The organism is Bradyrhizobium sp. 134, from assembly GCF_023074155.1.
Classification (GTDB): Bacteria; Pseudomonadota; Alphaproteobacteria; order Rhizobiales; family Xanthobacteraceae; genus Bradyrhizobium.
Genome location: NZ_JADPKX010000069.1, coordinates 110,785 through 226,127 on the forward strand (window position 1 = coordinate 110,785; position 115,343 = coordinate 226,127).

At 64.4% G+C, this 115,343-nt stretch carries 102 protein-coding genes, 2 tRNA genes and 1 pseudogene (1 of these 105 running past the window's edge); 71 read left to right on the top strand and 34 right to left on the bottom strand.

Going from position 1 to position 115,343, the window contains the following annotated elements; genetic code table 11:
- The first annotated feature begins 178 nt into the window (after nt 1-178).
- Nucleotides 179-2,602 (top strand): endopeptidase La, encoded by a 2,424-nt coding sequence (gene lon, locus IVA75_RS25690; RefSeq protein WP_007603504.1) that lies wholly within the window; start codon nt 179-181, stop codon nt 2,600-2,602.
- Nucleotides 2,603-2,690: 88 nt separating this feature from the next.
- Entirely contained in the window at nt 2,691-3,095 is a 405-nt protein-coding gene (locus IVA75_RS25695) for a GFA family protein (protein ID WP_027567217.1), read from the top strand.
- Nucleotides 3,096-3,129: 34 nt separating this feature from the next.
- Here IVA75_RS25695 and IVA75_RS25700 read toward each other — a convergent pair.
- A tRNA-Val gene (locus IVA75_RS25700) sits at nt 3,130-3,206 on the bottom strand.
- A 128-nt stretch (nt 3,207-3,334) separates the two neighbouring features.
- Between IVA75_RS25700 and IVA75_RS25705 the strand changes: the two genes are divergently transcribed.
- Nucleotides 3,335-4,195: a methyltransferase domain-containing protein gene (locus tag IVA75_RS25705; protein ID WP_027567216.1), complete on the top strand. Its 861-nt coding sequence runs from the start codon at nt 3,335-3,337 to the stop codon at nt 4,193-4,195.
- Nucleotides 4,196-4,273: 78 nt separating this feature from the next.
- Here IVA75_RS25705 and IVA75_RS25710 read toward each other — a convergent pair whose 3' ends face one another.
- The 6 genes from IVA75_RS25710 to IVA75_RS25735 all read right to left on the bottom strand — a co-directional run bounded on the left by IVA75_RS25710 (nt 4,274) and on the right by IVA75_RS25735 (nt 11,453).
- Nucleotides 4,274-5,236 carry a cation diffusion facilitator family transporter gene (locus IVA75_RS25710; RefSeq protein ID WP_247289448.1) on the bottom strand — a complete coding sequence of 321 codons (963 nt, stop codon included), beginning with the start codon at nt 5,234-5,236 and terminating at the stop codon, nt 4,274-4,276.
- Between the two features lie 2 nt (nt 5,237-5,238).
- Nucleotides 5,239-8,448 (bottom strand): divalent metal ion exporter subunit IhpC, encoded by a 3,210-nt coding sequence (gene ihpC / locus IVA75_RS25715; protein ID WP_247289449.1) that lies wholly within the window; start codon nt 8,446-8,448, stop codon nt 5,239-5,241.
- Nucleotides 8,441-9,418: a divalent metal ion exporter adaptor subunit IhpB gene (ihpB, locus tag IVA75_RS25720; protein WP_247289451.1), complete on the bottom strand. Its 978-nt coding sequence runs from the start codon at nt 9,416-9,418 to the stop codon at nt 8,441-8,443. The genes ihpC and ihpB overlap by 8 nt, the downstream gene beginning before the upstream one ends.
- Entirely contained in the window at nt 9,415-10,689 is a 1,275-nt protein-coding gene (ihpA, locus tag IVA75_RS25725) for a divalent metal ion exporter subunit IhpA (RefSeq protein WP_247289453.1), read from the bottom strand. The genes ihpB and ihpA overlap by 4 nt, the downstream gene beginning before the upstream one ends.
- A gap of 55 nt (nt 10,690-10,744) precedes the next feature.
- The gene (locus IVA75_RS25730; protein WP_247289455.1) at nt 10,745-11,107 is read right to left on the bottom strand and encodes a hypothetical protein; all 363 of its coding nucleotides are present in this window, start codon (nt 11,105-11,107) and stop codon (nt 10,745-10,747) included.
- A 121-nt stretch (nt 11,108-11,228) separates the two neighbouring features.
- Nucleotides 11,229-11,453 carry a hypothetical protein gene (locus tag IVA75_RS25735; protein ID WP_247289457.1) on the bottom strand — a complete coding sequence of 75 codons (225 nt, stop codon included), beginning with the start codon at nt 11,451-11,453 and terminating at the stop codon, nt 11,229-11,231.
- 350 nt (nt 11,454-11,803) lie between these two features.
- On the opposite strand from IVA75_RS25735, the gene IVA75_RS25740 reads away from it, so the two are divergent.
- On the top strand, nt 11,804-12,697 hold the full coding sequence (locus tag IVA75_RS25740) for a hypothetical protein (RefSeq protein ID WP_247289459.1): 894 nt from the start codon (nt 11,804-11,806) through the stop codon (nt 12,695-12,697).
- A 54-nt stretch (nt 12,698-12,751) separates the two neighbouring features.
- Here the strand turns inward: IVA75_RS25740 and pepT are convergent, their stop codons facing one another.
- Complete coding sequence (gene pepT, locus IVA75_RS25745; RefSeq protein WP_247289461.1) at nt 12,752-14,002, bottom strand: peptidase T; 1,251 nt, start codon at nt 14,000-14,002, stop codon at nt 12,752-12,754.
- 102 nt (nt 14,003-14,104) lie between these two features.
- Complete coding sequence (locus IVA75_RS40210; RefSeq protein WP_256465240.1) at nt 14,105-14,575, bottom strand: HU family DNA-binding protein; 471 nt, start codon at nt 14,573-14,575, stop codon at nt 14,105-14,107.
- Between the two features lie 62 nt (nt 14,576-14,637).
- Here IVA75_RS40210 and IVA75_RS25755 point away from each other — a divergent pair.
- Both IVA75_RS25755 and IVA75_RS25760 read left to right on the top strand, forming a co-directional pair.
- Nucleotides 14,638-14,714: transfer RNA gene (locus tag IVA75_RS25755), tRNA-Asp, on the top strand.
- A gap of 204 nt (nt 14,715-14,918) precedes the next feature.
- A complete protein-coding gene (locus IVA75_RS25760; RefSeq protein ID WP_247289463.1) occupies nt 14,919-15,752 on the top strand; it encodes an FkbM family methyltransferase in 834 nt (277 codons plus the stop codon).
- A 91-nt stretch (nt 15,753-15,843) separates the two neighbouring features.
- Here IVA75_RS25760 and IVA75_RS25765 read toward each other — a convergent pair whose 3' ends face one another.
- The 3 genes from IVA75_RS25765 to IVA75_RS25775 form a co-directional block, all read right to left on the bottom strand.
- On the bottom strand, nt 15,844-16,047 hold the full coding sequence (locus IVA75_RS25765; protein WP_026232877.1) for a hypothetical protein: 204 nt from the start codon (nt 16,045-16,047) through the stop codon (nt 15,844-15,846).
- Between the two features lie 140 nt (nt 16,048-16,187).
- Entirely contained in the window at nt 16,188-17,483 is a 1,296-nt protein-coding gene (locus tag IVA75_RS25770) for an MFS transporter (RefSeq protein WP_346658439.1), read from the bottom strand.
- A 61-nt stretch (nt 17,484-17,544) separates the two neighbouring features.
- A complete protein-coding gene (locus IVA75_RS25775; RefSeq protein ID WP_247289467.1) occupies nt 17,545-18,735 on the bottom strand; it encodes an aromatic ring-hydroxylating dioxygenase subunit alpha in 1,191 nt (396 codons plus the stop codon).
- A gap of 180 nt (nt 18,736-18,915) precedes the next feature.
- Between IVA75_RS25775 and IVA75_RS25780 the strand changes: the two genes are divergently transcribed.
- The 29 genes from IVA75_RS25780 to IVA75_RS25920 all read left to right on the top strand — a co-directional run bounded on the left by IVA75_RS25780 (nt 18,916) and on the right by IVA75_RS25920 (nt 48,521).
- Nucleotides 18,916-19,431, top strand: a complete 516-nt coding sequence (locus IVA75_RS25780) for a MarR family winged helix-turn-helix transcriptional regulator (RefSeq protein WP_247289468.1) — start codon at nt 18,916-18,918, stop codon at nt 19,429-19,431.
- 212 nt (nt 19,432-19,643) lie between these two features.
- Nucleotides 19,644-21,896, top strand: a complete 2,253-nt coding sequence (locus IVA75_RS25785; protein ID WP_247289995.1) for a TonB-dependent siderophore receptor — start codon at nt 19,644-19,646, stop codon at nt 21,894-21,896.
- Nucleotides 21,897-22,470: 574 nt separating this feature from the next.
- A complete protein-coding gene (locus IVA75_RS25790; RefSeq protein WP_007603535.1) occupies nt 22,471-22,836 on the top strand; it encodes an NADH-quinone oxidoreductase subunit A in 366 nt (121 codons plus the stop codon).
- Nucleotides 22,827-23,414, top strand: coding sequence for an NADH-quinone oxidoreductase subunit B (locus IVA75_RS25795; RefSeq protein ID WP_027567200.1), 588 nt, complete (start codon nt 22,827-22,829; stop codon nt 23,412-23,414). Before IVA75_RS25790 ends, IVA75_RS25795 begins: the two co-directional genes overlap by 10 nt.
- Nucleotides 23,415-23,425: 11 nt before the next feature.
- Nucleotides 23,426-24,040 carry an NADH-quinone oxidoreductase subunit C gene (locus IVA75_RS25800; RefSeq protein ID WP_018455092.1) on the top strand — a complete coding sequence of 205 codons (615 nt, stop codon included), beginning with the start codon at nt 23,426-23,428 and terminating at the stop codon, nt 24,038-24,040.
- Nucleotides 24,041-24,042: 2 nt separating this feature from the next.
- Complete coding sequence (locus IVA75_RS25805) at nt 24,043-25,239, top strand: NADH-quinone oxidoreductase subunit D (protein WP_247289469.1); 1,197 nt, start codon at nt 24,043-24,045, stop codon at nt 25,237-25,239.
- Nucleotides 25,239-26,201: an FkbM family methyltransferase gene (locus IVA75_RS25810; protein WP_247289470.1), complete on the top strand. Its 963-nt coding sequence runs from the start codon at nt 25,239-25,241 to the stop codon at nt 26,199-26,201. The genes IVA75_RS25805 and IVA75_RS25810 overlap by 1 nt, the downstream gene beginning before the upstream one ends.
- Before the next feature lie 12 nt (nt 26,202-26,213).
- Nucleotides 26,214-26,825, top strand: a complete 612-nt coding sequence (gene nuoE / locus IVA75_RS25815; RefSeq protein ID WP_007610983.1) for an NADH-quinone oxidoreductase subunit NuoE — start codon at nt 26,214-26,216, stop codon at nt 26,823-26,825.
- Nucleotides 26,825-27,028 (top strand): hypothetical protein, encoded by a 204-nt coding sequence (locus IVA75_RS25820; protein ID WP_247289471.1) that lies wholly within the window; start codon nt 26,825-26,827, stop codon nt 27,026-27,028. Before nuoE ends, IVA75_RS25820 begins: the two co-directional genes overlap by 1 nt.
- 15 nt (nt 27,029-27,043) lie before the next feature.
- Entirely contained in the window at nt 27,044-28,369 is a 1,326-nt protein-coding gene (gene nuoF / locus IVA75_RS25825) for an NADH-quinone oxidoreductase subunit NuoF (RefSeq protein WP_027518249.1), read from the top strand.
- 5 nt (nt 28,370-28,374) lie between these two features.
- On the top strand, nt 28,375-30,450 hold the full coding sequence (nuoG, locus tag IVA75_RS25830; protein WP_247289472.1) for an NADH-quinone oxidoreductase subunit NuoG: 2,076 nt from the start codon (nt 28,375-28,377) through the stop codon (nt 30,448-30,450).
- A 4-nt stretch (nt 30,451-30,454) separates the two neighbouring features.
- Entirely contained in the window at nt 30,455-31,522 is a 1,068-nt protein-coding gene (nuoH, locus tag IVA75_RS25835) for an NADH-quinone oxidoreductase subunit NuoH (RefSeq protein WP_007603555.1), read from the top strand.
- Between the two features lie 14 nt (nt 31,523-31,536).
- A complete protein-coding gene (gene nuoI / locus IVA75_RS25840; RefSeq protein ID WP_026232873.1) occupies nt 31,537-32,025 on the top strand; it encodes an NADH-quinone oxidoreductase subunit NuoI in 489 nt (162 codons plus the stop codon).
- A 9-nt stretch (nt 32,026-32,034) separates the two neighbouring features.
- On the top strand, nt 32,035-32,673 hold the full coding sequence (locus tag IVA75_RS25845) for an NADH-quinone oxidoreductase subunit J (RefSeq protein WP_027518246.1): 639 nt from the start codon (nt 32,035-32,037) through the stop codon (nt 32,671-32,673).
- The gene (gene nuoK, locus IVA75_RS25850; RefSeq protein WP_007603558.1) at nt 32,670-32,978 is read left to right on the top strand and encodes an NADH-quinone oxidoreductase subunit NuoK; all 309 of its coding nucleotides are present in this window, start codon (nt 32,670-32,672) and stop codon (nt 32,976-32,978) included. Before IVA75_RS25845 ends, nuoK begins: the two co-directional genes overlap by 4 nt.
- A gap of 61 nt (nt 32,979-33,039) precedes the next feature.
- On the top strand, nt 33,040-35,139 hold the full coding sequence (nuoL, locus tag IVA75_RS25855; protein ID WP_247289473.1) for an NADH-quinone oxidoreductase subunit L: 2,100 nt from the start codon (nt 33,040-33,042) through the stop codon (nt 35,137-35,139).
- A 1-nt stretch (nt 35,140) separates the two neighbouring features.
- A complete protein-coding gene (locus IVA75_RS25860) occupies nt 35,141-36,649 on the top strand; it encodes an NADH-quinone oxidoreductase subunit M (RefSeq protein WP_247289476.1) in 1,509 nt (502 codons plus the stop codon).
- A gap of 22 nt (nt 36,650-36,671) precedes the next feature.
- Nucleotides 36,672-38,108 (top strand): NADH-quinone oxidoreductase subunit NuoN, encoded by a 1,437-nt coding sequence (nuoN, locus tag IVA75_RS25865; RefSeq protein ID WP_007610975.1) that lies wholly within the window; start codon nt 36,672-36,674, stop codon nt 38,106-38,108.
- Nucleotide 38,109: 1 nt separating this feature from the next.
- Nucleotides 38,110-38,913 carry a biotin--[acetyl-CoA-carboxylase] ligase gene (locus IVA75_RS25870; protein ID WP_247289478.1) on the top strand — a complete coding sequence of 268 codons (804 nt, stop codon included), beginning with the start codon at nt 38,110-38,112 and terminating at the stop codon, nt 38,911-38,913.
- Nucleotides 38,913-40,583 (top strand): ribonuclease J, encoded by a 1,671-nt coding sequence (locus IVA75_RS25875; protein WP_247289480.1) that lies wholly within the window; start codon nt 38,913-38,915, stop codon nt 40,581-40,583. The genes IVA75_RS25870 and IVA75_RS25875 overlap by 1 nt, the downstream gene beginning before the upstream one ends.
- A gap of 13 nt (nt 40,584-40,596) precedes the next feature.
- Nucleotides 40,597-41,001 (top strand): methylmalonyl-CoA epimerase, encoded by a 405-nt coding sequence (gene mce, locus IVA75_RS25880; RefSeq protein WP_106944962.1) that lies wholly within the window; start codon nt 40,597-40,599, stop codon nt 40,999-41,001.
- 9 nt (nt 41,002-41,010) lie between these two features.
- A complete protein-coding gene (locus IVA75_RS25885; RefSeq protein WP_027518239.1) occupies nt 41,011-41,286 on the top strand; it encodes a DUF1467 family protein in 276 nt (91 codons plus the stop codon).
- A gap of 30 nt (nt 41,287-41,316) precedes the next feature.
- Nucleotides 41,317-41,664 carry a hypothetical protein gene (locus IVA75_RS25890; RefSeq protein WP_027518238.1) on the top strand — a complete coding sequence of 116 codons (348 nt, stop codon included), beginning with the start codon at nt 41,317-41,319 and terminating at the stop codon, nt 41,662-41,664.
- A gap of 31 nt (nt 41,665-41,695) precedes the next feature.
- Nucleotides 41,696-42,976: an S-methyl-5-thioribose kinase gene (mtnK, locus tag IVA75_RS25895; RefSeq protein WP_247289482.1), complete on the top strand. Its 1,281-nt coding sequence runs from the start codon at nt 41,696-41,698 to the stop codon at nt 42,974-42,976.
- Nucleotides 42,977-43,107: 131 nt separating this feature from the next.
- Nucleotides 43,108-44,697, top strand: coding sequence for an ABC transporter substrate-binding protein (locus IVA75_RS25900; RefSeq protein ID WP_247289484.1), 1,590 nt, complete (start codon nt 43,108-43,110; stop codon nt 44,695-44,697).
- A 60-nt stretch (nt 44,698-44,757) separates the two neighbouring features.
- Entirely contained in the window at nt 44,758-45,681 is a 924-nt protein-coding gene (locus IVA75_RS25905) for an ABC transporter permease (protein ID WP_247289997.1), read from the top strand.
- Entirely contained in the window at nt 45,678-46,499 is an 822-nt protein-coding gene (locus IVA75_RS25910) for an ABC transporter permease (RefSeq protein WP_007603580.1), read from the top strand. The genes IVA75_RS25905 and IVA75_RS25910 overlap by 4 nt, the downstream gene beginning before the upstream one ends.
- Nucleotides 46,496-47,476, top strand: a complete 981-nt coding sequence (locus tag IVA75_RS25915; protein WP_247289485.1) for an ABC transporter ATP-binding protein — start codon at nt 46,496-46,498, stop codon at nt 47,474-47,476. The genes IVA75_RS25910 and IVA75_RS25915 overlap by 4 nt, the downstream gene beginning before the upstream one ends.
- Nucleotides 47,469-48,521, top strand: a complete 1,053-nt coding sequence (locus IVA75_RS25920; protein ID WP_247289487.1) for an oligopeptide/dipeptide ABC transporter ATP-binding protein — start codon at nt 47,469-47,471, stop codon at nt 48,519-48,521. Before IVA75_RS25915 ends, IVA75_RS25920 begins: the two co-directional genes overlap by 8 nt.
- A 15-nt stretch (nt 48,522-48,536) precedes the next feature.
- Here IVA75_RS25920 and IVA75_RS25925 read toward each other — a convergent pair whose 3' ends face one another.
- A complete protein-coding gene (locus tag IVA75_RS25925; protein WP_247289489.1) occupies nt 48,537-49,664 on the bottom strand; it encodes a serine hydrolase in 1,128 nt (375 codons plus the stop codon).
- Nucleotides 49,665-49,714: 50 nt separating this feature from the next.
- Nucleotides 49,715-50,350, bottom strand: coding sequence for a LysR family transcriptional regulator (locus tag IVA75_RS25930; RefSeq protein WP_247289491.1), 636 nt, complete (start codon nt 50,348-50,350; stop codon nt 49,715-49,717).
- 128 nt (nt 50,351-50,478) lie between these two features.
- On the opposite strand from IVA75_RS25930, the gene IVA75_RS25935 reads away from it, so the two are divergent.
- Together IVA75_RS25935 and IVA75_RS25940 are read left to right on the top strand one after the other, a co-directional pair.
- Nucleotides 50,479-50,871 (top strand): RidA family protein, encoded by a 393-nt coding sequence (locus IVA75_RS25935; RefSeq protein WP_247289492.1) that lies wholly within the window; start codon nt 50,479-50,481, stop codon nt 50,869-50,871.
- Between the two features lie 42 nt (nt 50,872-50,913).
- A complete protein-coding gene (locus IVA75_RS25940) occupies nt 50,914-51,618 on the top strand; it encodes an L-2-amino-thiazoline-4-carboxylic acid hydrolase (protein ID WP_247289494.1) in 705 nt (234 codons plus the stop codon).
- A 308-nt stretch (nt 51,619-51,926) separates the two neighbouring features.
- Here IVA75_RS25940 and IVA75_RS25945 read toward each other — a convergent pair whose 3' ends face one another.
- The 4 genes from IVA75_RS25945 to IVA75_RS25960 form a co-directional block, all read right to left on the bottom strand.
- Nucleotides 51,927-52,955: an ABC transporter permease gene (locus tag IVA75_RS25945; RefSeq protein ID WP_247289496.1), complete on the bottom strand. Its 1,029-nt coding sequence runs from the start codon at nt 52,953-52,955 to the stop codon at nt 51,927-51,929.
- A 12-nt stretch (nt 52,956-52,967) separates the two neighbouring features.
- Nucleotides 52,968-54,470 carry a sugar ABC transporter ATP-binding protein gene (locus tag IVA75_RS25950; RefSeq protein WP_247289498.1) on the bottom strand — a complete coding sequence of 501 codons (1,503 nt, stop codon included), beginning with the start codon at nt 54,468-54,470 and terminating at the stop codon, nt 52,968-52,970.
- 6 nt (nt 54,471-54,476) lie between these two features.
- On the bottom strand, nt 54,477-55,499 hold the full coding sequence (locus tag IVA75_RS25955; protein WP_247289500.1) for a sugar ABC transporter substrate-binding protein: 1,023 nt from the start codon (nt 55,497-55,499) through the stop codon (nt 54,477-54,479).
- A 140-nt stretch (nt 55,500-55,639) separates the two neighbouring features.
- Nucleotides 55,640-56,044, bottom strand: a complete 405-nt coding sequence (locus tag IVA75_RS25960; protein WP_247289502.1) for a globin — start codon at nt 56,042-56,044, stop codon at nt 55,640-55,642.
- Nucleotides 56,045-56,518: 474 nt separating this feature from the next.
- On the opposite strand from IVA75_RS25960, the gene IVA75_RS25965 reads away from it, so the two are divergent.
- The 8 genes from IVA75_RS25965 to IVA75_RS26000 all read left to right on the top strand — a co-directional run bounded on the left by IVA75_RS25965 (nt 56,519) and on the right by IVA75_RS26000 (nt 65,510).
- The gene (locus IVA75_RS25965; RefSeq protein WP_247289504.1) at nt 56,519-56,893 is read left to right on the top strand and encodes a DUF2946 family protein; all 375 of its coding nucleotides are present in this window, start codon (nt 56,519-56,521) and stop codon (nt 56,891-56,893) included.
- An 84-nt stretch (nt 56,894-56,977) separates the two neighbouring features.
- Complete coding sequence (locus tag IVA75_RS25970; protein ID WP_247289506.1) at nt 56,978-59,185, top strand: TonB-dependent receptor; 2,208 nt, start codon at nt 56,978-56,980, stop codon at nt 59,183-59,185.
- 140 nt (nt 59,186-59,325) lie between these two features.
- Nucleotides 59,326-59,844, top strand: a complete 519-nt coding sequence (locus IVA75_RS25975) for a copper chaperone PCu(A)C (RefSeq protein WP_247289508.1) — start codon at nt 59,326-59,328, stop codon at nt 59,842-59,844.
- A gap of 32 nt (nt 59,845-59,876) precedes the next feature.
- Complete coding sequence (locus tag IVA75_RS25980; protein ID WP_247289510.1) at nt 59,877-60,395, top strand: YcnI family protein; 519 nt, start codon at nt 59,877-59,879, stop codon at nt 60,393-60,395.
- Nucleotides 60,395-61,957, top strand: a complete 1,563-nt coding sequence (locus IVA75_RS25985; protein WP_247289511.1) for a CopD family protein — start codon at nt 60,395-60,397, stop codon at nt 61,955-61,957. The genes IVA75_RS25980 and IVA75_RS25985 overlap by 1 nt, the downstream gene beginning before the upstream one ends.
- Nucleotides 61,958-62,110: 153 nt before the next feature.
- A complete protein-coding gene (gene proS, locus IVA75_RS25990; protein ID WP_247289514.1) occupies nt 62,111-63,430 on the top strand; it encodes a proline--tRNA ligase in 1,320 nt (439 codons plus the stop codon).
- A gap of 90 nt (nt 63,431-63,520) precedes the next feature.
- Nucleotides 63,521-64,801 carry a lipoprotein-releasing ABC transporter permease subunit gene (locus tag IVA75_RS25995; protein WP_007603606.1) on the top strand — a complete coding sequence of 427 codons (1,281 nt, stop codon included), beginning with the start codon at nt 63,521-63,523 and terminating at the stop codon, nt 64,799-64,801.
- A gap of 7 nt (nt 64,802-64,808) precedes the next feature.
- On the top strand, nt 64,809-65,510 hold the full coding sequence (locus IVA75_RS26000) for an ABC transporter ATP-binding protein (RefSeq protein ID WP_247289516.1): 702 nt from the start codon (nt 64,809-64,811) through the stop codon (nt 65,508-65,510).
- 84 nt (nt 65,511-65,594) lie between these two features.
- On the opposite strand, the gene IVA75_RS26005 is transcribed toward IVA75_RS26000, so the two are convergent.
- The gene (locus IVA75_RS26005; protein ID WP_247289518.1) at nt 65,595-66,674 is read right to left on the bottom strand and encodes a zinc-binding alcohol dehydrogenase family protein; all 1,080 of its coding nucleotides are present in this window, start codon (nt 66,672-66,674) and stop codon (nt 65,595-65,597) included.
- A 106-nt stretch (nt 66,675-66,780) separates the two neighbouring features.
- On the opposite strand from IVA75_RS26005, the gene IVA75_RS26010 reads away from it, so the two are divergent.
- The 3 genes and pseudogenes from IVA75_RS26010 to map all read left to right on the top strand — a co-directional run bounded on the left by IVA75_RS26010 (nt 66,781) and on the right by map (nt 71,780).
- Nucleotides 66,781-67,554, top strand: a complete 774-nt coding sequence (locus IVA75_RS26010) for a helix-turn-helix transcriptional regulator (RefSeq protein ID WP_027567168.1) — start codon at nt 66,781-66,783, stop codon at nt 67,552-67,554.
- A 250-nt stretch (nt 67,555-67,804) separates the two neighbouring features.
- A pseudogene (locus IVA75_RS26015) lies at nt 67,805-70,952 on the top strand (GAF domain-containing protein).
- A 78-nt stretch (nt 70,953-71,030) separates the two neighbouring features.
- Entirely contained in the window at nt 71,031-71,780 is a 750-nt protein-coding gene (map, locus tag IVA75_RS26020; protein WP_247289999.1) for a type I methionyl aminopeptidase, read from the top strand.
- A 10-nt stretch (nt 71,781-71,790) separates the two neighbouring features.
- Here the strand turns inward: map and IVA75_RS26025 are convergent, their stop codons facing one another.
- From IVA75_RS26025 to IVA75_RS26035, 3 genes are all read right to left on the bottom strand, one after another.
- A complete protein-coding gene (locus tag IVA75_RS26025; protein ID WP_247289520.1) occupies nt 71,791-73,155 on the bottom strand; it encodes an MFS transporter in 1,365 nt (454 codons plus the stop codon).
- 145 nt (nt 73,156-73,300) lie between these two features.
- A complete protein-coding gene (locus tag IVA75_RS26030) occupies nt 73,301-73,549 on the bottom strand; it encodes a DUF3551 domain-containing protein (RefSeq protein ID WP_027567164.1) in 249 nt (82 codons plus the stop codon).
- A 1-nt stretch (nt 73,550) separates the two neighbouring features.
- Nucleotides 73,551-73,871 carry a DUF3551 domain-containing protein gene (locus IVA75_RS26035; protein ID WP_247289522.1) on the bottom strand — a complete coding sequence of 107 codons (321 nt, stop codon included), beginning with the start codon at nt 73,869-73,871 and terminating at the stop codon, nt 73,551-73,553.
- Between the two features lie 252 nt (nt 73,872-74,123).
- On the opposite strand from IVA75_RS26035, the gene IVA75_RS26040 reads away from it, so the two are divergent.
- The 16 genes from IVA75_RS26040 to fabZ all read left to right on the top strand — a co-directional run bounded on the left by IVA75_RS26040 (nt 74,124) and on the right by fabZ (nt 95,168).
- On the top strand, nt 74,124-74,843 hold the full coding sequence (locus IVA75_RS26040; RefSeq protein ID WP_027567162.1) for an outer membrane beta-barrel protein: 720 nt from the start codon (nt 74,124-74,126) through the stop codon (nt 74,841-74,843).
- A gap of 455 nt (nt 74,844-75,298) precedes the next feature.
- Nucleotides 75,299-78,802, top strand: a complete 3,504-nt coding sequence (gene dnaE, locus IVA75_RS26045) for a DNA polymerase III subunit alpha (RefSeq protein WP_247289525.1) — start codon at nt 75,299-75,301, stop codon at nt 78,800-78,802.
- Nucleotides 78,803-78,917: 115 nt separating this feature from the next.
- The gene (locus tag IVA75_RS26050; RefSeq protein WP_027518200.1) at nt 78,918-79,436 is read left to right on the top strand and encodes a hypothetical protein; all 519 of its coding nucleotides are present in this window, start codon (nt 78,918-78,920) and stop codon (nt 79,434-79,436) included.
- Nucleotides 79,437-79,545: 109 nt separating this feature from the next.
- Entirely contained in the window at nt 79,546-80,286 is a 741-nt protein-coding gene (locus IVA75_RS26055; RefSeq protein ID WP_247289528.1) for a carbonic anhydrase, read from the top strand.
- Nucleotides 80,287-80,495: 209 nt separating this feature from the next.
- On the top strand, nt 80,496-83,000 hold the full coding sequence (locus tag IVA75_RS26060) for a caspase domain-containing protein (RefSeq protein WP_247289553.1): 2,505 nt from the start codon (nt 80,496-80,498) through the stop codon (nt 82,998-83,000).
- A 221-nt stretch (nt 83,001-83,221) separates the two neighbouring features.
- Nucleotides 83,222-84,214, top strand: a complete 993-nt coding sequence (locus tag IVA75_RS26065; RefSeq protein ID WP_027567157.1) for a 30S ribosomal protein S2 — start codon at nt 83,222-83,224, stop codon at nt 84,212-84,214.
- 132 nt (nt 84,215-84,346) lie between these two features.
- Nucleotides 84,347-85,270, top strand: coding sequence for a translation elongation factor Ts (gene tsf, locus IVA75_RS26070; protein ID WP_027567156.1), 924 nt, complete (start codon nt 84,347-84,349; stop codon nt 85,268-85,270).
- 60 nt (nt 85,271-85,330) lie between these two features.
- The gene (gene pyrH / locus IVA75_RS26075; RefSeq protein ID WP_247289564.1) at nt 85,331-86,047 is read left to right on the top strand and encodes a UMP kinase; all 717 of its coding nucleotides are present in this window, start codon (nt 85,331-85,333) and stop codon (nt 86,045-86,047) included.
- Between the two features lie 67 nt (nt 86,048-86,114).
- Nucleotides 86,115-86,678 carry a ribosome recycling factor gene (gene frr, locus IVA75_RS26080; protein ID WP_027518196.1) on the top strand — a complete coding sequence of 188 codons (564 nt, stop codon included), beginning with the start codon at nt 86,115-86,117 and terminating at the stop codon, nt 86,676-86,678.
- A gap of 93 nt (nt 86,679-86,771) precedes the next feature.
- Nucleotides 86,772-87,530 (top strand): isoprenyl transferase, encoded by a 759-nt coding sequence (locus tag IVA75_RS26085; RefSeq protein WP_247289575.1) that lies wholly within the window; start codon nt 86,772-86,774, stop codon nt 87,528-87,530.
- A complete protein-coding gene (locus IVA75_RS26090; protein WP_247289577.1) occupies nt 87,527-88,369 on the top strand; it encodes a phosphatidate cytidylyltransferase in 843 nt (280 codons plus the stop codon). The genes IVA75_RS26085 and IVA75_RS26090 overlap by 4 nt, the downstream gene beginning before the upstream one ends.
- 4 nt (nt 88,370-88,373) lie before the next feature.
- Nucleotides 88,374-89,597: a 1-deoxy-D-xylulose-5-phosphate reductoisomerase gene (dxr, locus tag IVA75_RS26095; RefSeq protein WP_247289578.1), complete on the top strand. Its 1,224-nt coding sequence runs from the start codon at nt 88,374-88,376 to the stop codon at nt 89,595-89,597.
- A 44-nt stretch (nt 89,598-89,641) separates the two neighbouring features.
- The gene (gene rseP / locus IVA75_RS26100; protein WP_247289588.1) at nt 89,642-90,793 is read left to right on the top strand and encodes an RIP metalloprotease RseP; all 1,152 of its coding nucleotides are present in this window, start codon (nt 89,642-89,644) and stop codon (nt 90,791-90,793) included.
- Nucleotides 90,794-90,980: 187 nt separating this feature from the next.
- Entirely contained in the window at nt 90,981-93,518 is a 2,538-nt protein-coding gene (bamA, locus tag IVA75_RS26105; protein WP_027567150.1) for an outer membrane protein assembly factor BamA, read from the top strand.
- Nucleotides 93,519-93,642: 124 nt separating this feature from the next.
- The gene (gene lpxD / locus IVA75_RS26110; RefSeq protein WP_247289591.1) at nt 93,643-94,710 is read left to right on the top strand and encodes a UDP-3-O-(3-hydroxymyristoyl)glucosamine N-acyltransferase; all 1,068 of its coding nucleotides are present in this window, start codon (nt 93,643-93,645) and stop codon (nt 94,708-94,710) included.
- Entirely contained in the window at nt 94,707-95,168 is a 462-nt protein-coding gene (gene fabZ / locus IVA75_RS26115) for a 3-hydroxyacyl-ACP dehydratase FabZ (RefSeq protein WP_007603637.1), read from the top strand. Before lpxD ends, fabZ begins: the two co-directional genes overlap by 4 nt.
- A 5-nt stretch (nt 95,169-95,173) precedes the next feature.
- On the opposite strand, the gene IVA75_RS26120 is transcribed toward fabZ, so the two are convergent.
- Nucleotides 95,174-95,518 carry a KTSC domain-containing protein gene (locus IVA75_RS26120; RefSeq protein ID WP_027567148.1) on the bottom strand — a complete coding sequence of 115 codons (345 nt, stop codon included), beginning with the start codon at nt 95,516-95,518 and terminating at the stop codon, nt 95,174-95,176.
- Nucleotides 95,519-95,693: 175 nt separating this feature from the next.
- Between IVA75_RS26120 and lpxA the strand changes: the two genes are divergently transcribed.
- From lpxA to lpxB, 3 genes are read left to right on the top strand one after another with little or no spacing between them, the layout of a single operon-like run.
- Nucleotides 95,694-96,485: an acyl-ACP--UDP-N-acetylglucosamine O-acyltransferase gene (gene lpxA, locus IVA75_RS26125; protein WP_247289593.1), complete on the top strand. Its 792-nt coding sequence runs from the start codon at nt 95,694-95,696 to the stop codon at nt 96,483-96,485.
- A gap of 19 nt (nt 96,486-96,504) precedes the next feature.
- Entirely contained in the window at nt 96,505-97,362 is an 858-nt protein-coding gene (gene lpxI, locus IVA75_RS26130) for a UDP-2,3-diacylglucosamine diphosphatase LpxI (RefSeq protein WP_247290001.1), read from the top strand.
- Nucleotides 97,359-98,543, top strand: coding sequence for a lipid-A-disaccharide synthase (lpxB, locus tag IVA75_RS26135; RefSeq protein ID WP_247289595.1), 1,185 nt, complete (start codon nt 97,359-97,361; stop codon nt 98,541-98,543). The genes lpxI and lpxB overlap by 4 nt, the downstream gene beginning before the upstream one ends.
- A gap of 185 nt (nt 98,544-98,728) precedes the next feature.
- On the opposite strand, the gene IVA75_RS26140 is transcribed toward lpxB, so the two are convergent.
- From IVA75_RS26140 to gltX, 9 genes are all read right to left on the bottom strand, one after another.
- Nucleotides 98,729-99,259: a DUF1003 domain-containing protein gene (locus tag IVA75_RS26140; protein ID WP_027567144.1), complete on the bottom strand. Its 531-nt coding sequence runs from the start codon at nt 99,257-99,259 to the stop codon at nt 98,729-98,731.
- A gap of 183 nt (nt 99,260-99,442) precedes the next feature.
- Complete coding sequence (locus tag IVA75_RS26145; RefSeq protein ID WP_247289597.1) at nt 99,443-100,210, bottom strand: SDR family oxidoreductase; 768 nt, start codon at nt 100,208-100,210, stop codon at nt 99,443-99,445.
- Nucleotides 100,207-101,316, bottom strand: coding sequence for an ATP-binding cassette domain-containing protein (locus IVA75_RS26150; protein WP_247289600.1), 1,110 nt, complete (start codon nt 101,314-101,316; stop codon nt 100,207-100,209). The genes IVA75_RS26145 and IVA75_RS26150 overlap by 4 nt, the downstream gene beginning before the upstream one ends.
- A gap of 10 nt (nt 101,317-101,326) precedes the next feature.
- The gene (locus IVA75_RS26155; protein WP_027567141.1) at nt 101,327-102,184 is read right to left on the bottom strand and encodes a carbohydrate ABC transporter permease; all 858 of its coding nucleotides are present in this window, start codon (nt 102,182-102,184) and stop codon (nt 101,327-101,329) included.
- Entirely contained in the window at nt 102,177-103,100 is a 924-nt protein-coding gene (locus IVA75_RS26160) for a sugar ABC transporter permease (protein ID WP_027567140.1), read from the bottom strand. The genes IVA75_RS26155 and IVA75_RS26160 overlap by 8 nt, the downstream gene beginning before the upstream one ends.
- Nucleotides 103,097-104,383 (bottom strand): ABC transporter substrate-binding protein, encoded by a 1,287-nt coding sequence (locus IVA75_RS26165; protein ID WP_247289602.1) that lies wholly within the window; start codon nt 104,381-104,383, stop codon nt 103,097-103,099. Before IVA75_RS26165 ends, IVA75_RS26160 begins: the two co-directional genes overlap by 4 nt.
- 57 nt (nt 104,384-104,440) lie before the next feature.
- Entirely contained in the window at nt 104,441-105,619 is a 1,179-nt protein-coding gene (locus IVA75_RS26170) for an ROK family transcriptional regulator (RefSeq protein ID WP_247290003.1), read from the bottom strand.
- Nucleotides 105,620-105,786: 167 nt separating this feature from the next.
- On the bottom strand, nt 105,787-107,091 hold the full coding sequence (gene gltA, locus IVA75_RS26175; protein ID WP_247289604.1) for a citrate synthase: 1,305 nt from the start codon (nt 107,089-107,091) through the stop codon (nt 105,787-105,789).
- Nucleotides 107,092-107,287: 196 nt separating this feature from the next.
- A complete protein-coding gene (gene gltX / locus IVA75_RS26180; RefSeq protein ID WP_247289606.1) occupies nt 107,288-108,715 on the bottom strand; it encodes a glutamate--tRNA ligase in 1,428 nt (475 codons plus the stop codon).
- 166 nt (nt 108,716-108,881) lie between these two features.
- On the opposite strand from gltX, the gene IVA75_RS26185 reads away from it, so the two are divergent.
- From IVA75_RS26185 to IVA75_RS26200, 4 genes are all read left to right on the top strand, one after another.
- Nucleotides 108,882-110,558: a glutamine--tRNA ligase/YqeY domain fusion protein gene (locus IVA75_RS26185; RefSeq protein ID WP_247289608.1), complete on the top strand. Its 1,677-nt coding sequence runs from the start codon at nt 108,882-108,884 to the stop codon at nt 110,556-110,558.
- 19 nt (nt 110,559-110,577) lie between these two features.
- A complete protein-coding gene (locus IVA75_RS26190) occupies nt 110,578-110,964 on the top strand; it encodes a nuclear transport factor 2 family protein (RefSeq protein ID WP_247289611.1) in 387 nt (128 codons plus the stop codon).
- An 86-nt stretch (nt 110,965-111,050) separates the two neighbouring features.
- Nucleotides 111,051-111,284 carry a DUF2171 domain-containing protein gene (locus IVA75_RS26195; protein WP_007610829.1) on the top strand — a complete coding sequence of 78 codons (234 nt, stop codon included), beginning with the start codon at nt 111,051-111,053 and terminating at the stop codon, nt 111,282-111,284.
- Nucleotides 111,285-111,379: 95 nt separating this feature from the next.
- Nucleotides 111,380-113,659 (top strand): ComEC/Rec2 family competence protein, encoded by a 2,280-nt coding sequence (locus IVA75_RS26200; RefSeq protein WP_247290005.1) that lies wholly within the window; start codon nt 111,380-111,382, stop codon nt 113,657-113,659.
- Between the two features lie 131 nt (nt 113,660-113,790).
- On the opposite strand, the gene IVA75_RS26205 is transcribed toward IVA75_RS26200, so the two are convergent.
- Nucleotides 113,791-114,225: a hypothetical protein gene (locus tag IVA75_RS26205; protein ID WP_247289612.1), complete on the bottom strand. Its 435-nt coding sequence runs from the start codon at nt 114,223-114,225 to the stop codon at nt 113,791-113,793.
- 464 nt (nt 114,226-114,689) lie between these two features.
- A protein-coding gene (lexA, locus tag IVA75_RS26210) for a transcriptional repressor LexA (RefSeq protein ID WP_106945054.1) crosses the window boundary here: on the bottom strand, nt 114,690-115,343 show its 3' portion. It continues 48 nt past the right edge of the window; 654 of the gene's 702 nt are visible here — the last part of the coding sequence; its start codon lies off the right edge, out of view; the stop codon is at nt 114,690-114,692.

Below are 115,343 nucleotides of genomic sequence, written 5' to 3' on the forward strand. Positions count from 1 at the left end.
CACCTAATGTCGGCGGCGAGCAAAAATTCTCTCCAAGATTCGCCTCAGTTCCGATCCGGCGAGCCGGTCCAACCTCAAAAGGACCGACCGGTTTTGCCGATCACCTCGGCACCTTGTGGCGGTTGCGCATGAGCATGGCGGGCTGCGTGCAAGGGGGCAAAGCAAAAGGAAAAAGGCCATGACCAATCCAAAACCCAGGCCAACCATCGTTCATGGCGAAACGCACGCCTACCCCGTGCTGCCCCTGCGCGACATCGTCGTCTTCCCGCACATGATCGTTCCGCTCTTCGTCGGCCGCGAGAAGTCGATCCGCGCGCTCGAAGAGGTGATGAAGAACGACGCGCTGATCATGCTCGCGACCCAGAAGAACGCGTCCGACGATGATCCGGCACCCGATTCCATCTACGAGACCGGTACGCTTGCCAGCGTGCTCCAGCTCTTGAAGCTTCCCGACGGCACCGTGAAGGTGCTGGTCGAAGGGCTCGAGCGTGCGCGCGTGCAGAAGTACACCGATCGCGCCGACTATTACGAAGCGACTGCGATTGCGCTCGCCGACACCGATGCGAAGTCGGTCGAGGCCGAGGCCATGGCGCGCTCGGTCGTGTCCGACTTCGAGAGCTATGTGAAGCTCAACAAGAAGATCTCGGCCGAGGTCGTCGGCGTCGTGCAGGCGATCACCGATTTCGCCAAGCTCGCCGACACCGTCGCCTCGCATCTCGCCGTCAAGATCGCGGATCGCCAGGGCATCCTGGAGACGCTGTCGGTCACGCAGCGCCTGGAGAAGGTGCTGGGCCTGATGGAGAGCGAGATCTCGGTGCTTCAGGTCGAGAAGCGCATCCGCTCGCGCGTCAAGCGCCAGATGGAGAAGACCCAGCGCGAGTACTATCTCAACGAGCAGATGAAGGCGATCCAGAAGGAGCTCGGCGACGACGACGGTCGCGACGAACTCGCCGATCTCGAAGAGAAGATCTCCAAGACCAAGCTCTCCAAGGAAGCGCGCGAGAAGGCGCAGCATGAATTGAAGAAGCTGCGCCAGATGTCGCCGATGTCCGCGGAAGCGACCGTCGTGCGCAACTATCTGGATTGGCTGCTGTCGATCCCGTGGAACAAGAAGTCCAAGGTGAAGAAGGATCTGGAAGCCGCGCAGGCGGTTCTGGATGCCGATCACTACGGGCTGGAGAAGGTCAAGGACCGCATCGTCGAGTATCTCGCCGTGCAGTCGCGCGCCAACAAGCTGACCGGCCCGATCCTGTGCCTCGTCGGCCCTCCCGGTGTCGGCAAGACCTCGCTCGGCAAGTCGATCGCCAAGGCGACGGGGCGTGAGTTCGTGCGCGTGTCGCTCGGTGGCGTGCGTGACGAGGCCGAGATCCGAGGTCACCGCCGCACCTATATCGGTTCGATGCCCGGCAAGATCATCCAGTCGATGCGGAAGGCGAAGTCGTCCAATCCGCTGTTCCTGCTGGACGAGATCGACAAGATGGGTGCCGATTTCCGCGGCGATCCGTCCTCGGCTTTGCTCGAGGTCCTCGACCCCGAGCAGAACGCGACCTTCAACGACCACTATCTCGAGGTCGACTACGATCTCTCCAACGTGATGTTCATCACGACCGCGAATACGCTCAATATTCCGGGACCGCTGATGGACCGCATGGAGATCATCCGGATCGCGGGCTATACCGAGAACGAGAAGGTCGAGATCGCGCGCAAGCACTTGATCCCGAACGCGGTGTCCAAGCACGGCTTGGACTCCAAGGAGTTCTCGATTGACGACGATGCGCTGCTGCTTCTGATCCGCCGCTACACCCGCGAAGCGGGCGTGCGCAATTTGGAGCGTGAGCTCTCCACACTTGCCCGCAAGGCGGTGAAGGAGCTGATGATCTCCAAGAAGAAGTCGGTCAAGGTCACCGAGAAGACTCTGGAAGAGCTGCTCGGCGTGCCGAAGTACCGCTACGGCGAGATCGAGAGCGAGCCGCAGGTCGGCATCGTCACCGGCCTTGCCTGGACCGATGTCGGCGGCGAGTTGCTGACGATCGAAGGCGTCATGATGCCCGGCAAGGGCAAGATGACGGTCACGGGCAATCTGCGTGACGTGATGAAGGAATCGATCTCGGCGGCGGCGTCCTACGTCCGCTCGCGCGCGATCGTCTACGGCATCGAGCCGCCGCTGTTCGACCGGCGCGACATCCACGTGCACGTGCCGGAAGGCGCGACGCCGAAGGACGGTCCGTCGGCGGGCGTGGCGATGGCCACCGCGATCATCTCGGTCATGACCGGCATCCCGGTCCGCCACGATGTCGCGATGACCGGCGAGATCACGCTGCGCGGCCGCGTACTGCCGATCGGCGGCCTGAAGGAGAAGCTGCTGGCTGCTGCCCGCGGCGGCATCAAGACGGTGCTGATCCCCGAGGACAACGCCAAGGATCTCACGGAGATTTCCGATGCGATCAAGGGCGGCATGGAGATCATCCCGGTCTCCCGCCTCGACGACGTCGTCGCCAAGGCGCTGGTCAAGAAGCCAGTGCCGATCGTCTGGGAAGAGGACACCAAGGTCACGGTCAAGCCGGACGGCGACGAAGCCGCCGGCGGCCTGACCGCTCACTGAGATCGCAGCTCGAAAAGATGATAAAACGGCGCCTTCGGGCGCCGTTTTTGTTGTGGGGGCATTTTGTTTTGGGCAGTGGATGACGACAATGCACATCGACGGGCAATGCCATTGCGGCGCGATCACCTTTGAAGCCGAGATCGATCCCGAGACGGTGTCGGTCTGCCATTGCCGGGACTGCCAGACCCTAACGGGATCGCCGTTCCGGGTGACGGCGATCTGCACCAAGACCGACGTCAAGCTGACCGCCGGCACGCCCAGGATCTACGGCAAGCGCGGCGACAACGGTCGGATGCGCTTCCAGCACTTCTGCGCCGAGTGCGGTTCCCCGCTGTTCACGAGCGGCGAGGGCGACCAGGAGGACGATTGGGGCATCCGCTGGGGCAGCATCCGCCAGCGCGACAAATTGCGGCCCGTCAGGCAGATCTGGTGCCAGTCGGCGGCGGTGTGGATCGACGCGGTGCCACTGTTGCCGGGCCGGCTGGGAGATTGAGGTTCGGCTTGCCCAGCCGCGCGCGAGCGAAGGCTGGTGGGCGGTCACGGATTCGAACCGCGGACCCTCTCGGTGTAAACGAGATGCTCTAACCAGCTGAGCTAACCGCCCCACGGCGCCTCTTTAGCGCCCCCTCGGGTGTTGGAGCAAGAGGCGGCCGCACCGCAAATCATGCTCATTTGAACCGCTTGATGGCCTTCCGGCGTGGTATCACGACCGGCAAAACGACAGAGGCCCCAATGGAACAACCAAGCGGACACGAGCAGAACGCCGATCAGATCGCCTACTGGAACGGTCCCAGCGGGCAGCGCTGGGCCGATCGCCATGCGGCGCAGGAGAGCCTGCTCGGACCCATTGCCGATGTGCTGATCGACCGCGCCAAGCCGAAGCCGGGGGAGCGCGTCCTCGACGTCGGCTGCGGCTCCGGCGCGACGACGTTCGCGTTCGCGAAGGTTGTCGCGCCTGATGGCTTCGCGCTCGGGCTCGACGTCTCCGAGCCGATGCTGTCGCAGGCGCGCGCGTTTGCGCCAAAGGGCCTGCCGCTCGATTTCGTGCTGGCGGATGCGACGGTGCATCGGTTCGAGCCGGCCAGTTTTGACCTGCTGGCCTCGCGGTTCGGCGTGATGTTCTTCGCTGACCCGATCGTGTCTTTCACCAACCTCCGCCGCGCATTGAAGCCGACGGGGCGGCTGGCGTTTGCCTGCTGGCGCGAGCCGAAGGAAAATCCCTGGATGATGGCGCCGCTGATGGCGGTCTACAAACACGTGCCCAAGATGCCGCCGGTCGGGCCGGACGAGCCGGGCCCGTTCGCCTTTGCCTCCGAAGAGCGCGTGACGCGCATCCTGAAAGGCGCGGGCTTCGTCGACGTCGCGATGGAACCGCACAATCTCGCGATGGATGTCGCGATCGGCGGCGGGCTCGATGCCGCGGTCGAGGGCTCGCTCCAGATCGGCCCCGCCAGCCGCGCGCTGCAAGGCCATCCGCCCGAGACGTATGCCGCGGCAAAAGCCTCGATCCGCGAGATGCTCGCCCCGTTCCTGAAGGGGTCGAGCGTGGCGCTCCAGGGTGCGATCTGGATCGTGACGGCGAAGGCGGCGTAGGCGCCGCTCTGTCCCCGTCATTGCGAGCGCAGCGCGCTGCGCTCGCAATGACGACGGGGACGCAGCCACGCAACTACCTCACACCACATCATCCGGCGCCAGCGCGCAGCCGTTGTCGGGATGCGTCTCGACCTGAAGGGTGGTGTGGCCGATGCGGTGGGAGCGCTTCAGCATCTGCGCCGTCTCCATCAGGAATGCATCGCCGGCGCCGGTGGGCATGACGAGATGGCAGGTCAGCGCCGTCTCAGTGGTCGAGATCGGCCAGACGTGGAGATCGTGGATCGCAGTGACGCCGGGCCGCTCCAGCAGTAGGATCTTGATTGCGGCAATGTCGGTGCCCCTGGGCGCGGCCGCCATCGACATGTCGATGGAGCCGCGGAGCAGGCTGGTGGTGCTCCAGAGAATGGTGGCGCAGATGACGAGGCTGGTGACGGGATCGAGCCAGAGCCAGCCGGTCCAGATGATCAGCGCCGCCGAGACCACGACGCCGAGCGAGACCGCGGCGTCGGCCGCCATGTGCAGATAGGCGCCTTCGATGTTGATGTCGTCCTTGCGCCCGCGCGCGAACAGCATGGCCGTAAAACCGTTGATGAGGATGCCGATGCCGGCGACCACCATTACGGTGATGCCGGCGACGGGCTCCGGTTCACGCAGGCGCAAAAACGCTTCCCAGCCTATCGCACCGGTCGCGACCAGCAGGAACACCGCGTTCGCCAGCGCCGCCAGGATGGTGGAGGCGCGCAGGCCATAGGTGAAGCGGCCGCTGGGCGCGCGCCGCGCCGCGATCGACGCGCACCAGGCCACGACCAGGCCGAGCACGTCGCTAAGGTTATGGCCGGCGTCCGCAAGCAGGGCGGTGGAGTTGCCGATATAGCCGTAGACGGCCTCGGCCAGGACCAGCGCGGTATTGAGCGTGATGCCGATCGCGAACGCCGTGCCGAAGCTGGCGGGCGCATGGGCATGGGCGTGGCCACCATGATCGTGATCATGGCCGTGGCTATGATCATCGTGATGATGGCCGTGATGGTCGTGGCTGCCCACCTCTAGCGCTCCCTGGACGCTGCCAAATCAGGCGCCATTGTAGGCGTTTCGGCAGCCCCGTCACGGCGGAACAGCACGTAGAGCGCCGGCAGCACCAGCAGCGTCAGCACGGTTGAGGAGATGATGCCGCCGATCACCACAGTCGCGAGCGGCCGCTGCACCTCGGCGCCGGCCCCGGTAGCAAGGGCCATCGGCACGAAGCCGAGGGACGCGACCAGCGCCGTCATCAGCACCGGACGCAGGCGTGTCAGCGCGCCCTCGCGCACCGCGTCGGCAACGGGCTGGCCCTCGCTGCGCAGCCGCTCGATGAAGGCGATGATGACGAGCCCGTTGAGCACGGCGACGCCCGACAGCGCGATGAAGCCGACGCCGGCGCTGATGGACAGCGGGATGCCGCGCAGCAGCAGCGCCATGACGCCGCCGGTCAGCGCCAGCGGCACGCCGGAGAACACGAGGGCCGCATCCGCCGCCGATCCCATGCCCATGAACAGCAGCAGGAACACCAGCAGCAGCGCCACCGGCACCACGAGCGTCAGCCGCTTGGTGGCGGAGACCAGCTGCTCGAACTGTCCGCCCCAGCCGATCCAGTAGCCCGGTGGCAGCTTGACCTTCTCCGCGACGGCGTTCTGGGCCTCGGCGACAAAGGAGCGCAGATCGCGCCCGCGAACGTTGGCCATAACCACCACGCGGCGCTTGCCGTTCTCGCGGCTGATCTGGTTGGGTCCCGGTGCGATCTCGATCGCCGCGACGGAGGACAGCGGGACGTAGCGCAACGCCGCGTTTCCGCCCGGCCATGCGGTTTTGGTGACGGCCGGTACATCCTCGCCCGGCGGCAGCGGGATCGGCAGCGACTTGATCGTGTCAGGGTCGGCACGCAGGCTTTCCGGCAGCCGCACCACGATGTCGAAGCGGCGATCGCCCTCGAACAGCTTTCCGACCGGCTTGCCGCCGATCGCGATCTCGACCACGTTCTGCACCTCGCTGAGGCTGAGGCCGTAGCGTGACAGCGCCTGGCGGTCGAGCCTGACGGTGAGGATCGGCAGGCCCGCAATCTGCTCGGTCTTGACGTCGGCCGCGCCCTCGATGGCGTGGACGACGCCGTTGACCTGCTGGGCGATGCCAGCAAGCACGTCGAGATCGTCGCCGAAGATCTTCACGCCGACGTCGCTGCGGATGCCGGCAATGAGCTCGTTGAAGCGCATCTGGATCGGCTGGGTCATGCCATAGGCCGTGCCGGGCAGGGTGTTGGCGGTGCGTTCGAGCTCGGCGATCACCTCGTCCTTGGGCTTGTCCGGGTCGGGCCATTCGTCGCGTGGCTTGAGCGTGACATAGGTGTCGGTCATATTCGGTGGCATCGGATCGTTGGCGATCTCGGCGGTACCAATCTTGGAGAAGATGGTCGCGACCTCCGGTACCTGCTTGATCGCCATTTCCAGCCGCAGCTGCATGCCGACGCTCTGGGTCAGGCTGGTGCCGGGAATCCGGATGGTTTCGATGGTAATGTCGCCTTCGTCGAGGCTCGGGATGAATTCGCCTCCCATGCGCGTCGCGGCGAAGACGCTGCCGGCAACGATCAGCATGGCGCCAAACGCGACCATGCCGCGGTAGCGGATGGCGCGGTCGAGCAGCGGCACATAGAACCGCTTGGCCGCTCTCATGAAGATGTTCTCCTTCTCCGAGACCTTGCCGGTGACGAAGATCGCAACCGCGGCCGGAACGAAGGTGATCGACAACAGCGCCGCGCCGGCAAGGGCCATCAGCACGGTCAGCGCCATTGGCGTGAACATCTTGCCCTCGGTCCCTGTCAGGGTCAGGACCGGCAGGTAGACCACGGCGATGATCAGCGTGCCGAACAGGCTCGGCTTGATAACCTCGCTGCTGCCGGCGCGGATTGTCTCCATCCTCTCCTCGAGCGACAGCAGCCGGCCGCGCCTGTGCTGCTCGGCAGCGAGCAACCGCAGACAGTTCTCCACGATGATGACCGCGCCGTCGACGATGATGCCGAAGTCGATCGCGCCGAGGCTCATCAGATTCGCGCTGACCTTGCTCTCGACCATGCCTGTGATCGTGAACAGCATGGAAAGGGGAATGACACAGGCGGTGATCAGCGCGGCGCGGATGTTGCCGAGGATCAGGAAAAGCACAGCGATCACCAGCGCCGCGCCCTCGACGAGATTCTTCTCGACGGTCTGGATGGTGGCTTCCACCAGATGCGTGCGGTCATAGACGGCGCGCGCGATCACGCCGTCAGGGAGCGATTTCGCGATCTCCGTGAGCCGGGCCTTCACGCGCTGCGCCACCGTGCGGCTGTTCTCGCCGATCAGCAGCATGGCGGTGCCGAGCACGGTTTCGCTGCCGTTTGCGGTTGCTGCGCCCGAACGCAGGTCCTGGCCTTCCTGGACGTCGGCGACGTCGCGGATACGCACCGGGACGCCGCCGCGCGAACCGATCACGATGTCGCGGATCTCGGCGATATTGGCGACCTGGCCCGGGGCGCGGACGAGATATTGCTCGCCGTTGCGCTCGATATAGCCGGCACCGACATTGGCGTTGTTGGCGGCCAGCGCCGTCATGATGTCGCGAAAGCCGAGTTTGTAGGCCATCAGCCGGCCGGGGATCGGCAGCACGTGGAACTGCCGCTCATAACCGCCGATCGAGTTGACCTCGATCACGCCGGGAATGGTGCGCAGTTGCGGCTTGATGATCCAGTCCTGGATGGTGCGCAGCTCCGTCGGCGTGAACTCGGCACCGGTCTGTGACCTCGCGCCGGCCTTGGCTTCGACGGAGTAGACATAGATCTCGCCAAGGCCGGTCGAGATCGGGCCCATCGCGACCTCGGTTCCGGCCGGAAGCTGGTCCTTCGCCTGCTGGATACGCTCGTTGACGAGCTGCCGCGCGAAGTAGATGTCGGTGCCGTCCTGGAATACGACGGTGACCTGGCTCAGGCCATAGCGTGAGATCGACCGGGTGTATTCGAGCTTGGGCAGCCCGCCCATCACGGTCTCGATCGGGAAGGTGATGCGCTGCTCGGATTCGAGCGGCGAGAGGCCCGGGGCACGGGTGTTGATCTGGACTTGCACGTTGGTGACGTCGGGGACCGCGTCGATCGGCAGGCGGGTGAAGTTCCAGGCGCCGAAGCCGCCGGCCGCGAGCGCGAACAGCAGGACCAGCCAGCGCTGCTGCAGCGAGACCGCGATGAGACGCTCAATCATGTTCGGCCTCGCCCTTGCCCATCTCCGCCTTCACGACGAAGCTGTTTTCCGCGACGTAATGTTCGCCGGCCGATAGACCGGCCCTGATCTCGACATGGCGGGGATCGGAATCGCCTAGCTCCACCGGACGCGCCTCGATCTTGTCGCCATCCTCGCGGACGAACACGATGGTCCGGTTCTCCAGCGTCTGGATCGCGCTACGGCGCACGGCGACCGCGACGTTGCGTGCGGCGAGGATCAGCCGTGCCGTGACGAACAGGCCGGGACGCAAGCGTCCGTCCGGATTTGGCAGCACCACGCGCGCCAGTGCGGTCTGGGTCTCGCTCGAGCCGATCGGGGCCATGTAGGAGATGGTGCCCTTGATCTCGCCGCGGCCGTCGTCTGGATCGATCAGCACCTCGTCGTTGAGGCGGACGCGCCGCAGGTCCTGGCGGTAGATCGACAGGTCGACCCAGATGGTGGAGAGGTCGGCGACCACGAAGGCCGGCTTCTGCTCGGAGGCGTATTCGCCGAGCGAGATCTGCCGCTCGATGATGGTGCCGGCAATCGGCGCCTTGAGCTCGTAGACGGTGAGGCTCTGGTTGCTCTCGATCGCGGCGAGCAGATCGTCCTTGCCGACCTTGTCGCCGATGCGCTTCTGGATCGATTTAGCGACGCCGGGAAAACGCGGCGTCACCTGCACCACGGCTTCCTGGTTGGCGCGCAGGATGCCGTTGAAGGCGAGCGTGTCGGTCAGCGTGACGCTCGCGGCTTCCGCCAGCGTCACGCCTGCGGCTGCAAGCTTGACGTCGGAGATGCGGATGCGGTCGGCGCCGTGCTCGTCCTGCTCGACATGGTCGTTCGGCTTCTCCGGCCTCTTGTCCGCGGCGTGTTCGGCATGCTCGACCCTGGCCGGGCCGAGCAGGGAATAGCCGTAAGCGCCAAGTGCAGCGGCAAACAATGCGACGAGGATGGTGGAGGACGTCTTCATCGTGCGCTCTCCCGCGCCAGCGTGAAGGGATTGCCGACGAGGCCTTCGATGGTCGCCACCCCCGCGTGGAAATTCTGCAGCGCCTCCTGCTCGCGCAGCCGCGCCTGGGTGACGCTGGCCTGGGCATCGAGCACTTCGAGCAGGCTGAAGCGGCCCTGGCCGTAGCCTTGCGCGATGGCGTCCGACGCTTCGGTAGCCTTGGGAATGGCGCTCTCGCGCAGCACCGCGAGCTCGCGCAGAGAGCCCTGCAGCGAGTCGTAGGCGCGGCCCGCGACCACGATCAACGTGTTGCGGTTGGCCTCGCGCTCGGCCTTGGTCTTGGCAAGGCTTTCCTGCGCCGAGAGGATATTGCCCTGGTTCTGGTCGAACACGGGGATCGGCACCGAGACGGTGAGGCGCGCCGCGTCGTCATTGGTCTCGTTGAAATGGCGCCAGCCGGCGGCGATCCGCACGTCGGGATAGGGCCGCAGCCGCGCCAGCAACAGCTCGGCGTTGCGCTGGGCATAGATCGCGGTCCAGCGCACCAGCTGCGGATTGGCATCGATCGCGGCGACGACCGACTGGAATGTCGGCGGCCGTCCCATGGTGTCGAGCCGTCCGGAGACCTCGCCGAATTTCGGTGCCGCGTCGCCCATCAGGACCGCAAGCTCGCGCCGGGCGCTGGCCAGCGTCGCCTTGAAGCGCTCGCGGTCGGCCTTCACCAGGGCGGATGCCACTTCCGCACGGCCGGTCTCGGCCGGCGAGGAGGCGCCGGCCTCGACGCGTCGGCGCAAAAGCGGCGTCAGCCGGTCAATGGCGGTGATCTGCTCGTCGAGGATCTGGATGCGCCGCTGTGCGCCGAGCACGCTGAGGAAGGCGATCGCGGTCTCCGACAGCACCTCCAGCCTGACGGCCTTGCGCTGAATCGCGGCGACCTCGATGCCGGCGACACCCGCGGCGATCCGCGCGTCGCGCTTGCCGAACAGCTCGAAGGCCTGGCTGATCTGGAGCGTGGTCTCGGCCGATCGCGTGCCGCGATAGATGCCGGACCCGAACGAATTGTCCTGTTCGTAGGTCAGCTCCGGATTGAGAAGCGCACCTGCCTGGATGCGCTGGCCCGTAGCGATGCCGACATCGCGCTCCGCCGCGGTCAGCCGCGGGCTCGTGGCCAGCGCGCGCGAGAGCGCGCTCCGCATCGTCAGAGTCTGGGCGTGAGATGGCGCAAGCGCCAATCCGACAATCAGACACGCTGCCGCGCACGCCAGGCGCGCGGCCATTCCCCTGCAAAACATGAAACCGACCTGTGAAGGATGAACCTCATGGGCGCGGAGCGCCCGACCAATCCGTTCAGGCGATCTGTTTGGGAGGCGGGGAGTCGGTATCGGGAATAATGCCGGAGAGCCGGGTTGCGCGTTGCGGGCGCGATGCAGACACGAGCCCGATCGATGCGGCCGGTGGCGCCGGCTGCGCCACCGTCACCGAGAAGCAGCCATGGCAATGATGACCGCCGATGGCCTTGTGGTCGTTGTGATCTCCCGAGCCGTCAAGGACGGCGCTGATCTCCGAGCCGCCACCGGGCGTGGTGACGTCGATGTCGTGCAGGCCATGCAGCGCTCCCGCGAGCAGGTAGACAACCGCGATCAGCACAGACAGCAGCCCGCGCCAGTGGCGCGGCGGGCATGATCCTGAGGGCTGGCGGTTTGCGAGCACGATTTCACTCTGGTTGCGGTCGGTATCCGGCCTAGCATGGGGGCGGGAACAGTGTCGACCCGCAACATTGTTACGTCCCCTGGAACAATTGCCGCAGCGATTGCGAAGACGACAGCGCTTCTCATTGGCGCGTGATCAAGCTCAGCTGGGCATCGGCTGACGCTCCGCTTGCTGCGTTCGGCACATCGCCGGCTTCGACCGTCACGACGGCGCGACAGCCGGCTTCCATGGCCCGTTCCAGCCATTTGATGGCTTCATCAATCCACTGGTCGTGGTGCTCGGGATCGGCGATCGCCTTTTCCCGGAATGCATCTGCCTGATGAAGGCACGCGGTTCTGCGATCCACGCCGCTCTCCCGATCCGGAGGTTCCCCCCTATCGCATCCTTGATGATCGGAGAGCCGGCGTCGTTAACATAGGACAGGAACCGCCGCCCAAAAAGAAAGCCCAGCCGGGACTGACCGGCTGGGGCTTTCGTGCTCACAAACTTCATCCTTGGGACTTGGACAGCTAATCCGCATCGCGCCGGTTCGTTCCCGCGGGCTCGGTCCAGTTTGGAACGTTCTTTCTTCGTTGTGATTAGCGACGAGGAGAAATCGAGGAGGACGGACTATGGATGGATTGATTTATCTCATCGGCTTGATCGTCGTCGTCATGGCGATCCTGTCGTTCTTCGGCCTGCGCTGAGAGAGCGGCGATGACGATGGAAACTCTCATACGGGAAGACATCATGGAAGGCGGCGGCGCCGCTGCCGATGACCGGAGCACCATTCAGTGGAGCTCGGTGATCGCAGGCGCGTTGGCCGCTGGCGCAATGTCGTTCATCCTGGTCGGCTTTGGTGTCGCCGTCGGACTGGGCGTCAGTTCAGCCTCGCCGACATGGCGCGATGCATCGGCGGCGCTGGCTTTGCTGTCGGGGCTGTATCTGATCATCCAGGCGATTATCAGCTTCGGCTTCGGCGGCTATGTCGCCGGCCGGACAACGCGACCAGCCCCGACGATCACAACGATCGAAGACGACGGCGAACGGCGGGACGGGCTGCATGGCCTGATGTCCTGGGCGCTTGCAGTGCTGCTTGGTGCCGCTCTGCTCGCGATACTCGGCGCAGCTGCGATTGATCGTTCGCCGATGCGCAGTTCGGCGAGCAATACCTCCGCCGCCGAGCCTCTGTTGAGCTACGAGCTGGACAAGCTGTTTCGCGCGCCGCGGCGGCCCCCTAACACCGACCTCAGGGAAGCCCGCGCCGAAGCAGGACGCATCTTGATGACGTCATCGAGCCACAGCGGCATCAGCACCGATGATCGGACCTATCTGGTGCAGCAGGTGGCCGCGCTGACGGGACTCGCCGCTCCCGACTCGGAACGACGGGTCGACGCGCTGATCGCGGATTCAAGGACGGCGATCAATCGGGCGCGGCGTAATTCCATCATCGTCGCCTTCTCCGTTGCCGCAGCAACCCTGATCGGCGCTGCCGTGGCCTGGGCTGCGGCGGTGGCCGGCGGGCGGCACCGCGATGGAGAGCCGTTGCCGAACTGGATGGCAAGCTCGAACCGCTTCCATCGCTCTCCGCGCGCGATGCCGGTGCCCTGACGTGCAGGACGATGGCCGGGAGCGATCCCGGCCATGGTCTTTTGACGAGAGGCGCTAGGCCTTCTCCTCCCAGATCATGGCGAGGTGGACGATCGTCTGCACCGCCTTCTCCATGTCCTGCCGGCTGACCCATTCGAGCCGGGAGTGAAATGCGTGCTCGCCGGCGAAGATGTTGGGGCAGGGCAGGCCCATGAAGGAGAGGCGCGAGCCATCGGTGCCGCCGCGGATCGCGGTGCGCATCGGGCGCAGGCCGGCGCGGCGGATCGCTTCGATGGCGTATTCGAGAATGTGCGGGTGACGATCGATCACCTGCTTCATGTTGCGGTACTGCTCCCGCACCTCGAATGTGTAGGTCGAGCGCGGAAAATCCTTCATCACGTCCTTGACGATGTTCTCGAGCAGGATCTCCTTCTCCTTCAGCCCTTCCTCGGTGAAGTCGCGCACGATGAAGGAGAGCGTCGCCTGCTCCAGCGCGCCCTCGATGCCGATCGGATGCAGAAAGCCCTGCTTGCCTGATGTCGTCTCGGGCGAGCAGCCTTCGCGGGGCAGGCGCTCGACGATGGCGGCGGCGATCTTGATCGCATGCTCCATCTTGCCCTTGGCATAGCCGGGATGGGCGCTGACGCCGTTGATGGTGATGGTGGCGCCGTCCGCCGAGAAGGTCTCGTCCTCCACGCTGCCCGCGCTCTCGCCGTCCATGGTGTAGCCGAACTCGGCGCCGAGCTTCTTGATGTCGACATTGTCGACGCCGCGGCCGATCTCCTCGTCGGGCGTGAACAGGATCTTGATGGTGCCGTGCTTCACGTCCGGGTTGTTGATGAAGAAATGCGCGGCATCCATGATCTCGGCCACGCCCGCCTTGTTGTCGGCGCCGAGCAGGGTGGTGCCGTCGGTGGTGATGATGTCGTTGCCGATCTGGTTCTTCAGCGCCGGATGCTCGGCGAAGCGGATCACCTGGCTGGTGTCGCCCGGCAGCGTGATGTCGCCGCCGCGATAGTTGTTCACGACCTGCGGCTTGACGTTCTTGCCGGTAACGTCGGGCGAAGTGTCCATGTGCGAGCAGAAGCAGATCACCGGCACCTTCTTCGTCGTGTTCGCCGGGATCGTTCCGTAGACGTAGCCGTAATCGTCGAGATGCGCGTCCTCGACGCCCATCTGCCTGAGCTCGGCGGCGAGCACACGGCCGAGATATTTCTGCTTCTCGGTCGAGGGCGAGCTCGGGGATTCCGGATCGGACTGGGTGTCGATGGTGACGTAGCGCAGGAAGCGCTCGGTCACGGTATGCGAAAAGGTGAGGGAGGACATTTCTGGTCAAACCGCCGGGTCAGGGGAGAGGGGCGGTATACCAGAAAAGCAGGGCGCGGTGAGGCCGGAGGACGCTGATCAGGCTTAACGAAACGTGAGGGGTCAGATCGCCTCTTTCAGTTCCTTGACCGGGCGGAAGGCGACCTTCTTGCTGGCCTTGATGTGGATGGGCTCGCCGGTGGCGGGATTGCGGCCGGTGCGGGCGGCGCGCTTGCGAACCTGGAGGATTCCAAGCCCGACGATCCGGACACGGTCGCCCTTCTTCAGGTGCTTGGTGATCAGGTCGACCATGTCGGTCAGAACGGCCTCAGCGCGCTTCTTCGACAGGTCTTGGCTCTCCGCAATGTCGGCAGCGAGGTGCTTGAGCGTGATGGTGGCGGGAGCGGCAGCCTTCTTCGCCATATCTGGCCTCCTCGATGCTTGCCGGTGGTCGGGTGACGATCCCTGAACCGCCAAGTTCCGGAGGCGTAGACGATTCGGGACCGGACTGACTACGCCGCCGGCATGAGCGCGGGCCACGTCCGTGCGTGCCCTCGACGGAAATCCGCCCCGTTCAGGCTGTGGACGCAACATCCTTGACTTCAACAGGTCCGGCCTTTAAGTCCCCCCTCGTTCCGCAGACATTTGCGTGTCACGCGGGAGTAGCTCAGTTGGTTAGAGCGCCGGCCTGTCACGCCGGAGGTCGCGGGTTCGAGCCCCGTCTCTCGCGCCATTTTTGGCAATCCTTTCATACCCTTACCTTCAAATCCTGATCTCGCTTCGATCCCGGGTCGCTCGCGCCCCCGACTTCCGCATGCTTTGTTGTCTTCGACCCGCGCAAAATTCCCTCGCCCGCGCGACGGTCGCCAGAGGCTCGAGTTGATCGCGCCGTTGATCACATGGTACCGCTCAATCCGGGATTGTTCGGATCGAGTTGATGCAGGCAGCCGATATCAGCGCGACGTTGCAGAATCTGTTCGCGAAGGGCGTGCGCTACGGGACCGTCATCGATCTGGGCTGCGCCGACGGGCACTTCGTGCTCAACCATCAGTCGTGCCTCAGCGGCGCGGTGCCACTGAACGTCGACGCTAACAGGATCTACGAGGACTCCCTCAAGGCGATCAAGGAGGTGCTTGGCGGGCACTATCGCATTTGCGCCATCACCGACCACGAGGGCGAGATCGAGATCACGGAATCCGTGCATCCTTACTGGTCATCGCTGCGTCCCGCGGGCGACGTCTACTGGTCGCGGGTCAACGACCTCACCACCAGCAAGGTGAAAGTACCGGCGACGACGCTTGATGCGCTGGTCGAAGAGCTGTCGCTCAAGCCGCCGTTCCTGCTCAAACTCGATGTGCAGGGCGCGGAACAGGCCGCGCTGAAGGGCGCGCGTGACGTGCTCGAGAATTGCAGCGTGGTCGTCTGCGAGACCGACGTTGACGACTTCCAGGACATCAACGCGATGCTGCTGGCCGCAGGTTTCTTCCTCTACGATTTGACGACGCTGCAGCGCCTGCGCGACGGAACGCTCGGCTGGTTCTACCCGGTCTTTGTCAGCGGCAAGCTCGCCCATCTGAAGCCGCAGGCGTTCTGGGACGCCGGCGACAATGCTGCCGTGATCGGCGTGCAGGAGACGCGTCGCAAGATGATCCTGGAGCAGAACAGGAAGGCCCTGAACCGGCTGCGTTATGGGCAGAGCGGTGTCGGCCGCAATGATCCTTGTCCCTGCGGTTCAGGCGAGAAATTCAAGCACTGCTGCGGCAGCTATTGACCCGCTTCATGTTGGCTCACTCGCTCGTCGCCTGAATCAGAAAGGCCGCCCGAAGGCGGCCATTTGGTATCAAACCGGACCTTTTTCGTCCTCAGCGGATCTCTGACGTCCCGGCGCTGGTGACGACGACCGGCTTGCCGGCCTTGATCACGTGGGCGGACTGGGCGGTCTGGCTGTAATCGGCATTGGTGCGAGCTGCGATCCCGAAGCCGGCCACCGTGATTCCGGCTACCAGCGCCACCACCACGATCTTGAGGTGGGTCGCACGATCAGCAGAGTGAATGGAGTGGTTCATCTGAGCCTCCCGACGGGCTTTGCCGCCGTCTATGGCTCTTCTTGTAAGGACCGTCTGTTTCCGGATGGTTTCGCGGGTTCCGCAAAATGGTTTCATCTCCCCGCCAGCGGGTTTCGCCCGGGAGGCGTCCGGGGCCGGCGTCAGGCTGCGGTCCGGCCGATATCGTTCCGGATCGTGCGGGCCGCCCAGACGAACAGGAGCGCCCCCAGCGTGGTCGTGACCGCCGCCGAGAGCAGGGAATAGCGCACGGCGTCGGCGCCGTAAGCGCCCTTCAGGGCGTCGTTGACCACGCCCACGGCGAGCGGGCCGACGCCCTGGCCGAAGCAGGTCGCGGTGAGTGCGATCAGGGCGGAGGCCAGCGCCCGCATGCTCGGCTTCGCCACCGTCTGCGCGATCGCGAAGATCGGCCCGAGATGGAAGCCGACCAGGAACGAGGTCAGCGCCAGCATGGCCACCATCATCGCAAAGTCCTGCGTCAGCATGCACAGCGCGAACACCGGGCCGGCAAGGCCCGAGGTGATGGCGGGCGCCCACAGCTTCCAACGGTCGTCGCGGCGGCTGATCTGCGCCACCACGAAGCCGCCGAGCAGGGTGCCGGCCATGCCGGCGAGCCCCTTGAAGGTGCCGGCGTAGGTGCCGATCTCGGCGCTCGACAGATGGTGCACGCGCGCGAGGAACGGCGGGATCCAGGCCGCGGTCGCGTAGTTCGTGTAAGTGGTGAGACAGAAGCCGATCAGCACGATGATGAAGCTCTGCTGCGAGGCCAGGAAACGCAGCGTCGGCCCGAGCGGCTCGGGCACGAAATTCTCCTGCATGGCGCCGCGCTTCGGCTCGGAGATCGTCAGCCACAGGACAATAGCGAGCAGGATGCCGGGGAGGCCCGCGACGTAGAACGCCATTCGCCAGCCATAGTGCTGGTTGATGTAGCCGCCGACGAAATAGCCGAGGAAGACGCCGAGATAGGTGCCGACGGCGTAGATGCCGAGCGCGCGCGGACGCTCGTTCTTGGCGAAAAGATCAGCGACGATGGATTGCGAGGCGGGCGAGCCTGCGGATTCGCCGATGCCGACGCCGATCCTCGCCAGCGCCAGCGACGTGACGCTCGAAGCAGCGCCGCACAACGCCGTCATCGCGCTCCAGAACGCAAAGGCGACGGCGACGATGTTGCGCCGGTTGAGCCGGTCGGCGACGCGCGCGATGGGAATGCCGAGCAGGGAATAGAACAGGGCGAAGCCGAAGCCCGCGAGCAGGCCCATCATGGTGTCGCTGAGCTGGAACTCCTTCTTGATAGGCTCGATCAGCACGTTGAAGATCGTGCGGTCGAGGAAGTTCAGCGCGTAGATGATCGTGAGCAGGCCCAGCACGTAATAGCGCCGCGCCGGGGGTTTTGCCGTCGCGGCCGTTTGCACCGACATTTGTGATGTCACATCGACCATCGCTTCCCCCAATTAGTCTTTGTTATCGTTGTCGGTCCAGCTTTGATTGGAGCTGGCTGCTTCACGCGTCGCGGATGTAATTCCCCGCTTCGAATTCGACCCGAGGCGCGCTCACATCGAACGAGATTCCGATCGGATCGCGGCCTGCTTCCATCGCCTCGAGCTGCTCGCTCAGCATGCGCCGGATCAAGAGGATGCCGCGGTCGCTCTGGCCGAAATGCTCCTCGGAATGGATGGTCTGCGGGCCCTGGCCGACCTGGGCTTCATAGTCGCCGGGAAATTGCTGGTGCTCTTCCTCGGTCATGTCCCACCAGAATTTGCCGTTGAATTTCGAGCGCATGCGCCCGATGTCGCCGGGGTTCTTGACGCGGCCGGCGACGTAGATGCGGAACGAGGTGTCGTCGATCGGCAGCGTCCAGCCGATCGACTCGACACGGGCGAACTGCGCCACGCGCGGGTTTGGCACGACGCGCAAGGTGGGGAGCGCCGCCTCGGTGACGCGGTAAAACACCTTGCCGTCATCCTGCTTGCGGATCGAGCGCACGGCGATCCCGCGCGGCGTCTTGTCGAACGTCACCTCCGGCATCGATGCCATCATGTTGGTGAATTGCGGACCCGAGAAGGAGCCGTGCAGCACCGGCACATGGTAGGGATCGACCACGTTCTCGAAATGCTGGAGCCAGTTGCAGGGGATGATCGCGGGACCACCGCCGCCGATCGAGGAATCGTCCGCCTCCACGAACTCGCCGTCGTCCATGGTCTCCAGGCATTCATAGGCCGGCAGCACCGGGCGTTTCTCGGCCGGGCCCATATAGGCGAAGATCAGCCCGTAGCGTTCCTCGACTGGATACCAGGGCTGGCGCACCTTGTCCTTGAACTGGCCGCCGTCGGGCTCGCAGGGTTGCTCCAGGCAACGACCTTCGGTGTCGAACTTCCAGCCGTGATAGCAGCAGCGGATGCCGTCCTCCTCGACCTTGCCGTAATAGAGCGTGGTGCCGCGGTGGCAGCAGCGGGCGTGGAGCAGTCCGGCGCGGCCGTGCTTGTCGCGGAACAGCACCAGATCCTCGCCGAGCGCGCGAACCTTTTTCGGGGTGTCGGTGGCATCGCTGATGAGCCCGACCGGATGCCAGTAGCGTCGCAGCAGTTCGCCCATCGGCGTGCCGCGCACGACCGAGGTGAGCTCGGTGCGCGTGTGCGCCGGCTTCATCTCATAGGCCGTGCCGAGATCGCGATCTCGCTGGGTGATGGTCATGCTGATCCTCCCGCTGTCGGCCTTGCTGGCTCGGCTTGTGACGCCTTGAACGCCAGTGAAGAGCCGATCGATGACAATGTCAACGAATTTCCAGATGCCTCTTAGTCGCATTCGGATCAGGCTGGGGAGGTTGCGCTACCAAGACTTGGCACGCCGCGGCTTTCTTGGCAGAGGTGGATCATGAGCCAGACATCAAGCAGGGCCGGGCGCGCATCGTCCGATGCGGACGAAAGTCAGTCGCCGGCGCCGATCACTGTGATGCTGTCGTCGCGGCTGATGGTGCTGGCCAATTTGCTCAAGCGCGGCGCCATCCTGCGCTACAAGCGTCTCGCCGGATTGTCCTCGGTCGAGTTTGGCCTGGTCGCCTCGCTCGGCCGGCGGCCGCCGATGAGCGTGGCGCGGCTTGCGGAAGCTGTCGGCCAGGACAAGGGGCAGATCAGCCGCGCGCTTGCGGAACTCGTCTCGCGCAAGCTGATCGCGAAATCAGCGAACCCGAAAGACAGCCGCGAGGTTCTGGTCTCGCTGACCGCAACCGGCCTTGCGGCGCATGATGCGATCGTCGCCGGTGCGCAGGAGCGCAATCGGCGCTTGCGCGAACATCTGAGCGAAGCCGAGTTCGAGGCGCTGCTGCAGCAGGTCGATCAATTGACGACGATCGCTGCCGAGATGCTCGAGAACGAGAAGACTTCGCGCTGACGTTTCGGCAATCCGGGACATGTTGGATCGCTTCCAAAAATCTTTCCAAGAACCCTTCCAAGACTCTTTCTAAGACTCTTTCTAAGAGGCTTTCAATTAGGGAATTCGCGCGCGCTCCCCTAAGCGTCACCGCAAGCGCATGCCGTCATGGGATTGACGGCATGGGCAAATCAAAACACGCAGTTTGGGGTTGCGCGTTGAACAGTCTTGGAATGCTGCGGTCGGCCGTATTGGCGACCGCATCCGCTTGGGTTTTGGTGCCGCAGGCATCGCTTGCACAATCTCCTGCGCAGAGTGGCGCGCAGAACATTCCGTCGGTCACCGTCACCGCGCCGGAAGCGCGCCGCCGGGCGGCGCCCTCCGTCCAGCGCCGCGCGCCGCGATCATCCCAGCAGACCGCCAACCGAAGCAAGCCGCAGCCGCAGCGCAATGTCGGTTCCGTGGAGACCCCGCTCGGCCCGGTGCACGGCTACGTCGCCGGCCGCAGCTCGTCCGGCACCAAGACCAACACGCCGATCATGGAGACGCCGCAGGCGGTGTCGGTGATTGGCGCGGAGCAGATCCGCGACCAGAAGGCAAACAAGCTCGACGAAGTCCTGCGCTATACCGCCGGCGTCCGCGCCGGGACCTTCGGCGCGGACACGCGCAACGACTGGTGGCTGATCCGCGGCTTCAAGTCCGACGACGTCGGACTGTTTCTCGACGGCATGCAGCTGTTCTACACGTCCTATGCGAGCTGGAAGCTTCAGACGCCCAACATGGAGCGCGTCGAGGTGCTGCGCGGTCCGTCGGCCGTGCTCTATGGCGGATCGAGCCCGAGCGGCATCGTCAACGTCATCAGCAAGATGCCGCCGGCGGAGCCCGTCCGTTTCATCGAGACCGGCGTCAACAATTTCGGCAACGCCTATGTCGGCTTCGATGTCGGCGGTCCGGTCGCGACGACCCCTGAGAACGGCAAGCTGTTCTACCGCGTCGTCGGTCAGGTCCAGAACGGCCCGACGCAGGTCAATTTCACCCCGGACAACAACTACTTCATCGCGCCGTCGGTGACCTGGAAACCGGACGCCGACACGACGTTCACGGTGCTGGCTTCAGCTTCCCGGCAGGAAACCCGTGGCATCAACTTCCTGCCCTATGAGGGCACGGTGACCAACGCTCGGTTCGGCAAGATCCCGACCAGCTTTTTCGCCGGCGATCCCAGCGTCGACAAGTTCACGCGCGAGCAGGAGATGCTCGGCTATCAGTTCGAGCGCAATCTCACCGACGATCTGACGTTCCGGCAGAATGCGCGCTTTGCCCATGTCGATGTGACCTATCGCGGCTACGTCGGCAATAATTGGGCTGACATCAACACGGCCAGTCTCGGTCGCTATAATTGGTATGCGAAGAACACCGCCAACCAGGCCAATCTCGACAATCAGCTGGAGTACCGCTTCAACACCGGCGCGGTGCGGCACACGATGCTGTTCGGAGTCGATTTGAAGGGCTATCAGATCGACGACTATCAGGCTTTCAACTTCGGCACCGTTCCTTCGATCAACGTCTTCAATCCCGCCTATGGATTTGACATTCCGTTGACGGGCACACCGTTCCGCAACTTCCAGATCACGCAGAAGCAGGCCGGCACCTATCTTCAGGACCAGATGAAGCTCGGCAACTTCACGCTGGTGCTGAGCGGCCGCAACGATTGGGTCGAGACGACGCAGGCTGGCCGTGATACCGGCGCCACGCTCGCCAGCCGCGACGACAGCAAGTTCAGCGGGCGCGCCGGGCTGATCTATAATTTCGACAACGGCATCGCGCCCTATGTGTCTTACGCCACGAGCTACAATCCGATCATCGGCCTCAACGCGCAAAACCAGCTGTTCCTGCCGGAGACCGGCCAGCAGGCGGAAATCGGCGTGAAGGTCGCGCCGCGGGGATTTGACGGCTATTTCACCGCCTCAGTGTTCGACCTGAAGCGCCAGAACGTGGCAACCACTGATCCTGTCGTCACGACCTTGCAGAACCAGACCGGCGAGGTGACATCGCGCGGCATCGAGCTCGAAGCGGTGGCGAACGCCACGCGCGAGCTGAAGCTGATCGGCTCGTTCACGGCCTACCATTTGTTCAACAGCAGGGATCTGGACCCGGCGCTGGTCGGGAAGACCCCGACCAACACGCCTGAGCTCCTGGTGTCGGGCTGGGCGGACTACACCTTCAAGGACGGGCCGCTCGCGGGGTTCGGCTTCGGCGGCGGCGTCCGCTATGTCGGTTCGTCGTGGGCGGATACCGCCAATACCCTCGAGGTTCCCGCGGTCGTGCTCGGCGATCTCGCGCTCCATTACGAATGGCAGAATTGGCGCACCGCGCTGAACGTGATCAATTTGACCGACAAGGTCTACGTCGCGAGCTGCGCAGCGGCGTCCTCCTGCTTCTACGGCGACCGCCGGCGCGTCACCGCCAGCGTCTCTTACAAATGGTGAGGCAAATGACGAGAACAGGCGAGGGAAGGCCATCGTGAGAGCCTGACCGGCTCGTCACTGGCTTCCACCCACGAGATCGATGAGCTCGCGGGCTATGCCCCCCGGCCCGAAGCTCATGCGAGCGCGGCGCGCGACGACCCAGCCACGTCGCCGCCGCGCTCGCCATTGATTTTCCGCGGCGGCGGAAGCGGGCGCCGCCCGCCCGACGCATTCGCCAGACGAGCCCGGGTCCGATCGTGATGCATGGCTCCCGGATCGCTCGCCCGATGGTGGGCGCGCCTGTCCTCGTTGTAATCTGGACATTGCTGCGTCGCGGCCTAGATAAAGTTAGCCTTCTCAACAACGGACGTCACGGCCCAGCGGGTGTGGACTGATCGGGGCGCTCTTGCTGGGGCTGTCGATCTGCTCCATACCAGCCGCGGGGTGATTCCGGGATTTCCACCGTTCTGAGGGCGACAAAGGGCCTAAAAAGAGCGTGTCTTGCGCCCATTGGTGCACTGCGCTAAGGCTCAGAACAATTCCAAACTGGACGAATCCGTGGCTGTCCCGAGGCTGCGGGAAAAAGGGCTCGTCAATGAGCGGCATTCTGCAGAACTATCTTCCACTCGTCGTCTTCATAGGGGTAGCGGGCCTCATTGGTCTGGTGCTGCTGATCGCGCCGTTCATCGTCGCGTTCCAGCAGCCGGACCCGGAAAAGCTGTCGGCGTATGAGTGCGGTTTCAACGCCTTCGACGACGCCCGCATGAAGTTCGACGTCCGCTTCTATCTGGTCGCCATCCTCTTCATCATCTTCGACCTCGAGGTGGCGTTCCTGTTTCCCTGGGCGGTGGCGTTCGGCAAGCTTGGCGCGACCGGCTTCTGGTCCATGGTGGTGTTCCTTGGCGTGCTGACGGTCGGGTTCGCCTATGAATGGAAGAAAGGCGCACTGGAATGGGATTGAACCCTGTGTCGTCCGCCGGTCCGGCTCTCGCGCCGGCCCCCAAGGGCATCCTGGACCCGTCGACCGGCAAGCCGGTCGGGGCCAATGATCCGTTCTTCCTCGAGGTCAATTCGGAACTGTCCGACAAAGGCTTCTTCGTGGCCGCGACCGACGACCTCATCACCTGGGCGCGCACCGGCTCGCTGATGTGGATGACCTTCGGTCTCGCCTGCTGCGCGGTCGAGATGATGCAGGTGTCGATGCCGCGCTACGACGTCGAGCGCTTCGGCTTCGCGCCGCGTGCTTCGCCGCGTCAGTCGGACGTGATGATCGTCGCCGGGACCCTGACCAACAAGATGGCGCCCGCGCTGCGCAAGGTCTACGACCAGATGCCCGAGCCGCGTTACGTCATCTCGATGGGCTCCTGCGCCAACGGCGGCGGCTATTATCACTATTCCTACTCGGTCGTGCGCGGTTGCGACCGCATCGTGCCGATCGACATCTACGTGCCGGGCTGCCCGCCCACGGCGGAAGCGCTGCTCTATGGCGTGCTGCTGCTGCAGAAGAAGATCCGCCGCACCGGCACCATCGAACGCTAAGGTTTTACGTCATGGACGACGCCAAGCTCGACGCCCTGGGGCAGACGATCGTTAGCGCGCTTCCGGGCGCCGCCATCGGTCATTCGGTGGCCTTCAACCAGCTCACGGTGGATGTCGAGGTCAGCAAGATCGTCGAGGTGGTCAAGTACCTCCGCGACGACCCGAACTGCCGCTTCATCAACTTCACCGACATCACGGCGGCGGACTATCCCTCGCGCGAGAAGCGCTTCGACGTGATCTATCACTTCCTGTCACCGACCCTGAACGCCCGGATCCGGCTCAAGGCCCAGGCCGACGAGACCACGCAGGTGCCGTCGCTGATCGAGGTGTTTCCCGGCGCCGACTGGTTCGAGCGCGAGGCCTACGACCTCTATGGCGTGATCTTCGTCGGTCATCCCGACATGCGCCGCCTCCTGACCGATTACGGCTTCGAGGGTCATCCGCTGCGCAAGGATTTCCCGACCACCGGCTTCCTCGAGGTCCGCTACGACGACCAGGAGAAGCGGGTGGTGTACGAGCCGGTCAGGCTCAACCAGGAATTCCGCAAGTTCGACTTTTTGTCCCCGTGGGAGGGCGCCGACTATCCGGTCCTTCCGGGTGATGAAAAAGCGGGGCCGAAGGTCTGAACATGAACGAGCAACCCGAACAGCTTCGCAACTTTACGATCAACTTCGGACCGCAGCATCCGGCTGCGCACGGTGTTCTTCGTCTTGTGCTTGAATTGGATGGTGAGGTCGTCGCTCGCGTCGACCCGCATATCGGCCTGCTTCACCGCGGCACCGAAAAGCTGATCGAGCAGAAGACCTATCTGCAGGCGATCCCTTATTTCGACCGTCTCGACTACGTCGCGCCGATGAACCAGGAGCACGCCTTCTGCATGGCTGCAGAAAAGCTGCTCGGCATCGAGGTGCCACGCCGCGCGCAGCTGATCCGCGTTTTCTATTGCGAGATCGGCCGCATCCTGTCGCATTTGCTCAACGTCACCACGCAGGCGATGGACGTCGGCGCGCTGACCCCGCCGCTGTGGGGTTTCGAAGAGCGCGAAAAGCTGATGGTGTTCTACGAGCGCGCCTCCGGCAGCCGCATGCACGCAGCCTACTTCCGCGTCGGCGGCGTGCATCAGGACCTGCCGCAGAAGCTGGTCGACGACATCGACGCCTGGTGCGATCCGTTCCTGAAAGTGGTCGAAGATCTCGACCGGCTGCTCACCGCGAACCGCATCTTCAAGCAGCGCAACGTCGACATCGGCGTGGTTTCGCTGAAGGAAGCCTGGGAGTGGGGCTTCTCCGGCGTGATGGTGCGCGGTTCGGGCGCGGCGTGGGATCTGCGCAAGTCGCAGCCCTATGAATGCTACGCCGAGCTGGATTTCGACATCCCGATCGGCAAGAACGGCGACTGCTACGACCGCTATCTGATCCGCATGGAAGAAATGCGCCAGTCCGTGCGCATCATGAAGCAGTGCATCCAGAAGCTGAACGCAGCCGACGGGAAGGGTCCCGTCGTCGTCGAAGACAACAAGGTCGCGCCGCCGCGCCGTGGCGAGATGAAGCGCTCGATGGAAGCGCTGATCCATCACTTCAAGCTCTATACCGAAGGGGTCCACGTGCCGGCCGGCGAGGTCTACGCCGCGGTCGAGGCGCCGAAGGGCGAGTTCGGCGTCTTTCTGATCTCGGACGGCACCAACAAGCCCTACAAGTGCAAGATCCGCGCGCCCGGCTTTGCGCATCTCCAGGCCATGGACCACATCTGCCGCGGTCATCTGCTCGCCGACGTGTCGGCGATCCTCGGCTCGCTCGACATCGTGTTCGGAGAGGTCGATCGGTGATGGCGCAGGCGCCGATCCAGTTTGACCGCGCCTCGGGGGCCCTTGAAGGGGCCAACCTGTGGGAGCGGACGGCTGCCTTGGCGCTGGTGACGGGATCGAAGATCTCCTCGCACTTCTCGCATATGGGCTACATCGCCTGCGCCAATCTGCTGCGCAAGACGCTGCCCGAGCGCAACATCGCGATCAAGCTCAACCCCGACGCCGTGTTCGAATTTCCCTACGGCGACGGCTATTGGAGCAAACTGCTCAACCGCTCCTATAATTACGAGGACGAGTTGGAGCTGTTGTTCGCCGACTCCATCGACGTCGACTACACGCTGCTCGATTGCGGCGCGAATTACGGCTATTGGTCGGTGCTGGTGTCGAGCAAGCCGTTCGGTTCGCACAAGGCGATCGCGATCGAGCCGTCGGGGCAGAACCATCCGAAGCTCGCCAACAACGCCCGCATCAACGGCAGCCGCTTCGAGACCATGAAATGCGCGATCGGTGCGGCCCGTGGCACCGCGCGTCTGTCAGGCACCAAGCACGAGGCCTTCAGCATCGCCGGCGATGCGTCGGCGGGCGGCGAGGACGTGCCGGTCATCGCGCTCGATAATCTGATCGAGGACGGCAAGGTCGCCGCGACCGGCAAGTACCTGATCAAGCTCGACGTCGAGGGCGTCGAGATCGAGGCGATCAAGGGCGGCGCCCGGCTGCTCCAGGCCGACAGCGTCATTATGTGCGAGGAGCACGGCAGCGACCGTTCGCACGCGGTCTCGCGCTACATCCTCGAACACACCCCGCTGAAGCTGATCGTCTACGATCCCAGCACAAGGCGTATGGAAACGGTGACCGAGCTGTCGATCCTCGACCGCATCAAGGTCTCGACCCACGTCGGCTACAATGTTTTCGGCACCGCAAGCGCATTCTGGCAGGACAGGATCAATGCCCTGAATGCGAAAACCGCGCGCCGCATGCAGTGAGAGATTGAAGAGATGTCCGTTCGCCGATTAGCACCGAAGGAAGTCCAGCCCGCGAGCTTTGCGTTCACGGAGGAGAACCTCGCGTTCGCCAAGCAGCAGATCGCGAAATATCCGGCCGGGCGCCAGGCTTCGGCCGTCATCGCCATTCTCTGGCGCGTACAGGAACAGCACGACGGCTGGGTCTCGGAGGCCGCGATCCGCGCTGTCGCCGACATGCTCGACATGCCCTATATCCGCGTGCTCGAGGTCGCGACCTTCTACACGATGTTCCAGCTGGCCCCGGTCGGCAAGAAAGCCCACGTCCAGGTCTGCGGCACCACGCCGTGCCGCCTGCGCGGCGCCGAGGATCTGATCCACGTCTGCGAGCACCGTATCCATCACGAGCCCTTCCATCTCTCCAAGGACGGCAATTTCAGCTGGGAGGAGGTGGAGTGCCTCGGTGCCTGCGTGAACGCGCCGATGGTGCTGATCGGCAAGGACACCTATGAGGATTTGACCAAGGAAAGCTTCGGCAAGGTGCTCGACGGCTTTGCTTCGGGCAATCCGCCCAAGCCCGGTCCGCAGAACGGCCGCCAGTTCTCGGCGCCGACCGGTGGGCCGACCACGCTGAAGGAGATCACCTGATGCGTGATCTCTCGCCGCCAGCTGAAGGGAGCAGTGTTGTGAAGAAGTGGGGCTTCGTCGCAATGCATTCCGCCGTGGCGGCCACGTTCATTTTCCTGCTTCAGCGCTTCGCCCTGAACGCGTCGCTGGAATCCAGTCTGCTCTGGGCGCTGACCTTCGCCGTCTGCGCCGCCGGGCTTGCCTACAAGCAAGCCAACCGTTGATCGGAAAGCACTGACATGCTCGAGGACAAGGACCGCATCTTCAAGAACCTCTACGGCCTCCACGATTGGGGGCTCGAGGGCGCGCGGCGCCGCGGCGCCTGGGATGGCACGAAGAACATCATCGACAAGGGCCGCGACTGGATCATCAACGAGATGAAGGCGTCGGGGCTGCGCGGCCGCGGTGGCGCCGGCTTCCCGACCGGCCTGAAATGGTCGTTCATGCCGAAGGAATCGACCGACGGCCGGCCGAGCTATCTCGTCGTCAACGCCGACGAATCCGAGCCCGGGACCTGCAAGGATCGCGAGATCATGCGGCACGATCCGCATCTCCTGATCGAGGGCTGCCTGATCGCGAGCTGCGCGATGAACGCGCATGCCTGCTACATCTATGTCCGCGGTGAGTTCATCCGCGAGCGCGAGCATCTCCAGGCGGCGATCGACCAGGCCTATGAGGCCAAGCTGGTCGGCAAGGACAATGTCAACGGCTGGCCGTTCGACATCTATGTCGCCCACGGCGCCGGCGCCTATATCTGCGGCGAGGAAACCGCGCTGCTCGAGAGCCTCGAAGGCAAGAAGGGACAGCCGCGCCTGAAGCCGCCATTCCCGGCGAATGTCGGTCTGTATGGCTGCCCGACCACCGTCAACAATGTCGAGTCGATCGCGGTTGCGCCGGACATTCTGCGCCGTGGCGCGGCGTGGTTCGCCGGCATCGGCCGTCCGAACAATGTCGGCACCAAACTGTTCTGCATCTCCGGCCATGTCGAGCGGCCCTGCAACGTCGAAGAGGCCATGGGCATTCCGTTCCGTGAGCTTATCGAGAAGCATTGCGGCGGCATCCGCGGCGGCTGGGACAACCTCAAGGCCGTGATCCCGGGCGGCTCCTCCGTGCGCATGGTGCCGGCCGAGCAGATCATCGACACGCCGATGGATTTCGACTCGTTGAGCAAGCTGCGCTCGGGCCTCGGCACCGCGGCCGTGATCGTGATGGACAAGTCGACCGATTTGATCCGCGCCATCGCCCGCATCTCCTATTTCTACAAGCACGAGAGCTGCGGCCAGTGCACGCCGTGCCGCGAGGGCACCGGCTGGATGTGGCGCGTCTTGACCCGCATGGCCGACGGTCGCGCCCACAAGCGCGAAATCGACATGCTGCTGGAAGTCACCAAGCAGGTCGAAGGCCACACCATCTGCGCGCTCGGCGACGCGGCGGCGTGGCCGATCCAGGGCCTGATTGCGCATTTCCGTCATGAGATCGAAGCGCGCATCGACCAATATTCGCACAAGGCCGACATCGACGATGCCGGCGTCCGCGATCCCGTGAACATGGTCGCGGCGGAGTAGAGACAATGACCAAGCTCATCATCGACGGTAAAGAGATCGATGTCCCCGCCGAATACACGCTGCTTCAGGCGTGCGAGGCGGCCGGCGCCGAGATTCCGCGCTTCTGCTATCACGAGCGGCTGTCGATCGCCGGCAATTGCCGGATGTGCCTCGTCGAGGTGAAGGGCGGCCCGAAGCCGGTCGCGAGCTGCGCCTGGGGCGTGCGCGATTGCCGTCCGGGTCCCAAGGGCGAGCCGCCGGAAATCTCCACCCGTTCGCCGATGGTGAAGAAGGCGCGCGAAGGCGTGATGGAATTCCTTCTCATCAACCATCCGCTGGATTGCCCGATCTGCGATCAGGGCGGCGAGTGCGACCTTCAGGACCAGGCGATGGGCTACGGTGTCGACACCAGCCGCTTCGCCGAGAACAAGCGCGCGGTCGAGGACAAATATCTCGGCGCGCTGGTCAAGACCTCGATGAACCGCTGCATCCAGTGCACCCGTTGCGTCCGCTTCTCGGCGGAAGTCGCCGGCGCCCCCGAAATGGGCGCGACCGGCCGCGGCGAGGACATGGAGATCACGACCTATCTCGAGCACGCGCTGACGTCGGAGCTTCAGGGCAATCTCGTCGACATCTGCCCGGTCGGCGCGCTGACCTCGAAGCCCTATGCTTTCGCCGCGCGCCCGTGGGAGCTCGGCAAGACCCAGTCGATCGACGTGATGGACGGCGTGGGATCTGCGATCCGCGTCGACACCCGCGGCCGCGAAGTGATGCGTATCCTGCCGCGCATCAACGAGGCCGTGAACGAGGAGTGGATCTCCGACAAGACCCGTCACGTCGTCGACGGCCTGCGCACCCAGCGCCTCGACCGGCCCTATATCCGCGAAGCCGGCAAGCTGCGCGCGGCGAGCTGGCCCGAGGCCTTTGCCGCGATCGCCTCCAAGGCGGCGCGCACCGACGGCAAGCGGATCGGCGCGATCGCGGGCGACCTCGCCGGCGTCGAAGAGATGTTCGCGCTGAAGGATCTGCTGGCCAAATACGGCTCGGCCAATCTGGCGGTGCAGGGCGGCGACGCCTTCGATCCCGCGCTTGGCCGCGGCTCCTACATCTTCAATCCGACGCTCGCCGGCGTCGAGCAGGCCGATGCGCTGCTCATCATCGGCGCCAATCCGCGCAAGGAAGCGGCGGTGTTCAACGCCCGCATCCGCAAGCGCTGGCGCGCCGGCGGCTTCAAGGTCGGCGTGATCGGCGCCAAGCCCGACCTCACGTACGACTATGATCACCTCGGCGCGGGCACCGACACGCTCGGTGAGCTCGCGGCCGGCAAGCACTCCTTCATGGACGTGCTGAAGAACGCCAAGAACCCCATCATCCTGGTCGGCGCGGGCGCGGCCTCGCGTCACGACGGCGCCGCCATTCTCGCAGCCGCGGCCAAGCTCGCGCTCGACGTCGGCGCGCTCAAGGACGGCTGGAACGGCTTCGGCGTCCTGCACGAGAGCGCCTCGCGCGTCGGCGCGCTCGATATCGGCTTTGTCGCCGGTCAGGGCGGACTGAACGCAGCGCAGATGACGACGTTCGGGACGCTCGATCTGCTGTTCCTGCTCGGCGCCGACGAGATCAAGCCGTCGGACGGCACTTTCGTCGTCTATATCGGCACCCACGGCGACCGCGGCGCCCATCGCGCCGACGTGATCCTGCCGGCAGCCGCCTATACCGAGAAGTCCGCGATCTACGTCAACACCGAAGGCCGCGTGCAAATGACCGGACGGGCCGCATTCCCGCCGGGTGAGGCCCGCGAGGACTGGGCGATTGTCCGCGCGCTGTCGGAGGCGCTCGGCAAGAAGCTCGGCTATGACTCGCTCTCGGCCCTGCGCCAGGCGATCTTCAAGGCTGTGCCGCATCTGATCCGTCTCGACCAGATCGAGGCCGGCGCGGCCGACCAGATCAAGAAACTCGCGGGGAAGGGCGGCCCGACGGAGAAGGCTCCGTTCAAGCCGCTCGTCGAGGACTTCTATTTGACCAACCCAATCGCGCGTGCGTCCGCCGTGATGGCGGAGTGTTCGCGGCTTGCCTCCGGGCAGATGCTGACCGCAGCGGAGTGAGCTGATGGAATTCTTCGAAAGCGCCTTCTGGACCGGGTTCCTCTGGCCGCTGATCATCATGATCGCGGAGAGCGTCCTGGTGCTGGTCGTCCTGCTGGTGGCGATCGCCTACATCCTGCTCGCCGACCGCAAGATCTGGGCGGCGGTGCAGATCCGCCGCGGCCCGAACGTGGTTGGTCCCTGGGGCCTGCTGCAATCCTTCGCCGACCTCCTGAAGTTCGTGCTGAAGGAGCCGATCATCCCGTCCGGCGCCAACAAGGGCGTGTTTCTCCTTGCTCCCTTGGTCTCATGCGTGCTCGCGCTCGCCGCCTGGGCGGTGATCCCGACCAATCTCGGCTGGGTGATCTCCGACATCAATGTCGGCGTTCTCTTCATCTTCGCGATTTCGTCGCTGTCGATCTACGGCATCATCATGGCCGGCTGGTCGTCAAACTCGAAATATCCGTTCCTGGCGGCGCTGCGCTCCGCGGCGCAGATGGTGTCCTACGAGGTCTCGATTGGCTTCGTCATCATCACGGTGCTGCTCTGCGCCGGCACGCTGAACCTCTCGGCCGTGGTCGAGGCGCAGCATGTCCGCGGCCTCGCCAGCCTGATCGGGTTGCCGCAGCTCACGATCCTGAACTGGTACGTCTGGCCGCTGTTCCCGATGTTCGTGATCTTCTACGTCTCGGCGCTGGCGGAAACCAATCGCCCGCCGTTCGACCTCGTCGAAGCGGAATCCGAGCTCGTCGCCGGCTTCATGGTCGAGTACGGCTCGACGCCGTATCTTCTGTTCATGCTCGGCGAGTATGTCGCGATTGCCACGATGTGCGCGATGGCGACGATCCTGTTCCTCGGAGGTTGGCTGCCGCCGGTGGACCTGCCGCCCTTCAACTGGGTGCCGGGCATCATCTGGTTCTCGCTAAAGCTGTTCTTCATGTTCTTCCTGTTCGCGATGGCCAAGGCGATCGTGCCGCGCTACCGCTACGATCAACTGATGCGTCTCGGCTGGAAGGTGTTCCTGCCGTTGTCGTTGGCGATGGTGATCGTGGTGGCCGGTGTGCTGCACTTTGCCGGCATCGCGCCGAAGTGAGGGCCGTCATGGGTATCAACATCAACGCCACTGCACGCTCGCTCCTGTTGTCGGAATTCGTCTCGGCGTTCTTCCTCGCCATGCGCTATTTCTTCCAGCCGAAGCCGACGCTGAACTATCCGTTCGAGAAGGGCCCGATCTCGCCGCGCTTCCGCGGCGAGCATGCGCTGCGCCGCTATCCGAACGGCGAGGAACGCTGTATCGCCTGCAAGCTGTGCGAAGCGGTTTGCCCGGCGCAGGCCATCACCATCGAGGCCGGCCCGCGCCGCAACGACGGCACCCGCCGCACCGTGCGCTACGACATCGACATGGTGAAGTGCATCTACTGCGGCCTCTGCCAGGAAGCCTGTCCGGTCGATGCCATCGTCGAAGGTCCGAACTTCGAGTTCGCGACCGAGACCCGCGAGGAACTGTTCTATGACAAGGCCAAGCTGCTCGCCAACGGCGACCGCTGGGAACGCGAAATCGCGAAAGCGATCGAACTCGACGCGCCGTACCGGTGAGATGAGAGCATGATCCTTCCCGCGCTGTTCTTCTATCTGTTCGCCGGCGTCTGTGTCGCCTCGGCGGTGATGGTGATTGTCTCGCGCAATCCCGTGCACTCCGTGCTGTACCTGATCCTGGCCTTCGTCAACGCCTCCGGCCTGTTCGTGCTGATGGGCGCCGAGTTCCTGGCGATGATCCTGATCGTCGTCTATGTCGGCGCGGTCGCGGTGCTGTTCCTGTTCGTGATCATGATGCTCGACGTCGACTTCCTCGAGCTGCGCGAGGGCTTCATCGAGTACCTCCCGGTCGGCCTCGTGATCGGCGGCATCTTCCTGTTCGAGCTGCTGCTTACGGTCGGCTTCTGGGTCATCAACCCCGGCGTCGCCAAGACGATCACGGCGGCGATCCCGGCCAACGTCTCCAATACCGAGGCGCTGGGCCTGGTGCTCTATACCAAGTACATCCACTACTTCCAGCTCTCGGGCATGGTGCTGCTGGTCGCGATGATCGGCGCCATCGTGCTGACGCTGCGGCACAAGGCCAGTGTCAAGCGGCAGGACATCAACGTTCAGAACGCGCGCACGCCCGAAATAGCGATGGCGATCCGCAAGGTGGCGCCGGGGCAGGGGCTCCAGGATTCTGACGCGGCGGAGTGGGTGAAATGACGATCGGGCTCGGACACTATCTGGCGGTCGGCGCGATCCTGTTCACGCTCGGGATCCTCGGCATCTTCCTGAACCGCAAGAACATCATCGTCATCCTGATGTCGATCGAGCTGATCCTGCTCGCGGTCAACGTCAACCTCGTGGCGTTCTCGACCTTCCTCGGCGACATCGTCGGGCAGGTCTTCGCGCTCCTGGTGCTCACCGTCGCGGCCGCTGAAGCCGCGATCGGTCTCGCCATCCTGGTGGTCTATTTCCGCAACCGCGGCTCGATCGCGGTTGAGGACGTCAATCTGATGAAGGGCTGATCGCATGATCCGGAAAAGTGGACACCGGTTTTCCGACCAGATCATGCGGAAAGATTAAATCATGGTCCAGGCAATCGTCTTTCTGCCTCTGCTGGGCGCCATTCTGGCCGGCCTCATCGCGCTGTTCGGCGCGCATGCCCGCAACCCCTCGGGCGACACGGTCGAGCATCACGATGATCACGGTCATGGCGCGCACGCCCATGCGTCCGATACGATCAACGAGGATGCGTCGGTCATCCACGAAACTCACCACGAACCCGGCGACGGCCACGACGACCACCACGTCTCAGAGCCGCCCGCGGCGGGCTCGCGCGGCGCCGAGCTGATCACCACGGCATTGCTGTTCGTGTCGGCTGCGCTGTCCTGGATGACGCTGGTCGATGTCGGCTTCATGCACCACGACATCCGCATTCCGCTGCTGCCGTGGATCCTCTCCGGCGATCTCCAGGTCTACTGGACGCTGCGGGTCGACACGCTCACCGCCGTGATGCTGGTGGTGGTGACCACCGTGTCCTCGCTCGTGCACCTCTATTCCATCGGCTACATGGACGAGGATCCGAACCGGCCGCGCTTCTTCGGCTATCTCTCGCTGTTCACCTTCGCCATGCTGATGCTGGTGACCGCCGACAACCTCGTGCAGCTGTTCTTCGGCTGGGAAGGCGTGGGTCTGGCGAGCTACCTCCTGATCGGTTTCTGGTACCAGAAGCCGTCGGCGAACGCCGCCGCCATCAAGGCCTTCGTGGTCAACCGCGTCGGCGATTTCGGCTTCGCGCTCGGCATCTTCGCGATCTTCCTGCTGGCCGGTTCGACCGATTTCGAGACCATCTTCCACGCTGCGCCCGGCTTGACCGGCAAGACCATCGACTTCCTCGGCTGGCACGCCGACGCGCTGACCCTGACCTGCCTGTTGCTGTTCATGGGCGCGATGGGCAAATCGGCGCAGTTCCTGCTGCACACCTGGTTGCCGGACGCGATGGAAGGCCCGACCCCGGTGTCGGCCCTGATCCACGCCGCGACCATGGTCACCGCCGGCGTCTTCATGGTGGCGCGCCTGTCGCCGCTGTTCGAACTCGCGCCGAACGCGCAGGCCGTCGTGACGTTCTTCGGCGCCACCACGGCGTTCTTTGCGGCGACCATCGGCCTCGTCCAGAACGACATCAAGCGCATCGTCGCTTACTCGACCTGTTCGCAGCTCGGCTACATGTTCGTGGCGATGGGGGCGGGGGCCTATTCGGTCGGCATGTTCCATTTGTTCACGCACGCCTTCTTCAAGGCGCTGTTGTTCTTGGGCTCCGGCTCGGTGATCTACGCGATGCACCACGAGCAGGACATCCGCAACATGGGCGGCCTGTGGCGCAAGATCCCCTACACCTACGCAGTGATGGTGGTCGGCACGCTCGCGCTCACCGGCTTCCCGCTCACCGCCGGCTATTTCTCCAAGGACGCGATCATCGAGTCGGCCTACGCCTCGCACAATCCGTTCGCGATGTACGGCTTCCTGATGACGGTCGTCGCGGCCGGCCTGACCTCGTTCTACTCGTGGCGCCTGATCTTCAAGACCTTCCACGGCGAGCCGCATGACGATCATCACTACGAGGCTGCGCATGAAGCGCCGATCTGGATGCTGATCCCGATCGGTGTGCTCGCGGTCGGCTCCATCCTGGCCGGCTTCCCGTTCAAGGAGCTGTTCGCCGGTCACGGCATCGAGGAGTTCTTCCGCGAATCCGTGAAGATGAACCCGCACATCATCGAGGAGATGCACCACATCCCCGAGACCATCGCCTTCCTGCCGACGGTGATGATGGTGCTGGGCTTCCTGGTGTCATACCTGTTCTACATCCGCCGGCCCTATCTGCCGGTCGAGCTCGCGAACACGCAGCCGATGCTGTACAAGTTCCTGCTCAACAAATGGTACTTCGACGAGCTCTACGACATCATCTTCGTCCGTCCGGCGAAGTGGATTGGCTACCAGCTCTGGAAGAAGGGCGACGGCTTCATCATCGACGGCCTCGGTCCCGACGGCGTCTCTGCCCGGGTGTTGGATGTCACCCGCAACGTCGTGAAAATCCAGACCGGCTATCTCTACCACTACGCGTTCGCCATGCTGATCGGTGCCGCCGGCCTGATCACCTGGTTCATGTTCGGCTTTGGAGGCCAGTAAAATGACGACCTGGCCAATTCTATCCGTCACGACGTTCCTGCCCCTGGTCGGCGCGCTGATCGTCTATCTCAGCCGCGGCGATGACGAGGCTAGCAGGCGCAACTCGCGCTGGATCGCGCTGTGGACCACGCTGATCACCTTCGCGGTGTCGGTGATCCTGGTCATGCGGTTCGATGCGTCGAGCGCCGACTTCCAGTTCGTCGAGAAGGCGAATTGGCTCGCCACCGGCATCACCTACCACATGGGCGTGGACGGCATCTCGTTGCCGCTGGTGATCCTGACCACCGCCATCATGCCGTTCTGCATCATCGCGAGCTGGAAGGCGATCACCAACCGCGTCCGCGAATACATGATGGCGTTCCTGATCCTGGAAACGCTGATGATCGGCACCTTCTCGGCGCTCGATCTCGTGCTGTTCTACCTGTTCTTCGAAGGCGGCCTGATTCCGATGTTCCTGATCATCGGCGTCTGGGGCGGTCCGCGCCGGGTCTATGCGTCCTTCAAGTTCTTCCTCTATACGCTGCTCGGCTCGGTGCTGATGCTGCTTGCCATCATGGCGCTGTACTGGAACGGCGGCACCACCGACATCCCGACCCTGATGCACACCGCCGTGCCGCGCTCGCTGCAGACCTGGGCGTGGCTTGCCTTCTTCGCCTCGTTCGCGGTGAAGATGCCGATGTGGCCGGTGCACACCTGGCTTCCCGACGCCCACGTCGAGGCGCCGACCGCAGGCTCGGTGGTCCTGGCTGCGATCATGCTGAAGATGGGCGGCTACGGCTTCCTGCGTTTCTCGCTGCCGATGTTCCCGCTCGCTTCGCATGACTTCGCGCCGCTGATGTTCACGCTCTCGGCCATCGCCATCATCTACACCTCGCTGGTGGCGCTGATGCAGGAGGACATGAAGAAGCTGATCGCGTACTCCTCGGTGGCGCATATGGGCTTCGTCACCATGGGCATCTTTGCCGGCACCATGCAGGGCGTCGCTGGCGGCGTGTTCCAGATGATCTCGCACGGCATCGTCTCCGGCGCGCTGTTCCTCTGCGTCGGCATCGTCTACGACCGCATGCACACGCGTGAGATCGCGGCCTATGGCGGCCTCGTCAACCGGATGCCGCTCTACGCGCTGACCTTCATGGTCTTCACCATGGCCAATGTCGGCCTGCCCGGCACCTCCGGCTTCGTCGGCGAGTTCATGACGCTGCTCGGCACCTTCAAGGTCTCGATCCCGACCGCGTTCTTCGCCACCTTCGGCGTGATCCTCTCGGCCTGCTATGCGCTGTGGCTCTACCGCAAGGTCGTGTTCGGGGCGCTGGTCAAGCCGTCGCTGGCGAGCATGAAGGATCTCACCTTCCGGGAGGGCCTGACGCTCTTCCCGCTGATCGCGCTGACGATCCTGTTCGGCATCTATCCGAAGCCGGTGCTCGACATGTCGGCGGCCTCGGTCCAGCAACTCGTCAACAATTACAACACCGCTGTGACGGCCGTGAAGGCCGCCGCACTGCTCCAGTGAGCGGGCAGGTCAGGATATCGCCATGAGCTTTGAGACTGCAGGTTATCAACTGGCGCCGGTGCTGCCCGAGCTCGTGCTCGCGGTCGGGGCGATGGCACTCCTGATGCTCGGCGCCTATCGCGGGCAGGAGACCACCAAGACGGTCACAACGCTCGCGGTGCTGCTCCTGATCGTGGTCGGCGTGCTCGAATACATGTTGCCCGCGGGCAAGCACGTGACCTTCGGCGGCAGCTTCATCGTCGATGATTTTGCCCGCTTCATGAAGATCCTGGCCCTGATCGGCTCGGCGGTGACGCTGGTGCTGTCGACCGAGTTCCTGTCGGATCCGTCGCGCCGCATCTTCGAATACGCGATCCTGGTGCTGCTCTCGACGCTCGGCATGATGGTGCTGATCTCGGCCGGCGATCTGATCTCGCTCTATCTCGGCCTCGAATTGATGTCGCTGGCACTCTACGTCGTGGCGGCCTCCAACCGCGACAACGCCAAGTCGACCGAAGCCGGCCTGAAGTACTTCGTGCTCGGCGCGTTGTCCTCGGGCATGCTGCTCTACGGCTCCTCGCTGATCTACGGCTTCACCGGCACGGTGGCCTTCACCGGCATCGCGGCGGCCGCGACGATCTCGAATGTCGGCCTGGTGTTCGGCCTCGTGTTCCTGCTCGCCGGCCTCTGCTTCAAGGTCTCGGCGGTGCCGTTCCACATGTGGACGCCCGACGTCTACGAGGGCGCGCCGACGCCGGTGACAGCCTTCTTCGCCTCGGCGCCGAAGGTGGCCGCGCTCGCGGTCTTCACCCGCGTTACGCTGACCGCATTCCCGGGCATCGTCTCGCAGTGGCAGCAGATCCTGGTGTTCGTGGCGATCGCCTCGATGGCGCTCGGCTCGTTCGCCGCGATCGGACAGAGCAACATCAAGCGCCTGATGGCCTATTCCTCGATCGGCCATATGGGCTTTGCCCTGGTCGGTCTTGCCGCAGGCACGGTCGAGGGCGCGCAGGGCGTGTTGATGTACATCGTGATCTATGTCGCGATGACGCTGGGCTCCTTCGCCATCATCCTGGCCATGAAGCGCAACGGCCAGCCGGTCGAGCAGATCAGCGATTTCGCGGGGCTCTCGCGGACCAATCCGCTGCTCGCCTTCATGTTCGCGATGCTGCTGTTCTCGCTCGCCGGCATTCCGCCGCTCGCCGGCTTCTTCGCCAAATGGTACGTCTTCGTCGCCGCCATCAAGGCGAATTTGTTCACGCTCGCCGTCATCGGCGTGCTGACCAGCGTGGTCGGCGCCTACTACTATCTCAGCATCGTCAAGACGATGTATTTCGACGAGCCGGCCGGACAGGTCGATCCGGTGCGCGTCGAAGTCAAGACGGTGCTGGCGGTCGCGGGCCTGTTCAACATTCTGTTCGCCCTGTTCGCAGGTCCCGTGGTGAGCGTTGCCTCCGCCGCGGCAAAGTCGCTGTTCTAGGATGGCATTCGCGCTCGGTCCTCGTGCGGCGTCGGCGGGCTACAAGCTCGCAGCTTTTGAACGGACCGGCTCGACCAATACCGAGGCGATCGAGCACGCAAGGGGCGGCGAACGCGGCCCGATGTGGTTCGTGACGTCGGAGCAGACCGCCGGCCGTGGCCGCCGCCAACGCGCCTGGATCGCACCGAAGGGTAACCTTGCAGCCAGCGTCCTCGAAGTCCTCGACGTCGCCCCTTCCGTCGCCGCGACGATCGGCTTTGCGGCCGGGCTGGCCGAGGAGGCCGCCCTGGAGAAGGTCAGCCTGGAGGCGGCACTGCGCCGCGAGGGCCGTCCCCGCTACACCCTGAAATGGCCTAACGACGTGCTGGCCGGCGGCAAGAAGCTGGTCGGCATCGGCCTGGAGGCCGAAGCCATCGGCGCGCGTCTCGCCATCGTTGTCGGCATAGGCACCAACGTCGTCGCCGCGCCCGAGGGCACGCCCACACCGGCGGTGTCACTGGCCGCGCTCGGCGTCCAGATCAGCGCGGAGGAGTTGTTCTCGGCGCTCTCCGATGCCTGGGTGGAATTCCGTGGTATCTGGGACGATGGTCGCGGCTTTGCCGAAATTCGCAAATTGTGGCTGGAGCGCGCCGCCGGCCTCGGCGAGCGGGTCGCGATCCACACGGGAGTGATGACGCTGGAAGGCATTTTTGACACGATCGACGACACCGGCTGCCTGATCGTCCGCACCGCGGAGGGCCGGCGCGTGCCGGTGGCCGCGGGCGAGGTGTTCTTCGGCACGGTCGCCTCCGTGGGAGCTGCGTGATGGCGAAGCCTGAAGAACTGGTATTTGCACCGCTCGGCGGGGTCGGCGAGATCGGCATGAATTTGTCGATCTACGGCCTCGGCAACCGCCAGCAGCGGGCCTGGCTGGCGATCGATCTCGGCGTCTCCTTCGGCGACGAGGAGCATCTGCCGGGCATCGACCTGATCATGCCGGACGTCAGCTTCCTGGAGAAGGAACGCAAGAACCTGATGGGGCTGGTGCTGACCCACGCCCATGAGGACCATTTCGGCGCCATCATCGACCTGTGGCCGAAGCTGAAATGCCCGATCTACGCGACCCAGTTCAGCGCCGCGCTGTTCGAGGCCAAATGCGCCGCCGAGCGCAATGCGCCGAAGATCCCGGTGACGGTGGTGCCGTCGGGCGGGCGCGTCGATATCGGCCCATTCAACGTCGAGTTCATTCCGGTCGCGCATTCGATTCCGGAGTCGCATGCGCTGGCGATTCACACCGACGTTGGCACGGTGCTGCACACCGGCGACTGGAAGATCGATCCGACCCCGATCATCGGCCGCCCGACCGACGAAAAGCGGCTGCGGGAGCTCGGCGATGCGGGCCTGCTCGCCTTGATCGGCGATTCCACCAACGCCGTGCGCGACGGCCGCTCGCCCTCGGAAGCCGAGGTTGCCAAATCCATCACCGAGCTGGTCAAGGCCGCCAAGGGCCGCGTCGCGGTCACGACCTTTGCCTCCAACGTCGCGCGCCTCAAGGCCGTCGCCATCGCCGCGAAGGCCGCCGACCGTGAGGTCGTCGTGGTCGGCCGCGCCATGGAACGCGTGGTGCAGGTCGCGCGCGAGACCGGCTATCTCGACGGCGTGCAGAGCTTCCGCTCCGCCGAGGTCTACGGTCATCTGCCGCAGGACAAGGTGCTGGCGCTCTGCACCGGCAGCCAGGGCGAGCCGCGTGCCGCGCTGGCGCGCATCGCCAATGACGACCATCCCGAGATCACGCTCAACCGCGGCGACAGCGTCATCTTCTCCTCGCGCACCATTCCCGGCAACGAGAAGGCGGTCGGCGCGATCATCAATGGCCTGGTTCTGCAGGGCGTGGAGGTCATCACCGACCGCGACCAGCTGGTCCATGTCTCCGGCCATCCCCGCCGCGACGAATTGCGCGACATGATCGCCTGGACCCGGCCGCAGCTCCTGATTCCCGTCCACGGCGAGGCCCTGCACCTGAACGAGCACGCCAAGCTCGCGCGTGCCGCCGGCGTGCCGCGCGTGCTGGTCTGCCGCAACGGCGATCTCGTCAAGCTCGGCCCCGGCGATCCCGGCATCATTGGGCAAGTGCCTGCGGGCCGTCTCTACAAGGACGGCACGATTCTGGAGGACTCCAAGTCCCGCGCGGTGGTCGAGCGGCGCCGCATGGCCTTCTCCGGCTGCGCCTTTGTCGCCATCGTCATGACGGAGCAGGGCGAGCTTGCCGACGATCCCGCGGTCGAACTGGTCGGCATCCCCGAGAAGAACAGAGCGGGCGAGCCCTTCGACGACATCGTCTTCGACGCCGTGGTCTCCACTGTCGAAGGCCTGCCGAAGGCGCGCCGTCGCGACGCGGATGCGCTGGCGGAGTCGGTGCGACGCGCTGTCCGCTCCGTGATCAACGAACATTGGGGTAAAAAGCCCCCCTGTCTGGTACACGTCCTGACAGTGTAACGGGAGAACAAACATGCTGGGCCGGCTCAACCATGTCGCGATCGCGACCAAGGACGCCGTCAAGGCCGCCAGGATCTATGGCGCCGCGTTCGGGGCCCAGATCTCGGAGGCCGTCGCGCTGCCCGAGCATGGCGTCACCACGGTTTTCGCGACGCTGCCCAACACCAAGATCGAGTTCATCGAGCCGCTCGGCGAAGCCTCGCCGATCGCAAAGTTCCTCGACCGCAACGCCGACGGCGGCATCCACCACGTCTGCTACGAGGTGGTCGACATCATTGCGTCGCGCGACACGCTGGTGAAGGAGGGCGCAAGGGTGCTCGGCGACGGCGTGCCGAAGATTGGCGCCCACGGCAAGCCGGTGCTGTTCCTGCACCCGAAGGACTTTTCCGGCGCGCTGGTCGAAATCGAGCAGGCATAGGCCGAAGCCATGGCCATCCAGATCTCAACCGCAATCGCGATCTACTTCGTCATCTGGTGGGTCGCGCTGTTCCTGACGCTGCCGTTCGGCGTGCGCAGCCAGCACGAGGACGGCGTCGGAGTGCCGGGCAGCGACCCCGGCGCGCCGATCCTGACGCGAATGAGGAGCAAGCTGATCTGGACCACGATCATCTCGGCGATCATCTACGGGATCGCCATGGTCGCCTATCACGCCGGCTATCTCTCGATCGAGCGCCTGTCGAAATTGATGGGCATGCCGTTCTAAGAATTTTTGGTTGGCTTTGTTGGGGGACCAATGACTTTTCAGCGGATCGTCGTCGCGCTTCTGGTGCTGATCGTCGCCGGCCTCGGTGCCATCGGGTATTTCGAGTGGAAGATGGCCGTGCAGGTGCGCACCCTGAAGGCGTTCGTCGAGGGCTACGTCTTCAACGAGGCCGTGGTCGCCTGCGAGCAGGCCAAGAGCTCGACGCCGTTCAAATGGAACGGCGGCAAGAGCACCGCGGTGATCGGCCTGAACTCGGTCAAAACAGACAAATACACAGTCAGCGCCAGCTACACGCTGGTGGCGGACAGCGTCTATTGTGATTACGATCCGATCAAAAGAAAGGCCGAGATCGGCTCGAGCTTCCTGGAGCGGGAGTAACGATCCGGCCCCTATATGGGATGGGATCGTCATGGCGCAGGGGCAGGGGGACTACCGGATTCTGCATGAGGCGGCCTTGCGGGATTATCTCGCAGGCGTTCCGGATATCGCTGCGACCCTCGGTGGCGAGCCGGCCTCCTGGTCGATCACCGAAGTCGGCGACGGCAATCTCAATCTCGTCTTCATCGTCAAGGGCGGCCGCGGCGGCGTCGCCGTCAAGCAGGCGCTGCCCTATGTCCGCCTGGTCGGCGAGAGCTGGCCGCTGCCGCTGTCCCGGGCTCATTACGAATATCTCGCTTTGTCGCGGCAGGCCGAGCTCGCGCCCGGCCTCGTGCCGGCGCTGCTGCATCACAACGAGGCCCTGGCGCTGACGGTGATGGAGCTGCTCGAACCCCACATCATCATGCGCAAGGGGATGGTTGCGGGCTCGCAATATCCGCGCTTTGTCGATGACATCACCACCTTCATGGCGCAGACCTTGTTCTTCACCTCCGACCTCGCGCTGTCGGCGGCCGAGAAGAAGCAAGGCATCGCCGCCTTCGCCGGCAATCATGCGCTGTGCAAGATCACCGAGGATCTGATCTTCACCGATCCCTACCGGATCGCCGAGCAAAACCGCTGGACCGCGCCATATCTCGATGTGCTCGCCGCAGAGCTGCGCGAGGACATGGATCTGCATGTCGCGATCTCCCGGCTGAAGCTGAAGTTCATGGCGAGCCCCGAGGCGCTGCTCCACGGCGACCTTCACACCGGCTCGATCATGGTCACGGACGGCGAGACGCGGGTGATCGACCCCGAATTCGCATTCTACGGCCCGATGGGTTTCGATGTCGGCGCCGTGCTGGCCAACCTCCTGATGGCCTATTTTGCCTCCGCCGGCCACGAACGCTCCCCGGGCGAACGGCGTGCGTTCGAAGTCTGGGTGCTGGAGACGGTCGAGCAGGTCTGGAACGCGTTCGCGCGCAAGTTCCTCGAGCTCTGGCGCGCTGGCGCCGCAGGCGATGCCTATCCCGCCTCGCTCTTCGCCGGCGAGACAGGCGCGGCACGGCTGGAGGCCGAGCGGCAGGCCTACATGCAGCGGCTGTTCGCGGATACGGTCGGTTTCGCCGCGGCAAAAACCATCCGCCGCATCTTCGGCCTCGCCCACAATATCGATTTCGAGCTGATCGATGATCCGCGCCGGCGCGCCACCAGCGAAGCACGCGCGGTGCGGCTGGCGCGCGCGCTGATGCTGGAGGCGGGGGCGTTTCCGGCCATCGCGGACGTTACTTCTGCAGCGCGAAAATTGCGCGACTGGCAGCCGGAGTTCTAGCGGGCGTCTTCGCAAATCGGCGGGGCCCGCGCGACGCTCGCATACGTCAACCCCTTCAAGGCGCTTGCGCTCGACCCGCCGTGGATGGTCAACTCTCGGACCAGAGCACGGCTTGCGTTGTCGGAGGGACCATGATGTTCAGGATAGTGGCGATCGTCGCGGGTCTGGGGCTGGCACTGGCGGCCTCGGCGGAGGCCCAGACGCCGCGCAAGGGCGGAACCGTCCGCATGACCGCGCCTTATGGGTCGAGCTTCACAAGCTTGGACATTCACACCACGCAGCGCGCCCAGGACGAGATCTACGCCAAGGCCCTGCACCGGTCGCTCTACATCTGGAATTCCACGGAAGGCAAGCCGGTGCTGGAGCTTGCCAAGGAGGACGTCGTCTCGGGCGGAGGTCTCGTCCACACCTTCAAGCTGCGCGACGACGCCTATTTCCACAACGGCCGCAAGATGACGGCCGACGACGTCATCTGGACCTACAACCGCATCATGGACGGCACCAAGGCATATCCCGGCGCGCGCTATGTCCGCGTGATCGAGGGCGCGGCGGCGGTCGAGAAGGGCCAGGCCAAGGAGATCTCCGGCCTGAAGAAGATCGACGAGTTTACCATCGAGATGAAGCTGACCGAGAAAGTCGATCCGGGCTTCTACTTCTGGAACGCGATCACGTCGATCTATCCCGCCGACGAAGCCGCCAAGGAGAGCTTTCTCCAGAAGCCGATCGGTCTTGGACCCTTCAAATTCGTCGAGCACGTGCCGGGATCGCGCATCGTTCTGGAGCGATGGGACCGGTTCTACAAGCCCGGCAAGCCCTACGCCGACAAGATCATCGTGTCGGTCATGGGCGAGGCCGCGGCCCGCGATGTCGCTTTCCGCAACAAGGAGATCGACACCTCCGTGCTGGGACCGGCGCAATATGTCGCCTATCAGAACGACGCCGACCTCAAGGGCACCGTCGTCGAAGTCGCCGAGGTCTTCACCCGCTACATGGGGATGAATCCCGCATTCAAGCCATTTGCCGACAAGCGTGTCCGGCAGGCGATCAACTATGCGATCGACACCGATTTGATCATCAACAAGCTGGTCAAGGGCAAGGCCTATCGCGCGACCAGCTGGCTGCCGCTGACCTCTCCCGTCTACGACAAGGCCATGAAGCCCTACGCCTTCGATCCCGCCAAGGCCAAGCAGCTGCTCGCCGAGGCCGGCTATCCCTCGGGCTTCGAATTCGAATGGACCACCAGCCAGAACGAGAGCTGGGGCCTGCCGATCGTCTCGGCCGTGATCCCGATGCTGGACCGGGTGGGCATCAAGGCCAAGGTCAAGCAGGTCGAAACAGCGGTGCTGGCGGAGGTGGTCCGCAGCGGCGACTATCAGGCCTTTGTCTATTCCCAAGCGACCGGACCCGATCCCCAGGCCGCCCTCAAATGCTTCCACTCATCGACGCCGCAGTCGGCCTGCAACTACATGAACTTCAAGAATGCCGAGTTCGACAAGCTGATCGACGAGGCCGGGCAGTCCGATGACGCTGCAAAGCGTACCCAGCTGCTGCAAAAGGCCAATGCTGTTCTCTACGAAGAGGCGCCGGTCTGGTTCTTCAACTACAACAAGGCGGTCATGGCGGTGCAGCCGTGGCTCAAGGGGGTTCAGCTGAACGCAACCGAGCTGACCCATCAGAACGTCGAAGACCTCTGGGTCGGCGAGACCTCGCCCGCGAAGTGACACACGCTCTCGCGCTCCCTCCGTCGCCATGAACGACGGAGGGGGAGAGGAAAAGTGCCGATGCTCTCGTTCCTGTTCCGCCGCTTGCTGCAGACCATTCCGACCGTGCTCGCCGTGGTGGCTCTGGTGTTCGTGCTGTTCAGCGTCGTTCCCGGCAGCATCGTCTCGTCCATGAGCGACGATGCCGATCCGCAGGTCGAGCTGCGCATGAAGAAGCAGCTCGGCCTCGACGATCCCGTCTATGTCCGTTTCGGCGCCTACATGGCCAAGCTTGCGACCGGCGATTTCGGAACCTCGTTCCGGACGCGGGAGCCTGTGACATTCATGATCGCCAAACGGATATGGCCGACGCTCCAGCTCATCTTCACCGCCATGGCGTTTTCCGTCGTGATCGGTGTTCCCCTGGGTTTCATCGCCGCGCTGAAGCCGGGAGGCATCGTCGACACGCTGGCCATGGTCGTGGCGGTGTCAGGCCTTTCGATCGCCAAATTCTGGCTCGGACTGGTGCTGATGTATCTGTTTGCGTTGAAGCTCGGCTGGCTGCCGAGTTTCGGCTATGGCGATGGCGGACTGAAGTACCTGATCCTTCCGGCCGTGACACTCGGCGTCTCGCCGATGGCGCTGTTCGCCCGGACCACACGCGCCGCGGTCCTCGAGATCATGACCGCGGATTTCGTCCGCACCGCGCGCTCCAAGGGCATGAGCGAGACGCGGGTCGTGAAGTGGCATGTGATGCGCAACGCGCTCGTCATCATTCTCACCACCGTCGGCCTCCAGTTCGGCGCGCTGATGGGGCAGGCGGTCGTGGTCGAGAAACTGTACTCCTGGCCGGGCATCGGCTCGCTGCTGGTCGACAGTGTCCTGCAGCGCGACATTCCGGCCGTCCAGGGCTCCATTCTTGTCGTGGTGCTGTCCTTTCTCGCGATCAATCTGCTGATCGACGTGCTCTATGGGGTGATCGATCCTAGGATCCGATACGCATGAAGCTGCGCGCCAATCTCATCATCGGTGGCGCGCTGTTCGCGCTCGCAATCCTGGTCGGTCTGCTCGCGCCCTGGCTGGCGCATACCGATCCCGTCCTGGATGCCAATCTGCTCAACGCGGAGGAGCCTCCGAGCTGGACCTGGTGGTTCGGCACCGACGATCAGGGCCGCGACATCTATTCCCGCGTCGTCTATGGCGCGCGCGTTTCGCTGACGGTCGGCATCGTCTCGCAGCTCATCAACAGCGTCATCGGCGTGGCGCTGGGCCTGAGCGCCGGCTATTGGGGCGGCTGGTGGGATGATGTCGTCAACGGCCTGACCAATCTCATGCTCGCGATCCCATCCCTGATCTTCGCGCTGGCCATCATGGCGGTGCTCGGTCCCGGCCTCACCAGCCTGCTGATCGCACTCGGTTTGACCAACTGGTCCTTCACGTGCCGGATCGCGCGGGCCTCCGCGCTGTCGCTGAGGAGCCAGGGCTATGTGCAGGCCGCGACCGTGCTCGGCTACGGCGATCTGCGCATCATGATCACGCAGCTGCTGCCCAACATGCTAGGGCCAATCGTCGTCATCGGCACGCTCGGCATGGGCAGCGCGGTCTTGTCAGAAGCCGCATTGTCGTTTCTCGGCCTCGGCGTCCGGCCGCCGTTTCCGAGCTGGGGCAGCATGCTGTCGGATGCCCGCGACCAGATCACGACGGCACCGTGGCTCTCGGTGTTTCCCGGCCTTGCCATTTTCCTGACGGTGCTCGGGCTCAATCTGCTCGGCGACGGCCTGCGCGACATCCTCGATCCACAATCGCGGAGCCGGCGCACATGACCGGCGCGCCGCTGATCGAAGTCGAGGATCTGCGGATCGATCTCGACGATGGATCGCGACGCGTTGCGGCGGCCGAGGGTATTTCATTCCGCATCGATCGCGGCGAAACGTTCGGCCTGGTCGGCGAATCCGGTTGCGGCAAGAGCATCACGGCGCTCGCCTTGATCGGCCTGTTGCGGCAGCCGCTGTCGATCGGCGGGGGCGTCATCCGGTTTGAGGGGCAGGAGATCCAGCACCTTTCAGCCGGAAAGCAACGGGAGCTGCGCGGAAATCGCATCGCCATGATCTTCCAGGAGCCGATGACGGCGCTGAACCCGGTCTCGCCGGTGGGTCGGCAGATCGCCGAGATGTTCGTGCTGCACAAGGGCAAGAGCTGGCGGGAAGCCGACAGGCTGGCGGTCGAGGCGCTGGCGAGCGTCCGCGTTCCCGCGCCGGAGCGGCGCGTGAAGGATTACCCGCACCAGCTGTCCGGCGGTATGCGCCAGCGCGTGATGATCGCCATCGCGCTCGCCTGCGGTCCGGATCTCCTGATCGCCGACGAACCGACAACGGCCCTCGACGTCACCGTGCAAGCCGAAATCATCGAGCTGATGCGGAATTTATGCGCCGAGCGGGGAACCGCGATCCTGATGATCAGCCACGATCTCGGGCTGGTCGCCAATGTCTGTCGCCGCGTGGCCGTGATGTATGCCGGCCGCATTGTCGAGGAGCGCGGCTCGGCTGATATTTTCCGGGCACCCTCGCACCCCTATACGCGAGGCCTGGTCGCCTCGCTGCCGCGGCTCGGCAGTCGCGCCGCGCTTGGCCGCACACGGCTGACGGAGATCGCAGGTGTGGTCCCGGCCATCACGAATTTCCCCGACGGCTGCCGGTTCAATCCGCGTTGCGCTCAGGCGACCGATATTTGCCGGACAGTCGCGCCGGGAGCGGATTTTCTGGAGGCCGGCGGTCTGGTCAGGTGTCATCACCATGCATGAGCCGCAAGACAGGTTGGATGAGACACGGCCGGACGACGATGTCATTCTCAGCGTGAGGGATCTCGCGGTCCATTTTCCGCTCGGAGGCGGCCTGCTGGGGCGGGGCCGGCGGCTGCTCCGTGCCGTCGACGGGGTCGATCTCACCCTGAAGCGCGGCGAATGCCTCGGCCTCGTCGGCGAGTCCGGCTCCGGCAAGTCGACGGTCGCATTGTCGATCCTTGGCCTGGTGACCCCGACGCGCGGCCGCATCGTGCTGGACGGACAGGACGTGACCAACCGGCCATCCGGCGATCGGAAGGCGCTGGCCCGCATCGTGCAGATCGTGTTTCAGGATCCCTATGCCTCGCTCAATCCGCGCCAGACCGTTCGCCGCACGCTGGAAGATCCCCTGCGCGTGCATGGCGTCACGGCCAAGAGCGAGATCGAGGACCGCGTCGCGAAGATGCTGCGGCATGTGGGCCTGCGGCCTGAGCAGGCCGACCGCTACCCGCATGAATTCTCGGGCGGCCAGCGCCAGCGCATCGGCATTGCCCGCGCCCTGATCCTCAATCCCAGGATCGTCATCTGCGACGAGCCCGTCTCGGCGCTCGACGTCTCGATCCGCGCCCAGATCATCAACCTGCTGCTGGAATTGAAGGAAACCCTCGGTCTCTCCTACATCATGATCAGCCACGATCTCGGCGTCGTCGAACACATGAGCGACAAGGTCGCCGTGATGTATCTCGGCCGCATCGTCGAGAACGGCCACTGGCGCGAGATCTTCGAGCGGCCGGCGCACCCCTATACGCAAGCCCTGATCGCCGCCATCCCCGATCCCTTGCGTCATGCACCGCTGGCGACGACAGGCGGCGACCTTCCCAACCCGCTCAATCCGCCGAACGGATGCGCCTTCAGCCCTCGCTGCCGGTATGCGGAAGCTGTGTGTCGGAGCGAGCCGGAGCCGGCGCTGGAAACGCGAACTGATGGGCATGCGGTGCGATGCTGGCGGGCGGAGGAGATTGCGGGGCAGGCGGCGTTGGCCTTGCCTGAGGGCCAGCCGCTCTAGGGTGGAAGGCGAGGTTCACTTCAGTCCAGCCAACACAACGTCACGAACCACCCGGATGGGCGGCATCCATTGCCTCTCATCGGCGTAATTTCCGCAGGTTATGGCCACCACGATATCGAGGTCGGGCATCGCGAACAACCGCTGACCACCGTAACCGAAGCCGCCGATCCAATGCGTGATGGGCCGGTTCGGCGGATGGCCGTACTGGAAGTTGCCGCTGTACCAAAAGTAGCCGTATTGACGCTGCTCGTCGCACGGGACGTAGGGCTGGAACGCTTTCGCGAGCCATTCCGACGAAACGATCTGGCGTCCATCCCACTGGCCACGGTTGAGGACCAATTGCCCAACGCGCGCAAGGTCGCGCGGCGTCATGCGCAGGCCGGATGCGGGTGCGGGTTGGCCGTTGAATCCTTTGGACCATTCGGTCGGACCAACCCCGATGGGATCGAACAGTCGTGTGCGCGCAAAGTCGGGTAGCGACTGGCCGACGCCTTTTACCAGCAAATTGCCGATAAGCTCGGTTCCAGCCGCGCCATAGATCCAGCGCGCTCCGGGATCGGAAATGAACGGTCGGCTGAAGACGTAGCGCAAACGATCGGGCGAGCTCTCCATCTGGATTTCGCTGTTATTGGGATCCTGGTAGGGAATGTCCTCGTTCCAATCGAACCCCAGGGTCATGGTGAGCGCGTGCGCGACGGTCAGACGCTTGAGGCGGGCATCGGTTGCGACATCGGCATAGTCGGGAAATTGCGCGATCAGCGGTTGATCCGGCGCAGGCACCTTTCCGAGATCGAGGGCGATGCCGTAAAGCAGGCCGAGAACGCTCTTCGTGACGGAGCGCAGGTCGTGCAGGGTGTCGGGACCGAAGGCGACGCGGCCGAGAGAAGCGCCCCAGGCTTCGTCCTCGCCGGCGAAATAGCGTTCGAGCACGATCTTGCCCGCTCGCGTGACGAAGACACCATGCAGACCCCAAGCACGATTTTCGGCAATCAGTTTGTCGAGCCGCGCATCGAGATCCGGCACAAAGCCTGCCTCGGATGGCGTCATCGATTGCCAGTCGAACGGAGCCGAGGTAAGCGGACCTGCGCTCATGAGAAGCGCCCCCCCACCCATAAGCAGGGCCCGGCGACCAATTGCGGTCATGCGAATGTCTCCGATATGAGAAGTCTGCGCCCTCAGCGTGAGCCAAACGCTCACCGGATGCGCCATCCGCTGACACCTACCAGACGAGGGCGACGATTTGCGAGCGCCTTCTCGACCGGCAGCGCCCGCAGCCACGCGCGAAAACTGACGATCTCGGGGCAATCCGCGGTGCCTTCAGGCGCAACCAGCCAGTCACCGAGACCCGATCCCTCATCGAGCCGGTCGCAGCGATAGCCCGGATGGTGGCCCAGACCTCGGGCGATCAGCAGGTCGACCTTGCCCTCGAGCAATTCCTGCAGGCCGGCCGGATGCAGCACCCGCAAGCCGATCTCCGCATGCGTGCTGCGAAACGCCGCCAGATCGAGGCGGCGGAGGTCGAAGCTGCCATGGACGCCCAATTGCAGCAGCACCGCACCTGCCGGTCTCAAGTGCGAGGTCGCCTCCGCGATGTGGCGAAAGCCTTCGGAGACCCCGGGCAGATAGGCCTGACCGGCCGCGGTGAGGATGAGCTGCTTGTGCAGCCGCTCGAACGGCTGCACGCCGAGGCGCGCCTCCAGCGCTTTCACCTGCTGCCCCACGGCGGCGGGGGGCACGTGCAGCTCGTATGCGGCCAGCTTGAAACTGAGATGCCGGGCGGCGGCCTCGAAGGCGCGGAGCGCGTTGAGTGGGGGAAGGGCGTAGGTCATCGGGCTCCATTTTGACACCGATGGGCTGCGGCCTTGCAATAGATTTTCTTGCGTTGAACCGCAGCAATGATGCTTTGCGAAGCGGTGATGGCGCCGGCTACGGTCAGCCCGCAATCCGGAGAAACCCCATGCCGCCAGCTCACATCGTCAGCCACAATCCCGCAACGGTCCACCCGCCCGCCGGCGGCTACAGCATGGGGCTTGAACTGACGCAGCATCGCCGCCTGTTGTTCATCAGCGGCCAGGTGCCTGAGACGACCGACGGCGCCGTCCCTGACGGTTTTGAGGCGCAGTGCGAGCAGGCCTGGCGCAACGTGATCGAGGTGCTCGCCGCCGCCGGCCTCGGCATCGCGCATCTGGTCAAGGTCAACACGTTCCTGACCGACCGCAATCAACTCGTGACCAACCGCTCCATTCGTCGCGCGATGCTGGGCGAACATCAGCCCGCGCTGACGGTCGTGATCGTCGAGACCGTCGACAGCAAATGGCTGCTGGAGATCGAGGCGATCGCCGCCGAATGAAACCCGCCGACATTGCAATGAACCAATCATATCAGGTGTCCCATGGCTAAGATCATTCATCCGTTTTACGAGGCGCATCGCGGTGCAATGGAGGCCGCCATGCGCGATCGGCTCGACCTGGCCGAAGCGATGTTGCGCGAGCGCGCGCAGCTTTCCGGGATCGACGGGATCAGGCAGGAAGTGATGGACGAATTCGACATCGTGCTCACCCAGATGCCCTATGTCGGCGGCGCGGCGAGCCGCATGAGCGATTTCTTCATGCGTCTCATGGGCTTCACGGCGATCAGCCGGGTGTTGCGACGCCACGGCGTCCCAGTGCCTGTGATCGGCGAGATCGAGCGGGAAACCTACAAGGCGCAATTGCTCACCGTGTCGGAAGCGGATCGTCTCGCCTCGGGTCGTCAGTTCATGTCGCCGGAGAACCTGGCCTTGCTGCGCGAGCAGGCGGCAAGAAGCGCGACCGAAAGCCATCAGACCGAGTTTCCGGAAGATTTCGTCTACGATTTCGTCGAGCCTGATACGGGTGACAGTTTTGAATTCGGCATCAACTACAAGGCTTGCGGCTTCTGCAAGCTGGCGGCGCGCCATGGCGACAAGGACATCCTGCCGAATATTTGCGGGCTCGATTTCGTCGCCTACGCAGCGCGAGGCATCCACCTGGAGAGGACGCAGACGCTCGCGGGCGGTGCGAGCCACTGCAATTTCCGGTTCTCGCGGCTTGCGCCGGATGAGAAGGCGGAGAGCTAGGCGGCGGTCTCATGCTCCGCGATCGAGGTGATCTTGGGATTGCCTCTGTTGCCCACCGTCATTGCGAGCGCAGCGAAGCAATCCAGAATCTTTCCGCGGCGGCAGTCTGGATTGCTTCGCTGCGCTCGCAATGACGAGGGGAGGCACCGGAGCAAGCGCCATCGTGACATCCTGCTCCTGTTTTGCCCGACGAGTCAAACCGTCGCTGCGGTCGCATCATCGCATTTCGGATTTTATAACTCGTTGAATTCCCTCACAGTATCTACTGTGCATGGGGTTGTTTTCGCGCTTTTTGTTTTGAGGGGTGGCTATTCCACCGCTTTCTCCCTCAGCCGCTGCGCATAGACGTTGATGACCAGCGCCGCCAGCAGGATCAGGCCGCGGATCAGGATTTTCAGGAAGCTGTCGATGTTGACGTGGTCAAGGCCGTTATTGAGGACACCGAGGACGAAGAGCCCGACGATGGTGTTGCCGATGCCGCCGCGACCGCCGAACAGGCTGGTGCCGCCGACCACGACGGCGGCGATGGAGTCGAGCAGATAGGTATCGAACTCGTTCTGCTGCGCGCTGCCGAAATGCGCCACACCGAGCATGCCGCCGATACCGGAGCACACCGCCGAGATCACCATGACTGCGCCGAGGATGAGCTTGACGTTGAGGCCGGAATATTCGGCCGCCTCGCGGTTGCCGCCGACCATGTAGACGTAGCGGCCAAAGCGCGTGTAGGTCAGCAACAGATGTCCCAAGAGCAGCATGATCGCGGCGACGATGACGATCCATGGGATGCCGCCGATCGATCCGGAGCCGAGCGTGGTGATCACGCCGGGCACCTTGTAGGCGATCTGGCCGCGCACCAGCAGCGCCGAGATTCCGGCCGCGATCTGCATCATCGCCAAGGTCATGATGAAGGAAGGGATGCCGATCACGGTCAGTCCCAGTGCATTGACGAGACCGAGGAACGCGCAGAGCAAAATGGCCAGCAGGATCGCCGCCGCGCCGGGCAGGGGAATGTTGGGAATGTTGACGTAGGATTCCTGGAGCGTGAAGTAGGCGACCGCGATGCCGGTGACGTTGGCGATGCTGGCAATCGAGAGGTCGATCTCCGCGCAGAGGATCACGAAGGTGAGGCCGACGGCGATGATTCCCGTGACCGAGACCTGGGTCAGGATGTTGCCGAGATTGTCCAGCGTCGCGAAGGAGGGACTGGCCAGCGCAAAGAAGCCGGACAGAAAGATCAGCGTCAGGAACGGGGCGATGTTGCGCATCTGCGAGCGCAGGAACGGCGCAAGCCCTCGCGCCCGCTGCCCCGCCGCCAAAGCCGTGTCACTGCTCGCCATGGTGCTTCTCCGTCACGCCGCTTCCAGCAGGCGGTCCTTGCTGACCGGCTCGTTCTTGAATTCACGCACCAATGCGCCGCGCTTGAGCACGAGGATGCGGTCGGCCAGCGACAGCACCGTTTCCGGCTCGGTCGAGAGCACGATGATCGCGAGCCCTTTGGCGCGGAGATCGCGGACGATATTGATGACGTCGTTCTTGGCACCGACATCCATGCCGCGGGTCGGTTCGCACAGCACCAGGAGTTTGGGCGGATAGGTCAGCCATTTCGCCAGCGCGACCTTCTGCTGATTGCCGCCGGAGAGCATGCCGAGATCGAGCCCGACCACCGGCGGCCTGATCTGGAGCTGCTCGACCTGGCGCTTTGCGATGTCGCGCTCCTGCGCCGGCTTGAGCAGCAACGCCGAGATGCGATCGAGAATGCTGATCGAGATGTTCTTATAGACCGGCTCCTGGTGAAACAGCATCGCGCGTCGGCTCTCCGGCACCAGCGCCACGCCGGCGCGCCGCGCCGCTGCCGTGCTGGCAAACGTCTTGGGCTTGCCATCGACCGCGAGCGTGCCGCCGTCCGGCTTCAGCTTGCCGAACAAGATGCGCGACAGTTCCTGCTGGCCGCACCCCATGAACCCGTAGATGCCGAGCACTTCGCCGGCGCGCGCCTCGAAGGAGATGTCCTTCAGGCTGCGGGCCAGCGACAGCTGGTCGACCTTCAGGACCACCGAGCTGTCGCTCGCCCGCGGCAGCATCAGATCGTCGCTGTAGCTGTGCTCGAGCGCTTCGCCGCCGCGGCCGATCATGGCCTCGATCAGCGCGCCCTTGCTGGTCGCAGCACTTGCCGTCTCCGCGACCTTCCGTCCGTTGCGGAACACGGTCACGGTGTCGGACACCCGAAGAATGTCCTCGATGAAATGCGAGATGAAGACGATCGCCGTGCCTTCCTCACGCAGCCGGCGCAGCGTCGCGAACAATCGCTCGACCTCGGGCGGGGAGAGGGCAGAGGTCGGCTCGTCCAGGATGACGATGCGCGCGCCGGAGAACAGCACGCGCGCGATCTCGATCAGCTGCTGCAGCCCGATCGGGAGATCGCCGAGCCTGCTCATCGGATCGACGTCGATGCCGAAGCGGGCGAGCTGCTCGCCGGCCTCACGCGCCATCCGCCGCCATTGCACCAGGCCGAGGCGGTTGGTCGGCTGGTTGCCCAGAAACACGTTCTCCGCGACCGTGAGGTCGGGCGCGACCGAGAGCTCCTGGTGCACCATGGCGATGCCGGCGCTGTGGGCGTCGCGGGCCGACCGGAAATGCATCTCCTGTCCGTCGATCAGGAAGCGGCCGGAGAATTCGGTGTGCACGCCGGCGATGATCTTCATCAGCGTGCTTTTTCCCGCGCCGTTCTCGCCGACGAGACCATGGATCTCGCCGGGTGAGAGCGCGAAGTCGACACCACGAAGCGCCTCGACGCCGCCGAAGCTCTTCGTGATGCCCTGCAGTTCCAGGATAGGCGAACGATCCTCTCGCATGGAGGCTCAGATCAGGAAGTGATCCTGCATCCACTGCATCCCGGCGGCGTTGGCCTTGGTCACCACAGGACCGTCGGTGACGACGTTCTTGGGAATGCCCTGTCCGCTCTTTTCGCCGCCGACCACGGCGGAAACGCCCGCGATGACGGCGCCGCCATGAATCCGGCAGGACGGATTGCGAACGGTGGCGAACATGCGGCCTTCGCTGACGGCCTGGATCGCCGGCGGCATCGCGTCCACGCCGCCGATCAGGATGTTGGTGCGGCCCCGCGCCTTCATGATGTTGGCGGCGGCCAGGGCCATGTCGTCATTGTGGAAGAACGCCGCGTCGATCTGCGGATACTTGGTCAGGTAGGTTTCCCAGAGACGCGCGGTCTTCGACACATCCCAGTCGGCCGGCTGGGTGTCGAGCACCTCGACCCCGGGGAATTGCTTCACGACATTGTTGAAGCCCTTGGCGCGGCCCTGCGCGCCGGTGTGGCCGAGGGCTCCTTGCGTCATGATGATCTTGCCCTTGCCGCCCATGGCGTTGCACAGCGCCTGCGTCACTGAGGCGCCCATGAACTCGTTGTCGGGGGCGAGGAAGGAGTGGACGTTGATCTGGTCCAGCGGCGCGATCAGCGTGTCCATGTCGATCACGGGCGTGCCGGCGTCGATCATCTTCTGCACCGGCTGGGTGAGGGTGCCGATGCCAAAGGCCTGGATTGCGACGAAGTCCCATTTCTGCGAGGCCATGTTGTCGATCGCCGCGCGCTGCTTCACCGCATCGAGCTGGCCGTCGAACCAGGTGACTTCGACATTGAACAGCTTGCCCCAGAATTCCGCGGCCTGCTTGCCCTGCGCGCACCAGGTGGCCTGGAGGCCTGCGTTGGAGAACGCCGCCTTCAGCGGCTTCTCGCTTCGTCCGACTTCGGCTGCAAGGGCGGGGTTAATGCCCATGCTGCCGAGGATGGCAGTCGCGGCGCCGGCGGTTGCTGCCGCCTGAAGAAGATCGCGCCTCGTCGTCGAGAAATCTTTCGTCCCGGACATCGCTCGCTCCCATACAATTTTATCTCGGCGCGTCATTGATTGCGCGACCGATGTCCGAAAGTGTCTCACAAGAGTTGGTGCCACTCAATCCGCAATCAACGGCGGGTCGCCGCGAGCCCGTGTTGGTGCAGCGCAAAGCGTCAGGCCGGGACACCCGCGAACGCGTCGATCTCGATGAGCAGTCGGTCCCAGGCCTGCGCGATGTCCTCCGACCATTCATCGCGGAGAAGATCGCGTAGCGTATCCCTGATGACGGCGAAGAAGGCGATGAACAGCTCGCGCGGCGTGCCGTAGCCATCGTGCGAGGCGACCTCGCACGCGATCAACCGGAATTGCCCGCGGCGATCACCGGCGAAGTCGAGAATCGCCTCGATCGTGAGAGCCAGCATCGATCCCATCACGAGTTCGCTGCCTTGCGTGCGGAACATCGCCCGTGTTTCGGGATGCTGTTCGAACAGCCGCTGATAGACGTGTGGCGTGAGATCGGTGCAGCGCGAGGCTGCAAGTTCAAAGCTCTGTTCGATCGGATTGGGAGAAGCATTCATCGGTGCTTTAGCCCCGCAGACAAAAAAAGAGCGGGGCCCTAGCCCCGCTCGAAAATTGTGTCGACCCTATTATCCCCGATTCTAAGATTTGATCTTGATTGGCGGGGCGACGCTGCATTTTGCGCGTCAGGGGCTCCTCCCGAGACTTGGACCACCAGACTTCGACCTCGCGGCCAGCCTGAGCAAGAGGATGCTAGATCAACTTTTCTCACTTGTCATCATTTTCGGCAACGAATGTTCAAAATTCGAGCAATTGACGAAATGATCGGGCGTTTGGCTCTGTAAGCATATGACAAATATAGGAAATCCGTGGATGGGGCCGGGTGCTCGACTGCCTCAAATGCCGGAGGTTCCCTCCTGCGGGCGGCCGGACCACAGTTTTCCGGGAAATTTGCGCTGGATTAAGGAGGCGGCGGAACCGGGCTCGACTTGGCCATCCGCCGGTGTTTAGTAGACGAACGAATGGTTCGGCGGATGCGCGCACGGCTGCAAAAATTCCTACCTCTGGTCCTGCTCGCCCTGGTGATGCAGGTGCTGGCGCCGATTGCCGCCTGTCTGGCGGCCGGCCAAGCCGTGGCCGATCCGTTGTCCGCCGCCGTCATCTGCCACAGCGCAGGCGAGCAAGGCGGCCTGAACGATCCGGCGGGTACGCCGGTCGCACATGCCGGTGCATGCGCCCTCTGTTGCCTGGCGCAGGTGGGCGCGTCGCTCGATTCGCCGCCGCACGCCGCGCTTTCCGTTCCCTTCCGCCACGCCGAGCGCGTGGTGTGGCACGCGGCGGAGGCATCCGCCGGCGCAGCCCATAAAGGCACAAACGCGCAGGCGCGCGCACCGCCTCAATTTTCCTGACGACTCTCGTGATCGCCGCGGTCCGCCGCAGGCGATTGATGCTGTCGAATGGCCGGAGAGAACGCCCGGCGTCAGGAATGCCCCATGTTACGTTGTCATGCCCGCCGTGGTGTGAGCGTCGTTGCCATTCAGGCCGCGCTGCTTGCATCGTCGAGCGGCGCCTTTGCCCAAAGCAGCAGCGCAGTGTTGCCGCCAATCACCGTCGAGGCGCCTCAGCAGAAGCGCGCGTCGGCGGTCCGACCGCCACGCAATACGGCGCGATCGGCGCGCGTCACGCGAAGCCCGCGAACGACCCCATCGCCGCAGCAAACCGCGAGCGAACAGAGTGCCGGGGCTCCGGGTGCCCTGACGGTTCTGACGGCGCAACAAGCGCTGGCGGAGATTAACCAGACTCCGGGCGGCGTGGCGCTCGTGTCGGCCGAGGCGTACAGGAACTCGACGCCGTCCAACACGATCAAGGATGTTCTGGATTACGTGCCCGGCGTGTACGCCCAGCCCAAATGGGGCGACGACACCCGCCTTTCGATTCGCGGGTCCGGCCTGTCGCGCAATTTTCATCTGCGCGGTGTGCAGCTCTATATGGACGGCATTCCGATCAACACTGCGGATGGCTATGGCGATTTCCAGGAGATCGATCCGAGCGCCTACAAATATGTCGAAGTCTTCAAGGGCGGCAACGCGCTTCAGTTCGGCGCCAATTCGCTGGGAGGCGCGATCAACTTCGTGACCCCGACCGGCCGCGACTCGTTTCCGAATGGTGTGTCCTTCGATGTCGGAGGATTTGGCTACAAACGACTCCAGGCGAACGCAGGCGGCGTCAACGGGCCGTGGGACGGGTTCGTGACCGCTTCCACGCAGGCCGCAGACGGATTTCGCGATCACAGCTTCGGCTCGAGCAACCGCTTGAGCGGTAATGTGGGCTATCAGTTCTCCCCGGATGTCGAGACACGGTTCTACCTCAATGCCAACGAAGTGCGGCAGCGAATTCCGGGTACCGTGACCAAAACGTCCGCTTTGACCGATCCGGAAGCTGCTGCACCGGCGAATGTTGCGATGGATCAGCAGCGCAACATCGATACTGTCAGGCTCGCCAACAAAACCACCGTTCGTTTCGATGACACCAAAGTCGAATTCGGCGCCTTTGGCGTCGATCGCCATTTGATGCATCCGATTTTCCAGTGGCTGGACTACCGGTACAAGGACTACGGCGGATTCGCGAAGATCACGGATGACCGCACCATTGGCGGCTTCCGCAACAAGTTGGTCGCAGGCGTAAATGTGCTGAACGGCAGCATCGACAACCAGCAGTTCGCCAACATTGGCGGGCAGAAGGGTGCACTGCTTTCTTCCTCGATCGATCGGTCGGAGAATACCTCCGCCTATGTCGAAGACAGCTTCTACGTCCTTCCAAATCTTGCAGTGATCGGCGGCACGCAGTTTCTGTACGCGACCCGCAATCGGCAGGATCGTTTCCTCAGCGACGGGGATCAATCGGGGGCAACGCGCTTTAATCTCTGGTCGCCGAAAGGCGGTCTGTTGTGGCAAATCGATCCGGCCTGGCAAGCCTTCGCCAATGTCTCGCGGAGTGCCGAGGTGCCGAGCTTTGGCGAAAGCGCGATCGGTCTCGGCATTCCGACGATCCCGTTCACCAGCATCCGCCCGCAGATTGCCACCACGTACGAAATCGGGACTCGCATGAAGCGATCTGATTATGCCTGGGAACTGACGGCCTACCGGGCCAACATTCGCGACGAATTGCAATGCCTCTATAGTACTTTCGGCAATTGCAATGTGACCAACGCCGACCGCACCATCCATGAAGGCATCGAGGCCGGCGCGGGCGCAGCAATCTTTCGTGACATCTTCGTCAACGGCCCGGCTCCGGACAAGATCTGGCTGAATCTGGCTTATTCCTTCAACGACTTCCGCTTCGACAAAGATCCGACCTTCGGAAACAATCGATTGCCGGGAGCTCCAAATCACTACCTGCGCGCGGAGCTTCTCTACAAGCACCCTACCGGGTTCTATGTTGGACCCAACGTCGAATGGGTGCCACAGGCCTACTTCGTCGACAGCATGAACACGCTGACGTCAGAGCCTTACGCCCTGTTGGGATTGAAAGCCGGCTTCGACAATGGTGGCCCGATGTCTGCCTACATCGAGGGGCGCAATCTCACCAACAAGACCTACATAGCCAGCGCGAGCATCATCGATCGAGCGACGGCGACGTCAGCATTGTTTGAGCCGGGCACGGGACGGGCAGTGTATGCTGGAATGAGGTATCGATGGTGACGTGCAAATGGCGCTTGGGTCTATATTCGGCTCCGCGGCAGGCCGGCATTCCGAATGCCGATGCGGGTGGCGGCGGAAGATCGTCGCGGAAGAATGCAGGGCCATTCTCGGCCCGATCAATCGTGAAAGAGGCAATCAACATGAAGACTATCGGACGAACTCTCCTTGCAATTTCACTGTTGCTGACCGCCTGTGCCGTCGCGCAGGCCGAGGACATCAAGGCCGGCGATCTCGTCATCTCGCAGGCGTGGAGCCGGGCGACACCAGGCGGAGCCAAGGTGGCCGGCGGCTATCTGACCATCGAGAACAAGGGCCCAGTGGCAGACAAGCTGGTCAGCGTTTCCGCCGATATCGCGGGGAAGGCTGAGGTCCACGAGATGGCGATGGACAATGGCGTGATGAAGATGCGCCTGCTCGACAAGGGGCTCGTGATCGATCCCGGCAAGACGGTGAAGTTCGCCCCCGGCGGCTACCACCTGATGCTTCAGGAGCTGAAGGGCCCCTTCAAGCAGGGCGACAAGGTGCCGGTGACGCTTCAGTTCGAGAAGGCCGGCAAGGTCGCCGTCTCTCTCGACGTCCAGGGGGTCGGCGCGCAGGCGCCCGGCGAGGGCGGGCACATGATGAAGAAAATGCCTGATCATTCGGGAATGAAGATGTGACGCGCGTGATCTGGACCTTCGGGAGACCCAATATGTCGAAGCGAACCTGGCTGATCTTTCTGGGCGTATTTGCGGCAACGCCGGCAACTGCGCACGTCTTCCTCGAAGGCAAGCAGGCGACAGTGGGGGGATCGTACAAAGCCGTTTTCGCCGTCCCGCACGGTTGCGCGGGCTCGCCCACGGTGAAAATCCGGGTGCAGATTCCGGAAGGCGTCATCGCGGTAAAGCCGATGCCGAAGGCGGGCTGGAGTGTTGACGTGGTCGAGGGCAAATACGCCAGCGAATACGACTATCACGGCAACAAGCTCTCGTCCGGCGTCAAGGAGGTGACTTGGTCTGGCGGCAAGCTGCCGGACAAGAACTATGACGAGTTCGTCATGCACACGGCCCTGACCGACACGCTCAAGCCGAACACGATCCTGTACTTCCCCGTCGTCCAGGAATGCGAGACCGGCGTCAGTCGCTGGATCGAGATCCCCGCGGAGGGCGCAGGGCATTCGCATGAGAGCAAATCGCCGGCTCCGGGCGTGAAACTCCTGCCGAAACCCTGATGCGCCTGCTTGCCGCGCTCGCGACGCTGCTCCTCGTTGTCGGCTTCGCGACCGGCGCCTCGGCGCACGCGGCGCTGGTCGCGGTCGAGCCGGCGAGCGGCAGCATGCTCGCGAGCGCGCCGAAGATGGTGGAGTTGCGCTTCAACGAGACGGTGACGCCGGGCGCGATCCGGCTGATCGACGGCGCGGGCACGGCGCGGGATGACGTGCGCGTCGACGCATCGGGCGCGACCATCTCGGTCGCGATGCCGGCGGACCTGCCGCAAGGCACGGCCGTCGTCAGCTATCGCGTGATCTCGCAGGACGGCCATCCCGTCGCTGGATCGGTGATCTTCTCGATCGGCACGCCGACGGGAACGCAACCTCCCGCAAACGCCGATGGCGGATTGAACGTGCTGATCTGGCTGGCGCGGGTCGGTCTCTATCTTGGCCTGTTCGTCGGCGTCGGCGGCGTTTTCTTTGCACGCTGGGTTGCGTGGTCGATGACCGGCATAACCATCCCGTGCGTGGCGCTCGCCATCGGCGTCCCGAGCGCGGTGGTGTCCCTTGGTGTGCTGGGGCTGGATCTCCTCGGCCTACCGCTATCCGCTCTCGCGACGATGGCTCCCTGGAAAGTCGCATCCGGGACCAGCGCGGGCCCGGCCTTGCTCGTGGCCGTCGCTGCAATGCTGTTCGCATTGCTGGCGCTAGGCAGCGCGTGGTGCGCGCGCGCTCTGGCGATCATTGCCTTCGTCGGCGTCGGCTTGTCGCTGGCCATGACCGGGCACGCTGCTACGGCACCGCCCGAACTGTTGACGCGGCCGGCAATCTTTCTCCATGGCCTCGGTGTCGCCTTTTGGATTGGGGCCCTCGCGCCGCTGGGCGCCCTGTTGTCAAAGCGACCCGTCGCGACATTGCCCGTCGTGAACCGCTTTTCTCGCATCGCGGCGCCGGCCGTTGGCGTTCTCGCATTGACCGGCCTCGCGCTCGCCATCGTCCAGCTCGAAAAGCCGTCTGCATTGGTCGAGACCCGCTATGGATTGATCCTCTCGATCAAGCTTGCACTGGTCCTCGTGCTGCTGGCGCTTGCCGCGCTCAACCGCTTCCGCCTGACTCCAGCTCTGGCGGGGGATCACAAGGCCGCGCCGGCACTGAAGTGCTCGATCGTACTCGAATGCGCGATCGCGCTAGGCATCTTCGCCGTCGTGGCCGGTTGGCGCTTCACGCCGCCGCCGCGAACGATCGCTCCGGAGACGCCGCTGGCGATCCACATCCACACCGACAGGGCGATGTTTCAGGTCCTGGTCTCGCCGGGCAAGGCGGGTATCGACGATTTCGTCCTGCAGCTCATGACCGGCGAGGGGGCGGTTCTCGAGGCCAAGGAGGTGACGCTGACGCTGAGCCTGCCCGAACGCGGCATTGAGCCGATGGAGCGGAACGCCTTGCTGGGGCCGGACCGCTACTGGCACGTGCGCAAGGTCGAGCTGCCCTTTGCCGGCCGTTGGCATGTGCGGATCGACGCGCTCGTGACCGATTTCGAGAAGATCACGCTGGAGGACGAACTTGAGGTGGCGGCGCCCTGAACCCGGCTCTTCGGCACCTCGCGTCGAACCTGAAGTCGACGGAAAAATGACAGGAATTCCGCTGTGTTAGCGGGTTTTCCTCATTCCCGGTCTTGTGTTTTGGCTCCCAATCCGGTTTCACTGCAAGCCATCACTGATTCCTCGAGTATTGCCATGCGGTTGTCGCGGTTCTTTCTGCCCATCCTGAAGGAAAATCCGAAAGAGGCGGAGATCGTCTCGCATCGGCTGATGCTGCGTGCCGGCATGATCCGGCAGGAGGCCGCCGGCATCTATGCCTGGCTGCCGCTCGGCTTCCGCGTCCTGAAGAAGATCGAGCAGATCGTGCGCGAGGAGCAGGACCGCTCCGGTGCGCTGGAACTGTTGATGCCGACGCTCCAGCTTGCCGACCTCTGGCGCGAGAGCGGCCGCTACGATGCCTATGGCCCCGAGATGCTGCGCATCGCCGACCGGCACAAGCGCGAGCTGCTGTACGGTCCGACCAACGAGGAAATGATCACCGAGATCTTCCGCGCCTATGTGAAGTCCTACAAGAGCCTGCCGCTGAATCTCTATCATATTCAATGGAAATTCCGCGACGAGCAGCGCCCGCGCTTCGGCGTGATGCGCGGCCGCGAGTTCCTGATGAAGGACGCCTATTCGTTCGACCTCAACGAGGCCGCGGCGCGCGTCGCCTACAACAAGATGTTCGTGGCGTATTTGCGCACCTTCGCGCGGATGGGGCTGAAGGCGATCCCGATGCGCGCCGAGACCGGCCCGATCGGCGGCGATCTCAGCCACGAGTTCATCGTGCTCGCCGAGACCGGCGAATCCGGCGTTTTCATCAATCGCGACGTGCTGGATCTGCCGGTGCCGGGCGAGGACGTCGATTATGAGAGCGATTTGACGCCGATCATCAAGCAATGGACCTCGGTCTATGCGGCGACGGAAGACGTTCACGACGCCGCGCGCTTCGAGCAGGAAGTGCCCGCGGATAAGCGGGTGAACACCCGCGGTATCGAGGTCGGGCAGATTTTCTATTTCGGCACGAAGTATTCCGACGCGATGAAGGCGCTGGTGGCGGGCCCCGACGGTGTCGACGTGCCGATCCACGGCGGCTCCTACGGCGTCGGCGTCTCCCGCCTGCTCGGCGCCATCATCGAGGCCTGCCATGACGATGCCGGCATCAAATGGCCGGAGGCCGTTGCCCCGTTCCGCGTGTCGATTCTCAACCTCAAGCAGGGCGATGCCGCGGTCGACGCGGCCTGCGAGAAGCTCTATGCGGAGCTGTCCGCCAAGGGCGTCGACGTGCTCTACGACGACACCGACCAGCGGGCCGGAGCCAAATTCGCCGCCGCCGACCTGATCGGCATCCCCTGGCAGATCATGATTGGGCCGAAGGGGCTCGCCGACGGCAAGGTCGAGCTCAAGCGGCGAAGTGACGGCGCCCGCGAGACCATGTCGCCTGAGGACGCGGTCGCAAGACTTGTGGGCTGATAAGGCTGGTCGGCTGAATATTGTTCATCGCCCGAGATCGCGGCCGCCAATCCGGCCACATTTGACCCCGAATCATGGGACTATCGAGCGATGGATGAGACCATGACCGAAACCGTTCAAACCGCGCCTTTTGCGCCATTCGAGTGGATGCTGTCGGCGCGTTACTTACGGGCGCGCCGCAAGGAGGGATTCATCTCGGTCATCGCCGGGTTCTCCTTCCTCGGTATCATGCTGGGCGTGGCGACGCTGATCATCGTCATGGCCGTCATGAACGGCTTCCGCAAGGAGCTGCTCGACAAGATACTCGGGCTCAACGGCCACATCCTGGTCCAGCCGCTGGAATCGCCGCTCACGGACTGGAAGGACGTCGCCGACCGCCTCAGCCAGGTCCAGGGCATCCGGCTCGCAGCGCCCGTGGTGGATGGCCAGGCGCTGGCCTCATCGCCGTGGAACGCCTCCGGCGTCCTGGTGCGCGGCATCCGCTCCGACGACCTCAACAACCTCACGTCGATCGCCAAGAACATCAAGCAGGGCTCGCTCGAGGGCTTTGACGACGGGCAGGGGGTCGCGATCGGCCGGCGCCTCGCTGACCAGCTGTCGCTGCACGCCGGCGACAGCATCACGCTGGTGGCGCCGAAGGGCGCGGTCACCCCGATGGGCACGACACCGCGCATAAAACCGTACAAGATCGCCGCGGTGTTCGAGATCGGCATGTCCGAGTATGATCTCGGCTTCGTGTTCATGCCGCTCGCGGAGGCGCAGGCCTATTTCAACCGCAGTAACGACGTCACCTCGATCGAGGTCTTCACCACCAATCCGGATCAGATCGTCGCGTTCCGTCAGGCCGTGACGGAGGCGGCGGGGCGGCCGGTGTTCCTGGTCGACTGGCGCCAGCGCAACTCGACCTTCTTCAACGCGCTGCAGGTCGAGCGCAACGTGATGTTCCTGATCCTCACCATGATCGTGCTGGTCGCGGCGCTCAATATCGTTTCCGGCCTGATCATGCTGGTGAAGGACAAGGGCAGCGACATCGCAATCCTGCGCACGATGGGGGCCTCGCAAGGCTCGATCATGCGCATCTTCCTGATCACGGGCGCCTCGATCGGCGTGGTGGGTACGATGGTCGGCTTCATCGTCGGGCTGGTGATCTGCCTCAACATCGAGTCGATCCGGCAATTCCTGTCCTGGCTGACCAGCACCGAGCTGTTTTCGCCAGAGCTGTATTTCCTGTCGAAGCTGCCCGCCGAGATCGACATCGGCGAGACCTCGGCCGTCGTCATCATGGCGCTGACGCTGTCGTTCCTGGCGACGCTGTATCCGTCCTGGCGCGCCGCGCGCCTCGATCCCGTCGAAGCGCTGCGGTACGAGTGAGGGGCTGATGGAGCAGCAGGGGGCGGAAGATGTACCGGTCATTTATCTCCACGAGATAAAGCGGCAGTACTTGCAGGGCGAGGTGCCGCTGACGATTCTCGACGGCGCCAAGCTCGCGCTGTGGGCGGGCCAGTCCGTCGCGCTGGTGGCGCCGTCCGGCTCGGGCAAGTCGACGCTGCTGCACATTGCGGGTCTGTTGGAAGCGCCCGATTCCGGCGAGGTCTACGTCAATGGCGCGCCGACCTCGCAACTGCCGGACATCGAGCGCACCCAGCTTCGCCGCACCGATATCGGCTTCGTCTACCAGTCGCACCGGCTGCTGCCGGAGTTCTCGGCGCTGGAGAACGTCATGCTGCCGCAGATGATCCGCGGCCTCAAGAAATCCGAGAGCATCAAGCGCGCCAAGGAGATCCTTGGCTATCTCGGCCTCGGCGAGCGCATCACGCACCGTCCGTCCGAGCTGTCGGGCGGCGAGCAGCAGCGCGTCGCGATCGCGCGCGCGGTGGCCAATGCTCCGCGGGTGCTGTTTGCGGACGAGCCGACCGGCAATCTCGATCCGCACACCGCGGACCACGTTTTCCAGGCCCTGATGCAGCTCGTGAAGGCGACCAAGGTCTCCATGCTGATCGCGACCCACAACATGGAGCTCGCCGGCCGCATGGACCGCCGCGTGTCGCTGTCGAACGGCCAGGTGATCGAGCTCGAATAAAAACCGCGAAAACAACCCCATGCACAGTAGCCAAGTGCTTGGCCGGGCTGACGAAAAAAATGGGCGGCCGCACGCCCGGGGCGCTCAAGGCCGGATCACCGTCAACTTGAACGGCCCGCCATTGGCGGCGGCATGGGCTACCGCCTCGTTGGCGTGGTCGAGGTCGAACGCGGTAGCTTCGTACTCCTCCAGCCTGAGCAGTCCCGCGCGCACCAGCGTGATCAGGCGGCCTGCCGCATCCGGCGGATACATCCAGACGCCGTGGATGCTGATGCAGTTGCGCATGATCCAGGGGTAAGGCAGCTCGAGGCCAGTGCCGCCGGCCATGCCGACGCCGCCCATCAGCACGACGCGGCCGTAGGCGCGCACCGTCATGATCGCCGCGCGCACGACATTCGTGCTCACCGAGGGCGGCATGATGTCGAGCACGCAGTCGATCGGTCCGGGCGCCGTTCGCTTCATGCGCTCACGGTCGTCGTCTTCGTTGCCGGTGAGTTTGACCGGCTTCACGCGGTCACCAAAACGCCGGACGAGGTCGGCCAAAATTTCGTCGTTGCGGCCGGGTGCGACCACACAGGCCGCGCCCATCGCGAGCGCGACCGAGACGGCGGCGCTGCCGAAATTGCCGGTGGCGCCGCTCACCAGCACGGTCTCGCCGGGCTGAAGGTTGGCGGCGAGAAAGCCGCCATAGGGCACCAGCAGCGTCCCCAGCGCGCACCATCGCGTGGCGTCCTCCGGCGTGATCGTGCCGAGCCGCTTGACGTTCTCCGTCGGCACCCGCATCTGCTCGGCAAACGAGCCGTGGCGAAAATGCTGTTGCAGGCGCATGCCTCCCGCACCGGCGGCCGTGAGGCCTTGCAGGGCGATGTCGGGCGAAACGACATCATCGCGCGAACGCACCGTCGGGTCGCAGAACACCCAGTCGCCGACGCTGAGCTTCGTCGCGTCCGGGCCGATGGCGCGCACCCGGCCGATGCCGCCAGGTCCCGGGATGATCGGCAGCTCGAGCGCATAGTTCCGCTCGCCGCTGAAGACCTCGTTCATGTAGGACAGCACCCGCGTTGCGATGACGTCCACGATGACCTCGCCGGTCCCGAGCACCGGTTCGGGTGCATTCTCGATGACGAGCGGAGATCCCAGGGATTTGAGTACGGCGGCTTTCATGGGTCACCTCATATTCGGGTGATGCCCATATGCACCGCCTTCCCAAGCCCAAGAAGGCCTGGTATTATCCTAGTATTCCCTAGGCCCTCCATCGAGGCACGTCACCATGGCCGACCCACGCCGCGTCGAATTCGGCGACTTTCTCAGGTCCCGCCGCGAAAAGCTGTCGCCGAAGACGGTCGGGCTTCCTGCCGGCCGGCGGCGCCGTACCGCGGGCCTGCGCCGCGAGGAGGTGGCGCAGCTCGCCGGCATCGGCGTCGACTGGTACATCCGCCTCGAGCAGGGGCGCACCGTCAGCCCCTCGGTCACCACCATCGACGCGCTGGCGCGTGCGCTACGCCTCAGCAAGACCGAGCACGCCCATCTCAAGGCACTGGCCCGCGACGGCGACAGGCGCGCGTTCACGCGCGAGATCGTGCCGCCGCCAATTCGGCGGATGATCGAAAGCCTGAAGCAGCCGGCCTACATCACGGGGCGGCGCTGGGACGTGCTGGCCTGGAACGCGGCGGCCGAGGAGATCTTCGGGTTCGGACAATTGCCCGAGCAGGACCGCAACACGCTGCTGCTGGTGCTGACGAACAAGCAGACGCGAAAGTTCTACGGTGCCGGCTGGGCGGATGTCGCGAAGAGCATGGTTGCGATGTTTCGCGCCACTCACGACGTCTGGGCCGGCGATCCCGCCTTTACGGAATTGCTGACGCGGCTGCGCCAGGGCAGTCCGGAATTCGTCAAATGGTGGGAAGCGCACGAGATCCGCAGCACTGCCGCGGGCCTCAAGACCATGAACCATCCGACCAAGGGCGTGCTCCGGTTCGAGCACACGAGCTTTCAGGCCAATGACGATCCGGCGCTGAAGCTCGTGATCTACACGCCGGTGTAGGGTGGGCGTGGGGCTTGGAGCCGCCTAGCGGCAGCTGGACCGACCTGGTGGAAGTCCGGGTCGATGGCCAGGCTTCCAGGGGACGGTGATGACGGGAACCTAAATGCCATCATGCGGTTATTGCGCAGACATTTGTGCCACCTGCCTGCATCACTCACAGGGTCAGGCGGGCTCACGGTCGAAGCGAGCAGCAGCGGGACGATCAAACACTGGCTCATCGTGGAGCCAGGAAAGTGGCAGGGGAAGACCAATGACGACAGCGACCGGGGTCCGCTCGGCCGATCGCAATTCCGTCTTAGCCACGCTCGGCGACTACATCCGAGAGATCAACAATCCGGACGATCTCGCCTATGCCGCGGCAGAGCTGCTTGGCCGCAGCCTGAACGTCAGCAGGGCAGGCTACGGCACGGTCGACACCTCAGCCGAGACCATCACCATTGTCCGCGACTGGAACGCACCGGGCATCCTGAGCCTCGCAGGCGTGCTGCGCTTCCGCGACTATGGCAGCTACATCGAAGACCTCAAGCGGGGCGAGACCGTCATCTGTGCCGATGCGGAAAAAGACCCTCGCGTCGGCGATCGTGCCGAGGCTCTCGAGGCGATCTCTGCGCGCGCGCTCGTCAACATGCCGATCTCCGAACCCGACGGGGTGGTGGCGCTGCTGTATCTGAACAATGCCAGGCCGCGCGAATGGAGCCCCGAAGAGCTGGAGCTTATCCGCGATGTTGCCGAGCGCACGCGCACGGCCGTAGAGCGCCGACGTGCGGAGACGGCCGTCCGGGAGAACGAAGCCCGGCTGCTTTTCCTGGACACACTCAACAAGGAGACGGCCAAGACCCGTGATGCCGACGGCGTGATGGCGGTGACGACCAGGATGCTTGGCGAGCATCTCGACGTATCGAGCTGCGCCTATGCCGATATGGATCCCGACCAGGACGGCTTCACCATCCGCGGGGATTGGGCGGCGCCGGGCGCGGTGCATATCCTCGGGCACTACAGTCTGGCTGACTTCGGCAAGAAGGCGGTGCGAGAGCTCGGCGCCGGCAGGCCCCTTATCATCAACGATAATTTGAAGGAGCTTGCGCCTGAGGAAGCCGCCACTTTCCAGAACATCGGGATCGGTTCGACGATCTGCATGCCCCTGGTGAAAGAAGGGCGCCTGACCGCCCTGATGGCGATTCATCACCGGGGCCCGCACCAGTGGACGCCGCGGGAGCTCGCCTTGCTCACCGAGGTGACCGAGCGGTCGTGGGCTCACATCGAGCGCGTCCGATCGGAGCAGGCGGCGCGGGAGGCTGCCGAACGACTGACGCTTGCGAACAACGCCGCTGGTATCGGCACCTGGGACTACGACCCGGTCAACAACGTTCTTCGATGGGACAGGCGCTGCAAGGAGGTGTTCGGTTTATCGCCGGACGCCGAAGTCAGCTATGAAGGGTCGTTCCTGAAGGGCCTTCATCCCGAAGACAGGCAGCGCGCCCACGAGGCCGTGTCCGCAGCGCTGACGCCGCACGCGCCGGCACATTACAATATGGAATACCGAACCATCGGCATCGAGGACGGCGTCGAACGCTGGATCGCCGCCACCGGTCAAGCCATCTTTGCCAACGGCCAGGCTGTTCGGTTCATCGGGACGGTTCTGGATATCACCGCGCAAAAGAAAACCGAGCGTCATCTCAGAATACTGAATGATACCGGGGCTTCGGTCTCTCGCGAACGCGGCCTCGAGACAATCGTCCAGATCGTGACGGATGCCGGCGTCGGCCTCACGGGTGCTCAATTCGGTGCCTTTTTCTACAACGTTCTGGCGCCGGATGGCGGCAGCTACGTGCTGTATTCGCTGTCGGGTGCGCCGCGATCTGCGTTTGAAACCTTTCCGATGCCCCGCAACACCGCGGTCTTTGGCCCGACCTTTGAGGGCTCTGGCGTGGTGAGGTCCGACGACATCCTGCAGGACCCCCGCTATGGCAAGAACGTGCCGCGGAAAGGCATGCCCGAGGGCCATCTTCCGGTCCGATCCTACCTGGCGGTCCCCGTGATCTCGCGAACCGGCGAAGTCCTCGGCGGACTTTTCTTCGGCCACGCCGAGACGGGTAAATTCCAGGCCGAGCATGAGGCCGCCTTGCTTGGTATTGCCGGCCATGCCGCCACCGCTATCGACAACGCCCAGCTCTTGACCCGGCTCGAGGCGCTCAATGCCGGATTGGAGCAACGTGTTGCCGACGAAATCGCCGAGCGCATGAAAGCCGAAGAGCAGTTGCGGCAATCCCAGAAGATGGAAGCCGTCGGGCAATTGACCGGAGGTATTGCCCACGACTTCAACAATATGCTGGCCGTGATCCTCGGCAGCTTGAACCTTGCCAAGCGGCGGCTCGGCAGGGGAGAGGTCAGCATAGACCGCTTCATCGAGGGCGCGATCGACGGTGCAAATCGCGCAGCCACGTTGACGCAGAGGCTGCTCGCGTTCTCGCGCCAACAGCCTCTCGCGCCTGAGGTCGTGGACATCAACAAGATGGTCGGCGGGATGAGCGAGCTGCTCGAGCGGTCACTCGGCGAGCTTATCCGCCTCGAGACGGTGCTGGCGGCTGGCCTCTGGCGGGTCAAGGTAGACCCGGCCCAGCTGGAAAGCGCCGTGATCAATCTCGCGGTCAATGCGCGCGATGCCATGCCAAAGGGGGGCAGGCTGACGATAGAAACCAGCAACGCCTCGATCGATCGAAAGTATGCGCGCGAGTATGCACTCGCACCCGGGCAGTACGTTCTGGTGGCCGTGACGGACAACGGCACGGGAATTCCGGCCGATGTGCTCGGCAAGGTGTTCGATCCGTTTTTCACGACCAAGGTCGTGGGCAAGGGCACCGGCCTCGGCCTCAGTCAGGTCTACGGTTTCGTGCGGCAGTCGGGCGGCCATGTCAAAATTGGCTCGGAAGTCGACGTTGGCACGACCGTGAAGATCTATCTTCCACGCTTCGCCGGCGAGGAGGCGGGCTCGGACCTGTCGCAGCAAGAGATACCCGCCGGTGCGAGCCATCAGAACGAAACCATTCTCGTCGTGGAAGACGACGAGCGTCCGCAGCATGTCTTCCGAAAGCCTGCGCGAACTCGGCTACGTCGTCATCGAGGCAGCCAGTGCCAGAGAGGCGATCAGGACGATCGAAAATGGTTTCGTTCCGGATCTGCTGTTCACGGATGTCGTCATGCCCGACATGACCGGCGCCGAGCTTGCGGCCGAGCTGTCGAGACGATACCCCGCGCTGAAAGTGCTGTTCACCACCGGCTACACGCGCAATGCAATCGTTCACAATGGCGTGCTCGATGCCGGCAAGCATCTGCTTCCAAAGCCCTTCGCTATCGAAGACCTGGCTGCCAAAGTCCGCATCTTGCTCGACGAAATCTGAACGCGTTTTGGAAACGATCTCTCCCGTTTGCAAGCCGCCGTCACAAGCGCTATGTCCCGGCTTTCGGAAGAGCACGACATGACAATCTCGGATGACAACGACCTCGCGCGCCTGAAAGAGATCGGGCGCATCGTCGCCAATACCCTGGAGGCAATGGGGAAGGCGCTCGAGCCGGGCATGACCACCTCCGAGCTCGACCGCATCGGGCGAACACTGCTGGAGGCTGCCGGCGCACGTTCGGCTCCGGAGCTGGCCTACGACTTTCCCGGGGCGACGTGCATCAGCGTGAACGAGGAGATCGCTCATGGCATCCCGGGCGATCGGCGGATCGCGCGCGGGGACCTCGTGAACATTGACGTGTCAGCCGAGAAGAACGGCTTCTTTGCGGACACGGGAGCGTCGTTCGCCGTTCCGCCCGCAACCCGCGCCGTCGAACGTCTTTGCAGGGATGGCCGGCGCGCGATGTGGACGGGCCTGCAGCAGGTCGGAGCCGGCAAACCGATTGCCGGTATCGGTCAGGCCATCGGGACCTTTGCGCGGAAGAACGGTTACAGCCTGGTCAGGAACCTTGCCAGTCACGGCGTCGGCCTGTCGCTCCATGAGGAGCCGACGGAGATCGCAACATGGCCCGACCGCTCCGAACGCCGCATCATGAGCGAAGGCCTGGTGTTCACCGTCGAGCCGTTCCTGTCCCTTGGCGCCGAATGGGCACAGGATGGCGATGATCCGTGGACGCTCTACAGCAGCCCCGAGGCGCCGACCGTTCAATACGAACACACCGTGATCGCAACCCGAAGCGGACCGTTGATCGTGACGCTCGCTGGTTAAGGAGGCGTCCTCAAGCCACCGGATCTCGGGCAGCATCCGAACGGCTTCGATCATCCGGCGCCAGCGGCGGTGCCGGTCTCGCCGGGGGATTCTCCGGTGGGGCCGCGCTGCTTCCCGAGCGGATATCGGCTGGAGCAGACTTGGCTGCAACAGACTTGGCTTCAACAGACTTGGCGTCCCGATAGGCGACGATCCAGATCAGGAAACCCAGAACCGCCAGCGCGGCGCCGACGGGCCCCGTGGAGGTCCACCCCAGCCCCTCGCGAATGGCGAGGCCGCCGAGGAACGGGCCGAGCGCATTGGCGGTGTTGAACGCCGAATGGTTGAGTGCGGCGGCGAGCGCCTGCGCGTCTCCGGCGACGTCCATCAGCCGCGTCTGGAGGATGGCTCCGAGCGAGACGCCGGCGCCGATGGCGAAGACGTCTGCCGCCAGCGCCCAGGGATTGCCGGCGGCAAGCGGAAACACCAGCAGCGCAACCGCCGAGAACAGAAGGATGCCGCCCGCCGTCGGCATCAGCGCACGGTCGGCAAAGCGCGGTATGACCAGATTGCCGAGCGTGGCGCCGATGCCGAACACGGCCAGAAAAAGCGGTATGAGCGCGGGGCTGACCTTGGTCACCTCGATCAGCGTCGTCGCCAGATAGGTGTAGACCGCGAACATGCCGCCGAATCCGATGGCGCCGATCGCCAGCGTGATCCAGACGCGGCCGCTTCGCAGCGCTCCGAGCTCCCGCAGCGGATCGGACCGGCCAGCCTGGTCGCGCGGCGCGAACAGGGCGCACAGCAGCACCGTAAGCAACGCCAGCACCGACACGAGGCCGAAGCTCGCACGCCAGCCGATGGCCTGCCCAATCAGATTGGCCAGCGGCACACCGATGATGGTGGCGCCGGTCAGGCCGAGCATCACCTGGCCGATCGCCTGCGAGCGACGATGTTGGGGGACCAGCGAGGCTGCGACCAGCGCGGCGATGCCGAAATAGGCGCCATGCGGCAAGCCCGAGAGAAAACGCGCCGCGATCATCGAGCCAAAGCCCGGCGCCAGCGCGGTGAGGGCATTGCCGAGCGCGAACACGGCCATCAGAACCAACAGCTGCGCGCGCCGCGCCAACCGTGCGCCGAGCACGGCGATCAGCGGCGCGCCCAGCACGACGCCGAGTGCATAGGCGCTGATCGCGTGTCCTGCGGTCGGCTCGTCGATCCCGAGGTCGGCGGCGAAAAACGGCAACAGGCTCATCGATGCGAATTCGGTGGTTCCGATCGCAAAGCCGCCCATCGCGAGCGAGAACAGGACGATGGCGAGATGAGGGGGCGCAGAGACCGCGGTCGCGCGGGGCGAGGTCGCTTGCTGCGATGTCGCTTGCTTCGATGTCGTCATATGTCCTGCAATGGTGGCGTCAACGGGAACCAGCCCAGCGAACGTCGCCACCCCTGCAAGATTTCTCTGTCGTACTTAAACCCGGATCAGCCCGCGTCAACACTGGACGCTCAATGCGGGGCAGGCCGCATATCAGCGTCCCGATTTAGTTGACGCGACTCGGGCGGCGAGGGGGCTTCTTCTGCGCAAAATACGGGTTGGCCACGCACGTCGCCGATCGACCGACGGCCAAAAATCTGCACTGCTCGAGCGAGGCGTAGCGGCAATCGAAATAGCCGACGGGACCGTAGATCTGCATACAGACCGGATAGCTCGGATCGTAGGTCTGCGCGTGCGCAGGCGCGCCCGCGAGGAACAGGCCGATCGCGAACAGCGCGAGGCGAGCGCGGCGCATCTCAGCGCGGCACGTAGTAACCGGGTGAATAGCCGGGCACCTGGGCGCGCGGCCTGTTCTGATATGCATAGGGATCGTCGCTCTGGCCCGCGAAATACGGGTTCGCGATACAGCTGAGGGCGCGGCCCGATGAACTCGCCTGGCACTGCGCGTAAGTATCGAACGTGCAATTGCTCAGCCCCGGCCATTCATCGCCGGTGAGACAAAAGGCATGGTGAGTACCGAACGCGCGCGCCGGCGTGCTTGCGTCGAGCGTGAGCGCAAATGTGGCGAGTGCGAGCGAAAATGTGGCGACAATGGGGAGAGCAATTCGTCTGCGCATTCAATTCTCCAATCACGCGAACGTGCGCGCGACGTTGTCACGCGCACGTGCTGCAGACGTCGTGTAGCCGACGATGGAACTCATGAAAACACTTGTTTCAAAGGATTTCCCGCGCGCGCTGGTAAATCTTCATTAATGAAGCGCGATCCTTTGGCGCGGACTGTGGCGTCGAGGTTACAGCAATTCCGTCGAGCGCTGTTATGACGACGCCACGGCCCGGGGGCCTAACGACGAAACTGGAACGGGAATCAAATGAACAAGAATCTGTTGCTTGCTGCTGTGAGCCTTGTCGCGCTCGGCGCGGCTGCACCGGCGGTGGCTGCTGACCTCGCTGCGCGGCCTTACACCAAGGCGCCGGCGATGGTTGCCGCGATCTACGACTGGAGCGGCTTCTACATTGGTGTCAACGGCGGCGGCGGTTCCGCGCATTCGACCTGGGATCTCGTCGGCGGTGGCCGTGAAGGTTCCCACGATGCGACGGGCGGCACGGTCGGCGGTCAGATCGGCTACCGGATGCAGTCGGGCCAGTGGGTGTTCGGCATCGAAGGTCAGGGCAACTGGGCTGACTTCTCGGGCGACAACGTCAGCGCGCTGTTCGCCACTCGCAACCGCTCCAAGATCGATTCGTTCGGTCTGATCACCGGTCAGATCGGTTACGCCTGGAACAACGTCCTCATTTACGCCAAGGGCGGTGCGGCTGTCGCCGGCAGCAAGTATGAAGTCTCGACCCTTGGCGGCGCACTGCTGTCCTCGAACGATCAAACCCGTTGGGGTGGCACGGTCGGTGCCGGCCTCGAGTACGGTTTCGCCCCGAACTGGTCGGTTGGCGTCGAGTACAACCATATCTTCCTGCAGGACAAGAACGTCACCTTCGCGCTGGTGCCCTCGACCGACCGCATCCGTCAGGATGTCGACATGGGCCTCGTCCGCCTGAACTACAAGTTCGGCGGCCCGAGCCTCGGCCGTTACTGAGCAGAAGCCTGATCTCGATCGCTCGACTTCGAGCGGTCGGCGAAAGCCCCGGCCATTGGCCGGGGCTTTTTTGTTGTTCAAGTTCAGCGGGTTAACCATTCGGTTTCGAGGTGGCGAAGATGGCTTGACTCCTGAGAACGAAATGAGAACAATGTTCTTCATACGTTCTCGCCATGGAGCAAGCCATGTTCAGGATTTTCGTCGAAGAAGCCGCCGCGCTAGCCTCGATCGCGCTGTTTGTCGGGATGATCGCGATCTGGGCCCAGGTGCTCCCGCAGCTCTAGGCGCGGGCCTAGGTTGGGGAAAAGCAGGACGACGCGGCCGATTGGCCGCTCCGGCGTGGACTCTGGCAGCGTGGCGCCCCACCATTGTGAGGCGAGTCGGCCAGGCGAGTGCAGGATGCCTCCGGTGCCGGCGACCGCTCCATCTCATCTGCAAGAGGCCGTCACGCGACCATGCCGAGCGCCGGATTTGTCCACCTTCACGTTCACTCGGCCTATTCGCTGCTCAAGGGCTCGATCAAGATCGCCAAGCTCGCCGAGCTAGCCAAGAAAGACCATCAGCCGGCGCTGGCGCTGACCGACACCGACAACATGTTCGGTGCGCTGGAGTTCTCCGACAAGATGGCGGGCTCCGGAATCCAGCCGATCGTCGGCTGCGAACTCGCGATCGAATTCGGCGACCAGGATCCCACTGCCCGCAACGCGCTTCTGCCCTCGCGCGTGGTGCTGCTGGCCGCGCAGGAGCGCGGCTACCGCAGTCTGATGCGGCTGAACTCGCGCGCGTTCCTGGAGACGCCCGACACTCATGCCCCCCACATCAAGTTCGACTGGCTCGAAGGCGAGACCGAAGGCCTGATCGCGCTGACGGGCGGTCCGGACGGGCCGATCTCGCTGGCGCTTGCCGGCGGTTACAGCGAGCTCGCGGCGGCGCGCTGCGAGCGTCTCGCCAGCTTGTTCGGAGACCGCCTCTACATCGAATTGCAGCGCCACAACACCGAGAAGGAGCGGCGGGTCGAAAGCAGCCTGATCGACATCGCCTACACCAAGGGCCTGCCACTGGTTGCGACCAACGAGCCGTATTTCGCCGCGACCGACGATTACGAAGCCCATGACGCGCTGCTCTGCATCGCCGGCGGGCGGCTGATCGCGGAGACCGAGCGCGAGCAGCTCACGCCCGATCATCGCTTCAAGACCCGCGCCGAGATGGCGGTGCTGTTCGCCGACATTCCGGAGGCGCTGGCCTCGACGGTGGAGATCGCCGAGCGCTGCTCGTTCCGGCCGATGACGCGCAAGCCGATCCTGCCGTTCTTCACGGTCGGCGCTGCCGCAAGCTCCGATGCCGCCTCCGTCGAGGCGGCCGAATTGAAGCGGCAGGCGGAGGAGGGGCTCGCCAACCGCCTGCGCGTGCACGGGCTGTCGCAAGGCACGACGGAAGAAGATTACAACGCGCGGCTTGCGTTCGAGCTCGACGTCATCATGCGCATGAAATACGCGGGCTACTTCCTGATCGTCTCCGACTTCATCAAATGGGCAAAGGGACAGGGCATCCCGGTCGGGCCGGGCCGCGGCTCCGGCGCAGGCTCGCTGGTTGCGTGGGCGCTGACCATCACCGACCTCGATCCGATCAAGTTCGGCCTGCTGTTCGAGCGCTTCCTCAATCCGGAACGCGTCTCGATGCCGGACTTCGACATCGACTTCTGCCAGGACCGCCGCGGCGAGGTGATCAGGTACGTCCAGGAGCGCTACGGTCGCGACCAGGTCGCGCAGATCATCACCTTCGGTACGCTGCAGGCCCGCGGCGTGCTCCGCGACGTCGGCCGCGTGCTGCAGATGCCCTATGGGCAGGTCGACAAGCTCACAAAACTCGTGCCGCAGAATCCGGCCGCGCCGGTGACGCTGGCGGCGGCGATCGAGAGCGAGCCGAAGCTGCAGGCGTTCCGCGACGAGGACCCGGTGGTGGCGCGCGCCTTCGACATCGCGCAGCGCCTCGAAGGCCTGACCCGCCACGCCTCGACGCATGCGGCCGGCATCGTGATCGGCGATCGGCCGCTGAGCGAACTCGTGCCGATGTATCGCGATCCGAAATCCGACATGCCGGTGACCCAGTTCAACATGAAATGGGTCGAGCCGGCCGGCCTCGTGAAATTCGACTTCCTCGGTCTGAAGACGCTGACCGTGCTCGACGTCGCGTGCAAACTGCTCAAGCCGCGCGACATCCATGTCGATCTCGCCACGCTGCCGATCGACGATGCCGAAAGCTACCAGATGCTGGCGCGCGGCGAGGTGGTCGGCGTGTTCCAGGTTGAAAGCCAGGGCATGCGGCGTGCGCTGGTCGACATGCGCCCCGACCGTTTCGAGGACATCATCGCGCTGGTCGCGCTCTATCGACCGGGTCCGATGGCGAACATCCCGACCTATTGCGCGCGCAAGCACGGCGACGAGGAGCCGGAATATCTCCACCCCGTGCTGGAGCCGATTCTCAAGGAGACCTTCGGCGTCATCATCTACCAGGAACAGGTGATGCAGATCGCGCAGGTGATGTCGGGCTATTCGCTCGGCGACGCCGACCTTCTGCGCCGCGCCATGGGCAAGAAGATCCGCGCCGAGATGGAGAAGCAGCGCGAGATCTTTGTCGCCGGTGCGGTGAAGAACGGTGTGCCGAAGGGGCAGGCGGACACCATCTTCGAGCTGCTGGCGAAATTCGCCGACTACGGCTTCAACAAGAGCCACGCGGCGGCCTATGCGCTGGTGTCCTACCACACCGCCTACATGAAGGCGCATTACCCGGTGGAGTTCATCGCGGCGTCGATGACGCTCGATCTCAACAATACCGACAAGCTGTCCGAATTCCGCGCCGAGGCGCAGCGCCTCGGTATCAAGGTCGAGCCGCCCAACGTCAACCGCTCCGGCGCGACTTTCGAGGTCGGCGACAAGACCATCTACTACGCGCTCGCGGCGCTGAAGGGCGTCGGCATCGCGGCCGTCGAGCAGATCATCGCGGAGCGGACCAAAAACGGCCTGTTCACCTCGCTCGCCGACTTTGCCGCGCGGGTGTCGCCCCGCGCGATCAACAAGCGCATCATCGAAAGCCTCGCCGCTGCGGGGGCCTTCGACACGCTGGAGCCGAACCGGGCGCGGGTCTTCGCCGGCGCCGACTCGATTCTCGCCGCGTGCCAGCGGGCGAACGAAGCCGCAACCATCGGCCAGAACGACATGTTCGGCAGCTCGGCCGACGCGCCGACCATCATGCTGCCGCAGATCGAGCCCTGGTTGCCGGCCGAGCGGCTGCGCCGCGAATATGACGCCATCGGCTTCTTCCTGTCGGGACATCCGCTCGACGATTACGCCACCGTGCTGAAGCGGCTGCGCGTCCAATCCTGGGCCGAGTTCTCGCGCGCGGTGAAGACCGGCGCCACGGCAGGCAAGGTCGCGGCCACGGTGGTGTCGCGGATGGAGCGTCGGACCAAGACCGGCAACAAGATGGGCATCATGGGGCTCTCTGACCCCACGGGTCACTTCGAGGCGGTGCTGTTCTCCGAAGGCCTCGCGCAATATCGCGACGTGCTGGAGCCGGGCGCCGCGGTGCTGCTCCAGCTCGGCGCCGAGCTCCAGGGCGAGGACGTCCGCGCGCGCGTGCTCCACGCCGAGCCGCTGGACGAGGCCGCGGCCAAGACGCAGAAGGGCCTGCGCATCTTCGTGCGCGACACCAAGCCGCTTGAATCGATCGCCAAGCGTCTCGCCGGCCCCGACATGACCGCTTCGAACGGCGCCGCGCCGAAGGTCGGCAGTCCCGGCACCGCGCCGCGCTCCAACGGCGACGGCGAGGTCTCGTTGGTCATGATGCTCGACCTCGAGACCGAGGTCGAGATGAAGCTGCCCGGCCGCTTCAAGGTCTCGCCGCAGATCGCCGGCGCCATCAAGGCGGTCGCTGGCGTCGTGGACGTGCAGCAGCTCTAGCCACACGCACGCTGTTGCAGGCGATTGCATGTTTTGCGTGGGGGATGCTACCGCCCTGTTGCAACCTCTCGCTGTTTTCCGTTAGCATGCGCTCGGGGAAAAATCTGGGGGCGTGATGCTATTGCGTGGGCTGGTATTGCTCGTGGCTGCGGCACTGCTGTGCGGCTGTGAGACGGCGAGGAGCGGGCTCGGATATTCGGAGACGGTACGAAAGCTGGGTCCGCCGAAAGCCGGGCAGGCCCGCGTCGTCGTGTTTCGCGAGAAGGGCTTCGGCGGCATCGGCGATCCGGACTGGGAATTTTCCCTCGACGGTACGCCGATCAAGGGCCTGAAGACCGGGACATATGTCTATGTCGATCGCCCGGCAGGCCAGCACCAGTTCGTAGCAGAGGAAGCAGCGCTCGGTGTCACGCGCGTGGACTTCTCGGCTCAGTCAGGCCAGACCGTGTTCTTCGTAGCGCGCTTCAGTCAGCGCAAGAGCGCCATGATCGCGAATGCGAGCACTGGGGTGCTGGGCTGGGGTCTCACGCTTGCGATGACGTCCGGCTATAAAAACCAGGGGCCGCTGGATTTCCTGCCTTTGGATGAACCGGCCGCCCGGACGACGATCGCAGAGCTTCGGCTGGCGGAATAGCCCCGCGCGAATTCGGTCCCGCCCGCACCGTCATTTGTGGTGTCGTCACAGCGTTGCGGCTATGATCACCGTGAGGCCGTTGGCCCATCGCGCCGGGAGGGATCGTGACATGTGCGACAAGTGCAATGAATCCCCACATGAGAGGATCGCGCCGTCGCGGCGGTCCGCGATGTTGTTGGGCGCCTCGGCGCTCGGCCTCGCCCTGACCGGCAGAGCCTTCGCCAAGGAGACCAAGACGCCGCCAAAGCCGCAGAACGTGCTGTCGCCCGACGCATCATTGAAGCGCCTGACGGAAGGCAATGCGCGCTATGTCGACGGCGTGTCGCGGCGGCACGATTTCAAGCACGAGCGCGAGGCGCTGGTCGGCGGACAGAATCCGTTCGCGGCCGTGCTGAGCTGTGCCGATTCGCGCATCGCGCCGGAATATGCCTTCGACACCGGCCGCGGCGATCTGTTCGTTTGCCGCGTCGCCGGAAATTTCGCGGGCACCGAAACTGTCGCCAGCATGGAATACGCGGTCGCCGTGCTGAATACGCAGCTGATCCTCGTGCTCGGCCATGACGCTTGCGGTGCGGTCGATGCCACGCTGAAGGTGATCAAGGACAACAAGCCGCCGCCGGGCCATATTCCCTCGCTGGTCGATGCGATCGCGCCCGCCGCCAAGGCTGCGATGCAGCAGGGTGGGGACGTCCTCGACAAGGCGATCCGGCAGAACGTCATCGACAACGTCGCGAAGCTGAAGTCGGCAGCGCCGATCCTCAATGCGGCCGTGGAGCAGGGCAAGCTGAAGGTCGTCGGCGGCATCTATCGGCTCACGACGGGAACGGTCGACCTGATCGCGCAGATCTGACGAGACGGACCGGCTCGCGCCGGCTCGTTGTCGCGAGGCTGACGCAGGCGCCTGGCGTTGGTGCCGGGCGCCATGCCGCCGCCTCAATCCAAGCCTTCGCTATTTGGAAGCCTTTCGTTCAATTGGAAGCCTTTCGTTCAAGTGCCATTCAGCTGGCCACGCGTCTGATGCGTGGCGGCACCTCAACAACAAAAACGGGCAAGCAAGCCATGCGTGGGACGCTCAGAGCCTTCATTTGCCTCCTCCTGCCGGTCGCGGTCCTTGCCGCAGGCGCGCCCGATCCGGCGCGTGCGCAGCAGCAGGAAAAGCGTATCGCGCTCGTGGTCGGCAACGGCGCCTACGCCAAGTCGCCGCTGGCGACGACGGCAAACGATGCCGGCCTGATCGCGCAGACGCTGCAGGCGGCGGGCTTCGACGTCGTCGGCGCGCGCGATCTCGACGGCGACACGCTGCGCAAGAGCTTTCGCGATTTCATCCAGAAGGCGCAGGCCTCAGGCCCGGGCACCGTTGCGATGGTCTATCTCGCCGGCTATGGCGTGCAGCTTGCGGGTGAGAACTACTTCATCCCGGTCGATTCCAACATCACCCGCGACACCGACATTCCGACCGAAGGCCTGCGCATCGGCGACTATCTCCGCCAGCTGGCTTCCGTTCCGCTCAAGGCCAACATCGTCGTGCTCGACGCTGCGCGGGCGCAGCCCTTCGTGGAGGGCGGCCAGCAGATCGCGAGCGGACTTGCGCTGGTCGAGCCCGACGCCAACATGCTGATCGCTTTCAACGCCGCGCCGGGCACGGTGGCGCCCGAGGAGCCCGGACCTTACGGCATCTATGCGCAGTCGCTGGCGGAGATGATCCGCACCGGCGGCCTGCCGCTGCCCGAGGTGTTCGACCGCGTTCGCCTGCGCGTCAACGAGGCCAGCAAGGGCGCGCAAGTGCCCTGGAACGAGCAGAAGATTTCCGCCCAATTCTCGTTCTTCGAGCGCGGGCCCGACGCGCCGCCGCCTGAGGCCGCACCCGACCAGGTCGCCGCGATCCGCAACAAGCCGATCCGCGATCTCGGCGTGCAGGATGCCTATGCCGCCGCGCTCACGCGCGACACGCTGCCGGCCTACGAAGAGTTTCTCACCGCCTATCCCGGCGACCCGCTGTCGAAGCGCGTGATGGCGATCGTCGCGGCGCGCCGCGAGGCCATCACCTGGCGGCGAACCTATCGTAGCGACACGCCGGAAGCCTATTGGTCGTACCTGCGTCGCTATTCGCGCGGTCCGCATGCGGCAGATGCGCGCCGGCGCCTGGCGATTCTCACCGCGCCGGCCGAGCCGCCGCCGAGCTTCGCGATGATCGACTACGACGTGCCGCCACCGTCGCCGGAGGAGGTGGTCTATGTCGACCGTCCCGTGCTGTATTTCAGCGATCCGGATTTTGGCTTCGCGCCGCCACCGCCGCCGCCGGTCTACTATCTGCCGCCGCCGCCGCCGGATTTCGTCGTGCTGTCGCCGCCGATGCCGGTGATCGGCCTGTTCGTGCTGCCGCAGCCGATGTTCGTGCCGATTCCTGTGTTCGTCAGGCCGCCGCTCTATGTTGCTCCGCCGCCGAACAACATCATCTATCAGAATATCCATAATAGGACGGTCATCAACACGGTGATCAACCAGCCGCCAGCACCGCCGGCAGGTGCGGGTGCCGGTGTCGGAGCGAGCAATCTCACGCCGGCCATTGCCGGGCGCACCAATCCGGCTGGTCCCGCCATGCCGCAGGCAGCCGTGCAGCGCGCCGCCCTGATTCAGCAGGGCAAGGCGCCGATGCCAGCGAGCGCAACGATGCAGCCGACGGCGAGGCCAGGAACGCCCCCGGCGACGCCCGCCAATGCCGCGCCGACCGGGACGCCACCGACCGCTTCACCTGCCAGTCCACTTGTCAGTCCACTTGCCACGCCACCGGCCAAGCTGCCCCAAGCCAACACGCTGCCGGTTCCCGGCACCCATGGCGGTCCGCCCGTACCGCCAGCGGGAGCCGGGCCTCTGCCGGGCGGCAGACCCGGGCTGCCCACGGCCACTGCACCCGGCGCGCCGCTGCCGAACCATCCGGGGGCGCCGACCACTGCTGCTCCCGGCACCACGCCGCCAGCCCATCCCGGTGCGCCGACCGGCGCATCGGCGACGGCGCCCACGGCGACAAACCCGGCCGCTGTCCCCGGCCAACTGCCGAAGCCTCCGGTGGCCCAGACCCCGCCCGGGACCGGGCCTGGGGATCATGGCAAGTCCGCGATCCGCGAGCCGGCTGGTTCGCCGTCTGCTGCCCGCACGCCTCCGCCTCCTGGCCCGGTTGGACGACCGGTCACGCCGCCGCCCTCGGCGGCGCGGGAGCCGATCCGGCCGCAGCATCAGCCGACCGCTGCTCCCGCCCAGGCTGCCCGGCCGTCGGCTCCACCACCGCGGCCTCAGGCCGTGGCTCGGCCAGCGCCTCCGCCTCCGCCGCGTATTGCGCCGCCGCCACCGCCACGGGCGGCTCCGCCCGTGGCGGTCGCTCGGCCGGCGCCGCCGCCAATGGCGCGACCCGCGCCGCCGCCGCCGGTCGCCCGGCCGGCGCCACCTCCGCCGCCCCGGATGGCCGTCGCGCCACCGCCGCCGCCGCGCCCGGCAGCACCCCCACCGCGTCCTCCGGCTCCGCCGCCGGCGGCAAAGAAGTGCCCGCCGAACCAGCCCAGATGCTAGGCAGGGGCTAGGCCGCAGCGTGGTCTTTAAGGAAGGGGGCCTCTCGCGGGCGAAAGCCGCCCCGAAAGGCCCTTATTTCCTTGCTTCTGGTCGAAATCGCGCTATACACCGCGCCATCTCACACGGAAGCATGGCTCACAAGGCCGTCCGGTGGCAGCCGGGGCGACAACGCTCTGTCCTGCTCACACGCTTCCGGAGGAACCAACCGGAGAATTAGAACGATGGCACTACCCGATTTCACTATGCGTCAGCTCCTCGAAGCCGGCGTGCACTTTGGTCACCAGTCTCACCGCTGGAATCCGAAAATGGCGCCGTTCATTTTCGGCGCTCGCAACAACATCCACATCGTCGACCTCGCGCAGACCGTGCCGTTGCTGCACAACGCCTTGCAGGCGGTCAGCGACACCGTCGCCAAGGGCGGCCGCATCCTGTTCGTCGGCACCAAGCGCCAGGCACAGGACGGCGTTGCCGACGCAGCCAAGCGCTGCGCTCAGTACTTCGTCAATTCGCGCTGGCTCGGCGGCACGCTGACCAACTGGAAGACGATCTCGGGCTCGATCAAGCGCCTGCGTCATCTCGACGACGTGCTCGCCGGCGGCGATGCCTCCTCCTACACCAAGAAGGAGCGCCTGACGCTTCAGCGTGAGCGCGACAAGCTCGACCGCTCGCTCGGCGGCATCAAGGACATGGGCGGTCTGCCCGACCTGATCTTCGTGATCGACACCAACAAGGAAGACATCGCGATCCAGGAAGCCCAGCGGCTCAACATCCCTGTCGCGGCGATCGTCGACACCAATTCGGATCCGAAGGGCATCACCTATGTGGTGCCGGGAAATGACGACGCCGGCCGCGCGATTGCGCTCTATTGCGATCTGATCGCGCGTGCAGCGATTGACGGCATTTCGCGCGCCCAGGGCGATTCCGGCATCGACGTCGGCGCTTCGGTTCGGCCGGCCGCAGAAGAGCTGCCGGCCGCCACGAGCGGCTTCCAGGGCCTCGCCGGTCCGCGCGGCACCTCCGACGACCTCAAGAAGCTCCCTGGCGTGTCGGGCGCGATCGAGAAGAAGTTCAACGACCTCGGCATCTTCCACTTCTGGCAGCTGGCCGAGCTCGATCACGACACTGCGCACAAGATCGGCGAAGAAGTCGGCCTGCCGAGCCGCGCGGACGCCTGGGTGGCCAAGGCCAAGGCGCTGACCGCGGAAGCGGAATAAGTCAAAAAGAGCGATGGGTTGGCCGGACAAGCTCCGGCCACCATTTCAGTTGACGCGAATTCCTGAGATGGACCGCGGCGAGGCGATCTGGCCGCGCCGCGGCAAACCGGCAGGCAAAAAGGATTTTGAATGATGGCAACGATCACAGCTGCGATGGTCAAGGACCTGCGCGAGTCGACCGGCGCAGGCATGATGGACTGCAAGGCCGCGCTGACCGAAAACGAAGGCAACATGGAAGCGGCGCAGGATTGGCTGCGCAAGAAGGGCCTGTCGAAGGCCGCCAAGAAGTCGGGCCGCGTCGCCGCCGAGGGTCTGATCGGTGCGCTCGTCAAGGGCAACAAGGGCGTCGTGGTCGAGGTCAATTCCGAGACCGATTTCGTCGCGCGCAACGGCCAGTTTCAGGGCCTCGTCAAGATGATCGCCCAGGTCGCATTCAACGTCGGCGCCGACGTCGAGAAGATCAAGGCCGCCAAGGTCGGCGACGTCACGATCGAAACTGCGATCAATGACGCGATCGCCACCATCGGCGAGAACATGACGCTGCGCCGCGCAGCTTCGCTCGAAGTCAGCCAGGGCGTGGTGTCGAGCTACGTCCACGGCGCCGTCGTCGAGGGCGCCGGCAAGATGGGCGTGATCGTGGCGCTGGAATCGCCGGGAAAGGCGGACGAACTCGCAACGCTTGGCCGCCAGATCGCGATGCATGTCGCGGCCGCCAACCCGCTGGCGCTCGATCCGTCCGGTCTCGATCCGGCGGTCGTCAAGCGCGAGAAGGACGTGCTCGCCGACAAATATCGCCAGCAGGGCAAGCCCGAGAACGTGATCGAGAAGATCGTCGAGTCCGGCCTGAAGACCTATTACAAGGAAGTCTGCCTGCTCGAGCAGGCCTTCATCCACGATACCGGCAAGTCGGTGGCGCAGGCGGTGAAGGAAGCCGAAGGCAAGGTCGGCGGCGCGGTGAAGATCGCGGGCTTTGTGCGCTATGCTCTCGGTGAGGGAATCGAGAAGCAGGAAAGCGACTTCGCGGCCGAGGTCGCGGCCGCCAGCGGCAAGAAGTAAGCGCCGGAACGTTCCTTCCGGCGTGCCGCCGGAAGCGGCGCCCGGACAAGGAAAGTGCTCATGACTGATCCGGTCTATCGTCGCGTCGTGATCAAGCTGTCCGGCGAATATCTCGCGGGACCGCAGGGTTTTGGCATTGATCAGCCGACCATCGACCGGGTCGCCGACGATCTGATCGCGGCCCGCCATCTCGGCACCGAAGTCGCCGTCGTGATCGGCGGCGGCAATCTCTTTCGCGGCGTCGAAGTCTCCTCGCGTGGCGTGTCGCGCCCGACCGGCGACACCATGGGCATGCTCGCCACGATGATGAACTGCCTCGCGCTCGAAGCCACGATCGAGCGCAAGGGTACGCCTGCGCGCACGCTGTCGGCCTTCGTCATGCCCGAGATTTCCGAGCTGTTCACCCGCACCGCGGCACACAAATACCTCGCCGAGGGTCGGATCGTGCTGCTCGGCGGCGGAACCGGTAATCCGTTCTTCACCACCGACACGACCGCGGTGCTGCGCGCAGCCGAGATCGGCGCCCAGGCGGTGCTGAAGGCGACCAATGTCGACGGTGTCTACTCGGCCGACCCGAAGACAGACCCGACGGCGACGCGATTCGACCGTCTGACCCATTCGCAGGCGATCGAGGGCGGCTACAAGGTGATGGATGCGACCGCCTTCGCGCTTGCCCGCGAGACGTCGCTGCCTATCATTGTGTTCTCGATCGCGGAGCCGGGTTCGATCGGCGCTGTACTGCGTGGCGGCGGCCACGGAACCATTGTCGCCGGCTGACGGCTTGTCGTTGCGCCCTCAAGGGAAGGGTGCGGAGAGGTCGCCGGGATTTTGAAGGAGAAACGTGATGGCCACGGATAATTTCGATCTCAACGAAGTCAAACGCCGCATGCAGGGCGCGATCCAGTCGCTCAAGCACGAACTTGGCGGCCTGCGTACCGGTCGCGCCTCAGCCTCGATGCTCGATCCGGTGCAGGTCGACGCCTATGGCAGCCACATGCCGCTGAACCAGCTCGCCACCGTCAGCGTGCCGGAGCCGCGCCTGATCTCGGTGCAGGTCTGGGACAAGTCGATGGTCAAGGCGGTGGAGAAGGCGATCGTCGATTCCAATCTCGGCCTGTCGCCGGCGACCGAAGGCCAGGTGCTGCGCCTGCGTATCCCGGAGCTCAACGAGGAGCGTCGCAAGGAGCTCGTCAAGGTCGCGCACAAATACGCGGAAGCCGCCAAGGTCGCCGCGCGCCACGTCCGCCGCGACGGTCTCGACGTCCTCAAGAAGCTCGAGAAGAATCACGAGATGTCCGAGGATGATCAGAAGCGCCACGCCGACGACGTGCAGAAGGCGACCGACGGCACGATCTCCGAGATCGATCAGTTGCTGGCCGCCAAGGAAAAAGAAATCCTCACCGTTTAAAGCGCGCTGGATCGCGCTTTAGGTTATTGTTCGCGCATGATCTTTTCGGAAGGCCGCTTCGCACTCTTCCGGATCATGCTTTAAGGCAGCCTCATGTCCAACGCCGCCGCGCCCGCAACGGAAGGACCCGATCGGTCCGATGTGCCTGCGCATGTCGCCATCATCATGGATGGCAACGGACGTTGGGCGGCCGCGCGCGGCTTGCCACGGGCGGAAGGCCATCGCCGCGGCGTCGAGGCCCTGCGCCGCGTCGTTCGCGCGTCGCATGAACTTGGCATCCGCTATCTCACCATCTTCTCCTTCAGCTCGGAAAACTGGTCGCGTCCGGCGAGCGAGATCGGCGATCTGTTCGGCCTCTTGCGCCGCTTCATCCGCAACGATCTGGCGAGCCTGCATCGCGACGGCGTCAAGGTACGCATCATCGGCGAGCGGGACGGGCTGGAGGGCGACATCTGCGCGCTCCTCAACGAGGCGGAGGAACTGACGCGCGACAACACGCGGCTCACGCTCGTCGTCGCCTTCAATTACGGCTCCCGGCAGGAGATCGCGAAGGCGGCGCAGAAGCTCGCGCGCGAAGTCGCCGAGGGCAGGCGCGATCCTGATACGATCGATGCCGAGACACTGGGGGCGCATCTCGACGCGCCCGACATTCCCGATCCCGATCTCATCATCCGCACCAGTGGCGAGCAGCGCCTGTCCAACTTCCTGATGTGGCAGGCCGCCTATAGCGAGCTTGTCTTCGTGCCGATCCACTGGCCCGATTTCGACAAGGCGGCGCTGGAAGGCGCAATCGCCGAATTTGCCAGGCGCGAGCGCCGTTTCGGCGGCCTGGTCGCGAAAACCGCCTCGTGAGCGACCCCGACTCCGCACCGGCCGGCTCTCAGCCTGCCCCGAGCAATCTCGTGATGCGAATCCTCGCAGCGCTCGTGCTGGCGCCGCTCGCCATTGCGCTCGCTTATGCCGGCGGCTGGCTGTGGGCGCTGCTCGTCACCCTGGTGTCGATCGGACTGTTCGCGGAATGGCTGACGGTGGTGGGCGCAGGCTCGACCGCGCTGACCGGGGCGGGGACGATCGTCATCGCCACGATGGGCTTGTGCGTTGCCTTCGGCGCGCTCAAGACTGCCATCATCACCGGCCTGATTGGGGGCGCGATCGTGACGGTGATCGCGCGGGGCAAGTTCGTCTGGGCGGCCTCCGGATTCGCCTATGCGTCGGCGGCGCTGCTCGCCTCGATCCTGCTGCGGAAGGATCTCCTGAACGGCTTCGCCGCGCTGATGTTCGTGCTGCTCGTGGTGTGGGCGACCGATATCGGCGGCTATTTCGCCGGCCGCGGCATCGGCGGACCGAAGCTGTGGCCGCGCGTCAGCCCGAAGAAGACCTGGGCAGGGGCGCTCGGCGGCTTTGCCGCGAGCCTTTTGGTCGCGGCCGGCTTTGCCGCTTGCGGGATCGGAAAGATGGCTCCATTGCTGCTCGTCGCCGCGGTCCTCTCGGTCGTGTCGGCCTGCGGCGATTTGTTCGAATCCGCGGTCAAGCGGCGCTTCGATGTCAAGGATTCCAGTCACTTAATTCCCGGCCACGGCGGGCTATTGGACCGTCTGGACGGTTTTGTCGCTGCCATCCTGGTGGCATGGATTATCGGCTTCCTCCGCCATGGTGTGCATAGCGCCGGAAGCGGTCTTATGGTTTGGTGAAGATATGAGCGCGGTTCCATTGCGTAACAACAAGGCTGCGGCGTCGACCGTCCGCAGCGTCACGGTTCTCGGCGCCACCGGCTCGATCGGCGACAGCACGATGGATCTGCTGCGCGCCTCTCCCGAGCGTTACCGTGTCGAGGCGCTGACGGCGAACAGCAATGTCGAGGCGCTGGCAAAGCTCGCGAAAGAGTTTTCCGCGCGCTTCGTCGCGATCGCCGACACCTCAAAATTTGCCGAGCTCAAGGCTGCGCTCGCGGGCACCGGCACCGAATGCGGCGCCGGCGAAAGCGCGGTGATCGAGGCCGGCGCGCGTCCGGCCGATTGGGTGATGGCCGCCGTGAGTGGCGCGGCCGGGCTGAAGCCGGCACTGGCGGCGGTCGATCGCGGCGCGCATGTCGCGCTCGCCAACAAGGAATGTCTCGTCTGCGCCGGCGATTTCTTCATGCAGCGCGCGGCGAAAGCGGGCGCCTGTATCCTGCCCGCGGATTCCGAGCATAACGCGCTGTTCCAGGCGCTCGCCTCGGGCAATCGTGACGAGCTCGTCCGTGTCATCATCACGGCCTCCGGCGGTCCGTTCCGGACCTGGAAGCCTGCCGACATCGAGCAGGCGACACTCGCGCAAGCCCTGAAGCATCCGAACTGGAGCATGGGCCAGAAGATCACGATCGATTCCGCCTCGATGATGAACAAGGGGCTCGAGGTGATCGAGGCCTCCTATCTGTTCGCGCTCTCGCCGGACGAGATCGACGTCCTCGTTCATCCGCAGTCGATCATCCACGGGATGGTCGAGTTCTCCGACCGCTCGGTCGTGGCCCAGCTCGGCTCACCCGACATGCGCACGCCGATCGCGCATTGCCTCGGCTGGCCCGACCGCATCAAGGGTCCCGCCGCCAAGCTCGATCTGGCCAAGATCGGCCAATTGACCTTCGAGGCGCCGGATTTCGAGCGCTTCCCCGGGCTGCGCCTGGCCTTCGATTCGCTCCGGACCGGGAAGGGGGCGACCACCGTCTACAACGCCGCCAACGAGGTCGCGGTCGCCGCCTTCATCGCGGGCAAGATCCGGTTCGGCGCGATTGCCCGGCTGGTGGAGGCGACGCTGGACGACTGGGTTCGTGGCGGGAACCAGGCCCCGCTGACATCAGCGGACGATGCAATCGCTGTTGACCATGTTGCGCGAAATAGGGCTGCCGCCCTATTGCCTCAAATTGCCTTAAAGGCATCCTAGATGGTTCGGGGCCAGGGCCTTGCGGCGCTGGATGAGGGAATTCGATGATCGACTTTTTCGTCCATAGTTTCAACACGTTGAGCCATGGGCTCCTCGGCTACGCGGTTCCCTTCCTGTTCGTCCTGACCATCGTCGTGTTCTTCCATGAGCTCGGCCATTTCCTGGTCGCGCGCTGGGCGGGCGTTCGCGTGTTAACTTTTTCGCTCGGTTTCGGACCTGAGCTGGTCGGCTTCAACGACCGCCATGGCACCCGCTGGAAGATCTCGGCGATCCCGCTCGGCGGCTACGTCAAGTTCTTCGGCGACGAAAGCGAGGCTTCGACCCCGTCATCCGAGAAGCTTGCGGCCATGACGGCCGAGGAGCGGGCCGGCAGCTTCCATCACAAGAAGGTCGGCCCGCGCGCCGCCATCGTTGCCGCCGGACCGATCGCCAATTTCATCCTGGGCGCGCTGATCTTCGCCGGCATGGCGCTGTATTACGGCAAGCCGAGCACGATCGCGCGCGTCGACGGTGTCGTCGCCGACGGCGCTGCGGCGGCAGCCGGCTTCAAGATCGGGGACGTCGTCGTCCAGATCGACGGCAAGCCGATTGAAAGCTTTGCCGACATGCAGCGCATGGTTGCAATGAATGCTGGTTCGCCGCTTGCCTTCCTAGTCAAGCGCGACGGTGCCATCGTGTCGCTGACCGCGACGCCGGCGCTGCTCGAGCGCAAGGATCCCTTCGGCAACAGCCACCGTCTCGGCGTGCTCGGCGTCGAACACAAGTCCCAGGCCGGGGAGGCCTCGACGTCGCCGGTCGGCGTCGGCGAAGCGCTCAAGATCGGGGTTGAGCAGGTCTGGTTCATCATCACCAGCACCTTCAAGTTCCTGGGCTCGTTGTTCGTCGGGAACGGCAATCCGAACGAGGTCAGCGGCGTGCTCGGCATTGCCAAGATGTCGGGGCAGGCGGCCAGCGCCGGGTTCCAGTTCGTGATCAATCTCTGCGCGGTGCTGTCGGTGTCGATCGGCCTTCTGAATCTTTTCCCGATCCCGCTGCTCGATGGCGGTCACCTTATGTTCTATGCGGCGGAGGTCGCCCGTGGTCGGCCCCTGTCCGAGCGGACGCAGGAGATGGGGTTCCGAATCGGGCTCGGCTTGGTCCTGATGTTGATGGTGTTTGCGACCTATAACGACATCCTGCGAATGGCCGCATCCTGATAGGGGCTTTTTTGTGGCGTTGCCCGGGCGTTGCTCTTGGGCAACGTCTTGGAATGAAAATGAAATTACGGCGCGCTCGGCCGTTTGCGGCGTCGGTGAAATTGTCTACAAGCGGCTTGAACTTGGGGAATCTCCAGACCGGCTTTGGGGTTGGGTCTGGTACGGAATGATAAGGGCGCGTTGCGCAATGAAGTTTGGACTGCGACTCCGGGGGGGCTTGCTCGCAACCCTGATCATGTTCGGCGCGCCGGTGCTTGCCCCGGTTGGGGCTGCCTTTGTGTCTTCGTCTGCGCTTGCTCAGACCGTGCAGTCGATTTCCGTCGAAGGAAATCGCCGGGTCGAGGTGGAGACGATCCGCTCCTACTTCAAGCCGGGTCCCGGCGGTCGCCTGGATCAGGGTGCCATCGACGACGGCCTCAAGGCGCTGATCGAGACCGGCCTGTTCCAGGACGTCAGGATCAACCGCGGTGCCGGTGGCCAGATCGTCGTCTCCGTGGTGGAAAACCCGGTGATCGGCCGCATTGCCTTCGAGGGCAACAAGAAGATCAAGGACGAGCAGCTCACCGGTGAAGTCCAGTCCAAGGCGCGCGGCACCTTCTCCCGCGCCATGGTGCAGTCCGACACGCTGCGAATCGCCGAAATCTATCGCCGTTCAGGCCGCTACGACGTCCGCGTCACGCCTGAAGTCATCGAGCAGCCGAACAACCGCGTCGATCTCATCTTCACGGTCGAGGAGGGCGCCAAGACCGGCGTCAAGTCGATCGAGTTCGTCGGCAACAACGCGTACTCGTCCTACCGCCTGCGCGACGTCATCAAGACGCACGAATCGAACCTGCTGAGCTTCCTCGCCAGCAGCGACATCTACGATCCCGATCGGGTCGAGGCCGACCGCGACCTGATCCGCCGCTTCTATCTCAAGAACGGTTTCGCCGACGTCCAGGTCGTGGCCGCGCTCACCGAATACGATCCGGAGAAGAAGGGCTTCAACGTTACCTTCAAGATCGAGGAAGGCTCGCAATACCGGGTCGGCTCGATCGACTTCCGCTCCAGCATTCCGAACTTCGATCCCACCCCGATGCGCAACTATTCGCGCGTCAATGTCGGTTCGCTCTACAACGTCGAATCGGTCGAGAAATCGGTCGAGGAGATGCAGATCGAAGCCTCGCGGCGGGGTTATGCCTTCGCCGTGGTCCGTCCCGGCGGCGACCGCAACTTCGAGGCGCACACCGTGTCGGTCGTGTTCAACATCGATGAGGGTCCGCGCACCTATATCGAACGCATCAACCTGCGCGGCAACACCCGCACGCGCGACTACGTGATCCGTCGCGAGTTCGACGTCTCCGAGGGCGATGCCTACAACCGCGCGCTGGTCGACCGTGCCGAGCGCCGCTTGAAGAACCTCGACTATTTCAAGAGCGTGAAGATCACGACGGAGCCCGGTTCGTCGAGCGACCGCGTGATCCTGCTCGTGGACATGGAAGAGAAATCGACCGGCGACTTCTCGGTCTCGGGTGGTTATTCCACCACCGACGGCGCGCTGGCCGAAGTCTCGGTCTCCGAACGCAATTTGCTCGGCCGCGGCCTGTTCGCCAAGGCGGCGGTGACTTACGGCCAGTATGCCCGCGGTTATTCGCTGTCGTTCGTCGAACCCTATCTGCTCGACTACCGGGTCGCGTTGGGTCTCGACCTCTATCAGCGCGAGCAGAGGTCCAACAGCTACATCTCCTACGGCACCAAGACGCTCGGCTTCTCGCCGCGCCTCGGCTTCTCCCTGCGTGAAGATCTGTCGCTGCAGGTGCGCTACTCGATCTACAGGCAGGAAATCACGCTGCCGTCCTACCTCGCGAACTGTAACAACGTAGTTGGGTCGGCGGCATTCAATCCAAGCCCGGCTTTCTCGGCGGCGAGCGGTATTCCTCTGGATGCCTCGACCAACGGCCTCGGCTGCTACAGCGACGGCGAGGCCTCGCTGCCGGTCCGCAAGGAGCTTGCGAACGGCAAGACGCTGACTTCGGCGCTCGGCTACACGCTGACCTACAACACGCTCGACAACAACAAGAACCCCACCGACGGTCTCCTGGTCGATTTCCGGCAGGACTTCGCCGGTGTTGGCGGCGATGTCTCCTATCTGAAGACTGTGGTGGACGCGAAGTACTACACTCCGCTGGTGTCCGATATCGTCGGCCTCGCTCGTATCCAGGGCGGCATGCTGAACAAGATCGGCAACCAGGATCTGCGCATGCTGGATCATTTCCAGATGGGCCCGAATCTGGTCCGCGGCTTTGCTCCGAACGGCATCGGCCCGCGCGATTTGAACCCCTTCGGCACGCAGGACGCGCTTGGCGGCACCAAATATTGGGGCGCTTCGCTCGAATTGCAGATGCCGTTCTGGTTCTTGCCGAAGGAAGTGGGTCTGAAGGGCGCCGTCTACGCCGACGCCGGCGGTCTGTTCGACTATCAGGGCCCGACGACGTGGTCTGTGACCAACGAGCTGACCACGACCAAGAATTCGAGCTGCACGCCGTCGACCGTCAATCCAGCCTCGGCTGGAACCTGCACCGGCTTGGTGTATGACAACGGCAATGCCGTCCGGTCGTCGGTCGGTGTCGGCTTGATCTGGGCCTCGCCGTTCGGTCCGCTGCGCTTCGACTACGCCGTGCCGCTGACCAAGGGCAAGAACGACCGTACGCAGGAGTTCCGGTTCGGCGGCGGCACCTCGTTCTAATTCGAACAGCACGGCACGATCCGGACTACGGAGCCGGTTTCCGAAAGGGATCGTGCCAATCCAGGAGATCAGGCATGATGCGGCTTGGCCGCTTCATGCCGAAGCCGGACCGCGACGGGGTGGAATGGCGCAGCCGACCTTCTTCATACAGCCGCCCGCCTCAGCGCTGGCTGACATAGCCACGCTGACCAAGGCGGAGCTGGTCGATCCCACCAAGGGTGGCCAAATCATCAGGGGCCTTGCTTCGCTCGACGAAGCCGGCCCGATGCACCTGACGTTCTTCGACAATCTCAGATATGCCGATGAGCTCAAGGCGACCAAAGCCGGTGCTTGCCTGGTGAGCCCACGCTTCGAGGCTCGGGTGCCCGCGCACGTAGCCGTGCTGCGGGCGCCACAGCCGTTCCGCGCGTTCGTCAGGATCGCGCGGGAGTGGCATCACGACGCGCTCCGGCCGCAATCCTGGACCGGCAACAAGGGTATCGCGCCTTCGGCCATCATCGATCCCACGGCCAAGCTCGAGGACGGCGTGATCGTCGATCCCTTGGCCGTAATCGGCCCCGACGTGGAGATCGGCAGCGGCACGGTGGTCGGCGTGGGGGCTGTGATCGGCCCGGGCGTCAAGATCGGCCGGGACTGCAATGTCGGGGCACGCACCGCCATCCAGTGCGCGCTGATCGGCAACGACGTGCTGATCCACCCAGGCTGCTCGATCGGCCAGGACGGCTACGGCTTCATCTTCTTCGGCCCCGAGGGCCACCTGAAGGTGCCTCAGACCGGCCGCGTGCTGATCCAGAACAACGTGGAGGTCGGCGCCGGCACCACCATTGATCGCGGGTCCTTGCGCGACACCGTGATCGGGGAGGGGACCAAAATCGACAATCAGGTCCAGATCGGCCACAATGTGACCATTGGCCGGCACTGCCTGCTGGCAGCCCAGATCGGTCTTGCCGGCAGCCTCACCCTCGGCGACAACGTGGCGCTGGGAGCGAAGGTGGGCATCAACAATCACGTCAAGATCGGGGATGGAGCTCAGGTGACTGCCATGAGCGGCGTCAAGGACGACGTCCCTCCCAACGGACGCTGGGGTGGTTTTTTCGCCAAGCCGACCAGGCAATGGTTCAAGGAAATATTGGCGGTCGAGCGCTTGGCGCGCGACAGCAAGGCCGATCCGAAGCAGGAGGAACGGGAGTGACGGACGAAGCACCGGTCAGGTTCGAGCTTGTGGACATCAACATGATCCTGCAAACGCTCCCGCACCGTTTTCCGATGCTGCTGATCGATCGCGTGATTAACATCCGCACCGATTACAGCGGCATCGGCATCAAGAACGTCACCTTCAACGAGCCGCCGTTCCAGGGCCACTTTCCCGATCGCCCGGTCTATCCGGGCGTCATGATGATCGAAGCGATGGCGCAGACTGCCGGTGTGATCGGCATCAAGTCGGTCGAGGGCACCGATAAGCCGCGCGCGGTGTATTTCCTGACCATCGACAAGTGCAAGTTCCGCAAGCCGGTGCTGCCCGGCGATACCATCGAATACCACATGCGCTCGATCGGCCGCCGCAAAGCCATGTGGTGGTTTCACGGCGACGCCAAGGTCAATGGCCAGGTGGTTGCGGAGGCCGATGTCGGCGCCATGCTGACCGACTGAGCGGATCAACTTCTCTGGATGCGCTCGCGTGCAGGACACGCGTAGCGGCTGCCGCTGACCTCGCGCTTGATGTTCTGGTTGAAGAACTGGCCCATGGACGGTGCGCCCAGCAGGCGTTCGACCGTCTCAACCGGCACGCCGCAATAGCGGTCGTAAGCGCCGTCCATAGCCACGATGAGAGCCTGCTGCGCACGGTCGTAACAGACCCGCTGGAGCACCGTGCTGCGGGTGATGTCGCGGCATTCGAATGTCTTGAGATCGACGAGGCGGTGTTCGCCGGTCTCGATCGTCTCGGATATGATCGGCGCGGCGGCGAGCTGCGCGAGGAGAAGTGCCAAGGCCCTGACCACGATACCTGAAGCTCCGCGTGAACTTATTGATGCGCTGGGAAGGCTGCCTCATCCGGCACTTGAAACAGGGAGAGATCATACGTCACTGGACAGATCGGGCATAGTCGCGCTAACCAGCGGAAAACCGAGCGACTTCAACACCTAATCAGACCTTCTTGATGAGTCAGATTGCTTGATGAGTAAGATTGATCCCACCGCACGGATCGCGGACGGCGCAGTAATCGGCGAGGGCACCGAGATCGGCCCCTTCTGCATCATCGGCCCGCATGTCGTGATTGGCAGTAACTGCAAGCTGATCGGACATGTGCATATCACCGCGCAGACCACGATCGGTGACGATTGCACCATCTATCCGTTCGCTTCGCTCGGTACGCCGCCGCAATCACTCAGCTATCGTGGCGAATTGACGAAGCTCAAGATCGGTTCGGGCTGCACGATCCGCGAGTCCGTGACCATGAACGCCGGCACGGTCGCAGGCGGCGGCGTCACAGAGGTCGGCGACCGCAACTATTTCATGAATTGCAGCCATGTCGGCCACGACTGCCATGTCGGCAACGACGTGATCTTCGCGACCTCGGCCACGCTCGGCGGTCACTGCGAGATCGGCGATTTCGTCTTCATCGGCGGTCTGTCCGCGGTGCACCAGTTCACCCGCATCGGCCCGCAGGTTATGGTCGGCGGGGTGTGCGGCGTGCGCGACGATGTCATTCCGTTCGGCCTCGTCAACGGCCAGTATGCCGTGCTCGAAGGCCTCAACCTGATCGGCATGAAGCGGCGCAAGTTCACCAAGCAGCGGCTTGCGACCGTGCGCGCGTTCTACCAGAAGCTCTTCCACGGCCCCGCTACCTTTGCCGAACGCCTGGAGGCGGCGCGGCCGCTCGCCGGTGACGATCCCGCGATCGGCGAAATCCTCGACTTCATCGGCAAGGGTAAGCGCCCGCTCTGTCTTCCCGCCATCGCGAAGTGATGATGCGATGGCCCCGGGCATGACATCGGCGGCTTCGGAGATTTCATCGCCGGTCGGCGTGGTCGCTGGCGGCGGCGCGATGCCGTTCGCGGTTGCCGACTCGCTCGCTGCCCGCGGCATCACACCAGTGCTGTTTCCCCTTCGGGGAGCCTGCGATCCGGCACGGGTGGAAAAATTCCGTCATCGATGGATCTCGGTCGGCCAGCTCGGCCGCGCCATGCGGCTGTTTCGCGAGGAGGGCTGCCGCGACCTGATCTTCATCGGCACGCTGGTACGGCCTTCGCTCTCGGAGGTCCGGGTCGACTTCACGACGCTCCGGCTGCTTGGCAATGTCATCCGCGCCTTCCGCGGCGGCGACGATCATTTGTTGTCCGGCGTCGGGCGCATTCTCGAGCAGGGCGGCTTTCGCATGGTCGGCATCAAGGATGTCGCGCCCGACCTCTTGATGCCCGAGGGCTGCATCAGCCGCGCCTGGCCGAGCGACACCGGCAAGACCGACATCGAGCGCGGACGCGCGGTGCTGACCGCGCTCGGTCCGTTCGACATCGGCCAGGCCGCGGTCGTGATTGATGGCCATGTGGTAGCGGTCGAGGATATCGAGGGCACCGATGCGCTGCTCGCGCGCGTGGCAAGGCTGCGCGAAGAGGGCCGCATCCGCGCCGCCACGAGGCGCGGCGTGCTGGTGAAAGTACCAAAGAGCGGTCAGGATTTGCGCTTCGACCTGCCGACGATCGGCCCGCGCACCCTCGAGGGCGTCGCCGCCGCAGGGCTGGCCGGGATCGCCGTCGTCGCCGGCAACACCATCGCGGCCGAGCCGCAGGCGATGATCGCACTCGCAGACGCCAAATATCTCTTCGTCATTGGCCTGCCGGCGTGATGCAAGGCCGCGATCCCAAGCGCAAGATCTTCCTGATCGCCACGGAGGAATCCGGCGACCGGCTCGGCAGCGCCTTGATGAAGGTGCTGCGCCAGCGGCTCGGCGACGGCGTGCAGTTCGTGGGTGTCGGCGGCCACACCATGGCGCGCCAGGGGCTCGAGACGCTGTTTCCGATCGAGGAGCTCTCGATCGTGGGCTTCGCCGCGGTCGTGCAGCAATTGCCGAAGATCCTGCGGCTGATCCGCGAGACCGCGGAGGCCGTGACCGAAGCCGCGCCGGACGCGCTCGTCATCATCGACAGCCCCGACTTCACCCACCGTGTCGCCCGCCGCGTGCGGGCGCGCAATCCGGCGATCCCGATCGTCGATTACGTCTCGCCGCAGCTCTGGGCCTGGCGGCCGGGACGGGCGCGGACCATGCTCGGCTATGTCGACCATGTGCTCGGCCTGTTGCCGTTCGAGCCGGACGAATATCGCAAGCTCGGCGGGCCGCCATGCAGCTATGTCGGCCATCCCCTGATCGAGCAATTGCCCTCGCTGCGGCCGAACGCGGAGGAGCAGGCGCGTCGCGACGGCGAGCCGCCGGTCTTGCTGGTGTTGCCCGGCAGCCGTCGCAGTGAGATCAGGCACCATCTCGACGTGTTCGGGGCGACGCTCGGCCGATTGCGGACGGACGGCCGCGCGTTCGAACTGATGCTGCCGACCATGCCGCATCTCGAAGCCACCATTCGTGAAGGCATCGCGAACTGGCCGGTCAAGCCTCAAATTGTGGTCGGCGAGAACGAGAAGCGCGCCGCCTTCCGCATCGCGCGCGCGGCATTGGCAAAATCCGGCACTGTGACGCTGGAGCTCGCGCTATCGGGCATTCCGATGGTGACGGCCTATCGCGTCGGCGCGATCGAAGCCTTCATCCTGCGCCGCGCGATCCGCGTCTCCTCGGTGATCCTCGCCAATCTCGTGATCGGCAAGGATGTCATCCCGGAGTTCCTGCAGGAAGACTGCACGCCAGAGAAGCTGGCGCCCGCGCTCACGGAGCTTCTGGCCGATTCACCGTTGCGCCGAGGGCAGGTGGAAGCGTTCGCGCAGCTCGACGCGATCATGTCGACCGGCAACAAGTCGCCGAGCGTGCTCGCAGCCGACATCGTGCTGGCGACCATGCGCAAGGGCAGGCGGGCTAGCTAGGACGCGTGCTCATAAAGGTCGGCTTACCAGCGAAAAGCGGAAGTCTCCCACCTTGGGCGTGATCGGCGGTTTGTGACTCAAAGCAGTCATTGAGTAGGAGCCGTCCGCGACTGTGGAAGACCCGCGTAGCACTCGATCCCTAGAGGCAGCGACTCGCCTGACGGTCCAGCGACAAGGAAGGTCACCTAGGCCTTATGCGGCACCGCTTCGGCCTCGATAGCCGCGACAAGCTCGGGCGCAAGGTGCGCAGACAAACGTTGAATGATATTGAGTAGCTGTAAGATTTCCTGCTCACGCAAGGCGTCAATCTTGTTGTGCAGCAATTCGATTTCGAGTTCAGCCTTCACATTTATTCGGTAGTCGTGTTCTGCGTGCTTGCGATCAATCTCGGATTGACGGTTCTGGCTCATCATGATGATGGGCGCTGCGTAGGCTGCTTGGAAGGAAAGAACTAAGTTCAGCAAGATGAAGGGATAGGGGTCCCAATGATTGATGAATGCCATCATGTTCAGAACGATCCAGATGCCAAGTAGTACGCTCTGGATGATAATGAAACGCCAGGAGCCAACCGTTTCGGCCACCCGGTCAGCCAGGATCGCTCCCGGAGCTAGGGCAGGTTTGGGTGTGTTGCGTGCCGGCTTTTGCGCCCGAAGTTCTTGCAATCGCTGCTGATCCTCGAGACTTAGGTGTATTTTGTGGCTTTGCTCGCTGTTCATTTGCGTCCCCAGTAAACATCTGGGCGAGTAAGCGCTTTTTAGTGCTCGCCGCTCCACGGTCATACTAGGGCCATTCCGTGCCGATGTCGCTTATTAGCCCAACTCGGACCCAAGGTGAGGTGCGCTCACGCGGCTGCTGTCGGAGACGGAGCGGACCTCTACGACAGCGGCTCGGTTCACGGTCTAGCCGAGACCAGCGTCGACCTGAAAACATTGGCGCGTGATGCGCCGGCTCTCATCGGAGGCGAGGAACAGCGCCATGTTCGCGATGTCGTCGGGCGTCACCGCGTCGGGAATGGCCTGACGCGTGCGCAACTCGGCGATCGTCTGGTCGTCCGGGTACCACAGCCGGCGCTGACGCTCCGTGATCACCATCCCCGGCGCGATCGCGTTGACGCGGATGCGGTCGGGACCGACCGACCGGGCGAGCGAGTTGGTGAAGCCGACGATCGCGGCCTTCGCCGCGGCGTAGACCGGCAGCCCCGGCGCGCCGCGCATCCAGGCAATCGACGACATGTTGATGATCGAACCGCCGCCGCGCGCCTGCATCTGCGGCACCACGGCTTGCGCGGCAAAGAAGACGTGCTTGAGGTTGACACCGATCATCCAGTCGAACTCGGCCGGGGTTACCTCGGCCAGCACCTGACGCTGATCATTGGCGGCGTTGTTGACGAGAACCGCGGCGTCGCCCAGCGATCCGTGCACCTGCGCCATGGCGCCGCGCAAGGCGTCGATGTCGAGGAGATCGCACGGCATGAACAGGGGTCCGGCTCCGGTCGCGGCCTTGACTTCCGCGACCAGCTCCCGGCCGGCTGCTTCATCGAGATCCAGGAACGCGACGCGAGCCTCCTGGGCTGCGAACGCCCGCACGAAGGCGGCACCGATGCCGCTGGCGCCACCGGTGATCAATACCACGCGATCCCTAAGGCCGGCATAGCTCGTTCTTGTCATGCGATCAGTCGCTCCGTCTCAGGGTCGAACAGGCAGATGCGGCGCGTGTCGAGCGCGAACGGGGCGGCGGCGCCCGGTGTGGGGCGGATATCCGGCGTGATGCGCGCCAGCGCAGGTTCGCCGCCAAGCCGCAGCAGCACGATCGTTTCGGCCCCCGTCGGCTCGACCATCTCCACCGGCGCGTTGACGACGACGGGCGGATCGGCGGAGAACACGCGGCTCCCCTCGGCGATGCATTCCGGCCTGATCCCGACCACCACGTCACGGCCGACGAAAGGGGCCGCCGCGTCGTATTGGCCAAGGCGGAGGCGGACCTCGTCCGGCCGTCCCGCGCCGATCACGACCACCGGCCCGCCGGCGTCGGCGTCGAGCCGTGCCGGCATCGTGTTCATCGGCGGCGAGCCCATGAAACGCGCCACGAACAGATTGGCGGGATAGCGATACACGGTGTCAGGATCGGCAAACTGCTGCACCACGCCCCGATGCATCACGGCGATGCGCGTCGCCATCGTCATCGCCTCGATCTGGTCGTGGGTGACATAGACGATGGTGGCCCCGATGCGCTGATGCAGCCGCTTGATTTCCATCCGCATCTCGACGCGCAGCTTGGCATCGAGATTGGAGAGCGGCTCGTCGAACAGGAAGAGCAGGGGATCGCGTACCAGCGCCCGGCCCATCGCCACACGCTGGCGCTGGCCGCCGGAGAGCTGCGAGGGCTTGCGGCCGAGCAGCGGCTCGATCTGGAGCAGCCGGGCCACGTTCGCCAGCGCCTTCTCCTGCTCCGCCTTCGGTACGTGGCGGCATTCCATGCCGAAGGTGATGTTCTGGCGCACCGTCATCGACGGATAGAGCGCGTAGGACTGGAACACCATGGCGATGTCGCGGTCCTTCGGCGGAATGTCGTTGACGATACGTCCGCCGATTTCCACGGTGCCTGCGCTCGGGAGGTCGAGCCCGGCGATGATGTTGAGCAGCGTGGACTTGCCGCAGCCGGATGGGCCGACGAGCACGGTGAATTCACCGCTCTCGATGTCGAGATCGATGCCCTTCAGCACCTCCAGATTGGCGTAGCGCTTGGACAGGGAGCGAATGCTTAGGGCTGCCATGACGATCCGATCATTTCACGGCCCCGGCGGTGAGGCCGCGCACGAAATACTTGCCGCCGATCAGATAGATCAGCAGGGTTGGCAGGGCGGCGATCATCACCGCCGCGCTTTGCACGCCATGTTGCGGGATGTCGGCGACCGCGGCGGATAGCGCGATCAGCGCGGCGGTGACCGGCTGCTGCTGACCGGTCGTGAATGTCACGCCGTAGAGAAACTCGTTCCAGATATGCGTGAACTGCCAGATCACGGTGACGACCAGAATAGGCGGCGAGAGCGGCAGGATGATGCGCCAGAAAATACGAAAGAACCCGGCGCCATCGATGCGCGCAGCTCTTATCAAATCCTGCGGGATGGCAGTGTAGTAGTTTCGGCAGAACAAGACGGTAAAGGAGAGCCCCTGGATCGTATGGATCACGACCAGGCCAGTCAGCGTATTCATCAGGCCCGTATCGCGCAACACGATGGTCCAGGGAAGCAAGCGCATCTGCTGGGGAAGGAAGAGCCCAAGAGTCACGATGCCGTAGATCCAGCTATCGCCGCGAAAGCGCCAGAGCGATATGGCGTAACCGGCGACAGCACCAAGCAGGGTGGAGAAAATCGTCGCGGGGATCGTGACCAGCGCGGAGTTCAGCATGTACGGCCGGATGCCGGCGCAGGTCTCGGCGACGCAGAAACCGCTCCAGGCCGCGGCGTAGTTGCTCCATGCCCATTGCTTCGGCCAGCCGATCATCGAGGCCTGCGCGATCTCCTCGTTGGTACGGAGCGAATTCAGGACGACAACAGCCAATGGCGCGAGCCACGCTGCAGCGACCAGCGAGACGACGAGATAGATCAGGATCCGGCCTGGCGCGATGGTTCGCTCACGCATGGATCGCCCGCCGCCGCTGGACATAGCGCCACGCTGCATAGGGCAGTAAAACCGCGAGAAGAATGAGCAACATGAGCACTGCCGCCGCCGCTCCCCGTCCGAGCAGGCTGCGCTGGAACATCAGGTCGTAGACGACGAGGGCCGGCAGCTGGGTCGCGATCCCGGGTCCGCCGTTGGTGAGCGCGCGGACGAGGTCGAAGGTCGAAATCGCGAACTGCAGCTGGATGACGATGACGGTGATGGTGATCGGCCAAAGGGTCGGCAGGATGACCCGCCGGTACATTCGGATCGGTCCGGCGCCGTCGATCTGCGCGGCCTTGATCAGGTCGGCGTCGACGGAGCGGAGGCCGGCCAGGAACAGCGCCATGGCGAAACCGGAGGATTGCCAGATCGCAGCGATAACGATGGTCCAAATAGCCATATCGCGGTCGATCAGCCAGTCGAACCGGAACGAGGTCCAGCCGAGGTCGCGGACCAGCTTCTGGATTCCGAGGCCAGGATTGAGCAGCCAACTCCAGACCGTGCCGGTGACCACGAATGACACCGCCAGAGGATAGAGAAAGATAGACCGCAGCAGGTTCTCGCCGCGAATGCGCTGATCGAGCAGGATCGCAAGGATGAGGCCGGTCGCCAGGCTCAGCAACACGAAGGCGCTGCCAAACAGCAGCAGATTGTCCAAGGCAATCTGCCAGTTCCGCGATGCTGCAACCGAAGAATAGTTGCGCAAACCGACCCAGCCCGAGACCGGGACCAGAGTGGACGGCGTGAACGATATCCAGATCGTCCACAGCGTAAACGCAATGAGATGCGCGGCGGACAACAGCAGCGGCACCCAGATCGTCAAATATTCGGGCAGCCGGCGTACCCAGTCAGCGGCCGCCGGCCGGCCCGGTGTTGTCGAGACGGCGATCGTCAACGTGAGCTCTCGACGGCGTCGGCGAGGCGTATGGCCGCTTGCTCCGGTTTGATTGTCTTGTTCTTCACGTACTCCGTGATCACGTCGATGATCGCTGCGGTCATGCCGTTTTCCTGTGCCATGTTGTGCGCAAGGCTGAGGACGGCCTGATTGCTGGCGATCGCGTCTTTCAGGGCTGCTGCGGTCCGCCGTTGACCGTCCGACCAGCCTTCGCCGGAGAGATCGACATCGGTGCGCACGGGGATCGATCCCGTGATCTGCGAATACATGGTCTGGATCGCTGGATCCATGACGAGCTGGGCCATCAGCGTCTGGCCGGCTTGCAAATCGGGCTCCTTGCGCTGCCAGAATATGAAGGCATCGGCATTCAACAGGAAGACCGGCTTGCTATTGTCGCTCGGGCCCGGGGCGATGATGAAGTCCTCGAACTTGAAGCCGGCGTTGCGCAAGACGCCCTGCGCCCACCCGCCCATGATCATCATCCCCATGTCGCCGTCGACAAAGCGCTTTAGGTTGGTCGAAAAGTGCTGGGCGCCGACGTTGGGATCCATCCAGTCGGCAATCTTGCGCACCTGTACGAAGGCCGCCTTTATCTCGGGGCCTTCCAGGGCTTTCTTGTCGAGGTTCATGATGGCTGCGCGGTAGGCAGTGGGACTGATGCCCGCCAAAGCGGCCTCGAATTTTTGGCCGTCGTCCGCGCGGGTGCCACCGTTGGCGATGGGATAGGGGACTCCGCCTGCTTTCATCTTCTCGGCGAGGTCGTTGAACTCAGCCCATGTGACGGGGATCTTGTCGGCCTTGGCCCTGTCCATCGCGCGTTTGGAGAGAAACAGCATGTTGGTGCTGTAGATCTGCAACGGCAGTGCAATCCACTTGCCCCCCGGCTTGTGCAATTTTGCAAGGTCTGGAGCGACAACCTTTTCGTATCCGGCGGCAGCGACGACGGCGTCGAGATCGACGGTCGGGGCAATCTTGGACCAGGCGGCGATCTCGGGACCTTTGAGCTGCGAGCAGGCCGGTGGATCGCCGGCCATGATCTGGGCACGCAGCTTGTTCATCATCTCGGTGGTGAAGCCGGGGACGGGCGAGTGCTGCCAAACTCCGCCTTTCTCCTCGAATTTCTTGCCGAGCGCGGTGATGGCCGCCCCGTCGCTGCCTGCGGACCATTGCGAGATCGCAGTCAGACGCGGCTTCACCGCGCTTTGCGCGCGGGCAAATGCCGGCAGCGCGAGCGCGGCCGCAGATCCGGCGAGCAGACGGCGCCTTGTTGTCGTGATCGGCATGGCAAGTTCCTCCCGGTGTGAACTCTTTCGCGCGAGCGCCGCGCGGCATCAGGTATGTCAGGCGGCCTCGCTCGATGCGGCCGGCATGCCGCCGCGGCAAGCGAGGCAGAAAGCCGCGAACGCCAGCGCCGCCCGCGGATCGTTGCCATTCGACGGCGGCACGAAAGCGAGCGACACTTGCGCGTGCTTGCGGCCGCCCAACAGACAGGCGTCGATCCCCTCGACGAGCGCGTTGCGATCGTCTTCGGCGAGAAGCGACGGCCAGCCGCTGATCGCGACGCCCTTGCAGGGCTTCACGTTCAGCGTATTGCCGATCGCAAGGCCAAGCCGGAATAGCCGCCGGCGCAATTCCTGCCGCACGCGCGATGAGAGCGGCATCGCGGTCACCCATTCGCTGCCGAGCTGAAGCAATTCGGCTTCCGCGACGCCAAGAAGCTCGGCCAGGGCCGGAAGCGACGTATAGGCCTCGACGCAGCCATGATGACCACAGCGGCAAATTGGTCCGTCGGCTCCGAACACCATGTGGCCGAGCTCGACCGGCTGGAGAGCATCGTCCTCGATCGGATCATCCATCCAGGTGCCCGCGACGCCCTGACCGACAAAGACGAAGAGATGCGCCCCGCTGAATGGATAGTTCTCCGTGCGGCAACGGTGAAAAATGGCGTGCGCGACGACGGAGTTGGTGAACTCGACCGGCACGCCGGCAAAATTCTCGCCGAACATCTCGCTGATGCGCCCGACATCGCAGGGAATGATCGGATTGCCTGACGCGCCCAGCCGGCCGAGACCCGGAATGGAGACGCCGATCTGCGCGAGGGGGATGCGTCGGCCCCGCGTCCACTCGTGCAGCAATGTCATCGCCTCGCGAAACGCCCGGCTGACGGTCGCGACGGTCGGCGTCTTCGGTAGCGGCACATGCCCGCTGTAGTGCAGTTCGCCCGACAGGTCCCCAACGCAGACGCTGAGCCGCTGAGTGGTCAGCTCAAACGCCGCGAGCGCCACCGCCTTATCGAGCGACACGAGGCCCGTCGGGCCACCGACATAAGGGGCAGGGCGCCGCACTTCCTCGATCAGGCCTTCGGCCTTCAGGTCGAACAGGATGCGCGACAGGCTCGCTTCCGACAGGCGCACGGCCTTGGCCAGCGGCGGCCGGAACGACCCGCCCGACTGAAGCAGATGAGTCAAAATGGCAGCACGCGTCTGCCGCCGACTTCTCGGCTGCTCCGGCATTTCCATCCCTGTCGTCATTCTTACTTAGAGTAAGAATTTGCGCGCGAAGCGTTTCGACGTCAAGCGCCGGCCGAGGCATTGCGCCGACTTGTTGTTGTGCGCGGCAGCAAGATTGTATCGGAAAACGGCGCCATCCGGAGATGGCGCCGTTTCGAAAGCCGTGATGGCTCGACTTACTTCCGGTCCTTGATCGCGATGTAGTCGCGGCGGGTGACGCCGGTGTAGAGCTGGCGCGGACGGCCGATCTTCTGCTGCGGATCCTCGATCATCTCGCTCCACTGGCTGATCCAGCCGACGGTGCGGGCGACCGCGAACAGCACGGTGAACATCGAGACCGGGAAGCCCATCGCCTTCAGCGTGATGCCCGAATAGAAGTCGACGTTCGGGTAGAGCTTGCGGTCGATGAAGTACTGGTCGCTGAGCGCGATCTTCTCGAGTTCGAGCGCCACCTTCAGCATCGGATCGTCGCCATGGCCGGTCTCCTTGAGCACGGCGTGACACATCTTCTGCATGATCTTGGCGCGCGGATCGTAGTTCTTGTAGACGCGGTGACCGAAGCCCATCAGGCGGACTTCAGAGTTCTTGTCCTTCACCTTGGCGATGAACTCGGGGATCTTGTCGACCGAGCCGATCTCGGCGAGCATCGCCAGCGCTGCTTCGTTGGCGCCGCCATGCGCCGGGCCCCACAGGCAGGCGATGCCGGCGGCGATGCAGGCGAACGGGTTGGCTCCGGAGGAGCCGGCGATACGCACCGTCGAGGTCGAGGCGTTCTGCTCGTGGTCGGCGTGCAGGATGAAGATCTTGTCCAGTGCATCCGCAAGCACCGGGTTGATCTTGTAGTCCTCGCACGGCACGGCGAAGCACATATGCAGGAAGTTCTCGGCGAACTTCAGCGAGTTCTTCGGATACACGAAGGGCTGGCCGACCGTGTACTTGTAGGCCATCGCAGCCAGCGTCGGGATCTTGGCGATCATGCGCATGGAGGCGATCATGCGCTGCTTCGGATCGTTGATGTCGGTTGAGTCGTGATAGAACGCGGCGAGCGCGCCGACAGCCGCCACCATGATCGCCATCGGATGGGCGTCGCGGCGGAAGCCCTGGAAGAAGCGGGCCATCTGCTCGTGCACCATCGTGTGATGGATCACGCGGTCGTCGAAATCCTTCTTCTGCGCGGCGGTCGGAAGCTCCCCGAACAGCAGCAGATAGCAGGTCTCGAGGAAGTCGCCATTCTCGGCGAGCTGCTCGATCGGATAGCCGCGGTATTCCAGCACGCCCGCGTCACCGTCGATATAGGTGATCTTGGACTGGCAGCTCGCGGTCGAGGTGAAGCCCGGGTCGTAGGTGAACAGGCCGGACTGGCCGTAGAGCTTGCCGATATCGATGACGTCGGGCCCGACGCTGCCGCTGTGGATCGGAAGATCGAAATTCTTGTTTCCGACCGTCAGTGTGGCGGTCTTATTGCTTGGTTTTGCGTCCATCAGAGGTCCCCGATGTATGGTGAAACGGGCCGGACCCGGAGGCCCCGATGAGATATCGCGGGGCAAGCCGGATGTTCCAGAAGGTACGGCTGAGATGGGTATATTATTGCTGTGTGCGCTGCAAGATGGCGCCACGCATGGTCGACTTACGTCGTAGCCTGGTCCTTGGGCCCGGGTCCTTAGCGCGGTCCTAGGCCTATTCCGTGGCCTGATCTTTAAGCCGGCCCAGGCTTTCCTGGCGTCCCAGGACGTCCAAAACCTCGAATATGCCGGGCGACGTCGTCCGTCCCGTCAGCGCCGCCCGCAGCGGTTGGGCGACCGCGCCGAGCTTGAGACTATTTTCCTCGGCATAGGCGCGCAGCGCGGCTTCTGCATTGGCTGCGCTCCACATCTCGACTTTCTCCAGCGCGGAATGAAGCTGGCCGATCAGCTTGCGGTTCTCAGGCGTCAGCAGCGCTGCCGCCTTCGGATCAAGCTCCAGCGGCCGGTCCGCGAAGATGAAATAGGCGCCGTCGATCAGCTCGATCAGCGTTTTGGCGCGCTCCTTCAGGGCCGGCATGGCCTTCAGCAGCTGCGCGCGCGTGGTGTCGTTTAACTTGGCCTTAAGCTCGTCGCGGCTGGGCACGACGTGGTCGAGCACGTCCTCGAACATCTTCACGAGTGATTGATCGTCGGCATTGCGGATGTAGTGGCCGTTGAGGTTTTCCAGCTTGGCGAAATCGAAGCGCGCTGCTGCGCGGCCGACGCTGGCGAGGTCGAACGCCGCGATCATCTCCTCGGTCGAGAAGATTTCCTGGTCGCCATGGCTCCAGCCGAGCCGGACGAGATAGTTGCGGAGCGCGGACGGGAGGTACCCCATGGCGCGGTAGGCGTCGACGCCAAGCGCGCCGTGCCTCTTGGAGAGCTTCGAACCGTCCGGGCCGTGGATCAGGGGGATGTGGGACATGCTCGGCAGCGTCCAGCCCATCGCGTCGTAGATCTGCTTTTGGCGGGCCGCGTTGATCAAATGGTCATCGCCGCGGATGACATGGGTGACACCCATATCGTGGTCGTCGACCACCACCGCGAGCATGTAGGTCGGGTTGCCATCGCCGCGCAGCAGGACGAGGTCGTCGAGATTCTCGTTCTGCCAGACCACGCGGCCCTGGACCTGATCTTCGATCACGGTCTCGCCGGTCTGGGGCGAGCGGAGCCGGATGGTGGGCTTCACGTCGGTCGGGGCCGTCGCCGGATCGCGGTCTCGCCACAGGCCGTCATAGAGGCGCGTGCGTCCCTCTGCGCGCGCCTTCTCGCGCATCGCGGTGAGCTCCTCGGCGCTCGCGTAGCAACGATAGGCCTTACCCTCGGCGAGCAGCTGCTCGGCGACCTCGCGGTGGCGGGCGGCGCGGCTGAACTGGTAGATAACGTCGCCATCCCAGCCGAGCTCCAGCCATTTCAGGCCGTCGAGGATGGCGCCGATCGCCGCCTCGGTGGAGCGCTCCCGGTCGGTATCCTCGATCCGTAGCAGCATCTTGCCGCCGTGCTTCTTCGCATAGAGCCAGTTGAACAGCGCCGTGCGCGCGCCCCCGATATGGAGGAAGCCGGTCGGCGAGGGAGCAAAGCGGGTGACGACGGGAGAGGTCATTCTTGGCAGGGCCTATGCATTGGAGGCGGTGGTATATAACAGGACCGGAGCATAACTAAAGCCCGGCAGCGGACCGCCAAGGGTTGCTTGAGACCTTGCTTAAGCCCTTGGCTCAGCCTCCCGAATTTGGCAGAAGGGCCGCTGATTTCCCTACAGGATTTTCGTAATGACAGAACCGGTGGCGAACGAGGTTGGGCGCGATTTCATTCGTGACATCATCCAGGCCGACCTCGACCAGGCCAAATACAAGGAGATCGTGACCCGGTTCCCGCCGGAGCCGAACGGCTATCTCCATATCGGCCACGCCAAGTCGATCGCGCTTAATTTCGGCATTGCCCAGGAATTTCCGGGCCGCTGCCATCTGCGCTTCGACGACACCAATCCGGTCAAGGAAGAGCAGGAATATATCGATTCCATCCAGGCCGACGTGCGCTGGCTCGGCTTCGACTGGGGCAAGAACCTGTTCTTCGCTTCGGACTATTTCGATCGCCTCTATGAATGGGCGGAGCAGCTGATCCGAGACGGGCTCGCCTATGTCGACGACCAGACCCAGGAGGAGATCCGTCTTGCGCGCGGCACGCTGACCGAGCCCGGCAAGAACTCGCCGTTCCGCGATCGCACCGTGGATGAAAACCTCGACCTGTTCCGTCGCATGAAGGCGGGCGAATTCCCGAACGGCGCGCGCGTGCTGCGGGCCAAGATCGACATGGGTGCGGGCAACATCAATCTACGCGACCCCGTGCTGTACCGAATCCTGCATGCGCACCATCCGCGCACCGGGACCAAGTGGAGCATCTATCCGAGCTACGACTATGCCCACGGCCAGTCGGATGCGATCGAGGGCATCACGCATTCGATCTGCACGCTGGAGTTCGAGGACCACCGGCCGCTCTATGACTGGTTCATCGAGAAGCTGCCGGTGCCGTCGAAGCCGCACCAGTACGAATTCGCGCGGCTGAACCTCACCTACACGCTGCTGTCCAAGCGCGTGCTGACCCAGCTCGTCCGCGAGGGCCATGTCGCGGGCTGGGACGATCCGCGTATGCCCACCATGGCGGGGATGCGCCGCCGCGGCGTGCCGCCGGCCGCCCTTCGCGAATTCGTCAAGCGCATCGGCGTGGCGAAGGCCAACAGCGTTGTCGACGTCGGCATGCTCGAGTTCTGCATCCGCGAGGAGCTGAACCGCACGTCGCAGCGGCGGATGGCGGTGCTGAAGCCGCTCAAGGTCGTGATCGAGAACTACCCGGAAGGGCAGACCGAGGAGCTCGAGGCGATCAACCATCCGGACGATCCCTCTGCCGGCACCCGGAAGATCACGTTCGGCCGCGAGCTCTATATCGAGCAGGACGACTTCATGGAGAACCCGCCGAAAAAGTTCTTCCGTCTGTCGCCCGGCAACGAGGTGCGGCTGCGCTACGCCTATTTCGTCAAGTGCACCGGCGTGATCAAGAACGAGGCCGGCGAGGTGGTGGAGCTGCGCTGCACCTACGATCCCGCGACCAAGGGCGGCAACGCGCCCGATGGCCGCAAGGTCAAGGCCACCATGCACTGGCTGTCGGCGGCAACATCCGTGCCCGCGGAAATCCGCGTCTACAACCAGCTGTTTGCCAATCCGAGCCCGGACGCCTCGAATTTTGCGGCCGACCTCAATCCGCAGTCGCTGGAAATTCTCGCTGATGCCCGCGTCGAAGCATCGGTCGCCGAGAGCAATTCGACCGAGCCGATGCAGTTCGAGCGCCAGGGCTATTTCGTGCGCGACAAGGACTCGACGCCCGGCAGACCGGTATTTTCCAGGACCATCGGTCTGCGCGACACGTTCGCGAAGGAAGTTGCCAAGGGCTGAAAAGAGCTGCGAGACCGCAATGAGCAATGAAGCCGACGCGATCGTTTCCGCCGTCATCGCGAAATGGCGCGCCGGCTTCGCAACGCTCGACGCCGCGGCACTCTCGTCTCTGTATTCGAAGAATGCCTTCTTCTTCGGCTCCAACCCAAAGCTCTACCGGGGCGGGGACGGCGTCGCCGACTATTTCAACGGCCTGCCGCGCTGGCGCAAGCCGGGCGCGGTGTTTTCCGAGGTGAGGGCGGCGCAGGCAGGTCCTGACCTCATCAACATGGCCGCGACCATCTCGTTCGATCTTGCCGGCGAACGCCCCGATTTCTCGGTCAAAATGAGCTGGGTCATCATTCGCGAGGACGGCGACTGGAAGATCGTCAATCACCACGCTTCGTCGCAGGCGCCGCTGATCTGACCAGCGGGGGCACACGGCTTCGTCATTCCCGTGAGAGAACGAACGTGCGGCCTGCGCGTTGGGGTGGGTCCAACAAGGAACCCACCATGCAGAACATCGCAGAGCATATGGAAGTCATCGGCGCCGACGGCGTCCATATCGGCACCGTCGACAAGGTCGAAGGCAATCGCATCAAGCTGACCAAGAAAGACAGCGGCGAAGGCAGCCACAAGGGGCATCATCACTTCATCGACAAGGGCCTCGTCGCCGATATTGAGGGCAACAAGGTTCGGCTGTCGGCCAAGGCCGATGTCGCTGTGACGATGGAAGAGGAAAAGTAGCGATCGCAACCTTTCGTTCCTGATCCGTACCGCTATCCGCCCGCCTGCACGTTCCGGTAGCTTCTGACTTCGTTGCGGATCATCGAGTGCACGAAATGGCGGAGCCGGGCCGGCCGGTACGGTCGCAGGGGATCGCAGGGACGTGGCCCGCGGGCCGCACCGCGTCCGCGGGCGGCCTCGCGCCTGCAGGCCTCGACCTCTGGACATCGCTGGCCGAGACCCTCCGCGCATGGCTACGCGCCGAGGCTGGCGCCGGGCGGCTGTTGCCGTGGGTGCCCGTAGCGTTTGGCTGCGGCATCGCGCTTTATTTCTCTGCCGATCACGAGCCAGTACTGTGGGTCGTTGCCACGACCGCCATCGCACTCCTGCTTGGCGCGGCTCTGTTGCGGCGGAGCCGGCTGTTCGCCCCAGCCATCATGATCGCGGCGGTCGCGGCCGGCTTTGCCGTCGCGACCTGGAAGACGGCGCGCATCGCCCACCCGGTGCTGGCAAAGGCGCTCTATTCGGTGTCGTTGTCGGGCTTTGTCGAGGCTCGCGACATCCGCGAGCGTACCGATCGTTTCGTGCTGCGCGTCACTGCGATGGAGGCGCAACGCAGCGACGTCAGGCTTGAGCGCGTGCGCCTGTCGGTCCGCAAAGGCACCGCGCCGGAGGTCGGTAGCTTCGTTCAGCTGAAGGCACGGTTGATGCCGCCGCTCGCGCCGGTGCGGCCCGGCAGCTACGACTTTTCGCGTGACATGTTCTTCCAGGGCATCGGCGCCTCCGGTTTCGCGATGGGCGCAATCACGGCGGCGCCGCCGCCTGAGACCGCCGGCTTGCGGCTGCGTTATGCGGCCTTCATGCAAGGCCTGCGCGATGCGATCGATGCCCGCATCCGGGCGACGCTCGACGGCGACAACCGGGCGATCGCGACCGCGCTGCTTACCGGGCGGCGCGATGCGATCACCACGCCCGTCAACGATGCGATGTTCATCTCCGGTCTCGGCCACGTGCTCTCGATTTCCGGTTATCACATGGCCGTCGTTGCCGGTGTCGTGTTCTTCGCGGTGCGGGCGCTGCTCGCTCTGATCCCGGGACTTGCGGCCGGCTTCGCCATCAAGAAATGGTCGGCGGCCGCCGCGCTGGTCGCTGCTGCGTTCTACCTGCTGCTGTCGGGCGCGGAGGTCGCAACGCAAAGATCGTTCTTCATGACGGCGGTAGTGCTGATCGCGGTGATGGTCGATCGCCGCGCCATCACCTTTCGCACGCTTGCTGTCGCCGCGCTGATCGTGCTGGCGGTCGCGCCGGAAGCACTGGTGCATCCGAGTTTTCAGATGTCGTTTGCGGCAACGCTCGGGCTCGTCGCCTTGGTGCAGATCGGCATGCCCAATTTGTTTGCCTCGCCGGACCATTCGGCGACCGCGCGCATTGCGATGTGGGGTGGCCGCGAGATCGCGATGCTGTTCATGGCCTCGCTGATTGCGGGACTTGCGACCACGCCCTACGCCGCTTTCCATTTCCACCGTGTCACGCCGTTTGGCGTGCTTGCCAATCTCTGCGCGATGCCGGTGGTCTCGGCGCTGGTGATGCCGGCGGGATTGTTGGGGCTGCTTGCTGCGCCGTTCGGGCTGGACAGCGTGTTCTGGTGGCTGATGGGGATCGGCATCGAGTGGATGGTCGCGGTCTCGCGCTGGGTCGCGGCATTGCCGGGCGCGGTCGGCCGCATCCCGGCGTTCGGGATCACGTCGCTGATCGCGGCGAGCCTGGGAATCATTGTGCTAGGCTTGTTGCGCACGCCGCTACGCTGGTCCGGCGCCCTGGTCCTGCTGGCAGCGATCCTCTGGGGACTGTCGGCGCGGCAGCCCGACATCCTGATTGCCGGGGATGGCGCCAGCGTCGCGGTGCGGGGCAGGGACGGATATCTGCACCTGATCAGGACGAGCAAGGACAGCTTTTTGCTCAAGGAATGGCTCGCTGCCGACGCCGATCCGCGCGATGCCGGCAGAGCCTCGCTGGCCGATGGCGTGTCATGTGACGAATCGGGCTGCGTGACGCCACTGGCCGACGGGAGGTTGGTCGCGCTGGCACTGCGCGTCGACGCTCTTGCGGACGATTGTAGTCGGGCCGCGCTGGTGGTGACGACACGCCCCGCGCCGCCCGATTGCGCGGCGATGGTGGTCGATCGGCAACGGCTCGCCAGTCAGAGTGCGCTGGCGCTGACGCAGCGTGGTGACGGCTTTGTGGTTCACGCGGTGAGGGCGAGAGGCGCGAGCCGCCCCTGGTTGCCAGCCGGCGCAGGCGAGGGTGATTTCGACGGCAGCCTTGCGCCGAAGGCGATCGCGCCCCGCATCAAGGACGCAACGCCGGCGGAGACCGACTTGCAGGCCGACGATTGATCTGACGGTGCGGAGCAATGCAGTGGATCGGTGCATCTGCTCGGATTCGCTGGGCGCAAACCACGCCATCTCGCCGGCCACGGCCGGCGATGGCGATTCAATCTTGACCTCCGACCTCGTAGCCGGCTGCGTCAGCCGATCGGCAGGCGCGTGACGGTCGGCTGCCTGTCGGCGATGACCTGCGCCTTGTGCTCGCGCTCCGTCACCGGCTCGGTCACAGGCAGTTGCAGCACGGTCGCGCGCTGGCCTTCGACGAGCTGCGTCACCAGCACATATTTGCCGTCCGGGAATTCGATCGCGTCATGATGGCGGTCGGGAACGTGCGGGTCGATCTTGCCGAACTTGCCCACGCGGGAATTGATGGTGCGCGTCCAGATCCAGCGATTGTCGTAGCGAACGTCGTCGGCGAAGGCGAGCTCCGTTCCCGGCAGCAGGCACACGGCAACAGACGGATCGGCTGCCGAGGCGAAGCCGCGCGTCGAGGTGCCGCGGAAGCTTGTCGTGACGATCGTCTCGCCGACTTCGGCGGGGCGCGACGCGACGGCATGCAGGCTGTAGTCACACATCGGGTGCTCCTCATGCTGGGATAGCAACCCGCGTCTCTTAATCGAGGCGCAGGCCTCTATCAGAGTTGAAGCATGAACGCTCTGCTTGGTTGTGGGCAAATCTGCGGCTGGTTTCCGCAAGCCGCGATCACATTATCTTTCCCGCATTCAATAGGAACAAAGCCTGCTGCGATGCATTCGGGAGGCGCGTGCGCGAATATCGCCGGCTTGACCGCAACGGTCGAGCTTGATCGCTGGCCGCTGTTTCCTCGAACACTTGCGCCGCGAACCAGTTCCGCTTCGTGGGCGTCGCGAGGAGCCAGCGCCGAAGGAGGGGCCGGATAGTCTGTGCAGAACCAGAAAGACTACCCAGCCGGAGCGGACGATGATCCGCTCCAATCCCTGACCGGCGATGCCGATCGGAAGCGCGCGCGGCGCCAAGCACCTCCGGTATGAAGTACTCCCGGTATCAAGGACGCCCGGTATCAGTACTTCCGGTAAAGCCCGATCAGCTTGCCCTGAATCTTCACCCGGTTGGGTGGCAGGATGCGGACCTCATAGGCCGCGTTGGCGGGCTCGAGCGCGATCGAGGCGCCGCGACGGCGGAAGCGCTTCAGCGTGGCTTCCTCGTCGTCGATCAGCGCCACCACGATGTCGCCGGTATCGGCGCTCTCGTTTCGCTGAATCAGCGCCATGTCGCCATCGAGGATGCCGGCCTCGACCATGGAATCACCGCGCACTTCGAGCGCGTAATGCTCGCCCGAGCCGAGCATGTCAGGCGGTACGCTGATAGTATGGCTGCGGGTCTGCAACGCCTCGATCGGCGTGCCGGCCGCGATGCGACCCATCACCGGCACCGCGACGGGACGTTCGCCCTCGTCCGCGGGCAGGCTGGAGCTCGCACGCACCTTGCCGAGATTGCCCTCAATGACGCTCGGCGTGAAGCCGCGGCGGCTGCCGGCGGCTGCCTGGAGCTCCGGCAGCTTGATGACTTCAATCGCACGGGCGCGGTTGGGCAGGCGTCGGATGAAGCCACGCTCCTCGAGCGCCGTGATCAGGCGATGGATGCCCGACTTCGAGCGCAGGTCGAGCGCATCCTTCATCTCGTCGAAGGAGGGCGGTACGCCGCTTTCCTTCAG

Coding starts and splice junctions, on each gene's coding strand:
- lon (WP_007603504.1), top strand. CDS start 179: ATGACCAATCCAAAACCCAGGCCAACCATCGTTCATGGCGAAACGCAC.
- IVA75_RS25695 (WP_027567217.1), top strand. CDS start 2,691: ATGCACATCGACGGGCAATGCCATTGCGGCGCGATCACCTTTGAAGCC.
- IVA75_RS25705 (WP_027567216.1), top strand. CDS start 3,335: ATGGAACAACCAAGCGGACACGAGCAGAACGCCGATCAGATCGCCTAC.
- ihpC (WP_247289449.1), bottom strand. CDS start 8,448: ATGATTGAGCGTCTCATCGCGGTCTCGCTGCAGCAGCGCTGGCTGGTC.
- ihpB (WP_247289451.1), bottom strand. CDS start 9,418: ATGAAGACGTCCTCCACCATCCTCGTCGCATTGTTTGCCGCTGCACTT.
- ihpA (WP_247289453.1), bottom strand. CDS start 10,689: ATGTTTTGCAGGGGAATGGCCGCGCGCCTGGCGTGCGCGGCAGCGTGT.
- IVA75_RS25740 (WP_247289459.1), top strand. CDS start 11,804: ATGACGATGGAAACTCTCATACGGGAAGACATCATGGAAGGCGGCGGC.
- pepT (WP_247289461.1), bottom strand. CDS start 14,002: ATGTCCTCCCTCACCTTTTCGCATACCGTGACCGAGCGCTTCCTGCGC.
- IVA75_RS40210 (WP_256465240.1), bottom strand. CDS start 14,575: ATGTTGCGTCCACAGCCTGAACGGGGCGGATTTCCGTCGAGGGCACGC.
- IVA75_RS25760 (WP_247289463.1), top strand. CDS start 14,919: ATGCAGGCAGCCGATATCAGCGCGACGTTGCAGAATCTGTTCGCGAAG.
- IVA75_RS25765 (WP_026232877.1), bottom strand. CDS start 16,047: ATGAACCACTCCATTCACTCTGCTGATCGTGCGACCCACCTCAAGATC.
- IVA75_RS25770 (WP_346658439.1), bottom strand. CDS start 17,483: ATGGTCGATGTGACATCACAAATGTCGGTGCAAACGGCCGCGACGGCA.
- IVA75_RS25775 (WP_247289467.1), bottom strand. CDS start 18,735: ATGACCATCACCCAGCGAGATCGCGATCTCGGCACGGCCTATGAGATG.
- IVA75_RS25780 (WP_247289468.1), top strand. CDS start 18,916: ATGAGCCAGACATCAAGCAGGGCCGGGCGCGCATCGTCCGATGCGGAC.
- IVA75_RS25785 (WP_247289995.1), top strand. CDS start 19,644: ATGCTGCGGTCGGCCGTATTGGCGACCGCATCCGCTTGGGTTTTGGTG.
- IVA75_RS25790 (WP_007603535.1), top strand. CDS start 22,471: ATGAGCGGCATTCTGCAGAACTATCTTCCACTCGTCGTCTTCATAGGG.
- IVA75_RS25795 (WP_027567200.1), top strand. CDS start 22,827: ATGGGATTGAACCCTGTGTCGTCCGCCGGTCCGGCTCTCGCGCCGGCC.
- IVA75_RS25800 (WP_018455092.1), top strand. CDS start 23,426: ATGGACGACGCCAAGCTCGACGCCCTGGGGCAGACGATCGTTAGCGCG.
- IVA75_RS25805 (WP_247289469.1), top strand. CDS start 24,043: ATGAACGAGCAACCCGAACAGCTTCGCAACTTTACGATCAACTTCGGA.
- IVA75_RS25810 (WP_247289470.1), top strand. CDS start 25,239: ATGGCGCAGGCGCCGATCCAGTTTGACCGCGCCTCGGGGGCCCTTGAA.
- nuoE (WP_007610983.1), top strand. CDS start 26,214: ATGTCCGTTCGCCGATTAGCACCGAAGGAAGTCCAGCCCGCGAGCTTT.
- IVA75_RS25820 (WP_247289471.1), top strand. CDS start 26,825: ATGCGTGATCTCTCGCCGCCAGCTGAAGGGAGCAGTGTTGTGAAGAAG.
- nuoF (WP_027518249.1), top strand. CDS start 27,044: ATGCTCGAGGACAAGGACCGCATCTTCAAGAACCTCTACGGCCTCCAC.
- nuoG (WP_247289472.1), top strand. CDS start 28,375: ATGACCAAGCTCATCATCGACGGTAAAGAGATCGATGTCCCCGCCGAA.
- nuoH (WP_007603555.1), top strand. CDS start 30,455: ATGGAATTCTTCGAAAGCGCCTTCTGGACCGGGTTCCTCTGGCCGCTG.
- IVA75_RS25845 (WP_027518246.1), top strand. CDS start 32,035: ATGATCCTTCCCGCGCTGTTCTTCTATCTGTTCGCCGGCGTCTGTGTC.
- nuoK (WP_007603558.1), top strand. CDS start 32,670: ATGACGATCGGGCTCGGACACTATCTGGCGGTCGGCGCGATCCTGTTC.
- nuoL (WP_247289473.1), top strand. CDS start 33,040: ATGGTCCAGGCAATCGTCTTTCTGCCTCTGCTGGGCGCCATTCTGGCC.
- IVA75_RS25860 (WP_247289476.1), top strand. CDS start 35,141: ATGACGACCTGGCCAATTCTATCCGTCACGACGTTCCTGCCCCTGGTC.
- nuoN (WP_007610975.1), top strand. CDS start 36,672: ATGAGCTTTGAGACTGCAGGTTATCAACTGGCGCCGGTGCTGCCCGAG.
- IVA75_RS25870 (WP_247289478.1), top strand. CDS start 38,110: ATGGCATTCGCGCTCGGTCCTCGTGCGGCGTCGGCGGGCTACAAGCTC.
- IVA75_RS25875 (WP_247289480.1), top strand. CDS start 38,913: ATGGCGAAGCCTGAAGAACTGGTATTTGCACCGCTCGGCGGGGTCGGC.
- mce (WP_106944962.1), top strand. CDS start 40,597: ATGCTGGGCCGGCTCAACCATGTCGCGATCGCGACCAAGGACGCCGTC.
- IVA75_RS25885 (WP_027518239.1), top strand. CDS start 41,011: ATGGCCATCCAGATCTCAACCGCAATCGCGATCTACTTCGTCATCTGG.
- IVA75_RS25890 (WP_027518238.1), top strand. CDS start 41,317: ATGACTTTTCAGCGGATCGTCGTCGCGCTTCTGGTGCTGATCGTCGCC.
- mtnK (WP_247289482.1), top strand. CDS start 41,696: ATGGCGCAGGGGCAGGGGGACTACCGGATTCTGCATGAGGCGGCCTTG.
- IVA75_RS25900 (WP_247289484.1), top strand. CDS start 43,108: ATGATGTTCAGGATAGTGGCGATCGTCGCGGGTCTGGGGCTGGCACTG.
- IVA75_RS25905 (WP_247289997.1), top strand. CDS start 44,758: ATGCTCTCGTTCCTGTTCCGCCGCTTGCTGCAGACCATTCCGACCGTG.
- IVA75_RS25910 (WP_007603580.1), top strand. CDS start 45,678: ATGAAGCTGCGCGCCAATCTCATCATCGGTGGCGCGCTGTTCGCGCTC.
- IVA75_RS25915 (WP_247289485.1), top strand. CDS start 46,496: ATGACCGGCGCGCCGCTGATCGAAGTCGAGGATCTGCGGATCGATCTC.
- IVA75_RS25920 (WP_247289487.1), top strand. CDS start 47,469: ATGCATGAGCCGCAAGACAGGTTGGATGAGACACGGCCGGACGACGAT.
- IVA75_RS25925 (WP_247289489.1), bottom strand. CDS start 49,664: ATGACCGCAATTGGTCGCCGGGCCCTGCTTATGGGTGGGGGGGCGCTT.
- IVA75_RS25930 (WP_247289491.1), bottom strand. CDS start 50,350: ATGACCTACGCCCTTCCCCCACTCAACGCGCTCCGCGCCTTCGAGGCC.
- IVA75_RS25935 (WP_247289492.1), top strand. CDS start 50,479: ATGCCGCCAGCTCACATCGTCAGCCACAATCCCGCAACGGTCCACCCG.
- IVA75_RS25940 (WP_247289494.1), top strand. CDS start 50,914: ATGGCTAAGATCATTCATCCGTTTTACGAGGCGCATCGCGGTGCAATG.
- IVA75_RS25945 (WP_247289496.1), bottom strand. CDS start 52,955: ATGGCGAGCAGTGACACGGCTTTGGCGGCGGGGCAGCGGGCGCGAGGG.
- IVA75_RS25950 (WP_247289498.1), bottom strand. CDS start 54,470: ATGCGAGAGGATCGTTCGCCTATCCTGGAACTGCAGGGCATCACGAAG.
- IVA75_RS25955 (WP_247289500.1), bottom strand. CDS start 55,499: ATGTCCGGGACGAAAGATTTCTCGACGACGAGGCGCGATCTTCTTCAG.
- IVA75_RS25960 (WP_247289502.1), bottom strand. CDS start 56,044: ATGAATGCTTCTCCCAATCCGATCGAACAGAGCTTTGAACTTGCAGCC.
- IVA75_RS25965 (WP_247289504.1), top strand. CDS start 56,519: ATGCGCGCACGGCTGCAAAAATTCCTACCTCTGGTCCTGCTCGCCCTG.
- IVA75_RS25970 (WP_247289506.1), top strand. CDS start 56,978: ATGTTACGTTGTCATGCCCGCCGTGGTGTGAGCGTCGTTGCCATTCAG.
- IVA75_RS25975 (WP_247289508.1), top strand. CDS start 59,326: ATGAAGACTATCGGACGAACTCTCCTTGCAATTTCACTGTTGCTGACC.
- IVA75_RS25980 (WP_247289510.1), top strand. CDS start 59,877: ATGTCGAAGCGAACCTGGCTGATCTTTCTGGGCGTATTTGCGGCAACG.
- IVA75_RS25985 (WP_247289511.1), top strand. CDS start 60,395: ATGCGCCTGCTTGCCGCGCTCGCGACGCTGCTCCTCGTTGTCGGCTTC.
- proS (WP_247289514.1), top strand. CDS start 62,111: ATGCGGTTGTCGCGGTTCTTTCTGCCCATCCTGAAGGAAAATCCGAAA.
- IVA75_RS25995 (WP_007603606.1), top strand. CDS start 63,521: ATGGATGAGACCATGACCGAAACCGTTCAAACCGCGCCTTTTGCGCCA.
- IVA75_RS26000 (WP_247289516.1), top strand. CDS start 64,809: ATGGAGCAGCAGGGGGCGGAAGATGTACCGGTCATTTATCTCCACGAG.
- IVA75_RS26005 (WP_247289518.1), bottom strand. CDS start 66,674: ATGAAAGCCGCCGTACTCAAATCCCTGGGATCTCCGCTCGTCATCGAG.
- IVA75_RS26010 (WP_027567168.1), top strand. CDS start 66,781: ATGGCCGACCCACGCCGCGTCGAATTCGGCGACTTTCTCAGGTCCCGC.
- map (WP_247289999.1), top strand. CDS start 71,031: ATGACAATCTCGGATGACAACGACCTCGCGCGCCTGAAAGAGATCGGG.
- IVA75_RS26025 (WP_247289520.1), bottom strand. CDS start 73,155: ATGACGACATCGAAGCAAGCGACATCGCAGCAAGCGACCTCGCCCCGC.
- IVA75_RS26030 (WP_027567164.1), bottom strand. CDS start 73,549: ATGCGCCGCGCTCGCCTCGCGCTGTTCGCGATCGGCCTGTTCCTCGCG.
- IVA75_RS26035 (WP_247289522.1), bottom strand. CDS start 73,871: ATGCGCAGACGAATTGCTCTCCCCATTGTCGCCACATTTTCGCTCGCA.
- IVA75_RS26040 (WP_027567162.1), top strand. CDS start 74,124: ATGAACAAGAATCTGTTGCTTGCTGCTGTGAGCCTTGTCGCGCTCGGC.
- dnaE (WP_247289525.1), top strand. CDS start 75,299: ATGCCGAGCGCCGGATTTGTCCACCTTCACGTTCACTCGGCCTATTCG.
- IVA75_RS26050 (WP_027518200.1), top strand. CDS start 78,918: ATGCTATTGCGTGGGCTGGTATTGCTCGTGGCTGCGGCACTGCTGTGC.
- IVA75_RS26055 (WP_247289528.1), top strand. CDS start 79,546: ATGTGCGACAAGTGCAATGAATCCCCACATGAGAGGATCGCGCCGTCG.
- IVA75_RS26060 (WP_247289553.1), top strand. CDS start 80,496: ATGCGTGGGACGCTCAGAGCCTTCATTTGCCTCCTCCTGCCGGTCGCG.
- IVA75_RS26065 (WP_027567157.1), top strand. CDS start 83,222: ATGGCACTACCCGATTTCACTATGCGTCAGCTCCTCGAAGCCGGCGTG.
- tsf (WP_027567156.1), top strand. CDS start 84,347: ATGGCAACGATCACAGCTGCGATGGTCAAGGACCTGCGCGAGTCGACC.
- pyrH (WP_247289564.1), top strand. CDS start 85,331: ATGACTGATCCGGTCTATCGTCGCGTCGTGATCAAGCTGTCCGGCGAA.
- frr (WP_027518196.1), top strand. CDS start 86,115: ATGGCCACGGATAATTTCGATCTCAACGAAGTCAAACGCCGCATGCAG.
- IVA75_RS26085 (WP_247289575.1), top strand. CDS start 86,772: ATGTCCAACGCCGCCGCGCCCGCAACGGAAGGACCCGATCGGTCCGAT.
- dxr (WP_247289578.1), top strand. CDS start 88,374: ATGAGCGCGGTTCCATTGCGTAACAACAAGGCTGCGGCGTCGACCGTC.
- rseP (WP_247289588.1), top strand. CDS start 89,642: ATGATCGACTTTTTCGTCCATAGTTTCAACACGTTGAGCCATGGGCTC.
- bamA (WP_027567150.1), top strand. CDS start 90,981: ATGAAGTTTGGACTGCGACTCCGGGGGGGCTTGCTCGCAACCCTGATC.
- lpxD (WP_247289591.1), top strand. CDS start 93,643: ATGGCGCAGCCGACCTTCTTCATACAGCCGCCCGCCTCAGCGCTGGCT.
- lpxA (WP_247289593.1), top strand. CDS start 95,694: ATGAGTAAGATTGATCCCACCGCACGGATCGCGGACGGCGCAGTAATC.
- lpxI (WP_247290001.1), top strand. CDS start 96,505: ATGACATCGGCGGCTTCGGAGATTTCATCGCCGGTCGGCGTGGTCGCT.
- IVA75_RS26140 (WP_027567144.1), bottom strand. CDS start 99,259: ATGAACAGCGAGCAAAGCCACAAAATACACCTAAGTCTCGAGGATCAG.
- IVA75_RS26145 (WP_247289597.1), bottom strand. CDS start 100,210: ATGACAAGAACGAGCTATGCCGGCCTTAGGGATCGCGTGGTATTGATC.
- IVA75_RS26150 (WP_247289600.1), bottom strand. CDS start 101,316: ATGGCAGCCCTAAGCATTCGCTCCCTGTCCAAGCGCTACGCCAATCTG.
- IVA75_RS26155 (WP_027567141.1), bottom strand. CDS start 102,184: ATGCGTGAGCGAACCATCGCGCCAGGCCGGATCCTGATCTATCTCGTC.
- IVA75_RS26165 (WP_247289602.1), bottom strand. CDS start 104,383: ATGCCGATCACGACAACAAGGCGCCGTCTGCTCGCCGGATCTGCGGCC.
- IVA75_RS26170 (WP_247290003.1), bottom strand. CDS start 105,619: ATGGAAATGCCGGAGCAGCCGAGAAGTCGGCGGCAGACGCGTGCTGCC.
- gltA (WP_247289604.1), bottom strand. CDS start 107,091: ATGGACGCAAAACCAAGCAATAAGACCGCCACACTGACGGTCGGAAAC.
- gltX (WP_247289606.1), bottom strand. CDS start 108,715: ATGACCTCTCCCGTCGTCACCCGCTTTGCTCCCTCGCCGACCGGCTTC.
- IVA75_RS26185 (WP_247289608.1), top strand. CDS start 108,882: ATGACAGAACCGGTGGCGAACGAGGTTGGGCGCGATTTCATTCGTGAC.
- IVA75_RS26190 (WP_247289611.1), top strand. CDS start 110,578: ATGAGCAATGAAGCCGACGCGATCGTTTCCGCCGTCATCGCGAAATGG.
- IVA75_RS26195 (WP_007610829.1), top strand. CDS start 111,051: ATGCAGAACATCGCAGAGCATATGGAAGTCATCGGCGCCGACGGCGTC.
- IVA75_RS26200 (WP_247290005.1), top strand. CDS start 111,380: ATGGCGGAGCCGGGCCGGCCGGTACGGTCGCAGGGGATCGCAGGGACG.
- IVA75_RS26205 (WP_247289612.1), bottom strand. CDS start 114,225: ATGTGTGACTACAGCCTGCATGCCGTCGCGTCGCGCCCCGCCGAAGTC.